Annotated in this window: 94 protein-coding genes and 1 tRNA gene (2 of these 95 cut by a window edge); 31 read left to right on the top strand and 64 right to left on the bottom strand. The window is 71.0% G+C overall.

Annotation, left to right across the window (positions count from 1 at the left end):
* The 3 genes from EV292_RS23075 to EV292_RS08115 form a co-directional block, all read left to right on the top strand.
* Nucleotides 1–2,247, top strand: partial view of a DNA polymerase Y family protein gene (locus EV292_RS23075; RefSeq protein WP_243693660.1) — the 3' portion only. Its footprint begins 741 nt before the window's first position; the window shows 2,247 of its 2,988 coding nt (coding positions 742–2,988); the start codon falls outside the window, past its left edge; the stop codon is at nt 2,245–2,247.
* Nucleotides 2,248–2,527: 280 nt separating this feature from the next.
* Nucleotides 2,528–6,202 (top strand): error-prone DNA polymerase, encoded by a 3,675-nt coding sequence (locus tag EV292_RS23070; protein ID WP_243693659.1) that lies wholly within the window; start codon nt 2,528–2,530, stop codon nt 6,200–6,202.
* A 104-nt stretch (nt 6,203–6,306) separates the two neighbouring features.
* Nucleotides 6,307–6,768 carry a BLUF domain-containing protein gene (locus tag EV292_RS08115; RefSeq protein WP_132908684.1) on the top strand — a complete coding sequence of 154 codons (462 nt, stop codon included), beginning with the start codon at nt 6,307–6,309 and terminating at the stop codon, nt 6,766–6,768.
* 179 nt (nt 6,769–6,947) lie between these two features.
* On the opposite strand, the gene EV292_RS08110 is transcribed toward EV292_RS08115, so the two are convergent.
* From EV292_RS08110 to hppD, 6 genes are all read right to left on the bottom strand, one after another.
* The gene (locus EV292_RS08110) at nt 6,948–7,949 is read right to left on the bottom strand and encodes a fumarylacetoacetate hydrolase family protein (protein ID WP_132908683.1); all 1,002 of its coding nucleotides are present in this window, start codon (nt 7,947–7,949) and stop codon (nt 6,948–6,950) included.
* Nucleotides 7,950–8,029: 80 nt separating this feature from the next.
* The gene (locus tag EV292_RS08105; RefSeq protein ID WP_132908682.1) at nt 8,030–8,935 is read right to left on the bottom strand and encodes a flagellar motor protein MotB; all 906 of its coding nucleotides are present in this window, start codon (nt 8,933–8,935) and stop codon (nt 8,030–8,032) included.
* A 19-nt stretch (nt 8,936–8,954) separates the two neighbouring features.
* Nucleotides 8,955–9,818, bottom strand: coding sequence for a flagellar motor stator protein MotA (gene motA, locus EV292_RS08100; protein ID WP_132908681.1), 864 nt, complete (start codon nt 9,816–9,818; stop codon nt 8,955–8,957).
* A gap of 120 nt (nt 9,819–9,938) precedes the next feature.
* Nucleotides 9,939–10,307, bottom strand: coding sequence for a Rieske (2Fe-2S) protein (locus tag EV292_RS08095; RefSeq protein ID WP_132908680.1), 369 nt, complete (start codon nt 10,305–10,307; stop codon nt 9,939–9,941).
* Nucleotides 10,304–11,590 carry a homogentisate 1,2-dioxygenase gene (hmgA, locus tag EV292_RS08090; RefSeq protein WP_132908679.1) on the bottom strand — a complete coding sequence of 429 codons (1,287 nt, stop codon included), beginning with the start codon at nt 11,588–11,590 and terminating at the stop codon, nt 10,304–10,306. The genes EV292_RS08095 and hmgA overlap by 4 nt, the downstream gene beginning before the upstream one ends.
* Before the next feature lie 308 nt (nt 11,591–11,898).
* Nucleotides 11,899–12,963: a 4-hydroxyphenylpyruvate dioxygenase gene (gene hppD / locus EV292_RS08080; protein WP_132908677.1), complete on the bottom strand. Its 1,065-nt coding sequence runs from the start codon at nt 12,961–12,963 to the stop codon at nt 11,899–11,901.
* A gap of 649 nt (nt 12,964–13,612) precedes the next feature.
* Between hppD and EV292_RS08075 the strand changes: the two genes are divergently transcribed.
* Nucleotides 13,613–14,695, top strand: coding sequence for a mechanosensitive ion channel domain-containing protein (locus EV292_RS08075; protein ID WP_132908872.1), 1,083 nt, complete (start codon nt 13,613–13,615; stop codon nt 14,693–14,695).
* Here EV292_RS08075 and EV292_RS08070 read toward each other — a convergent pair.
* The 4 genes from EV292_RS08070 to otsB all read right to left on the bottom strand — a co-directional run bounded on the left by EV292_RS08070 (nt 14,676) and on the right by otsB (nt 20,126).
* On the bottom strand, nt 14,676–16,016 hold the full coding sequence (locus tag EV292_RS08070) for a methyl-accepting chemotaxis protein (protein WP_132908676.1): 1,341 nt from the start codon (nt 16,014–16,016) through the stop codon (nt 14,676–14,678). The genes EV292_RS08075 and EV292_RS08070 overlap by 20 nt on opposite strands.
* A 182-nt stretch (nt 16,017–16,198) precedes the next feature.
* Nucleotides 16,199–17,593 (bottom strand): trehalose-6-phosphate synthase, encoded by a 1,395-nt coding sequence (locus EV292_RS08065; protein ID WP_132908675.1) that lies wholly within the window; start codon nt 17,591–17,593, stop codon nt 16,199–16,201.
* On the bottom strand, nt 17,590–19,371 hold the full coding sequence (locus tag EV292_RS08060; protein WP_132908674.1) for a glycoside hydrolase family 15 protein: 1,782 nt from the start codon (nt 19,369–19,371) through the stop codon (nt 17,590–17,592). Before EV292_RS08060 ends, EV292_RS08065 begins: the two co-directional genes overlap by 4 nt.
* Nucleotides 19,371–20,126 carry a trehalose-phosphatase gene (otsB, locus tag EV292_RS08055; RefSeq protein ID WP_132908673.1) on the bottom strand — a complete coding sequence of 252 codons (756 nt, stop codon included), beginning with the start codon at nt 20,124–20,126 and terminating at the stop codon, nt 19,371–19,373. Before otsB ends, EV292_RS08060 begins: the two co-directional genes overlap by 1 nt.
* Before the next feature lie 505 nt (nt 20,127–20,631).
* Here otsB and katG point away from each other — a divergent pair.
* From katG to EV292_RS08040, 3 genes are all read left to right on the top strand, one after another.
* Complete coding sequence (gene katG / locus EV292_RS08050; protein WP_132908672.1) at nt 20,632–22,863, top strand: catalase/peroxidase HPI; 2,232 nt, start codon at nt 20,632–20,634, stop codon at nt 22,861–22,863.
* A 229-nt stretch (nt 22,864–23,092) separates the two neighbouring features.
* Nucleotides 23,093–23,464 (top strand): hypothetical protein, encoded by a 372-nt coding sequence (locus EV292_RS08045; RefSeq protein ID WP_132908671.1) that lies wholly within the window; start codon nt 23,093–23,095, stop codon nt 23,462–23,464.
* Between the two features lie 78 nt (nt 23,465–23,542).
* Nucleotides 23,543–23,830: a DUF3297 family protein gene (locus EV292_RS08040; RefSeq protein ID WP_132908670.1), complete on the top strand. Its 288-nt coding sequence runs from the start codon at nt 23,543–23,545 to the stop codon at nt 23,828–23,830.
* Between the two features lie 38 nt (nt 23,831–23,868).
* On the opposite strand, the gene EV292_RS08035 is transcribed toward EV292_RS08040, so the two are convergent.
* The 14 genes from EV292_RS08035 to EV292_RS07970 all read right to left on the bottom strand — a co-directional run bounded on the left by EV292_RS08035 (nt 23,869) and on the right by EV292_RS07970 (nt 41,000).
* Nucleotides 23,869–24,186 (bottom strand): PilZ domain-containing protein, encoded by a 318-nt coding sequence (locus tag EV292_RS08035; protein WP_279432408.1) that lies wholly within the window; start codon nt 24,184–24,186, stop codon nt 23,869–23,871.
* A 58-nt stretch (nt 24,187–24,244) separates the two neighbouring features.
* Entirely contained in the window at nt 24,245–25,366 is a 1,122-nt protein-coding gene (locus EV292_RS08030; RefSeq protein ID WP_132908668.1) for a hypothetical protein, read from the bottom strand.
* A 100-nt stretch (nt 25,367–25,466) separates the two neighbouring features.
* Nucleotides 25,467–26,753 (bottom strand): hypothetical protein, encoded by a 1,287-nt coding sequence (locus EV292_RS08025; RefSeq protein WP_132908667.1) that lies wholly within the window; start codon nt 26,751–26,753, stop codon nt 25,467–25,469.
* Nucleotides 26,754–26,877: 124 nt separating this feature from the next.
* Entirely contained in the window at nt 26,878–27,102 is a 225-nt protein-coding gene (locus tag EV292_RS08020; RefSeq protein ID WP_132908666.1) for a hypothetical protein, read from the bottom strand.
* Nucleotide 27,103: 1 nt separating this feature from the next.
* Complete coding sequence (locus tag EV292_RS08015) at nt 27,104–27,853, bottom strand: BRO family protein (RefSeq protein WP_132908665.1); 750 nt, start codon at nt 27,851–27,853, stop codon at nt 27,104–27,106.
* Nucleotides 27,854–28,423: 570 nt separating this feature from the next.
* Complete coding sequence (locus EV292_RS08010) at nt 28,424–30,916, bottom strand: hypothetical protein (protein ID WP_132908664.1); 2,493 nt, start codon at nt 30,914–30,916, stop codon at nt 28,424–28,426.
* Complete coding sequence (locus EV292_RS08005; RefSeq protein ID WP_132908663.1) at nt 30,913–33,648, bottom strand: hypothetical protein; 2,736 nt, start codon at nt 33,646–33,648, stop codon at nt 30,913–30,915. Before EV292_RS08005 ends, EV292_RS08010 begins: the two co-directional genes overlap by 4 nt.
* The gene (locus EV292_RS22585) at nt 33,645–35,633 is read right to left on the bottom strand and encodes a hypothetical protein (RefSeq protein ID WP_165927050.1); all 1,989 of its coding nucleotides are present in this window, start codon (nt 35,631–35,633) and stop codon (nt 33,645–33,647) included. The genes EV292_RS08005 and EV292_RS22585 overlap by 4 nt, the downstream gene beginning before the upstream one ends.
* On the bottom strand, nt 35,633–36,463 hold the full coding sequence (locus EV292_RS07995; RefSeq protein WP_132908662.1) for a hypothetical protein: 831 nt from the start codon (nt 36,461–36,463) through the stop codon (nt 35,633–35,635). The genes EV292_RS22585 and EV292_RS07995 overlap by 1 nt, the downstream gene beginning before the upstream one ends.
* Nucleotides 36,460–38,691, bottom strand: coding sequence for a hypothetical protein (locus tag EV292_RS22580; RefSeq protein ID WP_165927049.1), 2,232 nt, complete (start codon nt 38,689–38,691; stop codon nt 36,460–36,462). The genes EV292_RS07995 and EV292_RS22580 overlap by 4 nt, the downstream gene beginning before the upstream one ends.
* The gene (locus EV292_RS07985; RefSeq protein WP_132908661.1) at nt 38,688–39,311 is read right to left on the bottom strand and encodes a hypothetical protein; all 624 of its coding nucleotides are present in this window, start codon (nt 39,309–39,311) and stop codon (nt 38,688–38,690) included. The genes EV292_RS22580 and EV292_RS07985 overlap by 4 nt, the downstream gene beginning before the upstream one ends.
* 13 nt (nt 39,312–39,324) lie before the next feature.
* On the bottom strand, nt 39,325–39,522 hold the full coding sequence (locus EV292_RS07980; protein WP_132908660.1) for a hypothetical protein: 198 nt from the start codon (nt 39,520–39,522) through the stop codon (nt 39,325–39,327).
* Between the two features lie 105 nt (nt 39,523–39,627).
* A complete protein-coding gene (locus EV292_RS07975; RefSeq protein ID WP_132908659.1) occupies nt 39,628–40,056 on the bottom strand; it encodes a hypothetical protein in 429 nt (142 codons plus the stop codon).
* A gap of 8 nt (nt 40,057–40,064) precedes the next feature.
* Nucleotides 40,065–41,000 carry a phage capsid protein gene (locus tag EV292_RS07970; protein ID WP_132908658.1) on the bottom strand — a complete coding sequence of 312 codons (936 nt, stop codon included), beginning with the start codon at nt 40,998–41,000 and terminating at the stop codon, nt 40,065–40,067.
* Nucleotides 41,001–41,949: 949 nt separating this feature from the next.
* Here EV292_RS07970 and EV292_RS07960 point away from each other — a divergent pair.
* Entirely contained in the window at nt 41,950–42,975 is a 1,026-nt protein-coding gene (locus EV292_RS07960) for a hypothetical protein (protein ID WP_132908656.1), read from the top strand.
* On the opposite strand, the gene EV292_RS07955 is transcribed toward EV292_RS07960, so the two are convergent.
* The 11 genes from EV292_RS07955 to EV292_RS07905 form a co-directional block, all read right to left on the bottom strand.
* Nucleotides 42,968–43,510, bottom strand: a complete 543-nt coding sequence (locus EV292_RS07955; RefSeq protein WP_132908655.1) for a Pycsar system effector family protein — start codon at nt 43,508–43,510, stop codon at nt 42,968–42,970. The two genes, EV292_RS07960 and EV292_RS07955, sit on opposite strands and share 8 nt — an antisense overlap.
* Before the next feature lie 55 nt (nt 43,511–43,565).
* Nucleotides 43,566–44,483 (bottom strand): hypothetical protein, encoded by a 918-nt coding sequence (locus EV292_RS07950; RefSeq protein ID WP_132908654.1) that lies wholly within the window; start codon nt 44,481–44,483, stop codon nt 43,566–43,568.
* The gene (locus tag EV292_RS07945) at nt 44,473–44,850 is read right to left on the bottom strand and encodes a hypothetical protein (protein ID WP_132908653.1); all 378 of its coding nucleotides are present in this window, start codon (nt 44,848–44,850) and stop codon (nt 44,473–44,475) included. The genes EV292_RS07950 and EV292_RS07945 overlap by 11 nt, the downstream gene beginning before the upstream one ends.
* Nucleotides 44,851–45,019: 169 nt before the next feature.
* A complete protein-coding gene (locus EV292_RS07940) occupies nt 45,020–46,684 on the bottom strand; it encodes a portal protein (protein WP_132908652.1) in 1,665 nt (554 codons plus the stop codon).
* A 4-nt stretch (nt 46,685–46,688) separates the two neighbouring features.
* Nucleotides 46,689–46,928 (bottom strand): hypothetical protein, encoded by a 240-nt coding sequence (locus EV292_RS07935; protein WP_132908651.1) that lies wholly within the window; start codon nt 46,926–46,928, stop codon nt 46,689–46,691.
* Nucleotides 46,928–48,478 (bottom strand): hypothetical protein, encoded by a 1,551-nt coding sequence (locus EV292_RS07930; protein ID WP_132908650.1) that lies wholly within the window; start codon nt 48,476–48,478, stop codon nt 46,928–46,930. The genes EV292_RS07935 and EV292_RS07930 overlap by 1 nt, the downstream gene beginning before the upstream one ends.
* Nucleotides 48,475–49,095, bottom strand: coding sequence for a hypothetical protein (locus tag EV292_RS07925; protein ID WP_132908649.1), 621 nt, complete (start codon nt 49,093–49,095; stop codon nt 48,475–48,477). Before EV292_RS07925 ends, EV292_RS07930 begins: the two co-directional genes overlap by 4 nt.
* 433 nt (nt 49,096–49,528) lie before the next feature.
* Nucleotides 49,529–49,602 (bottom strand) — tRNA-Gly (locus EV292_RS07920).
* A gap of 765 nt (nt 49,603–50,367) precedes the next feature.
* On the bottom strand, nt 50,368–51,897 hold the full coding sequence (locus tag EV292_RS07915) for an FAD-dependent monooxygenase (RefSeq protein ID WP_132908648.1): 1,530 nt from the start codon (nt 51,895–51,897) through the stop codon (nt 50,368–50,370).
* A gap of 262 nt (nt 51,898–52,159) precedes the next feature.
* Nucleotides 52,160–52,435 (bottom strand): hypothetical protein, encoded by a 276-nt coding sequence (locus EV292_RS07910; RefSeq protein WP_243693658.1) that lies wholly within the window; start codon nt 52,433–52,435, stop codon nt 52,160–52,162.
* A gap of 73 nt (nt 52,436–52,508) precedes the next feature.
* Nucleotides 52,509–53,516 carry an aldo/keto reductase gene (locus EV292_RS07905; RefSeq protein WP_132908647.1) on the bottom strand — a complete coding sequence of 336 codons (1,008 nt, stop codon included), beginning with the start codon at nt 53,514–53,516 and terminating at the stop codon, nt 52,509–52,511.
* A gap of 242 nt (nt 53,517–53,758) precedes the next feature.
* Here EV292_RS07905 and EV292_RS07900 point away from each other — a divergent pair, with 242 nt between their 5' ends.
* Nucleotides 53,759–54,499, top strand: a complete 741-nt coding sequence (locus EV292_RS07900) for an SDR family oxidoreductase (protein ID WP_132908646.1) — start codon at nt 53,759–53,761, stop codon at nt 54,497–54,499.
* Nucleotides 54,500–54,597: 98 nt separating this feature from the next.
* Here the strand turns inward: EV292_RS07900 and dinB are convergent, their stop codons facing one another.
* Complete coding sequence (gene dinB / locus EV292_RS07895; RefSeq protein WP_132908645.1) at nt 54,598–55,680, bottom strand: DNA polymerase IV; 1,083 nt, start codon at nt 55,678–55,680, stop codon at nt 54,598–54,600.
* A 192-nt stretch (nt 55,681–55,872) separates the two neighbouring features.
* Here dinB and poxB point away from each other — a divergent pair, with 192 nt between their 5' ends.
* On the top strand, nt 55,873–57,597 hold the full coding sequence (poxB, locus tag EV292_RS07890; protein WP_132908644.1) for a ubiquinone-dependent pyruvate dehydrogenase: 1,725 nt from the start codon (nt 55,873–55,875) through the stop codon (nt 57,595–57,597).
* Nucleotides 57,598–57,660: 63 nt separating this feature from the next.
* Here the strand turns inward: poxB and EV292_RS07885 are convergent, their stop codons facing one another.
* Entirely contained in the window at nt 57,661–58,251 is a 591-nt protein-coding gene (locus tag EV292_RS07885; RefSeq protein WP_132908643.1) for an NAD(P)H-dependent oxidoreductase, read from the bottom strand.
* 89 nt (nt 58,252–58,340) lie between these two features.
* On the opposite strand from EV292_RS07885, the gene EV292_RS07880 reads away from it, so the two are divergent.
* Nucleotides 58,341–58,715 carry a helix-turn-helix domain-containing protein gene (locus EV292_RS07880; protein ID WP_132908642.1) on the top strand — a complete coding sequence of 125 codons (375 nt, stop codon included), beginning with the start codon at nt 58,341–58,343 and terminating at the stop codon, nt 58,713–58,715.
* 101 nt (nt 58,716–58,816) lie between these two features.
* Here EV292_RS07880 and EV292_RS22895 read toward each other — a convergent pair whose 3' ends face one another.
* Nucleotides 58,817–60,757: a FecR family protein gene (locus EV292_RS22895; RefSeq protein WP_132908641.1), complete on the bottom strand. Its 1,941-nt coding sequence runs from the start codon at nt 60,755–60,757 to the stop codon at nt 58,817–58,819.
* A gap of 156 nt (nt 60,758–60,913) precedes the next feature.
* On the opposite strand from EV292_RS22895, the gene EV292_RS07870 reads away from it, so the two are divergent.
* From EV292_RS07870 to EV292_RS07820, 11 genes are all read left to right on the top strand, one after another.
* Complete coding sequence (locus EV292_RS07870; RefSeq protein WP_243693657.1) at nt 60,914–62,575, top strand: ShlB/FhaC/HecB family hemolysin secretion/activation protein; 1,662 nt, start codon at nt 60,914–60,916, stop codon at nt 62,573–62,575.
* Entirely contained in the window at nt 62,575–64,914 is a 2,340-nt protein-coding gene (locus tag EV292_RS07865; RefSeq protein ID WP_132908640.1) for an EAL domain-containing protein, read from the top strand. The genes EV292_RS07870 and EV292_RS07865 overlap by 1 nt, the downstream gene beginning before the upstream one ends.
* A gap of 138 nt (nt 64,915–65,052) precedes the next feature.
* The gene (locus EV292_RS07860; protein ID WP_132908639.1) at nt 65,053–65,736 is read left to right on the top strand and encodes a hypothetical protein; all 684 of its coding nucleotides are present in this window, start codon (nt 65,053–65,055) and stop codon (nt 65,734–65,736) included.
* A gap of 137 nt (nt 65,737–65,873) precedes the next feature.
* A complete protein-coding gene (locus EV292_RS07855) occupies nt 65,874–68,228 on the top strand; it encodes a penicillin acylase family protein (RefSeq protein WP_132908638.1) in 2,355 nt (784 codons plus the stop codon).
* Between the two features lie 20 nt (nt 68,229–68,248).
* On the top strand, nt 68,249–69,805 hold the full coding sequence (locus EV292_RS07850; protein WP_243693680.1) for an amidohydrolase family protein: 1,557 nt from the start codon (nt 68,249–68,251) through the stop codon (nt 69,803–69,805).
* Between the two features lie 150 nt (nt 69,806–69,955).
* On the top strand, nt 69,956–70,966 hold the full coding sequence (gene dgcN / locus EV292_RS07845) for an N-acetyltransferase DgcN (RefSeq protein ID WP_132908635.1): 1,011 nt from the start codon (nt 69,956–69,958) through the stop codon (nt 70,964–70,966).
* Nucleotides 70,951–71,970 carry an N-acetyl-D-Glu racemase DgcA gene (gene dgcA, locus EV292_RS07840; protein WP_132908634.1) on the top strand — a complete coding sequence of 340 codons (1,020 nt, stop codon included), beginning with the start codon at nt 70,951–70,953 and terminating at the stop codon, nt 71,968–71,970. Before dgcN ends, dgcA begins: the two co-directional genes overlap by 16 nt.
* 441 nt (nt 71,971–72,411) lie before the next feature.
* A complete protein-coding gene (locus EV292_RS07835) occupies nt 72,412–73,647 on the top strand; it encodes a dicarboxylate/amino acid:cation symporter (RefSeq protein ID WP_132908633.1) in 1,236 nt (411 codons plus the stop codon).
* A gap of 11 nt (nt 73,648–73,658) precedes the next feature.
* Complete coding sequence (locus EV292_RS07830) at nt 73,659–74,543, top strand: LysR family transcriptional regulator (protein ID WP_132908869.1); 885 nt, start codon at nt 73,659–73,661, stop codon at nt 74,541–74,543.
* On the top strand, nt 74,540–75,919 hold the full coding sequence (gene dacB / locus EV292_RS07825; RefSeq protein WP_132908632.1) for a D-alanyl-D-alanine carboxypeptidase/D-alanyl-D-alanine-endopeptidase: 1,380 nt from the start codon (nt 74,540–74,542) through the stop codon (nt 75,917–75,919). The genes EV292_RS07830 and dacB overlap by 4 nt, the downstream gene beginning before the upstream one ends.
* 129 nt (nt 75,920–76,048) lie before the next feature.
* The gene (locus EV292_RS07820) at nt 76,049–76,372 is read left to right on the top strand and encodes a hypothetical protein (RefSeq protein WP_132908631.1); all 324 of its coding nucleotides are present in this window, start codon (nt 76,049–76,051) and stop codon (nt 76,370–76,372) included.
* A gap of 408 nt (nt 76,373–76,780) precedes the next feature.
* Here EV292_RS07820 and EV292_RS07815 read toward each other — a convergent pair whose 3' ends face one another.
* From EV292_RS07815 to EV292_RS07800, 4 genes are all read right to left on the bottom strand, one after another.
* On the bottom strand, nt 76,781–77,386 hold the full coding sequence (locus EV292_RS07815; RefSeq protein WP_132908630.1) for a glutathione S-transferase family protein: 606 nt from the start codon (nt 77,384–77,386) through the stop codon (nt 76,781–76,783).
* Between the two features lie 3 nt (nt 77,387–77,389).
* Nucleotides 77,390–78,280, bottom strand: a complete 891-nt coding sequence (locus EV292_RS07810) for a dienelactone hydrolase family protein (RefSeq protein WP_132908629.1) — start codon at nt 78,278–78,280, stop codon at nt 77,390–77,392.
* A 123-nt stretch (nt 78,281–78,403) separates the two neighbouring features.
* Nucleotides 78,404–78,748: an ATP-dependent Clp protease adapter ClpS gene (gene clpS, locus EV292_RS07805; RefSeq protein ID WP_132908868.1), complete on the bottom strand. Its 345-nt coding sequence runs from the start codon at nt 78,746–78,748 to the stop codon at nt 78,404–78,406.
* 296 nt (nt 78,749–79,044) lie between these two features.
* The gene (locus EV292_RS07800) at nt 79,045–79,761 is read right to left on the bottom strand and encodes a phasin family protein (RefSeq protein WP_132908628.1); all 717 of its coding nucleotides are present in this window, start codon (nt 79,759–79,761) and stop codon (nt 79,045–79,047) included.
* Between the two features lie 192 nt (nt 79,762–79,953).
* Here EV292_RS07800 and ruvA point away from each other — a divergent pair, with 192 nt between their 5' ends.
* A complete protein-coding gene (gene ruvA / locus EV292_RS07795) occupies nt 79,954–80,550 on the top strand; it encodes a Holliday junction branch migration protein RuvA (protein ID WP_132908627.1) in 597 nt (198 codons plus the stop codon).
* 90 nt (nt 80,551–80,640) lie between these two features.
* Here ruvA and tal read toward each other — a convergent pair whose 3' ends face one another.
* From tal to rpiA, 3 genes are all read right to left on the bottom strand, one after another.
* Nucleotides 80,641–81,750 carry a transaldolase gene (gene tal, locus EV292_RS07790; protein WP_132908626.1) on the bottom strand — a complete coding sequence of 370 codons (1,110 nt, stop codon included), beginning with the start codon at nt 81,748–81,750 and terminating at the stop codon, nt 80,641–80,643.
* Nucleotides 81,751–82,009: 259 nt separating this feature from the next.
* On the bottom strand, nt 82,010–84,085 hold the full coding sequence (gene tkt / locus EV292_RS07785; RefSeq protein ID WP_132908625.1) for a transketolase: 2,076 nt from the start codon (nt 84,083–84,085) through the stop codon (nt 82,010–82,012).
* Between the two features lie 139 nt (nt 84,086–84,224).
* Nucleotides 84,225–84,893: a ribose-5-phosphate isomerase RpiA gene (rpiA, locus tag EV292_RS07780; RefSeq protein WP_132908624.1), complete on the bottom strand. Its 669-nt coding sequence runs from the start codon at nt 84,891–84,893 to the stop codon at nt 84,225–84,227.
* A 151-nt stretch (nt 84,894–85,044) separates the two neighbouring features.
* On the opposite strand from rpiA, the gene EV292_RS07775 reads away from it, so the two are divergent.
* Nucleotides 85,045–85,566, top strand: coding sequence for a hypothetical protein (locus tag EV292_RS07775; RefSeq protein ID WP_132908623.1), 522 nt, complete (start codon nt 85,045–85,047; stop codon nt 85,564–85,566).
* The gene (locus EV292_RS07770) at nt 85,566–86,324 is read left to right on the top strand and encodes a hypothetical protein (protein WP_132908622.1); all 759 of its coding nucleotides are present in this window, start codon (nt 85,566–85,568) and stop codon (nt 86,322–86,324) included. The genes EV292_RS07775 and EV292_RS07770 overlap by 1 nt, the downstream gene beginning before the upstream one ends.
* A 42-nt stretch (nt 86,325–86,366) precedes the next feature.
* Here EV292_RS07770 and EV292_RS22570 read toward each other — a convergent pair whose 3' ends face one another.
* Both EV292_RS22570 and EV292_RS07760 read right to left on the bottom strand, forming a co-directional pair.
* A complete protein-coding gene (locus tag EV292_RS22570) occupies nt 86,367–86,804 on the bottom strand; it encodes a hypothetical protein (RefSeq protein ID WP_165927048.1) in 438 nt (145 codons plus the stop codon).
* 45 nt (nt 86,805–86,849) lie between these two features.
* On the bottom strand, nt 86,850–87,803 hold the full coding sequence (locus EV292_RS07760) for an energy transducer TonB (RefSeq protein ID WP_132908621.1): 954 nt from the start codon (nt 87,801–87,803) through the stop codon (nt 86,850–86,852).
* A 122-nt stretch (nt 87,804–87,925) separates the two neighbouring features.
* Here EV292_RS07760 and uvrA point away from each other — a divergent pair, with 122 nt between their 5' ends.
* Complete coding sequence (uvrA, locus tag EV292_RS07755) at nt 87,926–90,847, top strand: excinuclease ABC subunit UvrA (RefSeq protein ID WP_132908620.1); 2,922 nt, start codon at nt 87,926–87,928, stop codon at nt 90,845–90,847.
* 196 nt (nt 90,848–91,043) lie between these two features.
* Here uvrA and EV292_RS07750 read toward each other — a convergent pair whose 3' ends face one another.
* From EV292_RS07750 to pyrE, 10 genes are all read right to left on the bottom strand, one after another.
* On the bottom strand, nt 91,044–92,324 hold the full coding sequence (locus EV292_RS07750) for a hypothetical protein (protein ID WP_132908619.1): 1,281 nt from the start codon (nt 92,322–92,324) through the stop codon (nt 91,044–91,046).
* Between the two features lie 266 nt (nt 92,325–92,590).
* The gene (locus EV292_RS07745; RefSeq protein ID WP_132908618.1) at nt 92,591–92,968 is read right to left on the bottom strand and encodes a hypothetical protein; all 378 of its coding nucleotides are present in this window, start codon (nt 92,966–92,968) and stop codon (nt 92,591–92,593) included.
* 104 nt (nt 92,969–93,072) lie between these two features.
* Nucleotides 93,073–94,254, bottom strand: a complete 1,182-nt coding sequence (locus EV292_RS07740; RefSeq protein WP_132908617.1) for a glycosyltransferase — start codon at nt 94,252–94,254, stop codon at nt 93,073–93,075.
* A gap of 12 nt (nt 94,255–94,266) precedes the next feature.
* Nucleotides 94,267–94,800, bottom strand: a complete 534-nt coding sequence (locus EV292_RS07735; protein ID WP_132908616.1) for a DUF2141 domain-containing protein — start codon at nt 94,798–94,800, stop codon at nt 94,267–94,269.
* The gene (locus EV292_RS07730) at nt 94,782–95,753 is read right to left on the bottom strand and encodes a hypothetical protein (protein WP_132908615.1); all 972 of its coding nucleotides are present in this window, start codon (nt 95,751–95,753) and stop codon (nt 94,782–94,784) included. Before EV292_RS07730 ends, EV292_RS07735 begins: the two co-directional genes overlap by 19 nt.
* Before the next feature lie 121 nt (nt 95,754–95,874).
* Complete coding sequence (locus tag EV292_RS07725; RefSeq protein ID WP_243693679.1) at nt 95,875–96,921, bottom strand: AI-2E family transporter; 1,047 nt, start codon at nt 96,919–96,921, stop codon at nt 95,875–95,877.
* A 38-nt stretch (nt 96,922–96,959) separates the two neighbouring features.
* A complete protein-coding gene (gene lepB, locus EV292_RS07720; protein WP_132908614.1) occupies nt 96,960–97,901 on the bottom strand; it encodes a signal peptidase I in 942 nt (313 codons plus the stop codon).
* 4 nt (nt 97,902–97,905) lie between these two features.
* The gene (gene acpS / locus EV292_RS07715; protein WP_132908613.1) at nt 97,906–98,325 is read right to left on the bottom strand and encodes a holo-ACP synthase; all 420 of its coding nucleotides are present in this window, start codon (nt 98,323–98,325) and stop codon (nt 97,906–97,908) included.
* A 13-nt stretch (nt 98,326–98,338) separates the two neighbouring features.
* Nucleotides 98,339–99,076, bottom strand: coding sequence for a pyridoxine 5'-phosphate synthase (locus EV292_RS07710; protein ID WP_132908612.1), 738 nt, complete (start codon nt 99,074–99,076; stop codon nt 98,339–98,341).
* The gene (pyrE, locus tag EV292_RS07705) at nt 99,076–99,660 is read right to left on the bottom strand and encodes an orotate phosphoribosyltransferase (protein ID WP_132908611.1); all 585 of its coding nucleotides are present in this window, start codon (nt 99,658–99,660) and stop codon (nt 99,076–99,078) included. The genes EV292_RS07710 and pyrE overlap by 1 nt, the downstream gene beginning before the upstream one ends.
* A gap of 312 nt (nt 99,661–99,972) precedes the next feature.
* Between pyrE and coxB the strand changes: the two genes are divergently transcribed.
* Both coxB and ctaD read left to right on the top strand, forming a co-directional pair.
* Complete coding sequence (gene coxB, locus EV292_RS07700; RefSeq protein WP_132908866.1) at nt 99,973–101,148, top strand: cytochrome c oxidase subunit II; 1,176 nt, start codon at nt 99,973–99,975, stop codon at nt 101,146–101,148.
* A gap of 4 nt (nt 101,149–101,152) precedes the next feature.
* Nucleotides 101,153–102,820, top strand: a complete 1,668-nt coding sequence (gene ctaD, locus EV292_RS07695) for a cytochrome c oxidase subunit I (protein ID WP_132908610.1) — start codon at nt 101,153–101,155, stop codon at nt 102,818–102,820.
* A 71-nt stretch (nt 102,821–102,891) separates the two neighbouring features.
* Here ctaD and EV292_RS07690 read toward each other — a convergent pair whose 3' ends face one another.
* A complete protein-coding gene (locus EV292_RS07690) occupies nt 102,892–105,645 on the bottom strand; it encodes a pitrilysin family protein (RefSeq protein WP_165927047.1) in 2,754 nt (917 codons plus the stop codon).
* A gap of 322 nt (nt 105,646–105,967) precedes the next feature.
* On the opposite strand from EV292_RS07690, the gene EV292_RS07685 reads away from it, so the two are divergent.
* Nucleotides 105,968–108,877, top strand: a complete 2,910-nt coding sequence (locus tag EV292_RS07685; RefSeq protein WP_165927046.1) for a TonB-dependent receptor — start codon at nt 105,968–105,970, stop codon at nt 108,875–108,877.
* Between the two features lie 40 nt (nt 108,878–108,917).
* On the opposite strand, the gene EV292_RS07680 is transcribed toward EV292_RS07685, so the two are convergent.
* The 6 genes from EV292_RS07680 to EV292_RS07655 all read right to left on the bottom strand — a co-directional run bounded on the left by EV292_RS07680 (nt 108,918) and on the right by EV292_RS07655 (nt 112,883).
* Nucleotides 108,918–109,328, bottom strand: coding sequence for a MerR family transcriptional regulator (locus tag EV292_RS07680; protein WP_132908607.1), 411 nt, complete (start codon nt 109,326–109,328; stop codon nt 108,918–108,920).
* A 2-nt stretch (nt 109,329–109,330) separates the two neighbouring features.
* A complete protein-coding gene (locus EV292_RS07675; protein WP_132908606.1) occupies nt 109,331–109,630 on the bottom strand; it encodes an integration host factor subunit alpha in 300 nt (99 codons plus the stop codon).
* Between the two features lie 92 nt (nt 109,631–109,722).
* A complete protein-coding gene (locus EV292_RS07670) occupies nt 109,723–110,703 on the bottom strand; it encodes a beta-ketoacyl-ACP synthase III (RefSeq protein ID WP_132908605.1) in 981 nt (326 codons plus the stop codon).
* Entirely contained in the window at nt 110,700–111,734 is a 1,035-nt protein-coding gene (plsX, locus tag EV292_RS07665; RefSeq protein WP_132908604.1) for a phosphate acyltransferase PlsX, read from the bottom strand. Before plsX ends, EV292_RS07670 begins: the two co-directional genes overlap by 4 nt.
* Nucleotides 111,735–111,777: 43 nt before the next feature.
* Entirely contained in the window at nt 111,778–111,957 is a 180-nt protein-coding gene (gene rpmF, locus EV292_RS07660; protein WP_028967316.1) for a 50S ribosomal protein L32, read from the bottom strand.
* A gap of 266 nt (nt 111,958–112,223) precedes the next feature.
* On the bottom strand, nt 112,224–112,883 hold the full coding sequence (locus tag EV292_RS07655; protein ID WP_132908603.1) for an MBL fold metallo-hydrolase: 660 nt from the start codon (nt 112,881–112,883) through the stop codon (nt 112,224–112,226).
* A gap of 183 nt (nt 112,884–113,066) precedes the next feature.
* On the opposite strand from EV292_RS07655, the gene pabB reads away from it, so the two are divergent.
* Entirely contained in the window at nt 113,067–114,815 is a 1,749-nt protein-coding gene (pabB, locus tag EV292_RS07650; protein WP_132908602.1) for an aminodeoxychorismate synthase component I, read from the top strand.
* A 49-nt stretch (nt 114,816–114,864) separates the two neighbouring features.
* Nucleotides 114,865–115,343: the beginning of a pyridoxal phosphate-dependent aminotransferase gene (locus EV292_RS07645; protein WP_132908601.1), read on the top strand. Its footprint extends 721 nt past the window's final position; the window shows 479 of its 1,200 coding nt (coding positions 1–479); its start codon is at nt 114,865–114,867; its stop codon lies beyond the right edge, outside the window.

Here is a 115,343-nt window from a genome sequence, read left to right as displayed (position 1 = left end):
CGACCCTCGCCTCCCTCCGCTCCGTCATCCCGGACCTGTTCCGGGATCCAGGGTGCCGCGCGCGGACCGGCGGCGACTCGTGCGGCGCCATGGCCCTCGGCACAGGACCGCGGTGACGATGCGCCCCCCTCTCGCTCCCTACTGTCATCCCGGACGTATCCCAGTATCCACGGTCCCGCGTCCTTACCGGCCGAGGCGTGCGCGGAAGGCTGGATCCCGGAACAGGTCCGGGATGACGGGAGGGAGCGAGCGGGTGCGCGCGCCACGCTGCTCCGCCTCGACGCGAGCGGTGCCGCCGCAGCCGGCGGTCCCGCGTCCTCACCGGCCGAGGCGTGCGCGGAAGGTCGGATCCCGGAACAGGTCCGGGATGACGCGAGGGGGCGAGCGGGTGCGCGCGCCGCACCGCTCCGTCTCGGCACGAGCGGTGCTGCCGCGGCCGGCGCTCCCGCTGCCGCCGCCACGGACCCCACCGCCGCGCCCAAGCACCGCCGCGTCCCCCACATCTCCCCCGCGCTGAGCGGCGCGTGGAACGCGATGCCCGCGATCCGCTACCCCGGCGACGGGCCGCACCCGGACAAGACCGCCGCCAAGGAGCGCCGCCCCGGCTCGAACGACCCCGGTGCCGCGGTCAAGGAGGTCGCCGCCTTCTTCGACACCGGCCGCACCACCGCGGGCACGGTCGCGCGCGTCTGCCGCGACCCCGCCGCGGCCGCCCCTCCCGGCCCGGCAGCCGATACCGCGCCGCCGCTCGTCACCGTGCAGAAGGTGGGCAGCCGGGTCGAGATCGCCGCCGCCTCGCCCGCGGCGCGCGCGATCGGGGTCGAGCCCGGCATGGCGCTGACCCAGGTGCGCGCCGCCACCCCCGAGATCGTCGTGCGCGACGCCGACCCTGAGGGCGACCAGCGCGCGCTCCACCGCCTCGCGGTCGCGCTGGCGCGGCGCTGGACCCCGGTGGTGGCGATCGAGGATTCGCAGTCGCTGCTGCTCGACCTCACCGGCGTGGCACATCTCCACGGCGGCGAGTCGCGACTGGCGCGGCGGCTGGTGCGGCTGCTCGCGCGGCTCGGCATCACCGCGCGCGTCGCGATCGCCGATACCGCCGGCGCCGCCTGGGCCTGCGCGCACCATGCCGAGCCCGAGCGCGGCGGCGTGACGATCCTCCCGCCGGGCGCGACGCTGGACGCGCTCGCGCCGCTGCCGGTGGCGTCGCTCCGCGTCGACGAGCGCGCGCTCGAGCTGCTGCGCCGGCTCGGCGTCGACACCGTCGGCCAGCTCGCCGCGCTGCCGCGCGCGCCGCTGGCGCGCCGCTTCGGCACCGCGCTGGCGCAGCGGCTCGACCAGGCAAGCGGGCGCGCGCCCGAGCCGCTCGCGCCGGTGGTGCCGCCGGTGGCGATCACGGTGGAGCAACGCTTCGCCGAGCCCTTGCTCACCGCCGAGCCGATCGCGCACTGGATCGGGCAATTGGTCGACCGGCTCGCCGCCGAGCTGGCGCGCGCGGGGCGCGGCGCGCGTCAGCTGCTGCTCGCCGCGACGCGGGTCGACGCCGCGGTGCAGACGCTGCGGGTCGGCTTCGCGCGGCCGACGCGCGCGCGCGATCACCTGCGCCGGCTGCTGGTGCGCCGCGTCGAGCGGATCGATCCCGGCTTCGGGATCGAGGCACTGACGCTCCACGTCCAGCGCGCCGACCCGCTCGCGCCCGAGTATCTCGACGGTGATCTCGCCGAGGGCGAGCGCCCCGACCTCGCGCCGCTGGTCGACGCGATCGTCAACCGCATCGGCGCGGCGCGGCTGTGGCGCGCGCGCGCGGTGGAGAGCGACGTGCCCGAGCGGTCGGTGGCGGGCGCCGCGCCGCTCGACCCGCCCGAGCGCGCCGCGCCCGCGCTGCGTCGCGACGACGTGCGCCGGCTCGACACGCGCGACGCGGACCATCCGTGGCACCCGCGCTGGCCGCGCCCGACGCGGCTGCTGCGCCGCCCGGAGCCGCTCGACCATGTCCTGGCCGAGCTGCCCGACCAGCCGCCCAAGCGCTTCACCTGGCGCGGCGAGTCGCACGTGGTGGTGCGCGGCGACGGGCCCGAGCGGATCGCGGGCGAGTGGTGGCGCCGCCGCGGCGAGCGCGACGCGGTGCGCGACTATTACCAGGTCGAGGACGAGGCGGGCCGGCGCTACTGGCTGTTCCGCCGCGGCGACGGCGAGCGCGGCGCGACCGGCGACCTGACGTGGTACATGCATGGGACGTTCGGGTGAGCGGATCCACGGGTCCGGACTCAAAACGCGGCTGGCGGCTCGGCTGGTCTGAGCTGTCGCTGACCCGCGAGCGGATCATCCGCCGCCATGACGGACGGCTCCCTCATCGTCATCCCGGGCTCGAGCCGGGATCCATGCCTCCGCGAGCGCAACGCCGGTGTTCCTCGTGGCGCCATGGATCCCGGCTCGAGCCCGGGATGACGGTCGGGACGAGCCACCTGCTCCTCCACGGGCTTTTTGGGTCCGGACCCATGACGCCTCGATACAGGCCCGCGGCCCCGTGACGTACAGCGAGCTCCAGGTCACCACGCATTTCTCGTTCCTGCGCGGCGCCTCGTCGTGCGAGCAGCTCGTCGCCACCGCGGCCGCGATGGGGATGCCCGCACTGGGCGTGGTCGACCGCAACTCGGTCGCTGGCGTGGTGCGCGCGCTCTATGCCTGCGACCAGGTGCGCCGCGACAGCGGACTCGAGGTGCGCTCGATCCCGGGCTGCCGGCTCGATCTGGTCGACGGCGCCTCGCTGCTGGTCTGGCCCGAGGACCGCGCCGGCTGGTCGCGGCTCACCGAGCTGCTCAGCCGCGGCAAGGCGCGCGCCGACGCGCAGCGCGGCGAGAAGGGGCGCTGCTTCCTCCACTGGGAGGACGTCGCCGCGCACGCCAAGGGGCTGGTCGCCGCGCTGGTCCCCGGCCACGCGCCCGACCTCGAGCAGATGCGCTGGATGGCCGACCTGTTCGGCGATGCCGGCCACGTCTGCCTCACCCACTACCGCCGCCCCGGCGAGCAGCTGCGACTGCACCGGCTGAGCGAGGCGGCGCGCGCGTACGGCCTCACCCCGCTCGCCACCGGCGACGTGCTGTACCATGCGCCCGAGCAGCGCATGCTCCAGGACGTCGTCACCGCGATCCGCGAGAAGTGCACGATCGACGAACTCGGCCTCCGCCGTGAGCGCAGCGCCGACCGCCACCTCAAGCCGCCGGGCGCGATGGCGCGGCTGTTCCGCGACCGGCCCGAGGCGATCGCCGCCGCGGAGGCGATCGCCGAGCGCTGCACCTTCTCGCTGCGCGAGCTGCAATATCAATATCCCGACGAGCTGATCATGAGCGGGCGCAGCGCGCAGGAAGCACTCGCCCGCCTCTCGCGCGACGCGCTGGCGCGGCTGTTCGACGCCGCACCGCCGCCGCGCTACGCCGAGCAGCTCGAGCATGAGCTGACTCTGGTCGAGCGGATGGACTACGCGCCCTATTTCCTCACGGTCAACTCGATCGTCAGCTTCGCGCGCGGGCAGCAGATCCTGTGCCAGGGGCGCGGCAGCGCGGCCAACTCGATCATCTGCTACGTGCTCGGCATCACCTCGATCGACCCGATCAAGCACCAGTTGCTGTTCGAACGCTTCATCTCGGAGGAGCGCAGCGAACCGCCCGACATCGACATCGATTTCGAGCACGAGCGGCGCGAGGAAGTGATCCAGTGGATCTACGAGAGCTACGGCCACGACCATGCCGCGCTCACCGCGGTGGTCAGCCGCTTCCGCACCCGCGGCGCGATCCGCGAGGTGGGCAAGGTGCTCGGCCTGCCCGAGGACATGACCGGCGCGCTCGCCAGCCAGGTCTGGGGCTGGTCGAACGAGGGCGTGCCGACCGAGCATGTCGAGGCGCTCCACCTCGACGCCGCCGAGCCGCGGCTGGCGCTCGCGCTCGATCTCGCCAAGCAGCTGATCGGCACGCCGCGCCACCTGTCGCAGCACCCCGGCGGCTTCGTGCTGACGCGCGACCCGCTCCACCAGCTCGTCCCGATCGAGCCCGCCGCGATGGTCGACCGCCGCGTGATCGAGTGGGAGAAGGCCGATATCGAGGAGCTCGGCTTCATGAAGGTCGACATCCTCGGGCTCGGCATGCTGGGCTGCATGCGCCGCGCCTTCGACCTGCTCGCCGCGCACAAGGGCATCGACATGGACCTCGCCAGCTCCCCGCTGCAGGGCGACGACCCGGCGACCTACCGGATGATCCAGCAGGCCGACACGCTCGGCGTGTTCCAGATCGAGAGCCGCGCGCAGATGAGCATGCTGCCGCGGATGAAGCCGACGACCTTCTACGACATCGCCATCCAGGTCGCGATCGTGCGGCCGGGGCCGATCCAGGGCAACATGGTCCACCCCTATCTCAAGCGCCGCGAGGGGCGCGAGACGGTGGAATATCCCAACGAGGCGCTGCGCGCGGTGCTGGAGAAGACGCTGGGCGTGCCCTTGTTCCAGGAGCAGGCGATGCAGGTCGCGATCATCGGCGGCGGCTTCACGCCGGGCGAGGCCGATGAGCTGCGCCGCGCGATGGCGACCTTCAAGCTGACCGGCGGGGTCGGGCGCTTCCGCGAGCGGCTGATCGCGGGGATGCGCGGCAACGGCATCAGCGAGGCGTTCGCCGAGCGGCTGGTGGCGCAGATCGAGGGCTTCGGCAGCTACGGCTTCCCCGAGAGCCACGCCGCCAGCTTCGCCAAGATCGCCTACGCCTCGTCGTGGATGAAATGCCACCATCCCGACGTGTTCTGCGCCGCGCTGCTCAACGCGCAGCCGATGGGCTTCTACGCCCCCGCGCAGATCGTCCGCGACGCGCGCGCGCACGGCGTGGAAGTGCGCCCACCCTGCGTGCTGGAGAGCGAGTGGGACACCGCGCTGGTGGAAGGGGAGGAGTCGCTGGCGACGCGCAGGGGCAGGGTGGGGCGTGGGGCGCACTCGGACGGCCGGAAAACGGCGCCCCCCTCACCACCCGCTCCACCGTCATCCCGGACTTGTTCCGGGATCCAGGGTGCCGCGCACGCCGTGATCGAGGCACCTGCGGAGGGCTGGATCCCGGAACAAGTCCGGGATGACGGTGGGGAGAGTGTGACTCGAGAGCCGCGATCGCCTTCGCCACCGCGCTCTGCCCTGTCCCGGCGTGGCGGGGACGCAGAGTCGGACCGAGCACCGCGCGATCGTGCTCCGGCGAGCGCCGGAGCGCAGGAGCACCGCGGTGCGAAAGCGGCGGAGCGCCCGCGATCGACCACGCGCGACCCGGGACGACACGGCGACGCCCCCGCCCCGCTCACCCCGTTCGCTCCGCTCAGCCGTCGCGCCCCGCTCGCCCCGCTGCGGCTCGGCCTGCGCGTGATCCACGGCCTCTCGGGCGAGGACGCCGGGCGGATCCTCACCGCGCGCGCGCAGGCACCGTTCCGCTCGATCGAGGACCTGTGGCGCCGCTCGGGCGTGCCGCTCGCCACGCTCGAGAAGCTCGCCCGCGCCGACGCCTTCCACGCGCTCGGGCTCGACCGCCGCCAGGCGCTGTGGGCGATCCGCGGGCTGGGCGAGACGCCGCTGCCGCTGCTCGCCGGGATCGAGCGGCGCGAGGAGCCGGTGACGCTCGCCCGCCTCACCCAGGGGCGCGAGGTGGTGGAGGATTATCGCGCCACGCAGATGTCGCTGCGCGCGCACCCGCTCGAGTTCCTGCGCCCGCGGCTCGACGACGCGCGGGTGACGCGCTGCGGCGATCTCGCCGGCAAGCATGGCAAGCTGGTCGAGGTCGCCGGCATCATCCTGGTGCGCCAGCGCCCCGGCTCGGCCAAGGGCGTGCTGTTCATCACGATCGAGGACGAGACCGGGGTCGCCAACGGCATCCTCTGGCCCGACCGTTTCGAGGCGCAGCGCCGCACCGTGATGTCGTCGGCGATGGTCAGCCTGAAGGGCCGCGTGCAGCAGGAAGGCGCGGTGATCCACGTCATCGTCGACCGCGTCACCGATCTCACCGCGATGCTGCGCTCGGTCGGCGACGTCGACCTGCCGCGGCTGGTGGCGCGCGGCGACGGCGCCACCTATCCCGGCGCGCCCGACCGCGGCGACAAGGGATGGCAGCCGCGGCCGCGCTCCGACTATCACTTCCGCGAGCGGCGCGACGACGTGATCCCGATCGCCAGCCACGACTTCCACTGACGCGGTCCCGCGCCACCGCCAAATCGCTGTTTTCGCTACCCTCATGGTGAATCCCGCGTCATGCTGAGCGCGGCATCGGCCTTCTCCGACTCCGGACCTTCCCCATGGCCGACGCGCTCCACCAGATCGTCTATCTCAGCCAGGCGGTCGCGCCGCTCGACGCCGCGGACACGGCCGCGCTCGCGCAGGCCGCGGCCGAGCGCAACCGCCTCCTCGGCGTGACCGGGCTGCTGCTCCACGACGGCGCGCGCTTCATCCAGGCGCTGGAGGGCGATCCCGCCGCGGTGCGCGCGCTGATGGCGCGGATCGCGCGTGACCCGCGCCATTATGCGATCGCTTATATCGCCGACGCGCCGGTCACGACGCGCCAGTTCGGCGACTGGGCGATGGACTATCACACGCTCGACGACAGCGACGACGACTTCGTCGCCGAGGTCAAGCGCGCGCTCGCGGGGGTGGACGACGCCGCGCTGCTCGCCGCCTTCATCGGCTTCGCGGTGCTCGGCCGGAGCGAGCGGCGCCGCGGCGAGACCCGCGCCGCCACCGGATTGTCCCCTCGAGTCTGATCCACCTGGTTCGGACCAGCGGGGTGCTCCTGCGCAGGCAGGAGCCCAGAGCCACACGCGTGATGCCCGCGGCCCTAGGCTCCGGCGTTTGCCGGAGCACGGACCAATCGAGGGGGATCACATGCTAGCCGCTAACGCATAATCTCCCGATGCGGGACGCGCGTCGGCGCCGCGATAGATCAGGCGACGACCTGCTCGATCGCGCCGAAGATCGTATGGTGGCGATCGTCCTCCGCCCAGATCCGCACCGTGTCGCCCGCGCGCAGGAAGGGCGTGGTCGCCGCGCCGCCGCGCAGCGCCTCCACCGCGCGCAGCTCGGCGAGGCAGGAATAGCCCACCCCGCCCTCGCCGACGGGTCGCCCCGGCCCTCCTTCCGCGTCGCGGTTCGAGACCGTTCCCGAGCCGATGATCGTCCCCGCGCCCAGCCGCCGCGTCCGCGCCGCATGCGCGATCAGCGCGCCGAAATCGAAGGTCATGTCCTCGCCCGCCTCGGCGCGCCCGAAGGGCTGGCCGTTGAGCTCCACCATCAGCCGGCGGTGGAGCTTGCCGTCGCGCCACCAGTCGCCGAGCGACTCGGGCGTGACGAACACCGGCGAGAAGGCCGAGGCGGGCTTGGACTGGAAGAAGCCGAAGCCCTTGGCCACCTCACCCGCGATCAGCCCGCGCAGCGACACGTCGTTGGTGAGCCCGACCAGCCGGATCAGCGACAAGGCCTCCTCGCGCGAGACGCCCTGCGGCACGTCGTCGGTGACGACCACCACCTCGCCCTCGAAATCCGCCTCCCAGGCGGGATCGGCGAGCGGGATCGCGTCGCGCGCGCCGAGGAAGGAGTCGCTCCCGCCCTGGTAGAGCAGCGGGTCGTGCCAATAGCTGTCGGGCAGCGCCGCGCCGCGTGCCTGCCGCACCAGCGCGACATGGTTCACATAGGCCGAGCCGTCGGCCCATTGATAGGCGCGCGGCAGCGGTGCGGCGGCATCATGTTCGTGGAAGCGCGCGCGCGGGATCGCCTCGTTGCGCAGGTCGATCGCGAGCAGTTCGAGCGCGGGGGCGACGCGCGCCCAATCGTCGAGCGCGGCCTGGAGCGTCGGACAGATATGCGCCGCATCGGCATACCAGGCGAGATCGTCGGAGACCACGACGAGGCGTCCGTCGCGCCCCTCTTTCAGGCTGGCGAGTTTCATGCGCTGCTCCTCTCCCGCCGATTCGTATCGCGGAAGCGGGCGCCACGCCACCCTTGGGGCCGCGCCGCGCGCGGCGCGGCTCAGTCGCCGAAATTGCCCGCGCGATAGAGCAAGGTGATCGCGACGCGGCGGTTGCGCGGGTCCTGCGGATGGTCCGCGATCATCGGCTCGCGATCGGCGACGCCCTCGATCCGGTTGAAGCGCGCCTCGGGCAGCCCCGCCAGCGCGAGCCGGCGCCGCGTCGCCTCGGCGCGACCCGAGGAGAGCATCCAGTTGTTCATCGCGCGCGGGTCGCCCCAGGGAAGGCTGTCGGTGTGGCCGCGGATCATGATCGGGTTGGGCATGTCCTTGATCCCGCGCGCCACCAGCCCGATCAGCTCGGCCGCCTCGGGCTCCAGCGCGGTGGTGCCGAGCGCGAACATCGAATAATCGGCGTCGTCCACCAGATCGATCCGCAGCCCCTGCGGCGTCATCGTGAAGCGGATGTGCTTGGCCAGTCTGGCCAGCGCCTTGGTCTCGACGATGCGCTTCATCACCTCGTCGCGCAGCTTGGCGAAGTTCTTGGCGTCCTCCTTGGTGGCCTGGCTGAGACTGCGCAGCGACCCCTTGGTGCCGAAGCCCTTCACCTCCGCCACCGGCGGGGTGGAGGTGACGATCGCGATCGCGCGGATGTCCGACATGCCCGCCTTGGGGCCCATCTTCATCTTGGAGGTGAGCGACTCGCCGCCGAACAGGCCGTTGCCGCCGATGCCGACGCGCTTCTTGTCGATCAGCGTCGGGGCGAAATAGTCGGCGATGCCCTTGCGCTGCTTCTCGGTGGTCGCGCCGAGCAGCCACAGCAGCAGGAAGAACGCCATCATCGCGGTGACGAAATCGGCATAGGCGACCTTCCACGCGCCGCCGTGGTGGCCACCGCCGCCCTCGATGTAGATCTTCTTGTAGATGATCTTCGGCGGGACGTTCGCGCCGTGCGGGGCCTTGGCCATGGCTCAGTCGCTCCCCGCCTTACTTGCCGCGCAGGCCGTCGAACACCTCGGCGAAGCCGGGCTGGTTCTTGTGATCGATCCCCGAGCGCGCCGCCTCGATCACCAACGGCTGCGGATGGCCGTGCAGCGAGGCGATGATGATCTGCTTGACGACGTGATAGATCGCGCCGTCGGCGTCGATCACCTGCTTCAGCCGGCCGGCGAGCGGGTTGACGATGCCATAGGCCAGCAGCACGCCCATGAAGGTGCCGACCAGCGCCGAGCCGATCATCCCGCCCAGCACCGACGGCGGCTTGTCGATCGAGCCCATCGTCTTCACGATGCCGAGCACCGCGGCGACGATGCCGAGCGCGGGCAGCGCGTCGGCGAGGCTCTGCAGCGTGTGCTGCGGCCCCTCGACCTCGTGGTGGTGGGTCTTGATCGCATTGTCCATCACGTCCTCGACCGCGTGGACGTCGAGCGTGCCCGACGACACCACGACCAGGCGCAGCGTGTCCGCGATCAGATTGACCAGGGTGTGATCCTTCAGCAGCTTCGGATATTCCGCGAACACCGCCGACGACTTGGGATCCTCGACGTGCGGCTCGAGCGCGATCGGACCTTCCATGCGCAACATCTTCATCAGCTTGGAGACCAGGAAGATGACGTCGAGATAGTCCTGCTTCTTGTACTTCGGGCCCTTGAAGACCTTGGCGACGCCGCCGCCCATGGCCTTGAGCTCCTTGCCCGAATTGCCGATGATCAGCGCACCCGCGGCGGCGCCGCCGATGATCAGCATCTCGTGCGGGATGGCGTGGAACACCGGGCCGAGCGCGCCGCCGGTGATGGCGAAACCGCCGAACACCATCGCCAGAAGGACTACCAGGCCGATACCCGCGAACATGCGATTCCCCGAAGACAGCTAATGTCTGAGGCGGCTGGTTAACCGTGCAGCGGTGGAGAAGTGGTTACCATCGCGCATGTTTGTCGCGCGCCGCGACGGCGCGGGGCGCGAAGGACACGGTCAGGCGGTGACGATCGTCCCGTCGCGCACCGTCACCGGCCAGACGGCGAGCGACGCGCCGACGCACGGTCCCGCGACGCAGGTGCCGTCCTCGACGCGGAACAGCGCGCCGTGCCACGAACAGCGGACATGACCGGCCGCGACATAATCGTCGAGCATCTGCGCCAGCGGCAGCCCGGCGTGCGGGCAGCGGTCGACATAACCGAACACCGAGTCGCCCCGTCGCACGACGAAGCCGTGGAACCGCCCCGCGCGAAGCTGGAGCACGAAGTTGCGCGCGGCGCCGTCGGCGATCGTGTCGAGTGGCGCCAGCGCCACCCCCGCGGGCGTCGCGGTGACGCGCGCGCCCGCCGCGCTCTCCTCGCTCACGGCCGCGGCGGCACCTGCGCCTTGGGGAAGTCCTTCCACACCGCGTCATAGTCGAGCTGCGCGTGCGCCAGCGCGTGCGCGGTGGGACGATAGGGCCAGCAGCTCTCGAGCATGAAGGCCATCGTCCCCTCGATCTTGTGCGGCCTCAGCTCGGCCTCGGACGCGCCGCGCCAGCTCGCCAGATCCGGCCCGTGTCCCGCCATCATATTGTGGAGCGACAGACCGCCGGGGCGGAAGCCCTCGGCCTTGGCGTCATAGGCGCCGGTGATCAGCCCCATCGCCTCGCTCATCACGTTGCGGTGGAACCAGGGCGGGCGGAACGTGTCCTCCGCCACCATCCAGCGCGGCGGGAAGATCACGAAATCGGCGTTGGCCCGCCCGGGCACGTCGCTCGGACTGGTCAGCACGGTAAAGATCGACGGGTCGGGATGGTCGAAACTGACCGTGTTGATCGTCATGAAGCGCCCGAGATCATAGCGCCACGGCGCGAGATTGCCGTGCCACGCCACCACGTCGAGCGGGCTGTGATCCAGCGTGGTGGTCCACAAGGTGCCGAGGAACTTCTGGATCACCTCGGTCGGCCGGTCCTCATCCTCGTAGCGCGCCACCGGCGTCTCGACGTCGCGCGGGTTGGCGAGGCCGTTGGCGCCGATCGGGCCGAGATCGGGCAGGCGGAACAGGGCGCCGTGATTCTCCGCGACATAGCCGCTGGCGCTGCCGTCCGGGAGGGCGGCGCGGAAGCGCACCCCGCGCGGCACCAGCGCGATCTGGCCGGGCGCGACCTCGATCCGCCCCAGCTCGGTGTCGAGCCGCAGCCGTCCCGCCTGGGGGATGAACAGCAGCTCGCCGTCCGAGTCCATGAAGACGCGGTCGGTCATGTCGCGATTGGCGGCATAGACGTGGAGCGCGACGCCCTTCAGCTCGGCCGGGTCGCGATTGGCGAGCATCGTGACCATGCCGTCGATCAGGTCGGTCGGCGCGTCGGGCGCGGCGAGCGGGTCCCAGCGCAGCCGGTTGGGCGCGAGCGGCGCGGGGTCGGTGCCGGGCGCGAGCCGCGGTGCGCCGTGGTAGCGCTGGTAGGGCGGATGCTCGGCGGTGGGGCGCAGCCGGTAGAGCCAGGCGCGGCGGTTCTCGTGGCGCGGCGCGGTGAAGGCGGTGCCCGAGAGCTGCTCGGCGTAGAGGCCGAAGGCGGGCCGCTGCGGCGAGTTGCGCCCGATCGGCAGCGCGCCGGGCACCGCCTCGGTGGAGACGTGGTTGCCGAAGCCGGGGATATAGTCGCTCATGCACCGCTCCTCTCGATGGTGCCACGGGAAAGGTTGGGTCGATCGTTTGCCACGGCGTGCAACTCGGTCATCCGCTTCGTCCGCAACTCTACCACTCAACGCCCGCTTTCCGCCGTGACTTCCCCTCCTTCGTCATCCCCGCGCAGGCGGGGATCCATGAACGCTGACGTCGGTGCAAGAAGCGCGGCATCAGCGCGTCTGGATCCCCGCCTGCGCGGGCATGACGGAGAGGGGGGGCGGCGGCGACACTATACGAGGCTTGTCTGGTACTCGCCTGCCGCCTTCCGCCTGTCACCCGCCGCGCGCCGTCACGCGTCGACGGTGATGACCCCGCGGCGGATCTGGTCGAGCTCGATCGACTCGTACAGCGCCTGGAAGTTGCCGTTGCCGAACCCCTCATTGCCCTTGCGCTGGATGATCTCGAAGAAGATCGGCCCCACCATCGTCTCGGTGAAGATCTGGAGCAGCAGCCCCTCCTCACCGACATTGCCGTCGATCAGGATGCGGTTCCGGCGCAGCCGCTCGAGGTCCTCGCCGTGGTTGGGCACGCGCTGGTCGACCAGCTCGTAATAGGTCTCGATCGTGTCCTGCAGTTTCACGCCGCGCGCGCGCAGTTTCTCCACCGTGGCGTAGATGTCGTCGGTGGTGAGCGCGAGATGCTGGATGCCCTCGCCATTATAGTCGCGGATGAACTCCTCGATCTGGCTCTTGTCGTCCTGGCTCTCGTTGAGCGGGATGCGGATCGCGCGGTCGGGCGCGATCATCGCCTGGCTGAACAAACCCGTGGCCTTGCCCTTGATGTCGAAATACTTCTGCTCCTCGAAGCCGAAGATCTGGCCGTAGAACTCGGCCCACACGCGCATCTGCCCGCGCCGGACATTGTGGGTGAGATGGTCGAGCAGGTCGAGCCCGACGTCGTTCGCCGCCATCGCCTCGGCCGCGCCGGGCACCGCGTCCCAGCCGTCGTAGATCGATCCCGCCGCGCCGTGGCGGTCGACGAGATAGAGCAGCGAGCCGCCGATCCCCTCGAGCGCGGGGATATCGTCGAGCGCCTGGCCCGCCGGCGCGGGCTTGGCGCCGCGCGCGATCGCGGCGTCATAGGCGGCGCGTGCGTCCTGGACCCGGAACGCCATCGCGCTGGCCGACGGGCCGTGCGCGGCGCGGAAGTCCGCGGCATGGCCGCTTTCCTCGCGGTTGATGAGCAGGTTGATGCGGCCCTGCTGGTAGCGGGTGAGCGCGCGCGTGGGATGAGTCGCGGTGGCGACGAAGCCGAGCGCCTCGAACTGCGCCGCCAGCGCGTCGGCGTCGGGCGCGGTGAACTCGCAGAACTCGAAGCCGTCGAGCCCCATCGGATTGACGTCGATATGCTGCATGGTCGGCCTCGCAATGGTAACGATGGAGACGATATCAGGTGAGACTAGGTCGGGTCAACGTGCGGCTCGGATGGGTGCCACGTTCCGGCGGAATCCGCCCCCTCTCGCCCCCCTCCCCCGCGAAGCTGGCGTCATCCTGAGCTTGTCTCAGGATCCACGCCGCCGCGCACCCCATCGGCGCGGCGCCTGCGGATCGGTGGATCCGGACCCATAAAGGTTTATTGTCGCGAAAGCTGCTTGCCCCCGTCATCCCGGGCCCTTCGACAAGCTCAGGAGAGCCTTGACCCGGGATCCATGGTGCCGCGAGAGCCGCCGGCGTTACTCTCGCGGCACCATGGATCCCGGCGCGAGGCCGGGATGACGGTAATGAAAGACTAAGCCGCCTTTTGGGTCCGGACCCGTGGATCCTGAAACGAGTTCAGGATGACGCCAGGCGGGGGGCAGCGGTCGCCGCCGCGACGGCAGCCACGGCGGGGCACGGCGATGCACGGCGGGCCACGGCGGGGGCAACACCCCCCGCCACGCTTGCTCCGGGCCGACAAGGGAACGCCCGCCGGTGCGCCCTCGTTACGCCCCCGGATCACCCACGCGACCCCGAGGAGCAACGATGGCCGCGCTGACCCGTACCGTGCACCGATGGGCGCGCGAGATGCCCGAGTGGCTGCTCGGCGCGATCTACATCGTCGCCGCGGTGGCGCTGGCGGTGGTGCTGCACCGCGTGATCATCTGGGTGGCGCGCCGTGCCACCCGCGCGCGACCCGACAGCACCGCCGCGGTCTTCGTCGAGCGCGTGCGCAAGCTGCTGCGCTGGCTGCTGATCGCGATCGCGCTCGCGGCGGTACAGCCGGCGCTCGACCTGACGCGCGGCGCCGCGACCCTGTGGGCGCGCGCCGCGGCGCTGCTGGTGCCCGGGCTGATGGGCTGGTGCGCGATCGTCGCGATCGGGACGGTGATCGACGTGATGATGCGCCACGCCGACATCAGCGTGGAGGACAATCTGCGCGCGCGGCGGCGCCGCACCCGGCTCGGCATCCTGCGCCAGATCATCGTCTCGGTGGTGCTGCTGGTGACGGTGTGCACGATGCTGATGACGATCCCCAGCGTGCGCAGCCTGGGGGTGACGTTGGCGGCCTCGGCGGGTCTCGCCGGCCTCGCCGTGGGCGCCGCGGCACAGCCCGCGCTGAAGAACCTGATCGCTGGCTTCCAGATGATCTTCACCGAGCCGATCCGCATCGACGACGTCGTCATCATCGACGGCGAATGGGGGCGGATCGAGGAGATCCGGCTGACCTATGTGGTCGTCAAGATCTGGGACGAGCGCCGCCTGGTGGTCCCCGTCTCCAAGTTCCTCGAGCAGAGCTTCCAGAACTGGACGCGCCAGTCGAGCGCCTTGCTCGGCAGCGTGTTCTGGTATCTCGACCCGGCGGTGGACGTGGAGCGGCTGCGCGCCAAGCTCGGCGAGATCGTCACGGCCAACCCGCGCTGGGACAAGCGCTTCTGGAACCTGCAGGTGACCGACACCAAGGCGGACGGCTCGATCGAGCTGCGCGGGCTGATGACGGCGCGCGATGCGTCCACCGCCTTCGACCTGCGCTGCGACGTGCGCGAGGCGTTGCTGGCCTTCATCCGCGCCGAGATGCCCGAGGCGCTGCTGCGGCGGCGGGTGATGGTGGAGGGCAGCGCCGAAGGGGCGTCGGCGTCGATGGATCGGCCTAGCTCCCCTGTCGGGTGAGCGTCGCGGTGCGCGGCGCGGATGGGCCGGCATCGCGCTCGAGCCGAAAGCGCGCGATCTGGTCGCCGAGTTCGCGGGCGCGCTCGGTCAGGCCGAGCGAGGCGGCGTTGGTCTGCTGCGCCATCGCGGCATTCTCCTGCGTCATCCGGCTCATCTCGCTGATCGCGGCATTGACCTGCCCGAGCCCCGCCGCCTGCTTGCGCCCGCTGTCGGCGACGCGCGCGACCAGGCCGCGCGCGTCGCTGACGCGCGCCAGGATGTGGCGCAGCGCCGCGTCGGTCTCGCCGACCAGCCGCACCCCGGCGTCGATCTCGCCGCCGGCCGCGGTGACGCGCGCCTTCACCTCGCGCGCGGCATCGGCGGAGCGCTGCGCCAGCGCGCGGACCTCCTGCGCCACCACCGCGAAGCCGCGACCGGCGTCACCCGCGCGCGCCGCCTCGACTCCCGCGTTGAGCGCGAGCAGGTTGGTCTGAAAGGCGATGCCGTCGATCAGGCTGATGATCTCGCCGATCTCGCTGCCGCTGCGCTCGATCCCCTCCATCGCCGCGATGGCGCGCTGGGCGACGTCGCCGCTCGCGGTGGCGGCCGCGCTCGCGTCGGCGGCGAGCTGATCGGCGCGCGCGCCATCGGCGGCGGCCGCGGCGACGTCGCGGGTCAGTTCCTCCAACGCGGCGGCGCTCTGCTCCAGCGCGGCGGCCTGGCGCTCGGTCCGCGCCGCCAGCGCCTCGGCCGCGCGCCGGATCGCGCCGGTGTCCATGTCGATCGCGCCGACGCGTTCGCCGACCCCCTCGACGATCGCGCGCAGGTCGGCCAGCACCTGGTTGTAGGCGATGCGCACCGGTTCATAGCGGTCCGACAGAGCGGTTCCGATCGGCTGGCTGAGATCGCCGCTCGCCAGCCGCGCGAGCCCGTCGGTGATCGCGCTGACCAGTCCGTCGATCTCGCTGATGTCGATACAGGTGGTGATCACCGCCGGGCGCCCGTTGCGCGGCGCCAGGAACATCGACACCAAAGCGGGGAAGCGCGTCCCGTCCTTGCGCAGCCCGCGGAACGGCATACGCGCGACGCCCGCGCGCTCCGCCTCCTTGATCAGCGCCGCGACCGCGACGCGGGTCGGCACGCCATTGTCCTGCACCTCCGGCGAGGTGAGCCCCAGCGGGCGACCGACGAACTCGTCGCGCGTGCGCCCGAAGAGCCGCAACGTCGCCGGATTGCAATCGACGTAATGCCCGTCCTGGATGACGTAGATCGCTTCGGGCGAGATATCGAAATAGAGTTCGGCGGTCGATCGGCGCCGACGGCCCCAGATCCAGTTGCGCACCCTGATCCGTCCCTCTTCGCGATTCGCCCGTCTATCCTAGCGCGGCGGCTCTTCGGGCGGCGGCGGGCCTGACCCGCGTTGGCGAGGGCGGACGACCGCGCCAGGGCCTCATCCCGCTTCTCTGAAGCGGCAGCGCGCTCCGGCGAATGCGGGAGCACGGGTCGGCCCGGATGGCTCAGCCTTTACTCCGCCCGCTCCCGCACCTCGACCCGCTCCAGCGCGCCGAGGAACTCGCTCGCCCACCAGGTCACGTCCTGCGACTGGACGCCCGCCATCAGCGCCTCCCAGCGGCGCACGCGCTCGTCGCGCGGCATGCGCAGCGCCTGCCAGATCGCGTCGGACACTTCCTCCGCGCTATACGGGTTGACCAGCAGCGCCTCGGGCATCTGCTCGGCCGATCCGGCGAAGCGCGACAGCACCAGCACGCCCGGATCCTCCGGGTCCTGCGCGGCGACATATTCCTTGGCCACCAGGTTCATGCCGTCGCGCAACGGGGTCACCAGCCCGATCTTGGCGGCGCGGTAGATGCCGGCGAGCTGGTCGCGCGGATAGCCCTGGTTGACGTAGCGGATCGGCACCCAGTCGACGTCGGCGTACTCGCCGTTGATCCGCCCCGAGATCTGCTCGAGCGAGGTGCGGATGCGCTGATAGCTCTCCACCGAGACGCGGCTGGGCGGCGCGATCTGGAGCAGGAACACTTCCTTGCGCTCCTCGGGGTGCTCGATCAGGAAGCGTTCGTAACCGAGGAATCGCTCCTCCAGCCCCTTGGAATAATCGAGCCGGTCGACGCCGACGATCATGTCGCGCCCGGTCGCGCTGTCGCGCATGCGGCGATGCGCCAGCCGCGCCGCGACCCCGCGCGACATCTCGGCGAACTCGGCGGCGTCGATGCCGATCGGGCAGGCGATGAGCTGCACCGAGCGGTCGCCCAGCCGCGCCACGCCATGCTCGTCGACGGTGGCGCCCATGTCCTGGATCGCGAAGTCGCGGAACGAGTCGAGCCACTCGGCGGTGTGGAAGCCGATCAGGTCATAGGCGAACAAGGTCTCGACCAGCTCCTGCGCGTTGGGCAGGGTGCCGAGCAGCCGGCGCGGTGGCCACGGGATATGGAGAAAGAAGCCGATCTTGTTCCGGCAGCCGCGCTGGCGCAGCTCGGCGCCGAGCGGGAACATGTGATAGTCCTGGATCCACACCAGGTCGTCGGGCTCGATCAGCGGGCGGACGGTGTCGGCGAAGCGCTGGTTGGTGCGCTGGTAGCCGCCGGCGAACTCGCGCTCATATTCGGCCAGGTCGATGCGATAGTGGAACAGCGGCCACAACGTGCGATTGGCGTAGCCGTCGTAATATTCCTGGACGTCCTGCTCCTCCAGGTCGACCGTCGCGGTGGTCACGCCCTGGTTGCGCTGAAAGTTGATGTGGCCGTTAAAGTGCTCGGTCTGCTCGCCCGACCAGCCGAACCACAAGCCGCCGCGGTCGCGCAGCGCCGCCGCCATCGCCACCGCCAGCCCGCCCTGCGCCCCCGAGGTCGAGCCCTTGGGCGCGGTGACACGGTTCGAGATGACGATCAGTCGGCTCAACGGATACTACTCCACGGTTTGCTCAGCATGGCGGCGCAGTTGATCATGCCGACCAGCGAATAGGTCTGCGGATAGTTGCCCCACAGTTCCCCACTATGGGGATCGATGTCCTCGGAGAGCAGCCCGGCCGCGGTGCAGCGGGTCAGCATCTCCTCGAACAGGGCGCGCGCCTCGTCGCTGCGACCGGTGAGGTACAGCGCCTCGATCAGCCAGAAGGTACAGACGTTGAAGGCGGTCTCGGGCAGGCCGAAATCGTCCTCGGTGTCGTAGCGCAACATGGTCGAGCCGCGCCGCAGGCCGGTCTCGATCGCGGAGAGCGTGTCGAGGAAGCGGGGATCGTCCGCCTCGAGGAAGCGCAGGTCGAGCAGCTGGAGCACGCTGGCGTCGAGGTCGTCGCCCGCGAAGGTGGCGGACATGCGCCGCGTTTCCTCGCGCCACGCCGCGCTCTCGATCCGGTCGCGGATCACCTGCGCGCGCTCGGCCCAGACCGCCTCGCGCTCAGGGAGGCGGAGCCGCTCGGCGGCGTTGGCGAGCCGGTCGCACGCCGCCCAGCACATCGCGCTGGAATACGTGTGGACGCTCTGGCGCGTGCGCAGCTCCCACAGCCCCGCGTCGGGCTGGTCGTAATAGGCCCAGGCGCGCTCGCCGACGCGCTCCAGCGCCTCGAAATCCTCGACGCCGCTCAGCCGGAACAGGCGATGGTCGAAGAAGGCGTGGACCGAGCACAGCACGATCTGGCCATAGGCGTCGTGCTGGATCTGCTCGGCCGCCTGGTTGCCGACGCGCACCGGCCCCATGCCGCGATAGCCGGCGAGCTGCTGCTCGATCCGCTCCGGCAGCTCGGGCTCGCCGAGCACGCCGTACAGCGGCTGGATGTGCCCGCCGCGCGCGGCGTCGACGATGTTGCGCAGGTAGCCGAGATAGCCCTCCAGCACGTCGAGCGCGCCGAGCCGGTTGAGCGCCTGGACGGTGTAATAAGCGTCGCGGATCCAGCAGTAGCGATAGTCCCAGTTGCGCTGCGAGTTCGCGTGCTCGGGGACCGAGGTGGTCAGCGCCGCGACGATCGCGCCGGTCTCCTCGTGCTGGCAGAGCTTGAGCGTGATCGCGCAGCGGATCACCGTCTCCTGCCACTCCAGCGGCACGGCGAGCCCGCGCACCCAGCCCTGCCACTCCTGCGTGGTGCGGTAGAGCATCAGGTCGACGGTGCTGGCGAGGTCGCCCTGGAAGCTCTCGTCCGGCCCGAGGAAGAAGTGGAGCGGGCGCTCCACCCGGAAGGCGTGCTCGCCCTGCACCATCGCGATCGGCGCGGTGGTGGTGAGCCGCAGCGCGATCGTGTCGAGCAGCAGCCGCAGGTGGTTGGAGCCGCCGATCTGCTCGCGGCAGCCGCCGCCCCAGCCGCAGGTGGGGCGCAGCTTGACCCGCACGCGCGGGCTGCCCGCGACCGGGCGGATGATCCGCGCGTAGCCGACCGGGCGATAGGTCCGCCCCTCGCGCGCGAACCGCGGGCAGAAGTCGATCACCTCGATCGCCCCGCCGTGGCTGTCCATGTGGCGCGTGACCAGGATCGGGGTGTTGCGGATATATTCCTGCTCGACCGAGACGCTGTCCTCGATCTCGATGCCCCAATAGCCGCTGTCGGGCGCCTCGCCGCCGAGCAGCGCGGAGAAGAGCGGGTCACCGTCGACGCGCGGCACGCAGCCCCAGACGAAGCGCCCCTGCCGGTCCACCAGCGCGCTCACCTGGCAATTGCCGATCGGCCACAGGTCGAGGTTGGTCATCACGTCTCCGTCGGGTGAGGGGAGGGGCAGGCGGCGGCGAGCCAGGCGAGCGCGGCGGCGACGTCGTCGAGCCGATAGGCGGCGGCGGTGTCGCGCGCGGGGCCCACCAGCACGCCCGCGCCGCCCAGGGCGCGCGCGGCGGCGAAGCCCGCCTCGTCGGTCACGTCGTCCCCCATGAACACAGGACGCGTGTGGCGCCGCGCGGGTTCCGCCATCAGCAGGTCGACCGCGCTGCCCTTGTCGCGCCCGCGCAGGCGCAGCTCGGCCACCATCTTGCCGTGCTGCACCTTGAGGTCGTGCGTCGCGGCGAGCTCGTCGGCGAGCGCGGTCACCGCCGGCTCGGCCTCGGGGGCCTGACGATAGTGGAGGCCGACGCCGAAGGGCTTGTCCTCGATCAGCACGCCGGGATGGTGCGCGGCGAGGTCGCGCGCGGCGGCGAGCGCCTGGTCGAGCGCGGGTGGGCGCTCGGGGGCGTAGCAGCCGCCGTCGGCGCCCGCGATCTCCAGCCCGTGGCTGCCCGCGACGGTGAGCAGCGCCGGGGCGAGCAGCGCGCGCACCTCCGCCACCGGCCGCCCGCTGACGATCGCGACGCGACCGTCGAGCGCGTCGATGAGGCGCGCGAGGAGACTGGGGACATGCGCCGCGACCGCGACCGCGTCAGGGGTGTCGGCGATGTCGACCAAAGTGCCGTCGAAGTCGAGGAACAGGCTGGCGCCGTCGAGCAGGTCGGCGGGCGGGGGCGGAAGCGCGGTCATGCCGCGCGTGGTGACGGCAAGCCGCGGGGGATGCAATGGGCTGCGGGGGCACAAGATCCTCCCGGTGCCGGGAAGGCTATCGGCAACGGACGATCCGTACAGTCCCCTCAACCGCGGTGCAAAACCTGTGCCGTCATCCCGGGCTTGACCCGGGATCCATGGTGCCGCGAGAGCCGCGCGCGTTGCTCTCGCGGCACCATGGATCCCGGCACGAGGCCGGGATGACGGTGATGATGAGGGTTATGAAGAGCAAGCTGCCTTTTGGGTCCGCACCAATGGCCCCGGGTCAGGCCCGGGATGACGGCAGTGCGTGAGCTGTCGGCAGATTATCCGGTCGCACGCGATGGACAGGGCAGCGGGAAAAGCGACGCATTGATCGACCCACTCCCTCAAAGCTACGCCTTTAATCGATTTTACTCACGTCATCGGAACGGCCTATCCCCTCGTTGACGGTGGCGTACCGCGGCGCACGAGCGCGCGGGCCACGATGCTGAGGAGAGCGAGCATGGACGCGAAGACGGGTGAAGTAGGCGGCGGCTGCCCCGTCGTCGGGCACGGCGGGGGCAATCGCTCGAAGCGCCAGGGCAATCGCGAATGGTGGCCGGAGGGGCTCAGCCTCACCGCGCTCAACCAGCATTCGCCGCGCTCCAATCCGCTCGGCGCCGACTTCGACTATGCCGCGGCGTTCGCCACGCTCGACCTCGACGCGGTGATGGCCGATCTCAAGGCGCTGATGACCGACTCGCAGGACTGGTGGCCCGCCGATTTCGGCCACTACGGCGGCCTGTTCATCCGCCTCGCCTGGCACTCGGCGGGCACCTATCGCATCACCGACGGGCGCGGCGGCGCCGGCGGCGGGCAGCAGCGCTTCGCCCCGCTCAACTCCTGGCCCGACAATGCCAGCCTCGACAAGGGCCGCCGCCTGTTGTGGCCGATCAAGCAGAAGTACGGCAACGCGCTGAGCTGGGCGGACCTGTTCGTGCTCGTCGGCAATGCCGCGCTCGAGTCGATGGGGTTCAAGACCTTCGGCTTCGCCGGCGGCCGCGCCGACACCTGGGAGCCTGAGGAGCTGTTCTGGGGGCCCGAGGGCACCTGGCTCGGCGACGAGCGCTACTCGGGCGAGCGCCAGCTGCACCCCGGGCTCGGCGCGGTGCAGATGGGCCTGATCTACGTCAACCCCGAGGGCCCGAACGGCGACCCCGACCCGGCGCGCTCGGCACTCGACATCCGCGAGACGTTCGGCCGCATGGCGATGAACGACGAGGAGACCGTCGCGCTGGTCGCGGGCGGCCACACCTTCGGCAAGACGCACGGCGCGGGTGACCCGTCGTTCATCGGCGTCGAGCCCGAAGGCGCGGTGATCGAGGACCAGGGGCTCGGCTGGCGCAGCAAGTTCGAGAGCGGCGTCGGCCCGCACGCGATCACCTCGGGGCTTGAGGTGACCTGGAGCCAGACCCCGACGCAATGGTCGAACCGCTATTTCGAGAATCTGTTCGGCTTCGAGTGGGAGCTCACCAAGAGCCCCGCCGGCGCGCACCAGTGGATCGCCAAGGATGCGCCGGAGGACGTGCCCGACGCCTTCGATCCGAACAAGAAGCACCGCCCGACGATGCTCACCTCGGATATCGCGCTGCGCGCCGACCCGATCTACGAGAAGATTTCGCGCCGCTTTCTCGAGAATCCGGATGAGTTCGCCGATGCCTTCGCGCGCGCCTGGTTCAAGCTGACCCACCGCGACATGGGGCCGCGCGAGCGCTACCTCGGCAAGCTCGTCCCGGACGAGGTGCTGATCTGGCAGGACCCGATCCCGGCGCTCGACCATCCCGTGATCGAGGCGGGCGAGATCGCCGAGCTCAAGGCCAAGCTGCTCGACCTCGGCTTCACCGTGCCGCAGCTGGTGTCGGTCGCCTGGGCCTCGGCCTCGACCTTCCGCGGCTCGGACAAGCGCGGCGGCGCCAATGGCGCGCGCATCCGTTTCGCGCCGCAGAAGGACTGGGACGTCAACGATCCGGCGCTGCTCGCGCAGGTGCTGCCGAAACTGGAGCAGGTGAAGGCCGAGTTCGACGCCGCTGCCACCGGCGGCAAGAAGGTGTCGATCGCCGACCTGATCGTGCTGGCGGGCACCGCGGCGGTGGAGAAGGCGGCACGCGACGGCGGCGTCGACGTCGCGGTGCCGTTCACGCCCGGCCGCATGGACGCGAGCGAGGAGTGGACCGACGCGCACTCGTTCGAGGCGCTCAAGCCCGCCGCCGACGGCTTCCGCAACTATTACTGGGACGGCTGCTTCATGGCGCCGGAAGAGGCGCTGGTCGACAAGGCGCAGCTGCTGCGGCTGTCGGCGCCCGAGATGACCGTGCTGGTCGGGGGCCTGCGCGTGCTCGGCGCGAACGCGTTCGGCGCCGAGGAGGGCGTGTTCACCGACCGCGTCGGCGTGCTGAGCAACGACTTCTTCGTCAACCTGCTGACGATGGAGAATGAGTGGGTCGCGACCGAGTCGAACAACCGCTTCCAGGGGATGAACCGCAGGACCAAGGCGCCGACCTGGACCGCCACGCGCGTCGACCTGATCTTCGGCTCGCAGTCCGAGCTGCGCGCGCAGGCCGAGGTCTATGCCCAGTCGGACTCGAAGGAGAAGATGGTCCGCGACTTCGTCAAGGCATGGGACAAGGTGATGAACGCCGACCGTCTCGACCAGCTCAAGCCCGCCGACGCGTTCAGCCAGAAGCTGTCGGCCTGAACTACGCCCCCCCTCGCCCCCGCAAGGGCGAGGGGGCTGAGGCGGCGATCACCCGGGTGACGCCGCCGACCGTCGCCGCGGCGCGCGTCGCGATCGCCACCCCCGACACTATATGGCGGATGAACGCGGCATTCCGCGCGGGTTCAGCCCGGCTGCGCTATCCCCCGCAACAGGCTCGCATCTTTCTGCGTTTGACCCATCATGCGAACCGAGTTGAGGAGGTCTTGAGATGTCGGGACTGTGGACAAAGGCCGGGCTCGCCACCGCGCTGGCAGCGACCGCGCTGACCAGCGCGGCGCCGGCGGAGGCACAGCGCTACTGGCGCCACCGCGACCGCGGCGGCGACGCCGCCACCGGCGCCCTGATCGGCGGCGTGATCGGTCTGGGACTGGGCGCGGCGATCGCGTCGAGCAACCGTGACCGTTATTACGATCGCTATGATCGCTACGACCGCGGCTATTACGACGACCGCGATTATTATTATCGCGCGCCGCCGCGGGTCTATTACCGCGAGTACGCGCCGCCGCCGCGCTCTTATTATTACGAGCCGCGAGGCTATTACCGCGATTATGCCCCGCGCGGTTATTATCGCGGCTGGTGAGCGGAACGACGGCGCGGGGGCGATCCCGCGCCGTTTTGCTATGGCCTGCGCGCCGCATTTGCGGCATGGCGCCGCGCCATGACCGACACGCCCCCCGACCGTCTCTCGATCGATCCGTCGAGCCCGCACTTCGACCAGGCCGCGCTTCAGCGCGGGGTCGGCATCCGCTTCAAGGGCGTCGAGCGCCGCGACGTCGAGGAATATAGCATCTCCGAGGGCTGGATCCGCGTCGCGCTGGGCAAGAAGGTGGACCGCCACGGCCGCCCGCTGACGATCAAGCTGACCGGTCCGGTCGAGGCCTGGTTCGAGCGCGGGGGCGCCGATTCGGCGGACGCCGCGGCAGACACGGCATCGGACGAGGACTGATCCCGCCGCGGCGGCCCTGCACGGGCGCGCCGCGCGGCTCAGCTGCTGATCGCGACCGGGGCGGCGTTGCTGCTGGCCTCGACCGTGCGACGCAGTTCCTGTGAGTTGAGCGGCTTCATGAACTCGCAGCCGAAGATCTCGCCGTCGCGCCAGGCGATACGGGCGTGATGCTCGCCGCTGCCCGGCAGCGAGAATTTGAGCAGCGTGCCGACCGCGAGCGGCAGCGAGATCCGCGCGCGCAGGCCGTTGGCGGACACGTCGAGGATCGTGATCGACAGCGCGATTCGCGCCATCGCGCGACATTCGGTGCTGAATCGCGGATCGCGCCTGTTATCGATGTTCGGCTGAGACGCCACGACGAATGATCCCCCCTGGACTGTCCGGCGATCCTATCACGCCCTGGTTAACGGTGCGTTACGGTCGCCACGACCCGGCGGAGAGCGCCCCGGCGTTGAGCAGATTGAGCGCGCGCTGGAGGAAGCCCGCGACGCGCGCCGGCCCTAGATTGACCCCGGCGTCGAACCGCTCGGTCGCGCTGTCGCAGCCGGCGAAGCTGTTGTTGGCGCTGGTGGTGAACTCGCCGTATTTGAGCGCGAGGCTGTTGCCGCGCACCCCGGTGCCGATCAGGCTGAGCCCGTCGGCGACCAGCGACTGGGCGTAGCCCGCGGGCGTGACGGTGCGCCCGCCCTTGAGGAAGGTGCCCGCGCCGGTGAACAGGATGCGCGACCGGCCGCGCCCTTCGCCGCTGAGCTGGACCACCGGGATCTCGACGCCGTGCGCGGCCTTGATCGCGGCCCAGTCGGGGCCGGTCGCGACGGGGTAATCGCCCGCGGGGAAGAACACTTCCTTGTTGGTGGCGAGCGCGCGCGCGAGCGCGGGCGCGTAATCCGGCTCGGCCGGGCGCTTGAAGTCGGAGATGCTGACGCGCTCGCGCAGCTTGGCCTGGACCGAGCGCGGCGCGGTGCCGGGGGCTTGCGGCGCGAAGCCGACGCGGGTGGCGCCGTCGGCCGCGGCGAGATCGCTGCGCAACGTGGGGTCGTCGCCGTCCCCCAGCGTCGCGGTGGTGAAGCCGCCGCCCGGCATGCCGACCAGCGCGCGGCCCGCGCGCGCGGCGGCGGGGGGCAGCGTGCCGCCGATCTCGCCCTCCGGGACCAGCAGCGCGCGCGCGTCGAGTTCGCCCGTCGCGGCGTCCAACTCCTGCGCGATCAGCATCAGCCGGTCGAGCGCGCCCTCGTGGCTCTTGGCGGGGAAACGGTCGTCGGGGGTGTAGACCATCTCCTGCGCGCGCGCGGTGCGGCGGCGGACGCGCAGCGTGGCGCCCGCGCTCGCCTCGGTGCGGGTGAGTGTGCCGCCCGCGTCGGTCTCGCCGCCGACGACGCGATAATCGACGCCGAGCCGGAGCACGATGACCGCGCCGTCGGCGACGCGCTCGACGACGAGGTCCTCGGCCGCCTTGAAGCGGAACGGCACCGCGAAGGCGGTGGTGGCGCCGTCCTCGACGTAGCTGACGGTGGAGGGCAGGGCGGCGACGGTCATCCGATCCCCTCGGCGAGAGGTTATCGGGGGCGTGGCGGCGCCGCGAACGCCGGTGCGGCCTTGTACCAGCCGGCCGTGCCGCGGGGAAGCGGGGATCGCGTCAGCGCGGCGTCGCCGCCGACTCCTTCGCGACCTCGGCCGCCAGCGCCTCCATCGAATCCGCCAGCGCGTCGGCGACCGCCGCCTGCTCGGCCGCGCCATCGTGCGACGGCGGCGGTGCGCCGCCGAACGAGGCCGCGGTCCGTTCGGCCAGCCGCTCGGGTCGCTGCGGCACCGGCGCGGCGAGGTCGACCGCGACGACCTCGGCCCCGCTCGTCGCGAGCGCGCTGCGGATCGCGGCGAACGCCGCCGGGGGGACGGCGGGGTAGACCCGCACGCCGCGCAGCTTGCCGGCGGGTAGCGTCCGCGCCTCCTCCTCGACGATCGCGACCAGCCGCTCGGGGGCGGCCGGTGCTGCCAGCATCACGGCGTCGCCCTCCTCCGCCTCGCGCAGCGCCTCGCGAACCCAGGTGACCGATGGCGCGTAATCCTTCGCGCCCGGCGAGCGCAGCACGGTTGTTTTCGGGAAGCCCTCGCGCCAGGCGGGGTCGACGCGGTAGAACAGCTCGCGCAGATAGCCGTGCCACGCCGGCTCGCCCGGCTGCGCCGGCGGCGACAAGGGGGCCGCGAAGGCGGCACGCTGCGCTGCCTGCCACGCGCGACGGTCGCGCGCCACGCGCGTCGCTGCGGTCAGCGCGCGGTCCCACGCCGCGCCGGACGGCGGCACGACCGCGCCGGTCGCGAGATCCACTGACACGTCGACCGTGCGCGGCCGCGCATCGCTACGGGATTCCTCCTCGGGTACGACGACCGGGATGGCGACGTGGCGACCGTCGCGGGCAAGCCTGGCCTCGCGACGCCAATGCAGCGAACTCACCGAGCGCGGCAGTGCCTCGAGATAGTCGGGCGGCAGGAGGTCGTCGAGCCGGAGAGAGCGGACCTGCTGCCCTCCAGCGCCGTAGATCACCACCACATTCTCGCCCAGCCCCATCGAGTGCCAATTGTCGAACGTGACGACATGCTGGCCGTCGTCGCTGACCAGCGCGTCGACGGGCGCGACCTCATTGGCCAGCGGCACCTCCCACTGCGTGATCCAGCGCCCGCCGACCCGTCGCTCGAGCACGCCGCGCGCGGTGCGCTTGGTCTCGCCGGCGCGCTGACCCGCGGGCTCCTTGCCGGCGCTCTTGTCCTCGAAATAAGCGAGCTGGCTCTCGAGAGCGCGCGGCTCGACGATGAGTCGGCTGGTCTTCTTCGGCGAGGTGTAGACGGCGCGCGTCGGCGACATCCAGGTATCGGCTAGCGCGGGCGCCGCGAGCGCCACTGCCACCAGCATCATCAGCCACCGCATGTCTCTCCCCCGATCTTGACGTCGCCCTGCGGCCTGGTTCGCGCCGAAGCGCATAGCTAACCGTCGTTCGACGATACGGTCCATCCCCTAAACAAGAGCCTTCGTGATCGTCGACGCGGCGAGCCTAGAGTTCCAAATCGTTCACCGCCGCCCGATGCCGCGGCACGCCGCTCGGGATCGCATGGCGGGCGGCATCGAACACCACCTGGAGCAGACAGGCGAACGGTTCGGCCTTGATCTCGCCGCCGGGTGCCTGGAAGGCGATCAGGTCGTGCAACGCCTGCATCGCGCCCAACGCGATCGTGGCGCGCTCTTCCTGATCGCGCCGTTCGTCCCACCGCGCCGGCATCTCACAGCCCCCTCGCGGCACGGGCTTCGCGCACCAGCTGGGGGACGTGGTCGGGGTGGAACCACATGTTGCGCTTCACGCCCTCGCGCTTGACCGGCCAGTCGACCCAGCCGAACAGCCGCAGCAGCGCGCCCGTGCGGTACAGCACGCCACGGTCGACCGTCTCGAGCCCGATGCCCTGCGCGGCGAGCAGCGCGGTCGTCTCGGTGCGTTCGGCGAGCCACTCCTTGAGCGGCTCGGCGAGATTGTCGCCCTCGATCAGCGGGCAGGCGTCGACGATCGGGGCGGGGAGGCCGAGCTGGGTCCACAGGCTGCGCGCCGCGGCGGGGCCGAACAGCCGCCGCGCCTCGCGCACCGTCGCGACCGAGGCGTTGAGCCGGACCGGATCGACGTCGCCCGGCGCGAGCGGCCGCGGGTCGTAGCCGGGCAGCTCGTAGCGGCCGGTCTTGCGGATCGAGGGCAGCACCTCGCCGGTGACCCAGCGCCGGAACCGATCCGCCTCGGGGCGGCGCGACTTGAAGATGGCGGCGTACATGCCGCTCTCCGAGATGATCGTCATCTCCTGGTCGGCGGAGGGGGTACACAGAACGTGTGTACCCCTCTCATCGTCTTGCAAGTTGCGTGTCATGGCGGTGGCGTCGCGGTAGCCGAGCGCCTTCGCGATATCGCCGGCAACGAACCATGGGTCACCGGCGACGGTGATGACCCGAACTGGCTCATCTTCGAATTGGTAGGTAAGTACGGGTTCCATAGGCGCTCCAACAGATGCGCCGGTTCCAGCAAGACCAAAGCTGGTGGCCGGACGTGCCACGATTGGTCTTACCGCCTGTTGGAACGGCGCTCCTTGCGGAGCTCGCGACACGCCCGGCCATAGAAAACCGCGCCCACACGGGGCGTGTGGCGCGGGCTACGCCAACAGGAGCAGGGAGACCAATCCCTTGTCCGGGACATACCGGACGTGAGATGTATATCCGAGACCGAATCGCGGAGCAAGCGCAAGATGAGGGGCGTTCTGACAAGTTGTTGGATTGCAGCTGTAATCGGCTATGGTATCTCACAGCTGATTGCTGCGGCGGTCGGCGCGGATTTTCTGTTCGGTCCGATACTTGCCACAATCTTGATTGTCGCTTGCTTCGGTTTAAGGTTCACTTTTCCTCTTACAATCGCTTCCTTCGTATGCGCTTACGCTGTTTGGAGGTGGCCATGGTATGGGGCGATGCTTTTCGCCGCGCCGGGGCTCGTGCTGGTCTTGCTCGGTAGCGCAGCGGACGGCGTGAACGCGCTACTCAGGAGGCGTCCCGGTCAGAGGGTGCGGTGACGATTAGGCGGGTTTCTCGCCGCCCCACGCATTCATCCACTCGGGCGCGCGGCTCGGCGCCGCCTCGCCGGGCGCCCACCACTCGCCCTGGTGGTTCTTCTCGTCGCGCTTCCGCTGGCGCTCACGCCACTGCTCGACCTCCGGATCGAGGTGCTCGGCCATCAACTGGTCGATCACCAGCCGCTCGAACGCCGCGCGAAGGTACCAGATGTTGCCGCCCGGCGTGTAGCGCTGCACCAGCCGGGTCAGCGCTGCGCCGGGGTTACCCTCGCGATGCGTCCCGTCCTCGCGCTCCGCGCCCGGCAACGCCTGGTGCGCGGCCTTCGCCAGGTCGACGGACAGGCCGACCACCGGCCCGCCGATGAAGCCGGTCAGGTCGACCCGCTCGGCGGTGTACTGCCCGAGCAGATCGCCGACGACGCCGATCCCGCCGCCCTGGAGCGCCGCGTCCCGCCAGAACTCGAGATTGTCCATCGGCCGGGGGTCATGCCCCTTGGCGATCTCGCGCAGCTGGATCGTCGCCGCGCCGAACAACGTCAGCCCGATCACGAACTGCGCGGCGTAGGCGGCGCGCTCGCGCGGGGGGAGCGAGGCCAGCACGCGCGCCGTCTTCATCATCAGCGAGACGGAGAAACCTTTGAACTGGAGGCCGTTGCGCAACATCTCGCCCCAGAAGGTGCCGGGGTTGGTACCGTTCAGCATGAGCGCGCGCGCCGAGGCGCTCACCTCCGGCACCGCTTCGGCGCGCCCGCGCAGCAGCATGTTCATCAGCCGATCGGCAGCGCCGGGATCGCGGATCGCCTGCGGGTCGACATAGGCGATGCCGTTGCTGACGACCGGCTCGGCGAGCCGGATGCTCTGCCAGTCGTGGCGGTCGAGCCCGACATATTCCATCCCGCGACGCAGGCGGCGCGGCAGCTGATCCCACGGCTCGCCGCGATGGTCGCCGAGCGTGCCGAGCAGGTCGAGCCCGAAGGCATTCTGCCCCGCCTCGGTGAAGCGGTTGAGCAGGCTGACGCGCATCACGTCGTCGGCGGCCACGCTGGTCCAGCCCGGCCCCGACGTCTGGCCGTAGTGGCGCCCGATCCCCTGGAGCGAATGGGCCGCGTCCATCATCCCCAGACCGAGCCGCGTCGCCAGCGCGCGGTCGCGCCCGGACAGCGGATTGAGCTGCTTGAGATAGCCGGTCAGCACGCTGACCGCGGGCAGGCCGTAGTGCTTGCGCGCGAGCCAGCCGGTCAAGGCGTCGCCGGGCGCCGACAACAGCGCGGAGCCGAGCTGCGAAGCGGTGAGCAGGTTGCGTGTGCCCTGCACGGTGCGGATCGCGTAAAAGCCGGGCGTCTCCAGTGCGCCCTCGGGCAGCACCATGATGTTGCTCTCGCCCTTGATGTAGCGCCACAGGTTCTCGGTCCGCTTCCGCCCGGCGGCGACCCCGCGCACCGCGCCGACGATCGTCTTGTCGGACTGCGCCTCGCCCTTGTTGACGTGATCGAGCAGGAAGCGGAGCTGCTCGTCCGGGTTCGGCCCGAGCCGCTCGAAAATGGCGATGTCCTTCGCCATCCCGTCGAGATGCCCGGTCACGGTGGTGAAGACGTTGGCGCCGGAACCGTAGGCGCGGTCGTACTGGAGCCAGGCGTCGCCGTCGCGGAAGTGGAGGAAGCGGTGCTCGCCGCGCCGGTTGGCGAGCTTCCCCGCGCCGCCGAACCCGGCGCTGGCGTCGCCGCTGAGCCCGTTGGTGCGGATCGTCTCCCACACGCCCTCGAGCGTCTCGCGCAGCGCGGCGTCGGTGAACGGCACCCCGGTGCGCTCGTCGATCATCCGCGACCGATCGAGCAGCGGGGTGACGTCGGCGAGCCAGCGCTCGCGCCCGGCGGCGCGCACCTTGAGCGCGTCGTGCCGGTGCGGCAGGCCGAACCCCGCGAGCCGGCGGATATTGCCGCCGGCGGCGTTGAAGCGCTGGCGCAGCTGCTCGAACGTCTCGCCGATCGCCTGCGCGAACAGCTTGGCGCGCGCGTTGTCGGTGCTGCCGGCGGCGTGCAGCTCGCGCACGACGTCGTTGAGCCCCTCGGCGTCGTGCGCCTTGCCGAGCAGGTCGCGGCGGTGGTGCTCGATGAAGCCGGCGACGCGCGCGTGCGCCTGGAAGAGGATGCGCTGACGCGAGGTCATCACGTTGCCGCCGCGATAGGGCGCGCGGTCGTCGTCGTCGAGCAGCGCGCTGACCGCGGAATAACGGTTCTTGCCGTTGAAGCGGTCGAGGTCCTTGAGGCAGTCGCGCTGCCGCGCCGCCTGGAGCAGCGTCTGCCGCTTCCTGAGCCGTGCCTCCTCGGCGAGCTGGCGCAGCGTCGCCTCGCTCGCCTCGGCCGCGGCGGCGTCGGCGCCCATCGAGCGGCGGTAGTAGCGCTCCAGCTCCTCGAACAGAGCGGTCATCCGCGCGCCGCGCGCGGCGTCGATCTCGCCGCGCCTCACCAGCGCGGGGACGCAGTCGGCGAGGCTCATCCCTGCTCCTTCGCGTTGTCGGACGTCGGTGGGGCGAGGCACGCGCGCGCGGCGTCCACCGCGGCGGCATCGTCGTCGCAGTCCCGGAGCGCATCGGCGAGCCGCACGGGCTTCTCGCCCTCGCCGAGCGGGACCATCAGCTCGGGGTCCGCGGCGAGCGCCATCCGCGCGTCGTGCTCGAGGCTGTCGATCTGGCGCGCGACCGCGACGTCGTCCGGATGGTCGAAGCCGGCGACGTCGGGCGGCGGGCCGACGTCGACGTCGTGCGGCTCCAGCCTGGTCAGCTCCCACGCGCCGGGCATGTCGATCGCGGTCCGCTCGGCGGCGCGCTTGGACGGGCTCCACCAGGCAATCTTTCCGTGCTCGTCGCGCAGCGCCCATACCGGCTTTGGTATGTCGCCGCGCGCCGCGTCGGTGGCCCACATTGAGCGCAGCAGCGCGATCTGCTTGTCGTGCTGGCTTAGCTCCCCTAGATTCGGAGGCGCCCCCGGGTGGGTAGAGTCGGCCCCACCGTTACCGAGCGGTCGCGGAGCTAAGGTCTCGGCGGGGGTTCTCTTCTCGAACGCCGTCACCAGCCAGCGCGCATCCTTGCCGTGCCAGCTCAACGCGATCACCGCGCGGTGGCGCGCGTCTTCCAGCTCCAGACGCTCGCGCAGCGGCTCGTGCCGCCACACCGCCATATCGGCGATCATCTCGGGGAGGCGCGCGAGGTGCGCCTCCATCTCCGGGTGCTTGGCGAGGATGTGCGCGAGCCCGAAGCCGCCGCGATAGTCGCGCGCCGGGTCGCCGGCTTGGCCCCATGGCAGGTCGATCGGTGCGTCGAGCGCCTCGTGATGGAGCAACCCCCTCACGATGCCGCTTTGCTCCTTCCGCAGCTCGGCCAGTTCCAGCGACCAGCGTGACGGGGCGGCCTCGCTGACCCGATCCGGGGAGAGCGGATCGCTCAGCTCGTCTCGCCCGGCTATTTCCGGCAGTGCCCCCGGGTGGGTAGAGTCGGGCCCACCGTTACCGAGCGGCCGTGAAGATAAGGTCTCGGCGGGGGCACCCTCCACCGGCCGCGCGCGCGGATCGTCAAGGTCGAACGGCACGTCGTCGTCGAGGTGTGCGACGCCGCTGGCGGGATCGCGCGTCGGCGGGCGCACGTCGTCGCGGCCCCAGTCGTCCCAGGCGGCGTCGCTCGCCTCGACCTCGCGCTGCGCCGCGCGCCACTCGGCGTCGCCGACGTCGCCCTCGGCGAACAGGTCGCGCCGGAGCACCGGCGCGCGCGAGCGTTCGCCCCCGATCGCGCGCGCCGCCCAGTCGACCACCTCCTCGGCCGATTTGCCGCGCAGGAACGGATTAGCTTGAAGCGCGGCGTGCGACAGCAGCGCCTCGACCGGCGTGTCGCCCGCCGCGCGCAGGATCTTCGACGCCGCGCCGGTGCCGGCGAAGTGCATCAGGTAAAGGTTGGCCGGCGTCTCGGGCGCGCCCACCTTCGCCAGCGCCGAGCGATACTCCGCGCCGAGCTGGTCGACGACGCGCTCCTGCCACACCGGGTGGCTGCGCAGCGCGAGCAGGTAGGAGTCGGAGGCGTGCGCCGCTTCCGGGAAGGTGCGTGCGACCCGCAGCCAGGTCGAGTCGATCACCTGGTAGCGCCCGGTCGCGCTCGAGTGCGGGTTGGTCGCGCTGTCGTCGCCGCTGCTCTCGCGCCGCCCGAGCGCGAGCTTGAACTGCTCCCAGCGGTCGGCCGCGGTGCGCGCGGCGGCCTCGGCGCTGCTCACCGGGCGCAGCGGCGCGGCGACGTCCGGCGGCGCGTTGAGCATCGCGATCGCGCGGTTGAGCCGCTCGGCGTGCGCGTCGGTGCCGGCGCCGGGCGTGAACGGACTGCCCGCGGCGATGTCGGCCTCGCGCTCGAGCACCGCGGTCGCGCCGCGCTCGGCGTCGGTCATCCGGTCCCAGCCGATCCGCTCGCGCGCGGTGCGGGCGAGCGCGGCGGCGGGGTGCTCCAGCGCCTTCATCCCGCCGCCGAGCAGCGCACCCGTGCCGGCAGCGGTGGCGAGGTCGGTCGCGACGCCGAGCGGCGTGGTCTCTTGCCCTCGAGCCGCACGTTCGACAGCGTGTTCGGGTGCCTGCATGGCCTCGAGCTGGACGTTGGTGCGGGCGTCTTTGATCGCCGCGCCCAAGATCGAGCGCGCTCCGCCGCCGCCCATCGCCAGCGTCGCCAGGTTGAGCGGATCGCTCGCGCCACCGATGAAGGTGCCGAGCAGCCAGGGCGCCCAGCCCATGCGGTGGACGATGTCCTGCCGCTGGCGATCGGCCTCGATCAGCGGCGTGATGATCCGCTGGCGCCATCGCTCGGGATCGTCCTCGACGCCGGCGAAGGCATGCGGGTCGAGCTGACGCGCGCGCTGAATGTCGCGGAAGATCGCCGCGCCGCGGTACATCGGTGCCGCGCCAGGCAGCGGGCTGAAGCTGTAGTCGTCCTTGAAGCCGCGGCGCTTCAGCTCGTCGGCGAGCGCGGCGTAGCCCTGGTCAACCGCCTGCTGCTGCAGCAGCTCCTGCCGTTCGTCCTCGGCGCCAGCGTTGATCGCGGCGGCGTGGATCTGACCGAAGACGCCCGGCATCTCCACCGGCCGCTCGACCGCTGGCGCGCGCGGGCCGAGCTGGCGGAACGTGTCGCTCGGCGCGTCCGCCGCGAGCAGCGACGGGTGCGGCTGCGGCGCCGGCGTGGGGGCAACGCGCGCGTCGGTCACTGGCCGAGCTGCCGCACGTCGACGGTGTAATCGTCGCCGTGCTCGTCCTTCACCATCCGCCCGCCCGAGCGGAAGGCGTAGCGGCCGTCGCCGACCGCGGTGGGCAGCATCGTCGCGAACTCGCCGCGCGTCATCACGTGGCCGTCGGACCAGCGTGCGCTGCGCCCGCCCGAGGCGCGCGCGTAGTCGGCCGCGCTCGCGCGCGCGAAGCGCCGCATCAGCTCGTCGCCGCTCATCCCCTGCGGCACCAGCACCAGCCCGCCCGGCGTGTGCGCCACCCCGCCGGTGGCGCCGTTGGCCCCCGGCTGGCGCCCGAGCACCGTCTCCACCGCCTCGGCGAAGCGGCCCGGGTCGTACTGGTGGAGCCCGCCGTCGACCGCGCGCTGCGCGTAGAAGCTCTTGGCGGCGCGGAACACGTCGTCGCGATAGCCGCCGAGCGGCGCCAGCACCGGCCCGTACCACTTTGCGAAGTCGACCCGCGCGCGCGCCTCGTCGAACACCTTGGGCGCGCTCCTGAGCGTCTCCTCGCCGCGCAGCACCTCGCGCGCGACCGACAGCGGCAGCTGCGCCGCGACGCGGAAGGCGCCGTCCTCGCTCCCCGCCGCCTGCGTGGCGGCGGCGCGGATCACGCGCGGGTCGCCGAACCCCTGGAGCGCGGCGAGCGCCTCGAGCCGCTGCGCCGGCCCGCCGTGGACGAGGTCGTGGAAGCCGGGCAGCTCGGTCCTGAGCAGCGGCTCGGGCGCGGCGCGGCCGTAGCGGGCCGCCGCGGCCACCGCCTGGTCGGCGCGCGCGCGCAGCGAGGCCGGATCGCGCGGGTCGAGCGGCGCCACCGGCTGGCCGCTGGCGTATTGCTGCTGGAGCAGCGCGCCGCCGGGCTCGGCGAGCCGCTCGGCGGTGGCGCGGCGCTGCTCGGTGAGCCCGCGCAGCTCGTGCGCCTCGTCGCCGTCGAGCGCGCCGCGCGCCTGTTTCGCGCTCAGCTCGGCGACGCGCTGGTCGAGCTGGGGCAGCGTCCAGTCGCGCGTGTGCTGGACCGCGTCGAACGCCACCGCGCGCCCGCGCCACTCCTCGGCTTTCGCGTCGTCGCCGAGCGCGTGCCACTGCGCCGCGACCGCGCGCCGGTCGTCGCCCGAGCCGGCGCCGGCGGCGAGATCGACCTCGCGCGCGCGCAGCTGCTGCCTGACCAGCGCGAGCTCCTGCGCCTGCCGCGCGCGCGCCTCGGCCTCGCCGCGCCGCAGCTGCACCTCGGCGCCGCGGCGGAGATGCTCGGCGACCTCGGGCGGGAGGATGGAGTCGAACGCCCCGCTGTCGAGCACGCGCGGCACCGCGGCGGGATCGCGCTCGATCAGCCCCTGGAGATAGCCGGTGCTGACCTTCTCGTCGAAGTCGCGGCCGAGCTTCTCCCGTACCTCCGGTGGCACGCCCGCGAGCGCCTCGATGCCCTGGCGCCCTAGGCTCAGCTCCTGCGCGAAGGCGTCGGGATCGGGTAGCCGGCGAGCGCGGTTGGCGGACGCCTGTGTGGCTTGCAACTGGTCGGTCGTGAGCTTGCCGACACGCTGCCCCTCCTGCCACTGATACTCGTTGCTGCTGAGCCGCTGACCGAACTCGCCGAGCTGCGCCAGCGCCGAGCGCCGCACGCGGTCGTCCGCGATGCCGTCGGCGAGCCCGTCAGCGCGCGCGCGCCACCAGTCCGTCACGGCGACGGCGTGACCTTCGCCACCCGGTTTAGGGTTGTGGCGAAGGTCGGTGACGAAGTGGTCCGCGTCGGTTCGCGCGACAGCAAAGCGCGCGTTGAAGTCGGCCGCCTCGCTGTCGGCCTTCTGCTGGCGGTCGAGCTGGTAGCGGCGCAGGTCCTGCGCGTGCCCGGCCGCGCCCAGCTCCGCGATCGCGGCGCCGACGCCCGCGCCGAACGCGCCGGCGCCGGCCTGCGGCAGCGGCACCGCGCGCGGCGGGCCGAGCTGCTGCTCGTAACCGCGCTCGGCGGGCATCAGCCGCCCGCCCGCGGCGTCGGGGTTTGCGCCGGCGGGGTGGTGCCGCGCCGCGCCGCCGCCCAGTCCGAGCGCGACTGGAGCAGCGACGCGCCCGCGCCGATCAGCCCCGACACCAGCGCGTTGTTGCCCTGCGCGCGCGCGATGTCGCCCTCCACCAGCCGCGCGCGCGCGCGCCGCGCCGCGTCGTCGCGCGCCTGGAGCGCGTCGAACGCGGCGCTGACCTGGCTGTCGGCGAGCGCGTCGAGCGCCGAGCCGCTCCCCTGCTCGAAGCCGTTGGCCCCCTGCGCGGCAAGCTGCGCCCCGATCGCGGCGCGCGCGGAGTCGCGGATCCGCGTCTCGGCCGCGGCGCCCGCGCGCTGCTCCTCGATCGCGCCGGTCTGCGCCGCGCGCTGGTTGAACCGCCCCGCCTCGTAGCCGCCGACCCCGGCGACGACGTGGCCGAGCGCCATCGCCGCTTCCACCAGCCGCGCCCAGCGCCGCTCCGCCGCGACGCGCTCGCGCACCAGCGCCTCGATCCGCGCGAGCGGGCTGGCGGCGATCCGCGCGCGCGCGAAGCGCGTCACCGCGAGATGCGCCGCGCCGATCCCCTCGGCGAGGATCGCCCAGGCCACCGCCTGGCGCCCGGGGAAGGTCTCGCGCAGCCCGAGGCAGGCGACCAGCCGGCCGTCGCGCCCGCGCGCCGCCCAGGCCTCGCCGGGGCTGGCGGCGAGGTCGGCCGCCTCGGCCGCGCTGAGGTCGCGCGCCAGCCCGAGCTGGATCCGCTGCGAGCGCTGGCGCTGGATCCGCAGCGCGTCCTCCGGGCCGAGCGGCGCGATCGCCACGCTCACGACCCCACCTCGACCGTGAGCATCGCGGCGACCACCACCGCGGGCAGCGGCGCGTCCGAGACGAAGCGCGCCTGCCCGGTGCGGTCCCACCCGCCCGAGACCGAGCGCGTGCTGTCGCCGCTGAACAGCGGCACGCCCGCGTCCATCGCGTCGTCGCCGCTGCGGTCGAGCAGCGCGTCGAGTGGCCCCGCGCGCGCGCCGATGCGGATCCCTGCGGTGTCGAGCAGCCGCAGCACCAGCGCCACCACGCGCTGGCGCTTGCCCTGGCTCGACTGGCCGTCGCCGCGCAGCTCGGGGCGCAGCGTGACCGCCAGCGCGGTGAAGCGCCGCCCGACGACGACGCGGAAGCCGCGGTCGCGCGGCACCGACGTCGCCGGGAGCGTGAACGCGCCGTCCGCGTTGACGCGCACGTCGCGGATCACCCCGCCGTCGGCGAGCACGTCGACGCGCGCGCCGGCGAGCTGGATGGCGCCGCTGAAATGCTGCTGGCCCGGCGCGGCGCGCGCGGCGGTGGCGCTGTCGAGGAAGAAGGCGTCCGCGCGCGGGGCATCGTCCTCGCGCCACGCCGCCATCCGCTCGACGCCGACGCCCCCGCCGTCGCGCTCGACCAGCACCCACAGCTCGTCGGTGACGCCGTCGGCGCCGGCGAGGCACGCGGCCGAGCGGATCGCGCCCCCGCCGTGGACGATCCGCGCGAAGCCCTTGATCTCCTGCTCGGGCGCGTGCGGGTGGACCACCAGCTGGCCGTCGCCGCGCACCGCGACCAACAGCTCCTCGGGATCCTTCTGAAAGGCGAGCTGGCGGATCCCCGAGGCGGTGACGTGGCGGCACCAGACGGTGAGATTCTCCGCGGCGTAGCGGTCGCGCGCGAAGTCGTAGTCGGCCTGGCGCAGCTTGCGCCCGCCGCGCTGGACGAACACCGCCTGGGTGCCGATCTGCTGCGGCGTCACCGGCGCCGAGCCGAAATAGCTCTGCGGCACCGCCTCGATATTGTCGCCGGCGAGCGGCTGCGCGGCGTTGATCGCGCCCACCGCGATCTCGCGGCTGGCGGTGCCGATCAGCAGGCGGTTGCGATCGGCGATCGCCCACAGCGCCGGGTCGGGCGTCGACAGCGTGCGGCGGAAGGCGAGGTCGGTGGCGGTGACGCCGCTGGTCGTGTGGGTGGCGTGGTTGAGATAGTCGCCCGACACGCTGGCGAACAATTCGAACCGCTTGATCAGGATCAGCCGCCCGCCGGTGGCGACGACGAGGTTGGGCCAGCCCGCCGCGGCCGAGAAGGCGCCGTGCGCCCAGCGGTGCGTCGGCGCGGCGACGAGGCTGTCGGGCAGGCGGCGGATCACCTGTGCGGTGGCGCTGCGGCCGTCTGCGGCGATCGACCCGAGGCGGAGCACGCCGAAGCGGTCGTGCCGGAAGGCCCAGCGCACGCCGAACGGACCCTTGCCGTTGATGTCGGTGCGGCCGGGCGTGTCGTCACCGTCCCACGCCTCGCCCTCGGTGTGGCGCGGCGGGTTGGTGCCGGTGCGCCCCGCGCTGGTGGCGGTGTAGGCGATCCCGTCGTTGCGGTAGACGGTGCCGGGCGTGATCCCGGCGATGCCGACCTGCCAGCTGCGCTGTTCCGCCGCATTGGCCGCCTCGACGCGGAAGAAGGCGCCGGCGTGGCCGGGCGCGAAGATTGGCGCCGAGGCGGTGAGCGTCACCGCGCCGGTGGTGTCGCTGGCAGAGACGGTGACGCCGCGGTCGGCGTTGGCGTCGGCGAAGGGGCCGTTGGCGAGCGGCAGCGGCTCGTAGGTGAAGCTGGCGGGGCCGGTGCGGGTGAGCCGCGCGGGCGGGTGCGCGGGATGCGCGAGGTACAGCCGGTCGAAGCTCTGCTGCGTCGCGACGAACGGCGCCTCCGCGGCCGAATAGGGCACCGCCAGCTCGAGCGGGACGCCGGGCGCGGTCTCGACCCGCGCGCCGCCGGCGAAGAAGCGCAGCCGCCGGTCGCTCCACTCGAGGAGATACTCGCGCGCGGCGTCGAAGCGGAAGGCGCTGAGCCAGCTCGCGCCCGGCGCGGCGTCCTCGATGTGCTCGAAGCCGGGGCGCTTCACCAGCGCGCCCTCGACGGTGGGGATGAAATTCTCCAGCACCGCGGCGCCGACCTGGTAGACCGCGGTGTCGACGCGGCCGCCCATCCGCGGGCTCAGCTCGCCGCCGTTGAAGCTGGTCGCGATCGGGCGCTGGAGCGTCACGGGAACAGCAGCCCGTCGCGGGTCAGCGCGGTCGCGCCCCCGCCACCATAGCTGCCGCCGGTGCGCGCCAGTTCCCAGCCGCACGGCGCCCAGCTGACGCCGGGGTTCTCCAGCGCGTCGACGCGCTTGGCCTCGGCGAGCGCCTGCTGGTAGGCGCCCCAGGCGTCGGCGCGGCGCGCGCGGTCGCCGGTGACGCGGTCGGCGATCGCGTAGCCCAGCCGCGCGGCGAAGGCGCGGACGAACAGGTCGTCCCACAGCGCGGTCTCGCGCACGTCGGCGACGTAGCGGACGCCGAGCGGGCCGGGCGCGTCCGCCAGCAGCGCGCGGCCCTCGAGCTGGTAGCGCGTGCGGCTCACCCCCAGCACCTCGATCAGGCGGACGCAGTCAGCGGGGAGGTGGAAGGCGGCGCGCCAGTCGAGCGGCGCGTCGGCGAGCGCGGGGAGCTGCGCGCGGCGGATCGCGAAGTTCCACTGGTGGTCGCGCAGCGCGGCGCGGCGCTCGAGATCCCACACCGCGCGCACCGAGCGCGCGAGGTGGGTGTCGTCGTCGGGCGAGCGCAGCTGGTCGTCCTCGCCGATCGACGCGGCGGCGAGATTGGCGATGGTGACGAAGTCGGCCACCGCTCGGGGCGTCTCAGCGCAGCGGCCAGGGCAGCGCGACGAGCGCCTGGCGCAGCTGCTCGACCAGCAGCAGCGCGTCGCCGCGCGACATCGTCCGCGCGTCGAGCGTGAGGCGCGCGGCCTCGCCGTCGCCGAGCGCGTCGGCCGCGGCGAGCGCGACGTCCTGCGGGCGCGGGTGGCCGCGGGTGACGGTGAGCGAGGTGGCGGTCACTTCGGGTTCCTTCGCGGGGTTCCGGGGCGGCGTTCGCGGCGCCGCCCCGGGGTCCGCCACCGCCGCGCCACGCCCCCGTGGATCGCGCCGGCGGCGAAGCGGGGGTCAGGCCGAGAGCGCGAACTCGGTGTCGATCACCAGCACTGCCTCGGCCGGGACCGCGGCGCCGGTGACGGTCAGCCACAGCTCCTCCTCGGCGCCGAGCGGGGTGGCGGCGTGCGCCGCGCCGCGCGGACCGAGCGCGACGGGCGTGTCGGTGACCTTGACCTCGCGCGCGGCGGCGAAGCGGTCGGGCTCGGTGTCGGTGCCGATCGAGAGGTGGACCTTGGGGAGCGCGGTGTCGCTGTTCGCCGACAGCGCGACGATCGCGGCGCCGCGCGGCAGGCGGCCGAGGAAGAGGCGGTCGCCGGGCTCGAGCGCCACCGGCGGCTTGGTGGCGCGGCTGCGGCGCGTGACCGCGTTGACCAGGCGGTTGTCGAGCCGCGCCGGGATGCCCGGCGACGTCTCGAACTCGGTGGCGAGATGATTTGCCATCGCGTCGCTCACTTCTCGCTGTTGAGGATGATGCCGACCTTGCCCGCCTGGGTGCGGGTGGCGGCGACGGTGGTGCCGGCGAAGACCGAGCGCGTGTTGACCTTGCTGGGCTGGTCCTTGATCTCGGTGCGCAGCCGGTTCCAGATGCCGAGCCGGACGCCCGACTTCACCCAGAAGGGCGTGCGCGTGTTGCCGTCGGCATCGACGGTGAGCTTGGACTTGAAGGCGTTGAGCGCCGGATTGCGCAGCTCGAGGTGGAGGAAGGTCCAGCCCAGCATGCGGATGATCCGGCCGTCCTGAAACTCGCCGCCGAACGCGCCCTTGAAGTCGGACGAGGTGGCGGGGACTTCGGAGAGCAGGTCGTCGTTCTGCTCGGCGGTGAGCACCATGTATTTGGTCGCCTGCGCCTCGGCGCCCACGAACGCCTTGTCGAGCATCTTGTTGGCGGCGCGCAGCTTGGCGACGTTCATCCGCGTCGCGCCGCCACCCGCGCCGCCGGTCGCGGCGGGGATGATCTGCGCGGGCGGAAAGGGGGTGACGGTGGTGCCCTCCTTGCCGGAGAGGATCGGGCCGTAGACGCCCTCGAGGATGCGGTCGTCCCAGGCGAGATTGATCGTGGCCGTGGCCGCCATCGTGTAGCCGCCGTCGAGGCTGATCCGGGTGGCGAGCTGGTCGGCGCCGTCGACGAACTTGTGGAAGTACAGCTCGTTCGTCTTGACCAGCCAGACGCGGTCGTGGCCGGGGTCGGTTTCCTTGAGGTCGCCGTGGCGCTCGTCGGCCTCCTGCGGCGTGGTGGAGCCGATGAGGTCCGCCACGGTGACCTTCTCGGCGCCGGCGCAGTCCTGCGTCTCGACCGCGTCGATCAGCTGGGACTTGGTCTGCTGGAGTTGCAGCTCGACGTTGTTGGTGAACTCGTAATTCGCCGTCGTGTTGACGTCGGCCATGCGGGCCTCCCTCGCGAAAAAGGACTGATCCTGTTTCGAAGGGCTTGCCGCCCCGTGCCGGGGAGGGCCGCTCTATCGTTTAACGCCCGCGATCGGCGGAGCCACCCGGCTCTGGGGCGCGGGCCGCTGCCTCCGCGAGGGAGGCGGGCGGCTTGCCGCGTTAGGAACATATACTAACCCACCAGCCTTGAAGCAAGAACGTTAAAGGGCACATCGTCAGCGGACGACGAAACATAAGGGGAACAAGGCGGATTGCATGGCGCGATCAGGTATGTTAGAGAGGGTTTAACTTAAAAAGGCCAGCAAATGTCCGCGCTAGATTATGCTGCTGCTGTGGCTTCCAATCTAACAAAACAGCAAGTATTTGCCCTCGCAGAATCAGTTGCTAAGCAGTTAAATTATGCCCCCGGTGATGATGTGCGGGATCTCGTGCAGAGAATGGGTGGCGTGGTTAGTGTAGAAGATACGTTGTCTAGCGACCCGGACAGTTCTGGGAGCTTGTACGTTGAGAGCCCTTCTAAGTTCACCATTGTCGTTCCGTCACACACAAGTCCGCGGCGAGATAAGTTTACTATAGCGCATGAACTTGGGCACTTTGTTGTGCACTACTTATGGCCGCGGCATGCTGGTAAATCGGTTTCTTCGAGTAAGATGATCGCGTATCGGCGAGGTTCGGAGCGAGTAGAGTGGGAGGCGAATTGGTTCGCCGGAGCGTTCCTTATGCCAGCCGAGCAGTTCCGAGAGCAGTATCTGGCCTGCGAAGGTGACCTGGCGAAGACGGCCTCATTTTTCGGTGTCTCCGAGCAGGCTGCAGAGGTTCGTGCACGACAGCTTAATCTGCGAGGATAAATTGCCGCTCCGCTCCGACTGCCCACTATTTCTCAAGCCGCGTCTGCGTTTATTCCTAAGTGCGGACATAGTCGGATCTACTGCTTTAAAGCAGTCCCAAGTGATAACGCTCCGGGACAAAGAAAGTAAGGACGACACTCCTTGGTTTTCAATCATCCAAGGATTTTACATAGAAGCGCAGCTGGCGTTTTTTTCGGCGTGGCGTGATTCAACGAAAAAAGTAATTTCTAGTGAGTCACTGTGTGGTCCGCCTCCAGAGCTGTGGAAGACCGTTGGGGACGAAATCCTATTCACTAAAGTCTTGACTGACTACCGGCAATTGTCCCTTGCGTTGGAATGTTGGATCTCTGCCCTCGGCAAAATACGCTCTTTCCTGAAAAGGAATGACAACCGCCTTGATGTTAAAGCTACAGCATGGATAGCTGGCTTTCCAGTCAAAAATAAGGATGTTGTTTCGGTTAAGTCGGGCAGTCTCTTAAGTGCAGATCCGCAAGACTACTTTGTGGAAAGTGGTATAATTCTAAATGAGTACTATACTGATCCTGGGGCAAGCAAAGCGTCAATTGATTTCGTTGGACCGTCGGTTGATGTTGGCTTCAGATTGGCCTCGCACGCGTCAGCTCGTCGCTTTGTTGTGAGTGTAGGTATACCATACATACTATCCTTGACGACCCCAGATGATGACGCTCTCGATCAAGAAATAAAGTTCCATTTCGGTGGTGCTATCCCACTTAAAGGTGTCTTTGGTGGGCTGCCATATCCGCTTTTCTGGATCGATATGGGAGAGTCAGGTACCGCCGCAACCCTTGAAGATAGGCTGACAGGCGACAAACCGTGCGATCCGCGTGACGTCCAGAAGTATTGCGCTGCCTTCTATCGAGAGCAGACCTCCTACACCTTCCGGCCCTTCATTCTTGAGGATGGCGAGCATAAACTTACAATTGTGCCGGATTGGTACGTTGAGAAGTTGGATAAGCTGATAGAAAACTTCTTAAATCCACCTACGCTCATAACGGAGGGGGAGGATCCAGAGGAACCGGCCTTCGAGGGCAAAATCGTAGCTGCGGTCGAGATAGCTGCCGCACTTAACCTTACAACCAGTCCGCCTGACGAAGAAACTAAGTGAGAGTAAGCGAGCTCAGAAGCATCGCTGGAAAAATAATTATAAACGCTGCTAAGATGAATTTCGCTCCTCTTGCAAATAAATTCAACTTCCTTACTGTTATTAGGCTCGTCTCAACAAGCTGAGTGACAAGATCATCAATGAGATTAGATGATATCTCATCTAGCTTCGACACGCCATAGCGAGTAGCGAACGATGTTCGCGCAGTTCCCCGGTCTAGCTTCGCTATATTCCCGTGGAAGAGCAAATTACGGGTGGTCAGGCCAGTTGCCGTGTCACCCGCAATCTTTATCTGCCCCGACGGCAATAATGATAGAATCGCGCATATTGCTGCTCCAATAATAAGTGGAACAACGCTAAGAGAGCCAATCTTCAAGTAGTGCGGGGCTTTGTCGTTCGACCAAAGCGAGCAGGTGGCGAGTAGCCACGCTGATGAAAAGGTAAGTAGCGCCGCATTCTTTGTCTCGGCAAACTTAAGCCAATCGTTCACTCGGCTTAAATTGTCGGATAGCGTCTTTTCAGGTAATTGGCTGCTCATAGTCGGCCTTATCTCATGAAGATATATGTACGCGCAAGCAGTGTCGATTCGCCTGTCACTGTCCCTCCGCCCAAGCGCGATTCAACCGCTCCCACCGCGCGCGCTCCGGCGTTCCCTTGCTGGCCACCTTGCGCGCCACCTCGGGGTCGTTCCGCATCGCGTCGAGCTGCGTCTTCGCCTCGGCCGCTGACACCCCGAAGGTGCCGCGCCCGCCGCCCACCAGCGTGTCCTCCGCGACACCGGCGCCGATCTTCGCCATCAGCTCAAGCGCGCGATCGGCGCCGAGCGCCCCGCGCAGCGCCACCCCGTCCGCCCCGCTCAGCCCGAGCGCGCGCATCCCGGCCGACACGTGCGCGAGCTGCTCGTCCTTCTTCCCGCCCCACTCCTTCAGCTTCCCCTCGGCGAGCTGATCCTGCCGCGTCCGCTCGGCCGCGGCCTCGTCGAGCTGCGCCTGGATGAACTCGCCGACGGTGCGCTCGAACGCCCCCTTCGGCACGCCCGCCGCGTGCGCTGCCCCCGCCAGCCGCGCGAGCAGCGGCTCGTTGAGCGCCACGCCCTCGGGACCCTTGATCTCGTAGCCGGTCGCCGCCTCGGGCACGCCGATCGCGCGGTGGAAGGCGGCCACCTGCTCGGGCGCCGCGCCTTCCTTCGGCACCGCGACCATCCCCTTGTCGTGGAGCGCGCGCTCGGCGTGGCGCGCCGACTTCACCACCGCGTCGAGATCCTTGAAGCCCTTGGCGGCGAGCCAGTCGCGGTTGGACGCGCTCTCGCCGTCGCCGGCCTCGGCCGAGACGTGGGCGTACCAGTCCGGCGCCGCCCCCGCCGGCGCCCCGCTGCCCGCCTCGCTGCCCGCACCGGCGCCACCCTCGGCCGCCGGCGCCGTCCCACCGCCGGCGCCACCGCCCGCGCCGCCGAGCAGCCCGCCAAGCGCGTCTCCGCCACCCGCACCAGCACCCGTGTCCTCAGTCGCCATCGTCGCTCTCCATCAGAAGCCGCACCTGGCGCTCGTCCGGGTGGAGGTAGTTGGTCAGCCGCAGCCAGACGTCGCGGCGGCCCTCGCGCCGCGCCATCACCAGCGGGTCGGGATCGAAGGCGGGCCGCGCCGCGAAGGTGAAGTCGCGCAGGTCGGCGAGCACGCGCTCGGCCGCGACGCGCAGCACCAGCCCGTCGGCCAACAGCACAGCGCGGTACAGCCACGCCCGCGGCGCCCGGCCGAGCAGCGCGCGCGCCACCGCGGCGCGCCACCCGCGCACCCGCTCACCCGCCGCGAACAGCTCCTTGACCGCCCGCGCGATCCCCACGGCGCGCCACCGCAGCCGGTTGCGCTCGGCGGCGCTCAAAAGATCTTCCCCCGGTACGGCCGAGTCCTGGTCCCCAGGCAGCGCGTCCGCTTGCCGGTCGGCCAGTCGCCGACCGCCACGACCTTCCCGCAATGCTCGCAGATTACCTTGCCGAGCCGCAGCGGCAGGATCTGCGCGTACCACGCGTGCGGCCGTCGTCGCTTCCGGCTCACGCTGCCGCCCCCGCCACCACCTGATTGCCCCGGGCGAGGTCGAGATACGCCCCCGCCGCGTCCGCCATCTGCCCGGGCGCGGCGCTCGCCTGCTGCTGCTGCGCGCGCGCCTGGCGCTTGGCCGCGACCTTGTCGGGGGTCGCGATCCAGCTCGGCCGCAGCCCGAGCACGTCGGCCAGCCCCGGCGCGGCCGCGTCGGTGTCGACGTGGTCGAACACCCCCGGATCGACGTTGGCGAGCGGCGTCATCGCCTCGATCCAGCGCGTCAGCCCCGCGGCCTCCTCGGCGCGCGCCATCCGCGACAGCGGGTTGTCGTAGTCGATCCGCGGCCAGGCGCCCGCCTCGAGCACCTCGGGCGGGAAGGGCTCGATCTGCCCGGCGCGCAACGCCAGCTCGAGGTCGCGCTGCGTCACCGGCGCCTGTTTCTCGGTCTCGTAGCGCCCGGCGTAGGGCGAGACGAGCACGCCCTGCTTGGCGACCATCTCGAGCACCTGGGTGGCGGTCATCCGGTCGCCGGGATCGGTGAGGATCCGGAAGAAGTCCTCGAGGAAGGCGGTGCGGATCACCTGTCGCTCGCTCTCCACCAGCTCGAGCCCGATCGGCAGCTGCGCGCCGCTCGGCATCGCCGCGACCAGCAGCTGGCCGCGCTCGTTGACCAGCCCCGGGTTGGCGCCGCCGGGGCGCGTCACCAGCGAGGTGATCCCGTCGTCGTCGAAGAAGGCGAGCGCTGGGTCGACCAGCTTGTGCCCGGCGCGCAGGTTGGTCTGCTGCATCGCGTTGACGCCCTTGATCGTCGGCAGCACCTTGAGCGCGGGCGAGCGGCCGTAGATGTCGCCCGGCCCGGTGACGTGGCGGCTGACGCTGATCGGCATCGAGTGGAAGCCGCCGCGGCGCAGCACCCATTTCTCGTCCAGCGCGACCGTGACGCTGTCGACCGGCATCCCGCGCCGGTCGAGCGCGCCCGCCTCGATCGCGGGATTGGGCCGCACGACGTGGAGCAGCTCGAACCGCTCGGCGGCCTTGTCCTGCTCGAGCGCGCGCCGCATCCGCGGGGTCAGCGCCTCCCGCCCGAACTCCTGTTCCAGCTGGCGCGCCGAGCGCGTGTAGCGGCGGTGGACGGTGTCGATCTGCCCGCTGAAATCCTCGTCGAAATAGCATTCGGAGAGGTGCAGCGCCTTGTAGAACAGCCCGACGCCCTTGCGCTCGCCGCTCCACAGCGGCCCCGAGCCGTAGCAGCCGAGCTGGCGCAGGTCCTCGCCCGACTGCACCCGGAAGCCGGTGTGCGGCGCGTAGCGGATCGCGTACAGCCGGTCGCCCGCGCGCTCGCACCAGCGCCTGACGGCCGGCAGCTTGTCGAGGTCGCGGTCCTCGAAGCGCGGGCGGATGTACTGCGACTGGAACGGCACGGTGATCGCCGCCATCGCCGCCTGGAAGCGGTCGAGGCTCTCCACCGCGGTGACGTCGAAATTGCCCGCGCCGCGCACGCGCCCGGCGCCGGTGCCGGTGCCGTCCCAGCCGCCGGCGCCGAGCGGGTTGACGCGCTCGTCGATCTCGCGCCACACGCTCTCCCACGGCGCGCGCAAGCTCGCGAGCCGCTCGTGATCGCGGTTGAGCTGCTTGACCAGGTCGGTGTCCTGGAGCTGGTCGATCGTCGCGCCCACCGGCTCAGCTCCCCAGCGTCAGCTTGCCGCCGGACAGCGGCAGCCCCGCGCCGCCCGCGCCGGTGACGAGGTCGGCCGCGCCGCCGCGGCGCCGGCGCAGTTCGTCGTCGGCGGCGCTGAGCTGCGCGGCGGCGTCGGCGCGCTGCGGCACCGGCAGCGCCTGCGCCACCGGCGTCTTGTCGGGCGTCGAGACCAGCCCGAGCGCCTTGAGCGGCGCGGCCAGCACGTGTCCCAGCAGGGCCATCATTGTCTCCCCAGTTCGTCGTAGTGGCTGTCGACCGTCACCGGCGCGCGGCGCTTCGCGCGCCCGCGCAGCGCGCCGACCACGCCCTCGCCCTCGAGCGCGGCGTACTGCTCGGCGTCGGCGACGTGCGTGTAGATCGTGTCGGCGATCTCGAGATGGCCGCGGGTCTCGCCGTCGCCGGTCTCGGCCTTGCGGTAATGGTAGCCGCCGAGATGCGCGCGGATCAGCTGCTTGCAGCGGCGGTGGATCAGATAGCCGTCGCGCTCGGACTGGGCGCGGTGGATCGCCTCGTTGCGCAGCGCCGCCGAGTTGGTGCGCGCGCGCCGCACGCGCAGCCCCAGCGCCGCCTGGAAGGGCAGGATCCAGTCGAGCTCGCGGTCCTCGCGTTCCTCGCTGGCGAAGGCGGCGGGATCGGCGACGACGCGGATCAGCGCGGGGTCGGCGTCGGGGAAATGCTGCGCCAGCACCGCGCGGACCTGGCGCCCGAAGGCGGTCGGCCCGATCTTGCGCAGCGTCTTGCCGTCCTCGCGGATCAGCACCGCCTCGGCGAGCGTGCGCAGCTGCCCCATCGCGGTGCGCTGGGTGAACACCGCCGCGGCGAACAGCCCCTGGTCGACCCCGATCGTCAGCGTGCGCGCGGGGTCGAAGGCGAGATCGTCGCGGACGTGGTCGGCGTAGTGGAAGCCGGGGTTGACCGGCTGGCCGTGCTGGAGCGGCACCGGCTTGTTGTCGACCATCCGGTCGACGTAGCCGGGGCGGTGGCGGTTCACCGCGACCTGGATCGCGTAGTAACCGCGCCCGCCGCGCAGATTGTGGAGGTTCTCGGCGTCGGGCGCGCGCCCGCCGGGCTGGACGAACGCCTCGAGCAGCGGGCGCCCTTCCAGCGCGGCGGCGAGGTCCGGGTCGCGCGCCGGGTCCAGCTCGCCCAGCTCGCGCTCGAGCAGCAGCCTGTACGCCCAATTGTCGACGTAGGGCATGTTGAGGCTGAGCAGGATCTGCGGCTCGCGCACCAGGCTGGCGTCGAGGTTGGAGAAGCGCCCGACGCGCCCCGAGAGAAAGGCGATCAGCTCGGCCGGCTGGAGATCGGCCTCGTCGACCCCGACGCAATTGACCTCCCAGCCGCGCGTCACCTCCTCGACCGACTTGTCGCCGATCGCGCGGAACTCGACCTCCATCTCGAGCACGTCGACCGGGCGGCCGTCGCGGCGGTTGCCCTCGCGCCGCAGCACGCGCTGGAAGGAATGGACGTAGGGCGCCTTCCAGCTGAACGTCCCGTAATGTTCGGGGACGATGTTGAACCACGACTTGAGCGTGTTGGCCTCGAGGTTGGGATAGCTCTCGCGGATCACGCCGAAGCGCGCGCGTCGCCGCGTGACGCCGGCGGCATCGACCTTGCCGCCCTGGAGCGCGCCGTTGCGCACGCCCTTGGACAGCATCGCCATCGTCTTGCCCGAGCCGACCGGCCCGACGATCCCGGCGATGAAGGCGGCCGAGCGCGTGAACGCGTCCGCCACCGGGCCGGGCGAGACGAGGCGGGTGACGGCGGTCACTCGGGCGTCTCCGGCGCGTCCGCGGCCGCCTCGGGCGCGACCGGGAGGTAGTCGCCCTCGATCATCCCGTTCAGCTCGTCGCGGCTGTGGGTGACGCCCTCGATCAGCAGGTCGGCGACACCGGCGAAGCTGACGTCGACCGCGACCGGCTTCTTGCTCTCGAGGTACGGCAGCAGCGCCTCGGCGCAGCGGATCCGCAGCGACTGCGCCTCGGCGTAGCTGAGCTGCTCGACGACGACATTGGGGCGCCCGTCCTTGCCGAAGCTCTGCACCTTCTCCTGCCGCGACGCCTCGATCAGCAGTTCGGGCTGGGTCGCCTGGATCTGCATCAGCGAGATCGCGGGATGCTGCCCGAAGCCGAGCAGGTAACGCGCGAAATCGTCGGTACGCCGGTTGCGCGACCCCGCCGGCCGCCCGCGCCCGCGCTTCTCGCGCGCGCGCCGCAGCACCGCGAGCCGCCCGGCCGCCGGCCCCAGCTCCTCGCGCGCCGCGACCATCTCCTCGGCGGTGAGCGGGGCGAGCAGCTCGAGCTGCTCCTCCTCGCCCGCGGCCTGGTCGAGCAGCCGCTTGGCATCGGCGACCGCCTCGGCGGCGACCTGGGCGTCACCCGTTGACACGCGCGCCTCCCCGGCCCGAGGATCGTGTTCTGCCGTTTTGTGAGGGGGACGCCCCCAACCCCGACCCGACGCCGCGGCCCGCAACGAAGCGCGCTTCCCGACACCGGCGAAGAGGGGGGTGGGCCGAAACCCGGGAAAATGTCAGCGCCCACGAGCTGGCGAGGGGGTAGCGCGCGTTAGGGGCTCCGGGGGGCGTCTCGCCCGAGCCGGCCGCCGCCCCTCCCCGCGCAGCCCGAGCGCCCAGCCCTCGAGACCTACCTGCCGCGCACCACAGGGATGGCGATGCTGCCGGTCGACCTCACGGACGAACGCGCGCCGCGCGCGATCACCCGCGACAGCCGGAGCGCGTGAAAAACGGATCGGACTTGGAATTCCAAGTCGGCCGGAGTTGGAATGACGGGAGCGCGCGGGGCGGAAAACCGTGCGATTCGAATGGAGCGGGTGAAGGGAATCGAACCCTCGTCGTAAGCTTGGGAAGCTTCTGCTCTACCATTGAGCTACACCCGCGAAACAACGGCTCAGCGCTGCTCCGGCCGCTCGCGAGGCGCTGGTCAGCAGGCCCGCGTGCGATCCGACGGCCGAGTGCCACATTCCTGGCGTGGTCGTCAACGCCGATCGTCCGACGCCGCCGGACGCCCGCGGACGATCTCGGCCGTTCGGCACTTGGCATAAGGGGGCCGGTGCGCTGTGATGGCGCCGCGGTCACGCCGATCGGCTGGCGAGGACCGTCGTCGCTGGAGAGATCGCCGATCGCGAGCGTCGATCGAACGGACGGGGGCCTGTGATGATCGTTCTTGCACCATTGCTCCTCTCGGTCGCGGTGCCCGCCGCGGTCGAGCCCCGCTGCACCTCGTTCGCCACGCTGTCGGCAGCGGACCAGAAGCAATATGGCTCGCGCTACCGCTTCCGTGTGCGCACCAAGGGGAAGGCGGTCGCGGAACAATGGGTCCGGAGCCAGGCGTGCCCGGAAGCGCGCGCCGCGCGTCGGGAACGACGCCGGGCGCCGTTGACGCGTGCCGATGGGCGGCCCTGCACCAAGACGCGGACCGAGATGCGGCCGGTGACGAGTGGTGGAAGCATGACGATGCTACCCCACCGCGTCTGCATCAGGTGACGGGCTGACCGCACCCTCTCGTCGACGCGGCCGACCTGACCATCGTGCTGGTCCGAGCGGCGTCGGTCATCGAGCGTGCGAGGGTGAGCGGCGGCGGACCGCCCCCCCAACACCGTTTCCCCGCCCACGATCGGCCGGCGCCGCCCCGCATGGCGCGGTCAGCCGCCGCTCACCCAGCGCGACAGCGCCGACGCCAGTCCCGCGGCGCCCCTCGCCTCCCCGCTCGCCCAGGCGACGATGCCGTCGGGGCGCACCAGCAGCGCGCCGCAGCCCAGCGGGTGGTCGGCGCGGGCGGCGAAACAGGTGACGCGGTCGCGATAGGGTGCCACCTCTCGCCGCACCGCCGCGTCGTCGCCCCCGTCGAGCAGGACGGGCCGGCCGTCGCGCAGGTGATCGTTCAGTCGCGTGCCGTCGTCGAGCGTCAGGTCGGGCGCGCTATACCCCACCAGCGGATGATCGTCGCCCAGGTCGTAGCGCAGCCCGACGCCCCACACGCGTTCGGCGACATAGGTCGCGCCGTCGCGCGTCGCGATCAGATCGGCGACGACCGCGCGGAGCGCGCGCGCGCCCGGGCTGGGACGCATGATCGCGACCTGCGCGCGCGACCAGTCGAGGATCTGCGCGGCGACCGGCCGCCGCTCGCGCTCATAGCTGTCGAGCAGCCGCGGTGCGGCGACGCCGAGCGCGACGCGCGCGAGCTTCCAGCCGAGATTGCTGGCGTCGCCGAGTCCGAGGTTGAGCCCCTGTCCCCCCAGCGGCGAATGGATATGCGCGGCATCTCCCGCCAGCAGCACGCGCCCGCGCCGATAGCTCGAGGCGAGGCAGGCGCGATCGGTCCAGGTGGTGGCGAGGCCGAGCGCGCTCACAATGACGTCGGCGCCCGACAGCCGACGCAGCACCGCCTGGATGTGATCGCGCGTGATCGGCCCGGCGCGGTGGTGCGCGCCGCCGTCGAACACCGCCATGCGGACGATCCCCGGCGGCGCGTAGAGAAGGGTTCCCGCCGCCGTGTCGTGCTGCCCGGGGGTGATCCGATCGGGCTCGGTCAGTGTCACCTCGGCGAAATAGCCGGTGAACTCGGGGTCGGTGCCGGTGAAGCCGAACCCCGCCGCCTTGCGCACGACGCTGCGCCCACCGTCGCAGCCGACGAGCCAGCCGGCGCGGACCTCGCCCCCGCCCGCCCGCACGCGGACATGATCCCCCGCGTCGTCGACCGCGGACACGGCGAGGCCGCGCCGGATCGTCACGCCCAGCTCCAGCGCGCGCGCCAGCAGGACGGCCTCGATGCCGGCGAGGTCGACCGCGATCGGCACCGCGGCATCGGGCAGACGATGGTGCCAGCGCGCACGATCGACATGGTCAAGAACGAGGTCGATCCCGGCAAAATGGCCGCCGGACCGCCGCTCGCCGGGGCGGGCCGGCACGGACGAGGCGACGGCGGCGACCGGGGCGGCCGCGCGCCGCTCCAGCGCGGCGAGCAGGCCGCGCCGGTCGAACGTCTCGATCGTGGCCGGCGAGAGCCCGCGCAGCCCGAACGGGGCATGTTTCGCCGCCGTGTCCGGGTCGGGCGCCTGCTCGATCACCAGCACCGAGCATCCGGCGAGGCGCAGCTCGGCGGCGAGGAACAGCCCGACCGGTCCGGCACCGGCGATGACGACGTCATGATAAGAGGAAGGGGTGATCGGCATGTCGTGGCTCCACAGTCGATGTTCGACCGGAGCGTTCCTCGGCGCGGGAACCCCGAACGGACGAACGAGGTGCCACCTCGCGGTACGCACCGTTCGTCGTGGGGATCCCGGCGGCAAGGCCAAAGACCAGAGCTTTCGTCACCGAAAGGACCCGGGCTGACCAGACCGGATCTGCCTTTTCCGACGCGGCATGGTTAGCGCGCCGGCCACCCGCGCGCAAGTATCGGCGCGGCCGTGCGTCCGGGGCGGCGCGGGTGACCTGCTACAATCCCGCCCGATCGAGCATCGACGCGATCTCGCCCGGCAACGCCGACCCCGACCTCGGCAACAGCCGGTTGAGCGCGGTCTGCACGCGCTTGCGGGCGACCTGATAGGCCTTGTGACGGACCGCGCGCGTCAGATTGGTGCGCCCCGACGCGCTGCCGCCGAGCAGCGCCTCCCATTTGGCCTCCTCCGCCTCCAGGATCGACAGCGCCAGACGCAATCCGTCCCGCCGCCCGCGCGCATAATCATCCGATATCGCCAGCTTCTCGCTCATGTCGGCGATGGTGGTCCCCCGCCCGGTCCTTGGCAAGGCGACGACCGTCCGGCGCGCGGTGCGAACCGTCCCGTCAGCCGGGCAGCGGCGCCGCCGGATCGACCAGCCCCGCCGCGCGCAGGTCGTGCCAGAACGAGGGCGGCACCGTCTCCCGCGCCGCCGCCTGGTCCTCCGCGATACGGTCCGGGCGGCTGGCACCGGGGATGACCGCGGCCACCGCCGGGTTGGCGAGCGCGAAGTGGAGCCCGGCGGCCTTCATGCTGACGCCGTGGCGGTCGGCGATCGCCCGGATCCGCGCGACGCGGTCGAGCAGCTCGGGCGAGGCCGGCGCATATTCGAAGTTCGGCCCGCCGACGAGCGCGCCGGAGCTGTACGGGCCGCCCACGACGATGCCGAGCCCGCGCCCGGCCACCGCGGGCATCACCCGCTGCAGCGCGCGCGCGTGATCCAGCAACGTGTAGCGGCCGGCGAGCAGGAAACAATCGGGCCGCGGCTCCTGGAGATCGAGGATCGTCTCGATCGGTTCGACCAGGTTGACCCCGAGGCCCCAGGCCTTGATGACCCCCTCGTCGCGCAGCCGGTCGAGCGCGCGGAACGCACCCGTGCGCGCCTCCTCGAAGCGGGCGATCCACTGGTCGCCCCAGAAATCGCGGGCGAGATCGTGGACGAAGGCGATCTCGATCCGGTCGGTGCGCAGCCGCTCCAGGCTGCCCTCGATCGAGCGCAGCGTGGCGTCATAGCCGTAATCGTTGACCACCTTGTTGGCGCGGCCATGCGCGAACACGCCGCTCTTCTCGCCCTGGTCGCGCGCGGCGACATCCTCCATCTCGTCGAGGATGACGCGGCCCACCTTGGTGCTGATGACGTAATCGTCGCGCGGCTTGCCGGCGAGCGCCTCGCCCAGCCGCGACTCGGCCAGCCCCGCACCATAGAAGGGGGCGGTGTCATAGTAACGGATGCCCGCGCGCCACGCGGCCTCCACCGTCGCCAGCGCCTCGTCTTCGGGGATGGCACGGAACATGTTGCCTAGTGGCGCCGCGCCGAAACCCAATCTGCTTGGCAAGATGTCCGCGAGCGGCATGTGCTTGGTCCCGTGTCCGTTTCTCCCGCTATCTAGGCGGCGGCGGGGCGACGGGAAAGGCCGCTGGCGGCGGCGCGCAGCGCGGCGCGTTCCCGATCCTGCGACACTGTTCGGCAGGTCACGCCCCTAAGCATCGCGGCGCCCGCCCCCCAGAATGGATCTCGACGATCGTCGCGATCACCGCGCGACATCACGCGCGGCCGGGTCGCGCAGGACCGAACACGCAGAGAGAAGGACGAACCATGATCGATTTGACGGGTAAGCGCGCGCTGGTCGCCGGCGGCTCGCGCGGCATCGGGGCCGCCATCGCGCTGGCGCTGGCGGAGCATGGCGCCGATGTCGCCTTCACCTATCAGTCCGCGACCGAGAAGGCGCAGGCGGTCGCCGCGTCGATCGAGGCGACCGGTCGTCGCGCCGTGGCGCTGCGCGCCGACAGCGCCGATCCCGCCGCCATCGCGCAGGCGGTGGATGCGGCCGCGACCGCGCTCGGCGGCATCGATATCCTGATCAACAGCGCGGCGATCGGCTATTACGGCGCGATCGCGGACCTGGACGTGGATGCCTATCAGAAGATGATGGACGTCAACGTGCGGGCGCCGCTGCTGTTCGCCAAGGCGGTCATTCCCCATCTCCGCTCGGGCGGGCGCATCGTCAGCATCGGCTCCGGCCTGGGCGAGCGCGTCCCCTTCCCCGGCGTGACCGCTTATGCCGTCTCCAAGGCGGCGCTGACCGCCTTCACCCGCGGGCTGTCGCGCGAGCTCGGGCCGCAGGGGATCACCGTCAATCTGGTGCAGCCCGGCTCCACCGACACCGACGCCAACCCCGCCGACGGTGACGCCGCCGCGTTCCAGCGCGGGCTGACGTCGCTGGGGCGCTATGCGGAGCCGCGCGAGATCGCCCAGGCGGTGGTCTTCCTGGCGAGCCCCGCCGCGAGCGTGATCACCGGCGCGATCCTCAACGCCGACGCGGGCGCGCTCGCCTGACCGAGCGCCGCGCCGACGGCTGCCACGTGCCGCCCGTCGGCGCGGCGAGCCGATGCCGCGTCAGCCGGGCGCGACGGTCGCCCGCGCCGCCGCGCCGGTCACGCCGCCGCCTGCGCGAAGATCGGCAGGTCGGTCCCCGCCGCCGCCTGCGCCGCGACGAAGCTGGACACGGTCACGCCGACCAGCCGGACGCCCTTCTCGGTCGGCAGGACCGAGCGGATCAGCTCGAGCGCGGCGCGGTGCAGACCGTCGCGGCTGGTGACCGCCACGGGTTGGCTGCGGCGTCGCGTGATCTGGTGAAAGTCGGCATATTTGACCTTCACGGTGACGGTCCGGCCGAACGCCTGGCGCGAGTCGCACCAGTCCCACACGTCGTCCGCCATGCGCAGCACGCCCGCCTCGATCTCGGCCGGTGCGGTCAGGTCGCGCTCGAACGTCGTCTCCGATCCCGACGATTTGCGCACGCGATGCGGGTTGACCGGGCGGTCGTCCTCACCCCGCGCGATGGCATGATACCATTCGGCCGCGGTGCCGAAATGCTGCTGGAGGAACGCCAGCGACCTGGCGCGCAGGTCGGCGCCGGTCTCGATCCCCAGCCGCTTCATCTTCGCCGCGGTCACCGGCCCGACGCCGTGGAATCGGCTCACCGGCAGCCCCTCGACCCAGGCGGCGCCCATGTCGGGAGTCACCGCGAACTGGCCGTCGGGCTTGCGGTGATCGGAGGCGAGCTTGGCCAGGAACTTGTTGTACGAGACGCCGGCGGAGGCGGTCAGCCCGGTCTCGGCGAGGATGTCGGCGCGGATCGCCTTGGCGGTCAGCCAGGCGGTGCCCAGCCCGCGCCGGTCGGCGGTGACGTCGAGATAGGCCTCGTCGAGCGACAGCGGCTGGATCAGATCGGTGTAGCGCGCGAAGACGTCGTGGATCTGCCGCGACACGTCGCGATACACCTCGAAGCGCGGCGGCACGAAGACCAGCTCGGGACAGCGCCGCAGCGCGGTGACCGAGGGCAGCGCCGAGCGGACGCCGAAGCGGCGCGCCTCGTAGCTCGCCGCCGCCACGACCCCGCGCGCGGCGGCATGGCCGACCGCGACCGGCCTGCCGCGCAGCGACGGATCGTCGCGCTGCTCCACCGACGCGAAGAAGGCGTCCATGTCGACGTGGATGATCTTGCGCACCACCATGCGCCCCTTCTACCGCCAACAGAACGAATTGTGAACAAGGCACCGGCGCGAGGCCGATCGACCGTCCCCCCGCCCGCTCGCTCACCGGCGCAGGGATCGGCGCGGCGCGATCGGGCGGAAGCCAAGCGCCGCCGGAGCGTTGTGCCGCCATCCCCGGGGCACCGCCCTCCCCTAACCACGGACGCGAAGACGATGAGCAAGACGATCGCAGACCTGCTGAACGACACGTTGGTCGAGGCGGGGGTGAGGCGGATCTGGGGCGTGACCGGCGACAGCCTCAACGCCTTCAACGACAGCATGCGCCGCTCCGGAGAGATCGCGTGGATGCACGTCCGCAACGAGGAGGCGGGCGCCTTCGCCGCGGGGGCGGAGGCCGCGGCCACGGGCGCGCTGGCGGTGTGCGCGGGCAGCTGCGGCCCGGGCAACCTGCACCTGATCAACGGGCTGTACGACTGCCATCGCAACCGCGTCCCGGTGCTCGCGATCGCGGCGCACATCCCGTCGAGCGAGATCGGGCTGAGCTATTTCCAGGAAACCCGCCCGACCGAACTGTTCCGCGAGTGCAGCCACTTCTGCGAGATGGTGCAGGATCCGCGGCAGATGCCCGAGCTGCTCCACCGCGCGATCCGCACCGCGCTCGGCCAGCGCGGCGTCGCGGTGCTGGTGATCCCCGGCGACGTCGCCTTGCAGAAGGCGCCGGAGACGCGCGCCGTCCCCTTCCCCGCGCTCGCCGCGCCGCGGCTGGTGCCCGACGAGGCGACGTTGCGACAGGTCGCCGCGCTGCTCGACGCGTCGAAGGCGGTGACGCTGCTGTGCGGCGCCGGCACCGCGGGCGCGCACGACGAGGTCGTCGCGCTCGCCGCCGCGCTGAAGGCGCCGATCGTCCACGCCTATCGCGGCAAGGAGTGGATCGAATACGACAATCCCTATGACGTCGGCATGACCGGGCTGATCGGCTTCGCCTCGGGCTATCACGCGATGATGGAATGCGACACGTTGCTGATGCTCGGCACCGACTTCCCCTATCGCAACTTCTACCCCGACAAGGCCAAGGTGGTGCAGGTCGATCGCGATCCCGGTGCGCTGGGGCGGCGCGTGCCGCTCGTTCTCGGCGTGGTGGCGGACGTGAAGGAAGTCGCGGCACGGCTGACGCCGCTGATCGCGGCCGACCGCGACGCGCGCTTCCTCGACACCGCGCGCCGCCACTATCGCGACGCGCGCAAGGGGCTCGACGATCTCGCCAGCCCGCGCGACGGCGAGAAGCCGCTCCACCCGCAATATATCGCGGCGACGGTCGATCGGCTCGCCGCCGAGGACGCGGTCTTCACCGCCGATGTCGGCACGCCCGCGGTCTGGGCGGCGCGCTATCTCACGATGAACGGCCGACGCCGGCTGATCGGCTCGTTCAACCACGGCTCGATGGCGAACGCCCTGCCGCAGGCGCTCGGCGTCCAGGGCGCCTTCCCGGGCCGGCAGGTCGTGTCGCTGTCGGGCGACGGCGGGCTCGCCATGCTGATGGGCGACATGCTGACCGCGACCCAGATGCAGCTGCCGATCAAGATCGTCGTCTTCAACAACTCCACGCTCGGCTTCGTCGAGATGGAGCAGAAGGCAGCGGGCTATGTCGACGCCAATGTCTCGCTGCAGAACCCCGACTTCGCCGCGATCGCGCGCGAGATGGGCTATCTCGGGGTACGCGTCACCCGATCCGACGCGCTGGAGGGGGCGCTGCGTGAGGCGTTCGCGCATGACGGCCCGGCGCTGGTCGACGTCGTCACCGAAGGGCTAGAGCTGGTGATGCCGCCCAAGATCCAGGCCGAACAGGCCAAGGGGTTCAGCCTCTACGCGCTGCGCGCGGTGCTGAGCGGGCGCGGCGACGAGGTCGTCCAGCTCGCCCGCGCCAATCTGTTCCGCTGACGGCGCGGCGCGCGCGGGATCGTGCCCGAAGGCCGCGCGCGCCGGATCGGCACGCCGCCGGCGTCACGCCGCCAGCGGGGCGCCCTCGCCCGCGCCGCGCCCGACGCGCCGCGCCGCGTCGAGCGCGCCGTCGAGCGCCGCCTGACGCGCGTCCGCGCCGCGGCCGATCCCCTCGGCGACGATGACCTCGACCTCGGCGCCGAGGAAACCGAAGACCGAGCGCAGCAGCGTCTCGGCATGCTCGTACGACTGATAGGGCGAGTCCGCGCCATAGACGTTGCCGCGCGCCAGCGCGATGATCACGCGCTTGCCCGCGGCCAGGCCGACGACGCCGCTCTCGTCGTAGCGGAAGGTCTTGCCGCGCACCGCGATGCGGTCGATCCACGCCTTGAGCTGGGTCGGGATGCTGAAATTGTAGAAGCCCGCGCCGATCACCACCACGTCCGCCGCGAGGAACTGATCCACCTCGGGCGCCTGCTCCAGCGCCATCCACGTCTCGAGCGTCAGATGCGGCAGCGGCGCCGCGGCGAGATCGCGATAGGTCACCGCGGCGGCGGGATCCTCCTGCCTGAGCTGGTCGACGATCGCGGCCGAGATGGCGCGGCTGGCGGAGCCCTCGCCGAGGATGCTGGAATCGAGGTGCAGGATCTTCACGACGCGTCTCCGGTCTGGATTTGTGACCTGGACCAGCTATGTGACCGACCGACATCCTCCAAGAACGCATATTTTTGGGACTAGGTCATATGCATGTGCCTGCCGAGCCGGGCGTGAGCCAGCAATGCCGCAAGCTGAGCGGCGTGCTGACGATCGTCGGCGACAAATGGACCGTGATGATCGTCATGGTCCTGATGGGGCAACCGCGTCGCTTCAACGAGCTGAAGCGCACGATCGGCGGCATCTCGCAGCAGATGCTGACGCGGACGCTGAAGGCGCTCGAGCGCGACGGGATGGTCAGCCGCACCGTGCGGCCGACGGTGCCGCCGCAGGTCGAATATGCGCTCACCGATCTGGGCATGTCGCTGGCCCAGCCGCTGCAGGCGCTGGGAATCTGGGCCAGCGCCCACCTCGTCGAGATCGAGGGGCACCGCCACGCCTATGACACGCGCGCCGCGGCGTAATATCGCGCAATACGACCTCTCCAGCCAGCAACTCGGCCAGGACGGCGGCTTCTATTATTTCCGCCTCAACCTGACGGCGTGAGCGCGCCCCCCGCCCCCTCCTATTTGCCGGGGCCTTTCTCGAGCTGCTTGAGTGCCTTCTCGGCATCCTTGCCGGCTTTTTTGGCGGCGTCGTCGGCGGCCTTCTCCGCGGCGCGCGCGGCGTCCTCCGCCGCCTTCTGCGCCTCGCGCGCGGCCTTCTCCTGTTCGCGCGCCGCCTCGGCCGCCGCCTTGGCCGCCTCGCGCTCGGCATCCTTGGCGGCCTTCTCCTGCTCATGCGCGGCCTTGTCGGCGTCGCGCGCGGCCTTCTCGGCGTCCTTGACGGCCTGGTCCGCCGCCGCACGCGCGGCCTGGTCCGCGGCGCGCTTCGCCGCGTCGGCCGCGCGCGCGGCCTCCTGCTGCGCCTTCTGCGCGGCGATGTCGGACAGCAGCTTCGCCGCGTCGCGCGCGGCTTTCTCCAGCGCGGCGCGCAGCGCGGCGGCGGCGGCATTGCTCGCCTCCTTGTTGGCGGTCTCGGCCGCCGCCGTGGCCGCGGCCGCATGGGCCTGCGCCGCCGCCGCCGCCTGCATCGCCGCCGCCCGTGTCGCCTCGTCGGCGCCGTGCTGCGCCTCGGCCGCCGCCTGCGCCGCCGCCGCCGCGTCGCGGGCCGCCGTCGCCGCCTGCGCCGCCGCGGTCGCCTGCGCCTGCGCCTGTGCCTCGGCCTGCGCCGCTGCGGCCTGTTGCGCGACCGCGCTCGCCTGCGCTTCCGCCATGGCGGCCTGTTCGGCGGCGAGCCGCTGCTGCGTCGCGAGCGCCGCCTGCGCCGCGCGCCCGCTCTCCTCCGCCTGCGCCGACGCCGCGGCGCGCGCTGCCGCGGCCTGTTCCTGCTCCGCGCTCGCCTGCGCCGCCGCCAGCGCGGAGGCCTGCGCCGCCACCTCGATCGCCTGCGCGCGCGCCGCCGCCGCCGCCGCGGCCTGATCCGCGCCCGCCTTGGCCTCGATCGCCGCCGTCGCCTCGGCCGCGCTCTTCTCCGCCGCCGCGCTCGCCGCCACCTGCTCGCCACGCGCCGCGGCGATCTCGGTGGCGACCTCGACCACGCGCACCGCCGCGGTCGATGCCTCGGTCGCAGTACGCGTCGCGGTCGCCACCGCGGCGAGCGCCGCGGTCGCCGCCACCGGCACCGTGCCGCTCTGGCCGAGCGTGCCCTGGACCAGCCCACCGGTGGTGTCCGCCAGCGCGACCGGCGCGGCATAGACCGTCTCGACCAGCGCGGGTGCCGCGGCGACCGGGGCCGCCGTCACCGTCGCGGGTGCCGGCGCGGCGACGGCCGCGGTGGCCGCGGTGGGCACCGCGGGCGCGTCGGCGGGGGCTGGTGCGGCAGCGGCGGTGGTCGCTTCCGCCACCGGCGTCGGCGCGGCGGGGGCGGGCGCGGCGGCGCGCGCGGGCGAGTCGATCACGCGCCGCACCCCGTCGCGCTCGATCGCCATGCGGAACCGGTCCCCCGCTCCCACCTGCGCCACCGCGCCCGGGGTGAGCAGGTCGCGCGCGCCGCCATCGCTGGTGGCGACCTCGACCGCGCCCTCGATCACCTGAAGCGCGCTGCCACCCCCGCCGACGCTGAGGCTGAAGGTCGTCCCCTTCACCACCGCGGCGAGATAGGGCGTCTGCACCTCGAAATGCGGCGTCATCTTCTTCTTGATCATGAAGACGACGTTGCCGAATTCCTCGACGATCCGGGTCATCCCCTTGGTCTCGGTCGCCGCCGGCAGCGTCAGCCGCGAGCCCGGCGCGACCAGCATGAACTCGGTGCCGCGCACCAGCACCGCGCGCGCGCCCTTGGCGGTGGTGACGGTGTCGCCCGCCGCGATCGCGCTGCCGCGCGTCGCGACCCGGCTGAGCCCCGCGCGCGTGATCTGGACGTCGCCCATCGCCTCGCTGATCCGCCAGCCGGCGGGGCCGGCGCTCGCGGCGGGGGCGAGCGCGGCGGTGGATGCGGCGAGCAGCGCCAGGATCGGCAAACGCATGACTATCTCCCTCGGCCCGCCGGGCAGGCCAGGTACGGCCAGTAGAAGGAGTGCGTTGCGAACAACTTAGGACGAATGGTTAGCGAATTGCCACGCCCGCCGTAACCGAATCGGAACCCGCCCCCGCCTAGTCCGACGCGACAACAGGGGCGCCCGATGCGAGTTACCACCACTACCCGATACCTGCTGCTCGGCGGCGCCGCGCTCGCGGGCGTGCCCGGCGCGGGGGCGCAGACCGCGCTGGACCGCGCCGATCCGACCATCGCGGCGCGCGCGCTGCCGCGCCCCTCGCTCGAACAGCCCGAGCGCGCCCAGCCCACCGAGGTGGACGCGACGAGCCGCGCCGCCGCGGGCGCGACGCTGACCCCGCCGGTGCGCGCGGTGACGGTGCGCGGCGCCGCGGCGGTGCCCGATGCGGCCTATGCCGCGGCGATCGCGCCGGTGATCGGGCGCGCGCTCGACCGCGCCGCGCTGGCGACGCTCGCGGGGCAGGTGGCGGGGGCGGTGCGCGCGCGCGGCTATCCCTTCGCCACCGCGGCGGTGGCGGCGCAGCCGATGCGCGACGGCGTCCTCGCGGTCGACGTCGAGCTCGGGCGGATCGACGCGGTGCGCGTGATCGGCGCGCGCAGCGAGGCGGCGGACGCTCTGCTGGTGCGCGCGCTCACCGGGCGCGGCGCGGTGACCCAGGCGATGCTCGAGCGCGCGCTGCTGCTGGTCGGCGATCTGCCCGGCGTGCGCGTCACCGAGACGCGCTACGTCCGCCAGGAGGGGTTCGGCATCCTGCTGGTGACGATCGCGGGCGACCGCGCCAGCGCCTATGCGCAGCTCGACAATCGCGGCAGCGACGAGGTGGGGCCGGTGCGCTCGACGCTGCTCGCCAGCCTGCGCGGGCTGGCGGGTGACGGCGACGAGCTGTCGCTGGTCGTCGCGCAGACGCCGCTGCAGCCGAGCGAGTTCGCCTTCCTGCGCGCGCGCTACGCCGCGCCGGTCGACGCCGCGGGATCGGTGCTGGCGGTGGCGGGATCGATCGCGCGCTCCAACCCGGGCGCGGCGCTGGCGCCGCTCGACGTGGTGGGGCGCAGCGGCGACCTGTCGGTCAGCTACACCCGCGCGCTGGTGCGCACCCGCGCGCGCAGCCTGTGGGGCAGCGCCGAGCTGCGCGCGGTGGTGGTGGAGCAGACGCTGCGCGGCGCGCGGCTGCGGCGCGACCGGCTCGCCACCGCCACCGCGACGCTGAGCGGCCAGGCCACGCTGGCGGGGGGCGCGCTGCGCGGCGAGCTGGCGGGGGTGGCGGGGCTGCCGCTCGCGGGGGTGAGCCGCGCGGGGGACGCGCTGCTCTCGCGCGCCGACGGCGACGCGCGCTTCGTCGCGGCGACCGCGCAGATGGACTATACGCGCCGGCTCGCCGGGCCGGTCAGCGCGGTGCTGGCGGGGGCGGCGCAGCTCGCCTCGCGACCGCTGCTCGCCACCGCCGAGATCGGGCTGGGCGGACCGGGCTTCGCGCGCGGCTATGATTATGCCGAGCGCACCGGCGACCGGGGCGTGATGGGGTCGGCCGAGCTGCGCGCCGACGCGGGCCGGATCTGGCCCGGGGTGATCGACCGCGCGCAGGGCTATGCCTTCGCCGACGCGGGGCATGTCGGCAACCTGCGCGGCGGCGCGGGCGGGGGCACGCTCGCCTCGGCCGGGGCGGGGCTGCGCGCGGGGACGGGGCGGCTCGACGGCATGGTCGAGATCGCCTTCCCGCTCGACGCCGACCGGTTCGACACCGGCGACCGCCGCCCGCGTATCTCGCTGCGCCTGTCGCGGATCTTCTGATGCGCGCGCGCGGACCGGCGGCGCCTGGGCAGGGCGGCGCGCGCGCCTTCCCCCGCGCCCGCGCCGCGCTGCGGCGCCACCGTCGCGCGCTGGCGCTCGCCGCCGCGCTGCTGGTCGCGCTCGCCGCCGTCGTCACCGGGATCGCTGACCGGTTCGACCGGCTGCTCGACGGGCCGCGCGCCGCCGCGTCGGTGCGCGCGCCGAGCGGGCGGCTCGTCGTGGTCGAGATGGACGCCGCCAGCGTCGCCGCGATCCGCGCCTGGCCCTGGTCGCGCGACCATTATGCGCGCCTCGTCGACCGGCTGCGCGCCGCCGGCGCGGCCTCGATCACCTTCGACGTCGATTTCTCCTCCGCCGGCACCGCCGCGGGCGACGCCGCGCTGGCGCAGGCGCTCGCCCGCGCACCGGGGCTGGTCGCGCTCCCCACCTTCGCGCAGCGCGCGCGCTCGGGCGACCTGCGCTCGATCGACTCGCTGCCGCTGGCGTCGCTGCGCCCCTATGTCGCGCTCGCCTCGGTCAGCATGCAGCCCGACGACGACGGGATCGTCCGCCGCGCGCCCTTCGGCACGATCACCGCGGGCACGCCGCGCCCCTCGCTCTCGGCGCTGATCGCGCACCGCTCGGGCGTGGCCGACACCTTCTTCCCGATCGACGGCGGGATCGACCCGCGACGGCTGCCGCGGCTGAGCTTCGTCGCGGTGCGCGACGGCGGCTTCGACGCGCGCGCGGTGCGCGGGCGCGACGTGCTGGTCGGCGCCACCGCGATCGAGATGGGGGATCGCTACGCCACGCCGCACTGGGGCGTGCTGCCCGGCGTGGTGGTCCAGGCGCTCGCCGCCGAGACGCTGATCGCGGGCGTGCCGACGCCCTATGGCGCCGCGCTGCCGCTGCTGCTCGCGCTGCTGCTCGCCGCGCCGATCCTCTACGCGCGGCGCGTGGGCATCGCGCTGGCCGCGGCGGTCGCGGCGCCGCCCGCCTGTCTCGCCGCCGCGGTGGTGGCGCAGTCGCGGTTCCACGCGGTCTTCCCGCTCGCCCCCGCGCTGGTGCTGGTGACGGTCGCGACGCTGGCGCGCGGCGCGCTCGATCTCGCGCGGCGGTTCGAGCGCCAGCGCCGCGTCGACGAGGACACCGGCCTGCCCAATCGCCGCGCGCTGCTCCACCACCGCGCCGCGGCGGCGCCCGCGCCGCTGCTGGTCGCGACGATCGGCAATGCCGACGCGCTGACGACGCTGCTCGGCGAGCGCGCGCGCCACGACCTGGTGCTGCGCGTCGCCGACCGGCTGCGCGCCAGCGTGGGGGAGACGGTCTATCGCGTCGGCGACCGGCTGCTCGCGGTCGAGGCGCCGGGTGACGACGCGGAGGCGCTGGTGGTGGCGCTGCGCGGCGTGCTGACCGAGCCGGTCGAGGTGCTCGGCCGCCGCACCGATGCCGCGGTGCATCTCGGCCTGTCCGCGGGCGTGGGCGCGCTGGCGGACCGGCTGGCGGGGGCGACCCAGGCCGCCGAGGCCGCCGCCGCCGCGGGGACCTTCTGGCGCGACGCCCAGGTCGACGCCGAGGCGCTGGAACGACAATTGGTGCTGATGGGCGAGCTGGACGAGGCGATCGCGCGCGGCGAGATCGAGGTGCATTACCAGCCCAAGCTCGCGCTCGCGACCGATCGCGTCGCCGGCGCGGAGGCGCTGGTGCGCTGGCGCCATCCGACGCGCGGGATGATCCGCCCCGACCTGTTCATTCCGCTGGCCGAGCAGGCCGATCGGATCAGCGCGCTGACGCTGCACGTGCTGGCGCGCGCGATCGAGGATCTGGCGGGGTGGCGCACGCGCGGGCACGACGTGACGGTGGCGATCAACCTCTCCGCGATGCTGGTCGCGGAACCCGCCTTCGCCGCCGCGGTCGACCGGCTGCTCGACGCGGGCGCGGTGCCCGCGGACCGGCTGATCTTCGAGGTGACCGAATCGGCGACGCTGGCCGATCCGGAGCGCGCCGCCGCGCAGCTGCGCCATTTCCGCGCGCGCGGGGTGGCGATCTCGATGGACGATTACGGCACCGGTCAGTCGACGCTGACCTATCTGCGCGAGCTGCCGCTGAGCGAGCTGAAGATCGACCGCAGCTTCGTCCAGCACGCGCATCGCCAGCCCGCCGACGCGCTGATGCTGCGCTCGACGATCGATCTGGCGCACGGGCTGGGGCTCAAGGTCGTGGCGGAGGGGATCGAGGAGCCCGCCTGCCTCGCGCTGCTGCGCGACGCGGGCTGCGATCTGGCGCAGGGCTATCTGATCGGGCGGCCGATGCGGGCCGACGCCTTCGTCGAGACGCTGGCGGTGCGCGCGGCGGCGTGAGGCGGGACGCCCCCGCGCGTCGCGGACTCGTCCCGCCGCGAAAGCGACTCGCCTCGCCGCTTCGCCGCCGCGGCCGCGTCGGCGGGCGCGGGCGGAAGGCGTAGACGGGCGCACGGGAGACAGAAAAGGGGCTCGACCGTGCGGTTTCACCTGAGCGCGCCCGCCGCGCTGACGATGGCGACCCTGCTCGCCGCCTGTGCGCGCCACGCCGCTCCGCCGCCGAGCGCCAGCGCCGCGCCGCCGCCCGTGGTGGCGATGGTCCCCGCGCCGCTGCCCGCGGGGGCGCGGCCGGGGATGACCGTGCCGCTGCGGCTCGCCGACGGCAGCTATCCCACCCCCAATCGAGCGCTGAGCGCCGCGGGCGCGATATGGCATCTGCGCAGCGCGCTCAACGTCGCGGCGCTGGCGTGCCGCGGCGCGCAGGAGGCGTCGATCATCGCGCGCTACAACGCGCTGCTCGCCGCGCGCAAAGCGGAGCTGGCGAGCGCGCAGGCGACGCTCCAGTCGGAATATCGCGCTGGCGGCGGCGACTGGCAGGACCGGTTCGACGACCAGATGACGCGGCTCTACAATTTCTTCGCGCAGGACCTCGCGCGCGACGCCTTCTGCGCGGGGGCGGCGGACACGCTGGACACGATCGCGACGGTACCCGCGGCGACGCTGCCCGCCTTCGCGGCGGAGCGGCTGGCGGCGCTGGAGCGGCCGTTCACCGACTTCTTCGCGGCCTACGACCGCTGGCGCGCGGGGCAGTTGGTCCCGGCGACGGTCGCCGCGGCGGACGCGACGCCCGCGCCCGGGCCGGCGGCGGGAACGGCGGGGTAGCGGCGCGCGTGGCGGCGACCGGCGCGCGTCGCCGCCATAGCCGCCGCTTATGCCCCCCGCCGCGGTTCGCGGGTCGCGTCGCGGCATCGCGGCGTGTAGCGTCAGCCCGCTCGCCGCCGGCACGACAGGGAGGCCGCATGATCGACCGTCGCTCCTTCCTGCTCGGCTCCGCCGCGACGCTCGCGCTCGCCCCCGCCTGCCGCGCGCGAACCCAGGCCGCCCCAGCGCCGCGACCCACCGCGACCCCCGGCCTGTCCGCGCCGATCGAGATCGTCGACGACGTCTACGGCGTGCCGCATATCCGCGCCTCGTCGATCCCCGACGCCTTCTTCGGCCAGGGCTATGTCGTCGCGCGCGACCGGCTGTTCCAGATCGACCTCGCGCACCGCCGCGAGCTCGGCCGGCTGGCCGAGGCGTTCGGCGCCGGCTTCGCGCCGCACGACGCCACCGCGCGGCTGTTCCATTATCGCGGCGACCTCGACGCCGAGCTGGCGCGGATCCCCGCCGAGATCCTCGCCTGCGCGCGCGCCTATGTCGCCGGGATCAACGCGCGGATCGCCGAGGTGACCGCCGACCCGGCGCTGCTGCCGCCCGAATATGCCATCCTCGGCGTCACGCCGGTGCGCTGGGACGTGCGCGACTTCGTGCGCGCGCGCGGCGCCTCGGCGGGCAACACCGACGACGAGCTGCGCCGCGCCCAGCTCGCCGCGCTCGGGCTGCTCGAGCTCGACGCGATCATGGCGCCGCTCCGCCCCGCGGGCGTGCTGCGCGTGCCCGAGGGGCTCGACGTCGCCGCGGTGAGCGACGACGATCTCAGCGCGCTCAACCTCGGCGGGCTGCCCTTCAGGCCCGACACGCCGACGCGCGGCGAGCGGCTCGACGCCGCCAACGCGGGCAGCAACGCCTGGACGATCGCGCCCTCGCGCAGCGTCACCGGTCGCGCGATCCTCGCCAACGACCCGCACCTCGGGCTGGGCGGCTTCGGCCCGCGCCACGTCGCGCATCTCAGCGCGCCCGGTCTCGACGTGATCGGCGGCGGCGCGCCGGGCCTGCCCGGGATCATGCAGGGGCATACCGACCGGTTCGCGTTCGGCCGCACCAACTTCCACATCGACCAGGAGGATCTGTTCGTCCTCGAGCTCCACCCCAGCGACCCCGAGCGCTACCGTCACGCCGGCGGGTGGAAGGCGTTCGACACGCGCGCGGTGGTGATCCCGGTCAAGGGCGCCGCGCCGCACCGCGCGACGCTGCGCCACTCGGTCCACGGCCCGGTGGTGAGCCACGATCCGGCGAAGCGCCGCGCTACCGCGCTCGCCTCGATCGCGATGCAGCCGGGCGCGAGCGGCGCGTTCGCGATGATCGCGATCAATCTCGCGCGCGACTGGCAGGGGCTTAAGGAGGCGTTCAGGCTCCATCCCTCGCCGACCAACTTCCATTATGCCGATGTGGCGGGGAACCACGGCTGGCAGGTGATCGGCTTCGTGCCGCAGCGCCGGCGCGGCGACGGGCTGCTGCCGGTGCCGGGCGACGGGCGTTACGACTGGACCGGCTATCGCGACTATCGCGCGCTGCCGAGCGTCTACAACCCGCCCGCGGGCTGGTTCGCCTCGGCCAACCAGGACAATCTGCCCGCCGGCTGGCCGCGCGACCGCATCCCGGCGCATTCCTTCCGCGATCCCTATCGCTATGAGCGGATCGCCGCGGTGCTCGCCGCGCAGCCGCGCCACACGCTCGCCGACAGCGTCGCGCTCCAGCACGACACGCTGTCGGCGCCGGCGAAGCAGCTGCTCGCGCTGCTGCCCGCGGGTTCATCGCCCGCGCTGGCGTTGCTGCGCGGCTGGGACGCGCGGGTGGAGGGCGACAGCGCCGCCGCGGCGCTGTTCGAGATCCTGTGGCGCGAGCTCGGACAGCGCCTGCTCGCCGCGATCGTGCCCGCGCGCGCGCGTCACCTCGTCACCGAGATCGCGCCCTCGGTGCTGCTCGACCTGCTCGCGCGCCCCGACCGGCGGCTGGGCGCGACGCCTGTCGCGGCGCGCGACGCGCTGCTCGCCGCCGCGCTGGCCAGCGCGTGGAGCCGCGCCGGGATGATGATGGGGCCGGACCCGGCGACGTGGCGCTGGGACCGCCTCCACCAGGTGACGATCCGCCACCCGCTGTCGCGTATCCCCGCGATCGCCGCGGCCTTCCCGCCGATCGAGGGCGGCGGCTCGGGCGGCGACGGCTATACGGTGATGGCGCGCTGGCTCGGTGACGGGCCGGACTGGCGCACGCGCGGCGGAGCGAGCTATCTCCAGGTGATCGACGTCGGGGAATGGGACCGCTCGCTGATGCTCAACCTGCCGGGCCAGGCGGGCGCGCCGACCTCGCCGCATTATCGCGACCAATACGCGCCCTGGATCGCGGGCCGGATGCTGCCGATGCTGTTCGGGCGCGCCGCGATCGACGCGCAGGTCGCGACGCGGCGCACGCTGCTGCCCGCGGCGGCGCGGTGAGGCGCGCGCGCGCCGCCGCGCTGCTGCTGCTGGTCGGCGCCGCGCCCGCGCCCCCGGCCGCCGACGTCGCGATCCGCGGCGGCACGATCTACACCGGCGCCGAGGCGCCGCCCTTCCGCGGCGACGTCGAGGTGACCGGCGACCGCATCAGCTATGTCGGCCCGTCGCGGCGCGGCGCGGCGAAGCGCGTGATCGACGCGCGCGGCAGGCTGGTCACCCCCGGGCTGATCGACGCGCACACGCACCCCGACACCTATCTGCGCTCGCCCGACGCCGCGGTCCGCGCCAATATCGCCTGGCTCGCGCAGGGCGTGACGACGATCGTCACCGGGGTCGACGGCTATGGCACGCCCGACATCGCCGCCGACGCGCGCGCGCTCGCCGCCAAGGGGATCGGTACCAACACCGTCCCCTTCGTCGGCTTCGGCGCGGTGCGGCGGCGCGTGCTGGGCGCCTCGGCGCGCGCACCCGACGCCGACGAGCTGGCGCGGATGCGCGCGCTGGTGGCGGGCGCGATGTGCCAGGGCGCGACGGGCTTCTCCACCGGGCTGTTCTACGCGCCGCAGCGCTATGCCACCACCGAGGAGGTGATCGCGGTGGCGCGCGAGGCGGGATCGCGCGGCGGCCTGTACGACACGCACCAGCGCGACGAATCGGACTATTCGATCGGCCTGATGGAGTCGACGCGCGAGGCGCTGCGGATCGGGCGCGAGGCGGGGATGCCGGTGCATATCGCGCATCTCAAGGCGCTGGGCGTCGCGGTGCAGGGGCAGGCGCCCGCGCTGGTCGCGCTGATCGAAGCGGCGCGGCGCGCGGGGCAGGACGTCACCGCCGACCAATATCCCTGGCTCGCCTCGGGCTCGGCGGTGGACGCCGCGCTGGTGCCGGGCTGGGCGCTCGACGGCGGCTATCGCGCGATGATCGCGCGCCTCGACGATCCCGCGGCGATGGCGCGGATCCGCCCCGAGATGCAGGCCAATCTGCGCCGGCGCGGCGGCGCGGCGTCGCTGCTGCTGACCAGCGCGGGCCAGCCCTGGACCGGGCGGACGCTCGCGCAGATGGCGGCGACGTGGCGAATCGACCCGATCGACGCCGCGCTGCGCATCCTGCGCGTCCCCAATGCCGCGCGCACCGACCCGGCGGGGGCGGCGGTGGCGAGCTTCAACATGGTCGATCGCGACGCCGACCTGATCATGCGCCAGCCCTGGGTGGTGACCAGCTCGGACGGGTCGGACGGCCACCCGCGCCAGTTCGCCACCTTCCCGCGCAAGTACCAGGTCTACGTCCGCCAGCGCCGCGTGATCACTCTGGCCGATTTCGTGCGGCGCTCGACCGGGGCGACCGCGGACCTCTACCGGCTGGCGCGGCGCGGCCATCTGCGCGTGGGCTATGCCGCGGACGTGGCGGTGATCGATCCCGCTACCTATGCGGCGCGCGCGGACTATCTCCACCCGCGCACGCCGAGCGTCGGCGTGGCGGCGGTGCTGGTCAACGGGCGTGTCGCGCTGCTGAACGGGCGGCCGACCGGCGCGCTCGCCGGGCGCGTGCTGCTCCGCGCGCCGCCGCCGGGATGCTGAGCGCACCGGGGCGATCACCGTGCGCTCCGGGTGGCGATGCGGCGCGTGCCGGCACATAGCCGCGCGTTATAGCCCCCGCCCCGCACGTCGCTGGCGCGTGACGCGCGCGCGCCGCTACGGTCCCCGCTCCTTCCCGCGAGCAGGTGCGCGATGATCCCCGCCCCCTATCTGCTGTACCTCGGCCATTCCGACGACGCCGTCGGGATCAAGACCTCGCGCGGGCTCGCCGCCTTCCGCCGCGACGCCTGCGTCGGCGAGTGGCGCCACGACGATTCGCCGCTGACGCTCGGCCTGTCGCGGCTCGATCCCGTCGCGGCGCGCGCGGCGGGGGCGCGCACGCTGGTACTCGGCATCGCCAACGCCGGAGGCAGGCTCGCCCCCGCGCTGATCGAGGACGCGCTGGCGGCGATCGCCGCGGGTCTCGATGTCGCCGCGGGGCTCCACCAGCGGCTGCGCGAGGAGCCGCGGCTGGTCGCCGCCGCCGCGGCCGCGGGGGTCGCGCTCCACGACGTGCGCGATCCGCCGAGCGACCTGCGCGTCGGCGATGGCAGACCGCGCGCGGGCAAGCGGCTGCTCACCGTCGGCACCGACTGCTCGGTCGGCAAGATGTACGCGACACTGTGCCTGCGCGACGAACTGCGCGCGCGCGGCGTCGCGGCCGACTTCCGCGCCACCGGCCAGACCGGCATCCTGATCGCGGGCGAGGGCGTGCCGGTCGACGCGGTGGTGGCGGACTTCATCAGCGGCGCGATCGAAGCGCTCGCCCCCGCGCGCGACGACGATGGCTGGGACCTGATCGAGGGTCAGGGGTCGCTGTTCCACCCCTCCTTCGCCGGGGTGACGACCGGGCTGCTCCACGGCGCGCAGCCCACCGCGCTGCTGCTGTGCCACGATCCGTCGCGCGCGCACATGCGCGGCCTGCCGCATTACGCGCTGCCCGATCTGGAGGAATGCCTCGCCGCGCATCTGGCGGTGGCGCGGCTGACCAGCCCGGCGGTGCGCGCGGTCGGGGTCGCGCTCAACACCGCCGCGCTCGACGAGGCGGCGGCGCGGCGGCTGTGCGACGAGACCGCGGCACGGCTGGCCTTGCCGTGTACCGATCCCTATCGTTTCGGCGCTTCGCCGATCGCCGACGGGATGCTCGCATGTTTCGCACCATAGACGCCCGTCACGATACCCACCCGCTGCGCGCGCCCTTCCGCATCGCGCGCGGCAGCAAGACCGAGGCGGAGGTGGTCACCGTCACCGTCACACAGGGCACGCACGTCGGCCGCGGCGAGGGCGTGCCCTATGCGCGCTACGGCGAGACGATCGCGGACTCGCTCGCCGCGCTCGCGCGGGCGGCGACGCTGGTCGAGCGCGGCGGAGGACGCGACGAGCTGGCGCACGTGCTGCCGCCGGGGGCGGCGCGCAACGCGCTCGACGCCGCTCTGTGGGACCTGGAGGCGCGCGTAGCGGGCACCAGCGTGGCGGCACTCGCCGGCGTCGCCGCGGCGGCGCCGGTCGCCTCGGCGATCACGATCGCGATCGACGAACCCGCGGCGATGGCGGCGGTGGCGGCGCGGCACACGCGCGCGCCGCTGCTCAAGGTCAAGGTCGACCGCGCCGCGCCCGAGGCGCAGATCGCCGCGGTGCGCGCCGCCGCGCCCGACGCGCGGCTGATCGTCGACCCCAATGAGAGCTGGGGCGCCGCCGATCTCGCCGGGCTCGACGCCTTCCTGGTGGCACAGCGTGTCGATCTGCTCGAACAGCCGCTCCCCGCGGGGGAGGACGAGGCACTCGCGGCGCGGCGGCCGAGCGTGCCGGTCTGCGCCGACGAGTCGCTCCACACGATCGACGACCTCGACCGGCTCGCCGGGCGCTACACCCATGTCAACGTCAAGCTCGACAAGGCGGGTGGGCTCACCGCCGCGCTGGCGCTGGCGCGCGCGGCCGAGGCGCGCGGCTTCGGGCTGATGGTGGGGTGCATGGTATGCTCGTCGCTGGGGATCGCGCCGGCGCTGCTGCTCGCCGGCGGCGCGGCCTTCGTCGACCTCGACGGGCCATTGTGGCTGGCGGACGATTATCCCGGCGGAGTGAGCGATCGTGAGGGCGTGCTCTCGCCGCCCGCGGCGGGGTTCTGGGGTGGCGGGTCGGTGATGGCCGGCGCGGAGCGGGACGGTTGAGGCGGTGCCGCGACGCGGCAATCGCGGCCGTGCGCGCGACCGAGACCCGCGTAGGGACGATCGCGTGAGGTCCTGCCCGCTGCCTCACTCCCGTCATCCCGGCCTCGCGCCGGGATCCATCTCTCCTCACGAACGACGCCCGAGATCGTCGCGGCATCTTGGGTCTCGACCGGGACACCGACTGGCATCGTTGGCGCATCGCCCGCTCGCCCGGGGCGCGGCGGCGATGCGCTGCGACGCGGCGCGACGCCGTGCCGGCCACCATCGTCATCCCGTCTCTGAGCTGGAGGCCATCGGTGCGCGAACGCGGAAGCCGTCGCGCTCGCGGCACCATGGATCCCGGCGCGAGGCCGGGATGACGGATGAGGGACGGACACGAACAGACTTCCGCACCGACCAACACGTCCCCGCCCACCGCGGATCGTGCGAGCGACGCCGCGCATGACCGCGCGCTGGTTCGCCGTCCCGCTGTGGCAGCGCGTCCTCGGCGGCCTCGCGCTCGGCGTGCTGCTGGGCGCGCTGTGGCCGGAGGGCGCCGCCTCGATCCGGCTGGTCGGCGAGCTGTTCGTGCGGCTGATCCGCATGCTCGTCGTGCCCGTCGTGCTCGTCACCATCGCCGCGGGGATCGCCGCGCTCGGCGACCCGCGCCGGCTCGGGCCGATCGGCGGGCGCGCGCTCGGCTGGTTCGCCGCGACCACCTTGGTGGCGGTCGCGCTCGGCATGGCATGCGGGCTCATCCTGCGCCCCGGCGCGGGCGTGCGCTTCGCCGGGGTCGCGCCGCACGCGCTCGGCACGCCGCCGACGCCGACCGAGCAGTTGCTCGCGATCGTGCCCACCAACATCGTCGAGGCGCTGGCGCGCGGCGACATGCTCGCGATCATCCTCGTCGCGGTGCTGCTCGGCACCGGCAGCGTCGTCGCGGGCGAGGCGGGGCGGCCGGTGACCGCTTTGCTCCAGGGGCTCGCCGCGGTGCTGCTCCAAATCGTGCGCGGGGTGATGGAGCTGACCCCGTTCGGCGTCGCCGCGCTGGTCGCCAACGCGGTGGCGAGCGGCGGGGCGGCGGTGTTCGTCCATGTCGGCTGGCTCGCGCTCGCGGTGGTGCTCGGCTCGCTGGTACAGATCGCCGTCCACGCCGCGCTGCTCCGCCTCGTCGCGCGGCGCGGCGTGGCGCGCTTCTTCCGCGGCAGCGCCGACGCGCTGGTCGTCGCTTTCTCGACTGCCTCCTCGTCGGCCACGCTGCCGGTGGCGCTGCGCGTCGCGACCGACCGGCTCGGCATCGAGCGCGCGATCGCGGGCACGGTGCTGCCGCTCGGCGCGAGCGTCGGCAAGGACGGCACCGCGCTCTATGTCGGGCTGCTCGGCCAGTTCGCGCTCCAGTCGCTCGGCGTCGTGCCCGATATGACGATGCTGGTGGTGATGTGGCTGACCGGCGCGCTCGCCGCGTTCGGCACCGCGCCGGTGCCCTCCGCCTCGCTGTTCATGCTCGCCGCGATGCTCTCCGCGGTGGGCGTGAGCGCCGAGCAGACCGCGCTGGTGGTCGGGTTGGTGCTGCCGTTCGACCGGCTGCTCGACATGACGCGCACCGTGCCCTCGGCCTCGGCCAATTTGACCGTCACCGCCCTGGTCGCGCGCGCCGAGGAACGCACCGCGCTGGCCGCGCCGCCCCCCGCGGGCTAGACGCCATGTCGATGAATCTGCGGCATATCGAGATCTTCCACGCGGTCTATGTCAACGGCTCGGTCAGCGCGGCGGCGCGCGCGCTCGCGGTGTCGCAGCCGTCGGTGTCGAAGACGCTGCGCCACGCCGAGTCGCTGCTCGGCTTCGAACTGTTCCAGCGCGTCAGCGGCCGGCTGGTGCCGACCGAGGACGCGCACGCGCTGTTCGGCGACGTGGCGGAGATCCAGGACCGCGTCCGCGCGCTGCGCGAGGCCGGGCGCAACCTGCGCGCCGGCGCAGGCACGACGCTGCGCATCTCGGCGCTGCCCAGCCTCGCGCTGGGCGTGCTGCCGATCGCGGTGGCGCGCTTCCTGCGCCGCCACCCGCGTGCGCGCTTCGATCTTCAGACCGTCCACCACGACGACCTGCTGCGCAAGCTCTACGAGCGCGAATGCGACATCGCGATCGCCAACGAGGTGCCGCGCGGCGCGCCGCTCGGGCAGAGCTGGCTCGGCGAGGGCGAGCTGGTGGTGTTGTACCGCGAGCACGACCTGCCCGCCGCGCCGCCGCGGATCGAGCTGGCGCGGATCGCGGGGCATCCTTTCATCACGCTGGCGGCGAGCGGGCCGATCGGGCGGCTGTTCACCGACGAGCTCGAGCGGCTCGGGCTCGAGCTCGACGACATCGCCTCGGCGCGTACCTTCTACATCGCCGCCGCGCTGGTGCGTGCGGGCGTCGGGCTGACCGTGGTCGACAATTTCACCGCCGACGCCGCGATGCAGCCGGGGCTGGCGACGCGCTCGCTCAAGCCGCCGCTGACCTTCGACGTGCACGCCATCCACCTGCTCGACCGCCCGCCCAGCGCGCTGGCGGGCGAGTTCCTCGCGCTGCTGTCCGACGTGATCGAGGGGCGATGAGGCGCGTGCTGCTCGCGCTGGCGCTGCTCGCCGCCGCACCCGGCGAGCTGCCGCCGGGGACGCGACTGGGGCTGCTTGTGGTCGACGCCGACGGGCGCGAGCTGGTCGCCGAGCGCGCCGACGAGCGCTTCGTCCCCGCCTCCAACGCCAAGCTCTTCACCGCCGCGGCGGCCTTCGCCACGCTCGACACCGCCGCACCCGACGCGGCCGGCGGCGCGACGGTGCGGCTCGAGGGGCGCGACGTCGTGCTCGCGGGGCACGGCGACGCGCGGCTGTCGAGCGCGCCCGACTGCCGCGTCGACTGCCTCGCCGAGCTGGCGCGCGCGGTCGCGGCGCGCACCCGGGTCGTGCGCGACGTGATCGGCGACGACACCGCCTTCCCCGACGAGCGCTGGCCCGCGGGGATGAGCTGGAACAACATGGCCGGGCGCTACGGCACCGCGATCTCGGCGCTGACGGTGGACGACAATGCCGTCGCGGTGACGGTGACGCCGGGCGCACGCGACGGCGCGGCCGCGACGGTGCGCGGCGACGGTTATTACCGCGTCGAGTCGCGCGTGGTCACCACCGGCGCGCGGGCGGTGCTTGACGCGACGCGCGTGCCGGGCAGCGATCTGCTCCGCGTCGCCGGCACTGTCCCGGCGGGCGCGCCGACGACGCTGGCGGTCGCAGTCGATGATCCGGCACATCGCGCGGCGTGGCGGCTCGCGGCGCTGCTGCGCGCGGCGGGGGTGCGGGTGAGCGGGCGCGTGATGGTGCAGCATCGGCCGCTCACCGACGCCGACGACCCGGCGCGACGCGGCGGCGCGCACGTCGCGCGCGCGCCCGAGCCGGCGGTGCTCGCGCGGCTGACGCCGCCGCCGCTCGCCGAGGACCTGCGCGCGACGATGAAGGCGAGCCAGAACCTCCACGCCGAGCTGCTGCTCCGCCGCGTCGGCGCGGTGCGCGGCAGCGGCTCGGTGGCGGACGGGCAGGCCGCGGTGCGCGCGATGCTAGACCGCGCCGGCGTGGCCCGCGCCGCGGCCGAGTTCGCCGACGGCTCGGGCATGTCCAACTACGACCGGATCACCCCGCGCGCCGCGGTGACGCTGTTGCGCTGGACGCAGGCGCAGCCCTGGGGCGCGGCGTTCCGCGACACGCTGCCGGTCGGCGCGGTCGACGGCACGCTGGCGCGACGCTTCGCGGACACGCCGCTGGCGGGCAAGGTCTTCGCCAAGACGGGCTCGCTCAACGCCGCCAACGCGCTGTCCGGCTTCCTCGTCGCGGCGAGCGGGCGGACGCTGACCTTCTCCGCGCTGGCCAACGACATGGCCGACGACGCCTCGGCGACGCGCGCGATCGACCGCGCGTTGGTGGAGATCGCGGCGCGAAACTGAACGGCGCGCGCGGCGGCGCGACAGTCGGTTACACTTTCGCGGGCTCGGTGGGACAGTTTCGCGAAGGATGCCGCCTATCTCTCCCATTACCGGGCCGCGACGCCGCGGCCGAGTGAAAAGGAGCGTGACATGAACCGTCTCAAGACCGTGATCGCCGGGCTCGGGCTCGCCGCCGTCGTGGTGCCGGGGATCGCCAGCGCGGCGCCGTGGCAGTCGATCAATCAGCGCCAGGCGCGGCTCGATCAGCGCATCGACCAGGGCATCCGCTCGGGCGCGCTCAACCGCAACGAGGCGCGCGGGCTGCGGCGCGAGTCGCGCCAGCTCGCCGCGCTGGAGGGGCGCTATCGCCGCGACGGCCTGTCGCAATGGGAGCGCCGCGACCTCGACCGCCGCTTCGACGCGCTGAGCGCGCGCGTGCGCTACGACAAGCACGACCGGCGCCGCTATCGCTGAGCACGCGAGGCCCGCTTCCCGATGAGGGAGGCGGGCCTTTCGACTAAGCCCGCACCACCCACACCGTCATCCCGGCCTTGCGCCGGGATCCATCCTTCCGCGCACGCCGCCGTCGGCGCGTGTGCGGCGCCGTGGATCCCGGCGCGAGGCCGGGATGACGGGAGGCTGTCGTCGACCCCTACCGGCGGCTTCCCACCTGCGCCCCGACTTTTGCGGGACCTTTGCAGAAGACGCGACAATCTCCCCGCCGTCCGCCATCCCGGACTTGTTCCGGGATCCACTCCTCCGCAAGAAGCAAAGCTTTGGGAGTGCGCGGCACGGTGGATCCCGGAACAAGTCCGGGATGACGGAAAGGTCGTACAAGGACCCCCATCTTTGCCGGGGATCGGTGAGGGATATTCGGCCCCCCTACTTCCCCTTCAGCAGCGCGTCGTCGATGTCGTTGGCGCGCTGCCATGCCGGGCGCGCGCGGACGCGGTCGAGATAGGCCATGAAGGTCTCGCGCGGCTCCAGCAGGCCGAAGCCGGTGAAGAACCCCACCGCGCTGCCCACGAACACGTCCGCCGCGGTGAAGCGGTCGCCCGCGACATAGTCGCGTTCCTCCAGCGCGCGCTCGAACGCGTCAACCACACGCGCGAAGCTGGCATAGCCCACCATCCCCTCGCGCTCGGGCGGCACCTGCACGCCCAGCGCCTTGTCGACCATCGCCGCCTCCAGCGGCCCCGCGGCGAAGAACAGCCAGCGGTAGTACGGCGCGTGCTCGGCGCCGCGCGGCGCCAGCCCGGCCTCGGGGAAGGCCTCCGCCAGATAGGCGCAGATCGCCGCCGCCTCGCTCACCACCGCACCGTCATGGACGATCACCGGCACCTTGCCGAGCGGGTTGGCCCCGAGCAGCGCGGCGGGCTTCTTGTCGAAGTCGATCACCACCGCCTCATAGGGCTGGCCGATCTCCTCGAGCATCCAGCGCGCGCTGCGCCCGCGTGAGCGGGGATGGGTGAAGAAGGTGAGCGTCATCGATCAGCCGTCCAGATGCTGGTGGAGGAAGGTGGTGGTGCGCTGCCATGCGAGATCGGCCGCGGCCTTGTCGTAGCGTTGCGCCGAGGTGTCGTTGTTGAAGGCATGGTCGACCCCCGGATAGGTGAAGGCCTCGAACGGCTTGCCCGCCGCACGCAGCGCGGCGACCCAGGGCTCGGCGGTCTGCGCGACGCGCGTGTCCTTGCCGGCATAATGGAGCAGCAGCGGCACCTGGAGCTTGGCCGCCTCGGCGGGATCGGGCGCGGGACCGTAGTAGCTCACCCCTGCCGCCAGCGCCGGCCCGGCGGCGAGCGCGACGCGGTCGACCAGCGCGCCGCCCCAGCAGAAGCCGATCGTGCCCACCTTGCCGTTGCCGTTGGCACGCTGGCCGAGCCGCTTCACCACCGCCACCGCGGTGGCGACGGTGGCGTCATAGTCGAGCGCGCCGATCAGGTCGCGCGCCTTGTCCTCGTCCGCGGGGGTGCCGCCCGCGCGCGACAGGAAATCGGGTGCGAGCGCGAAGAAGCCCGCCAGCGCGACGCGGCGCGCGACATCCTCGATATGGGGCTGGAGCCCGCGATTCTCGTGGATCACCATCACCGCGCCGAGCTTGCGCCCGAGCTTGCGCGGCGCGGCGAAATAGCCGGTGACGCTGCCCCCGCCGGCGAGCCCGAAACCGCCCTTGCGCGTGATCAGCCGCCTGTCCGCCGGATCGACCTGCGCCGCGGCGGCGGGGCTGGCGGCGATGCCGAGGATCAGCGCCTCCGCCGCCGCGGCCGAGCCCGCCAGCGCGGTCATCTGGCGCAGCAAGGTGCGCCGGTCGCGGTGGGTGTGGGTGAAGTCGTCGTACAGCCGCACCGCGGCGTCGCGCAGCTGTGGGTCGTCCCGGTCCATCGCCCGCTCCCGTGATTCGTCGTTGCCCGCCGAGAGCCTAGCGGTGCCCGGCGGCGCGGGCTATGCGCGAGTAAGCGACAGGACAGCGATAACGCCGCGGTCGGCCCGCGGCGCCGGACGCGCTCAGGCCTTCTCCAGCGTGCATTGCAGCGGGTGCTGGTTCTGCCGCGCGAAGTCGATGACCTGGCTGACCTTGGTCTCGGCGACCTCGTAGCTGAACACCCCGCACACGCCGACGCCCTTCTGGTGGACGTGGAGCATCACCTGCGTCGCTTCCTCCACCGACATGCGGAAGAAGCGCTGAAGACACAGGACGACGAATTCCATCGGGGTGTAATCGTCGTTGAGCATCAGCACGCGATAGGGCGTCGGCTTCTTGGTGCGCGCGCGCGTACGCGTCGCGACACCGAGCCCGGTCCCGCCGTTCTCTGGGTCATTGTCGTCACCCGCGGCGCGCGGGTCGACCATCATCGGGGAGCTGTGCTGCTGCATCGCTACGCGGCGCGATATGGCATCGACTCGGCGGAGGGCAAGACCGAAGCGCCGAAAAGGCGCGCGGCCACGGCGCAGGATCAAGGCAGGAGGCCAAGGCGGGGGTCGGGGCGGGGCCAGGGCGCGGAGCGGCGCGGCGACCGTTCGGCGCCGGGTGGCCGGGTCCTGTCACCGGACGACAGGGTGACCCCCGACGTCGAAAGGGGCGGCCGCGTCGCCGCGACCGCCCCTTCGGACTTCATGCTCGCCGCGCTGCCGCGACGGCGCCGCGATCAGGCGGCGGTCTTGATCTTCTCGGCCGCCAGCGCGAAGCGGTTCTGCAGCGGCTTGGCGACGTCGCCCGCCAGCTTGAGCGAGGCCTCGGTCGAACGCGACGCCTCCTTCACCAGCGCGTCGAACGCACCGCGCCAGTAATCCGCCTGGAGCTGGAGCAGCTCGGTCGGCGACTTCACCGCGGCGAACGACTGGACCGCGGTGGCGGTGCTGTCGAAACGCTCGCGCACGAAGGCGGCGGTCTCATGCCCCATCGCCTCGAAGCCCTGCGCCGCGATGCGGCCCGATTCGAGCAGCGCCTCGACGTTGCCCTTGCCGAATTCGGCCATGTCCTCGGCGACCTTGCGGCCCTTCTCCAGGGTCGAACGGGTCTGCTCGCCCGCCTTGGCGAACGCCGTGCGGGTGTCTTCCTGCGCCTTGTCGGCGAACGACGTGATCGTATCGGTCATCTCGCGTTCCTTCGCTGCGATCGGGGCCGCGGGCTCGGCCGGCGGCTGGGGCTGGCCGGCGGATTCCTCCACCGGCAGGGGCTCCGCGTCGGCGGGCGCCGGCGCGAGGGGTTCCGCGTCGCCCGACACCGGCGCGAGCGGGGCCGCGACGGCGAGCGCCGGCGCGGCGGTGGAGGAGGCCGCCGCGGCGGCAGGCTGGGAGCGCTTGGGCGCGCGCGGGCGCCGGGCCGACGGGGTGTCCACCGCGGGCAAGGTCTCATCCGTCATCAGGACCGCTCCTCTTGTTGCACTGCACAATAGTGACGTGCGTGACGAATCGCAAGCCTTTTGTGCGGCGCAGCGAGGCGCGCGCGCGACGATCCGCCGGCGCGGTCGCCGCGGCACGGCCGCGCCGCGCGGGCGAGGGGGGCCGGCGCTTGGCGGGTGACGGCACGCGCGCGTTGCTCTACCGCTCGCGCCATGATCGCGCATCTCAAGGGGGTGGTCGCCTCGACCGGGATCGACCATGCGGTGATCGAGGTCGCCGGCGTCGGCTATCTCGTCGGCGCCTCGGCGCGCACGCTCGCCGCGCTGCCCGGCGCCGGCGAGGCGTGCCTGGTCCATACCGAGTTGCTGGTCGGCGAGGATTTCCTGCGCCTGGTCGGCTTCGCCAATGCCGCCGAGCGCGACTGGTTCCGGCTGCTCACCGGGGTGCAGGGGGTGGGCGCGCGGGTCGCGCTGGCGATCCTCTCCGCGCTCGAGCCTGCCGATCTCAGCCGCGCGGTGATGGCGCAGGACAAGGCGACGGTGGCACGCGCCAACGGCGTCGGCCCCAAGCTGGCGGAGCGGATCGTGCGCGAGCTCAAGGACAAGGTCGGCGGGGTCGCGCTCGGCCCCGCCGCGGCGGCGCAGGTGGTGCCCGCGGGCGCCGGCGCCGACGCGGTGTCGGCGCTGCTCAACCTCGGCTTCCGCCCCGCCGAGGCGAGCGCCGCGGTGGCCGCCGCCGAGGAAGAGCTGGGCGCGAGCGCGGGGCTGGACGCGCTGGTCCGGCTGGCGCTGCGCAAGGCGGCGCGCTGAGCCGCGCGCCGGCGCGGGGCGCGGGCGCGCGATGGCCCGGTCGCACCCGCGGTCGCGGGGAGCAGGCGCCAGCCCGCCCCCCGCGAGCGATCAGACCGCGGCGGGCTGCTTCGACTTGATCACCGCGAGCAGGTCGTCGAACGACTTGGAGAAGCTCGCCACGCCCTCGTCGACCAGCTCCTTGGTCACCGCGTCGAGGTCGAGCCCGAGCCGCGCCTGCTCGGCGATCACGTGGCGCGCGTCGTCGACGTCCTGCTGGAGCGTCTGTGCCACGGTGCCATGGTCGCGGAAAGCGTCCATCGTCTTGGGCGGCATGGTGTTGACCGTGTCGGGCCCGATCAGCTGGTCGACGTAGAGCGTGTCGGGATAGTCCGGGTTCTTGGTGCCGGTCGAGGCCCACAGCAGCCGCTGCGGGCGCGCGCCCTTGGCGGCGAGCTTCTGCCAGCGCTCCGAGGCGATGAACTCCTCGTACCAGGCATAGGCCAGCTTGGCGTTGGCGATCGCGACCTTGCCCTTGAGCGCCTTCGCCTCCTCGCCGCCGACGCCGGCGTCGATCTTGTCGTCGATCTTGCTGTCGATGCGGCTGACGAAGAAGCTGGCGACGCTGGCGATCTTGTCGACCGGCAGGCCCTTGCCGACGCGCTCCTCGAGCCCCTCGACATAAGCATAAGCGACCTTCTTATAGGCCTCGACGCCGAACAGCAAAGTGACGTTGACGTTGATCCCCTTGGCGATCGTGTCGCGGATCGCGCGGACGCCGTCGTCGGTGCCGGGGATCTTGATCATCAAATTGGGGCGATCGACCGCCTGCCACAGCCGCTCGGCCTCCTCGGCGGTCTCGGGGCCCTTGAGCGCGAGATAGGGCGAGACCTCGAGGCTGACGTAACCGTCCGCCGCGTTCAGCCGCTGGTACACCGGCAGCAGCGTGTCGCACGCCGCCTGGATGTCCTTGATCGCCTGCGCCTCGTAGCGCGCCATCGGCGCGGCGCCGGGGTTGGCGCGGTCGAACTCGGCGAAGCCCGCGTCATAGGCGTCGCCCGCCCCCATCGCCTTCTCGAAGATCGTCGGGTTGGAGGTGACGCCGGTCAGCCCGTCGTTGTCCACCAGCTGCTGCAAGCCGCCCTGCTCGAGGAACTTGCGGTCGACGAAGTCGAGCCACACCGCGGTGCCCGCCTCGCTGAGGTCCTGTAGCTTGCTCACTCGCCTTCCTCCATCTCGTCGCGCGTCCCGCCGATATAGGGGCGACGGGGGCGTAGAATAAGCCTGTGCGGGCGGTCGGGGCGGTCGGCTCCTCGGGGACACGGCCGCCCCGCCCACGTCATCCCGGCCTTGAGCCGGGATCCATCGTGCCGCGTACGAGCCCATTGAGGCGCTTGCGGAACCATGGATCCCGGCTCAAGGCCGGGATGACGGACGTGAGCGGTCGCCGACACGACGGCCGCCCGTCCGCCGCCGCGAATTACCGCCCCATCGCCTCCTTGGCGACCTTGACGACATTCTCGACGGTGAAGCCGAACTTGTCCTGCAGCTTCGCCAGCGGGGCCGAGGCGCCGAAGGTCGACATCGTGATCTGCCGCCCCTCTAGGCCGACATAGCGGTCCCAGCCGAGCGAGCCCGCCATCTCGATCGCGACGCGCGCGGTCACCGCCTTGGGCAGCACCTTCTCCTTGTAGGCGGCGTCCTGGCGCTCGTAGCGGAACCAGCTCGGCATCGAGACGACGCGCGCCTTCACGCCCTCGCCGACGAGCCGCTCATAGGCCGCGACCGCGAGCCCCACTTCCGAGCCGGTCGCGATCAGGATGACGTCGGGCGTGCCGTCCGAGTCGGCCAGCACATAGGCGCCCTGCTCCACCCCGTCCGCGCTCGCGTACTTCGAGCGGTCGAGCGTCGGCAGCGCCTGGCGCGACAGCACCAGCGCGGTCGGGTGATCGGCCGACTTCATGACCGCGCGCCACGCCGCCGCCACCTCGTTGGCGTCGCCCGGGCGGATCGTGTCGAGCCCGGGGATCGCGCGCATCGTCGCGAGATGCTCGATCGGCTGGTGGGTCGGGCCGTCCTCGCCGACGCCGATCGAATCGTGCGTGAAGACATAGACCGCGCCGATCTCCATGATCGCCGCCAGCCGCACCGGCGCGCGCATATAGTCGAGGAACACCAGGAAGGTGGAGCCGTAGGCGCGCAGGTGCGACAGCGCCATGCCGTTGACCACCGCGCCCATCGCATGCTCGCGCACGCCGAAGTGGAAGTTGGTCCCGCCGTAGTTGCTCGCCTCGAACGAGGGCGCGCCCTTGACGTCGGTCTTGGTCGAGGGGGCGAGGTCGGCCGAGCCGCCGACCAGCCACGGCACCTTCTTGACGATCGCGTTGAGCACCTTGCCGCCCGCGTCGCGGCTCGCCACGCCCTTGGCGTCGGCGTCGAAGGTCGGGATCTCGCTGTCCCAGCCCTCGGGCAGCTCGTCCTTGAGCAGCAGGTCGAGCTCGCCCGCCTGCTCCGGGAACGCGCCGCGATAGCGGTCGAACAGCGCCACCCATTCGTCGCGCGCCGTGGCCCCGCGCGACGCCACCGCCTCGCCGAACGCCTCCTTCACGCCCGCGGGGACGTAGAAGTCCTTGTCGACCGGCCAGCCATAGGCCTCCTTGGTCTTGGCGACATTCTCCGCGCCGAGCGGCTCGCCGTGCGCCTTCTCGGTGCCGGCGCGCGGGCTGCCCCAGCCGATCACCGAGTGGACGACGATGAAGGTCGGCCGATCGTCCGTCTTCTTGAACGTCTCGATCGCGGCCGACAGCGCGCCGACGTCATTGGCGTCGTCGACGTGGATCACGTTCCAGCCATAGGCCTGGAAGCGCGCGCCGACGTCCTCGTCGAACGCCAGATCGGTGCCGCCCTCGATCGAGATATGGTTGCTGTCGTAGATCCAGCACAGGTTGCTGAGCTTGAGGTGCCCGGCGAGGCTCGCCGCCTCGGCCGCGACGCCCTCCATCATGTCGCCGTCGCCGCACAAAGCGTAGACGTCGTGCGAGAACAGGTCGTAGCCCGGGCGGTTGTAGCGCGCCGCGAGCCAGCGCTCCGCGATCGCCATGCCGACCGAGTTGCCGCAGCCCGCGCCGAGCGGGCCGGTGGTGGTCTCCACGCCGGTGGTGTGGCGATACTCGGGGTGGCCGGGCGTCTTGGAGTTGAGCTGGCGGAACTGTTCGATGTCGGTCAGGCTGATCGCGGGCTGACCGGTCTTGTTGCCCTCGGCGTCGATCTCCTCGACCCCCGCGAGATACAGCAGCGAGTAGAGCAGCATCGAGGCGTGGCCGACCGACAGCACGAAGCGGTCGCGGTTGGGCCAGTCGGCGTGGCGCGGGTCGTAGCGGAGGAACTTGGTCCACAGCGTCCAGCCCACCGGCGCGAGCGCCATCGGCGTGCCGGGGTGGCCCGAATTGGCCTTCTGCACTGCGTCCATCGACAGGGTGCGGATGGTGTCGATCTGGAGCCGCTCGGGGCTGCCGTCCTCGTGGACGTCCGCGTCGATGGTAGCGGTATCAGTCATGTCAGCCCCTCGCCTCGTCTAGTCGCAACAGGTTCGATCGCACCGTGAGAATATAGGCGCGCGCCGGGCACGTCACCGCCCCGGACCTCGCGCACTCGAACGCACCGGCGCACCGCCGGTTGCCCGATTCACCGCATCCTTAACGCCTCGGCGCGGCGCGTTCCAGTCGCGTAACGACGCCGTCGCGTGCGACGTACGCCGCGTCGACCTCGTCGAGGAACAGCCCGTGCCCCATCACGCCGGGGGTGGCGTCGAGCGCGCGGGCGAGGTCGCGCGGGTCGGGGAAGGCGGCGAAGCGCGCGTCGAGGATGAGGTTGCCGTTGTCGGTGAGCGAGTCGCGCTGGGTCGTGACGGCGCCCAGCGCGGCGAGCCGCGCGGCGACGAAGGCGCGCGCGAAGGGGATCACCTCGACCGGCAGCTTGGCGGCGCCGATCGCGGCGACCTGCTTGGCGCCGTCCGCGATCACCACCATCCGCGCCGAGGCGGCGGCGACGATCTTCTCGCGCAGCAGCGCGCCGCCCGCGCCCTTGATGGCGTAGAAATGCGGGTCGAGCTCGTCGGCACCGTCGACGGTGAGATCGACCTGCGCGACGTCGGCGAAATCGTCGACGGGAATGCCCGCGGCGCGCGCGCGCTCGGCGCTGTCGAGGCTGGTGGCGACGGCGCGGATCGCGAGGCCGTCACGGACGCGCGCGGCGAGCGCGTCGATGAAATACGCGACGGTGGAGCCGGTGCCGAGGCCGACGATGAGGCCGGGGGTGACCTCGGCGACGGCGGCTTCGGCGGCGAGGCGTTTGTCGTTGGGCATGGGGTCTCTCACTTTCCTCGCCAGGCAACGAGCACCATCAAGGCTAAGGCAGCGCGACATCCGTCCTTCGTGGCAAACCGACGTGCCGCTACCAACCAATCTGATCACAATGCAATTAGCCAATGCGGATCGGCTTAGCTACACCCCGACGATGGCCGAGACGCTTCACGACCTTGTGACAGCCAGAAAGATGATCGCCACGTCTGCGGACTGGACTGCAAGCGGGCGTCGACTTTCGTTAAAGCTCCCCTTGGCGATTGACGGCCTCATTGAGGAAGGTCTTTTCCTACGAGGATCTTCGCTATCGCATATTCCTGACCGAGAAGTAGTACTCCAACTTGAATATCACGGCGTAAGGATCGCCGGTGAAACCGGGCCTCTTTGTAGGGCGGAGTGGAATCCCATGAGGCCTCACAATAACAAGGGAAAAGGACCAGAGGATTTACGGTATAAAGAACAGATGCTCTCCCACATGCACTCATTCGAAGATAACTGGGACGATATAGCCGGCGCGCTTACTCCCGACAATCTGCCGATTGCTCGCCCCATCATCGCCACATTGTCACAATTCATTGATTTTAGAGACTACGTAGGTCTTAAGTTCGGGATCATGAATATCGATCTTGTAAAAACTCCCGAGTGGGAGTACGTGTTGGACCTCGGAAGCGAGTGATGGAACAAGGCACAACAACCTCGTTTGAGGATGCAATCACAGCCGCTGCAAAGCGCCTTGTAGCCGTTCGCCACGAGACAACGGGCTCATTTATCACAACTCCGTTAATGTATCCAAGCGGCGGCGCGGTTGTTGTTTGGATAGATCGGAGTCCCCCACATTTCATCGTAAGCGATTTTGCCTTCGGAGCACGTGAGTGTGAGATTATGGGGGCCGATCGTCGACAGTATCAAAAACATGCAATCCCCGTCGCGGAAGCTTCAGGAGTAACGCTGCTAAACGATGGATCCTTTCAGGTGCTTGTTACCGAAGGCCAGCTGGAAGGTGCAATTAAGACGATTGCAAACTGCTCTAATGAAGTGTGTTCCCGCTTTGCCAATCGCGTCCATCAACGACAGCGAGCAGACATCAAATCTGCCTTGTTTTCAAAGTTAGTGAGGTTGTACGGTTCTAGTGTAGTTGGGCGTGAAATCGAGTTTAAAGGAGCATCAAACACACCGTGGCAGATAGATGCCGTAGTCACAAACAATGACGATATCGCGCTCTTTGAGACTGTAACGCCGTGGTTTCCATCTGTCGCTTCAACTTTAGCCAAGTTTGGTGATATAAAACTTCTACCATCTCCCCCAATCAGGACTTCGGTTCTTTCAAGTCAAGATGGCTTTGGAAGCTGGGTCACGGCGCTTGCGCAAGCTGGGCATGTCGTGCAAGCGACAGCTACTGACGCAGCATTCTCACGCTTGATCACCTTACACTAATCAACTCGGCTCTCCAGTGGTTTGAAGCCGCTGAGGGGGAGCTTAGGGGCGTTTCGGCCCCTTCAACCCGCCGAAGAACGCCGTCGCCACCCGCGTCACCGCGTCCCCGATCTCCTGCTCGCGCGTGCGCTGGCCACCGCCGGCGCCCGCCGCCGCGGCCCCCGCACCCTGCGCCTCCCCCGCGCCGCCCGCCGGCGCCGCGCTCCTCGCGGCCTTCTCCGCCGCCTTGGCCGCGACCGCGCTCGCGGCGACGCCCGCCACCGCGGTCAGCGCGCTCGCGATCGCCTGCTGGCCCGCGGGCGACTGGGCGCGCTCGATCCATGCCTCGCCCTGGCGGCGCAGCTCCTTGGGCAGCTTCACGCCGAACAGCTCCTTGGGCAGCTTCGCCGACCGGCCCGCGCTTTTGCCCGCGTGCTTGCCGGCGCCCCCGCCCGATCCCCCGCGCGAAGCCTTGCCGTCCGCACCCTTCTTCTTGCCCATGCGCACCTCCTGTGTGCCAGCAAGGTAAGACACGTCCGCGGGCGATCAACCCTCGGCGCGCGCGGCCTCGCGGCGCTGGCGCACATAGGCGCGATAGGCGGGATCGTCCTGCCACGCGCCGGGCAGCTCCCATCTGATCACCTGCGTGGTGTGGCTCGTCATCGGCCGGCCGTCGCGCCCCACCGCCGGGGTGAAGCGCGCGCGCAGCCGCGCCGCGTCGCAGCCCGCCTTGTCGAGCGCCTCGCTGCCGCTCGGGATCACGGTGCGGCACTCGCTGACTCGCCCGTCGGTGGCGATCGTCCACAATTGCGCCGAGGTGCCGAGCTCGCCGCGCGCCACCGCCGCCTTGGCGTAATCCTCGGGGCCGATGAAGCGCGCCGGGTCGCCGCGCGACTGCGCCTCGGTCGCCACCGCCTCGCGCTCGCCCGGCGCAACGCCCCAGCCGCGCGCGATATCGTCGTTGCAGCGCGCCAGCGCGGCGAGCGCGCGCGCGGTGCCGACCAGCGACACCGCCAGCGCGGGTTCGCTCGAGGGGGTGAGCGTCAGCACCGCGCGCTCGGGCAGGTCGGCGAACAGGGCCGGGCTGGTCCAGCCGCGCAGCGTGCGGAGCTTGTCGCCGGTACCGTTGAACGCCTCGTAGCTGGTCTCGTCGCCGCGCCCCTCCACCGCGATCGTGAGCACGCCGCGGCGCAGCCCGCGCTGGCCGAGGCGGCGCTGCACGCTGAGCTCGACGCGGTCGCTGAACGGCAGCGAGCGCCACGCCACGATCACGGGCGCGTCCGAGGGGCCGAAGGCGCGCGCCATCGCGCAGCCGCGCTCGCCGTAATTGACCACCCATTTGCCCTGCGGCGCGAGCGGGGCGGGGTCGGGCGGCGCCGCGGCGGCGAGCGCCAGCGCGCTCCCCAGCAGCGCCGCGCCGGCCGGCACGCGCGCCGCCGTCACCCCGCGCCGCTCCGCTCGCCCGCGCGCCCGCCCGCTCCGCCGCTCAGCCTGCCGCATCGCCTGCTCCCGTGCCGGCGCGTGCCCGTGTGCGCCTTGTCGCCCGCAGCCTAGCGTCCCACATCGCGCGGGCAAGCGCCCGGCGCTGGACCTGCCCGAACAAATCTGGAACACACGACCGCATGGCCCTTACCACCCTCTCCGTCCGCGGCGCGCGCGAGCACAATCTCAAGGACGTGTCGGTCGACATCCCGCGCGACACGCTCACCGTGATCACGGGCCTGTCGGGCTCGGGCAAGTCGAGCCTGGCGTTCGACACGATCTACGCCGAGGGCCAGCGCCGCTACGTCGAATCGCTGTCGGCCTATGCGCGCCAGTTCCTCGAGCTGATGCAGAAGCCCGACGTCGACCATATCGAGGGCCTCTCCCCCGCGATCTCGATCGAGCAGAAGACCACCAGCCGCAACCCGCGCTCGACCGTCGCCACCGTCACCGAGATCTACGATTACATGCGCCTGCTGTGGGCGCGCGTCGGCGTGCCCTACTCGCCCGTCACCGGGCTGCCGATCGCGGCGCAGACGGTCAGCCAGATGGTCGATCGCGTGATGGCGCTGCCCGAGGGGACGCGGCTGTACCTGCTCGCCCCGGTCGTGCGCGGGCGCAAGGGCGAGTATCGCAAGGAGCTGGCCGAGTGGCAGAAGGCGGGCTTCACCCGCGTCCGCATCGACGGCGAGGTCCATGAGATCGACGAGGCCCCCGCGCTCGACAAGAAGTACAAGCACGACATCGAGGTGGTGGTCGATCGCCTGGTGGTGCGCGAGGACGTCGCGACGCGCCTCGCCGACAGTTTCGAGACCGCGCTCAAGCTCGCCGACGGGCTCGCCTATGTCGACCCGGCCGATCCGGTCGAGCCGCGCACCCCCGAGAGCGTCGTGCTGGGCGACCACGCGCCGCCGGGGCGGATCGTCTTCTCCGAGAAGTTCGCCTGCCCGGTCAGCGGCTTCACCATCGCCGAGATCGAGCCGCGCCTCTTCTCGTTCAACGCCCCCCAGGGCGCCTGCCCGGCGTGCGACGGGCTCGGCGAGAAACTGGTGTTCGACGAGGACCTGATCGTCCCCAACCACGAGCTCAGCATCAAGAAGGGCGCGGTGGTGCCCTGGGCCAAGAGCAACCCGCCCTCGCCTTATTACATGCAGGTGATGGCGAGCCTGGCGCGCGAGTTCGGCTTCTCGCTCGACACGCCCTGGGGCGAGCTCCACCCCGAGGTGGCGGACAAGATCCTCTACGGCACCGAAGGCGTGCCGGTGACCCTCACCTTCATCGACGGCAAGAAGAGCTACGACGTCAGGAAGCCGTTCGAGGGCGTGATCGGCAACCTCAACCGCCGCATGCTCTCCACCGAGAGCGCGTGGATCAAGGAGGAGCTCGCCAAATATCAGTCGTCGCAGCCGTGCGAGACCTGCCACGGCGCGCGGCTCAAGCCCGAGGCGCTCGCGGTCAAGATCGCGGGCGAGGACATCAGCCACGCCACCCGGCTGAGCGTGGTCGACGCCCTCGCCTTCTTCACCGACCTGCCCAACCATCTCGGCGACCAGCAGCGCGCGATCGCCGAGCGGATCCTCAAGGAGATCATCGAGCGGCTCGGCTTCCTCAACAATGTCGGGCTCGACTATCTCAACCTCGACCGCACCTCGGGCACGCTCTCGGGCGGCGAGAGCCAGCGCATCCGCCTCGCCTCGCAGATCGGCAGCGGGCTGTCGGGGGTGCTGTACGTGCTCGACGAGCCCTCGATCGGGCTGCACCAGCGCGACAACGACATGCTGCTCGCCACGCTGCGCCGGCTGCGCGACCTCGGCAACACCGTGCTGGTGGTCGAGCATGACGAGGACGCGATCCGCACCGCCGATTACGTCATCGACATGGGGCCGGGCGCGGGCGTGCGCGGCGGCCAGGTGGTGGCGCAGGGGACCTTGCCCGAGCTGCTGGCGAGCGAGGGATCGGTCACCGCCGACTATCTCAACGGCGTGCGCGAGGTGCCGGTGCCGGCCAAGCGCCGCAAGGGCTCGGGCAAGAAGCTGACGGTGCACAACGCTCGCGCCAACAACCTGACCGGCGTCACCGCCTCGATCCCGCTCGGCTCCTTCACCTGCGTGACGGGCGTGTCGGGCTCGGGCAAGTCGAGCTTCACCATCGACACGTTGTTCGCGGGGGCGGCGCGCCAGCTCAACGGCGCGCGCGTGCTGGCGGGCAAGCACGACAAGATCACCGGGCTGCAGCATCTCGACAAGGTGATCGACATCGACCAGTCGCCGATCGGCCGCACCCCGCGCTCGAACCCCGCGACCTACACCGGCGCCTTCACCCAGATCCGCGACTGGTTCGCCGGCCTGCCCGAGTCCCTCGCGCGCGGCTACAAGCCGGGGCGGTTCAGCTTCAACGTCAAGGGCGGGCGCTGCGAGGCGTGCCAGGGCGACGGCGTGCTCAAGATCGAGATGCACTTCCTCCCCGACGTCTACGTCACCTGCGACGTGTGCCACGGCGCGCGCTACAATCGCGAGACGCTCGAGGTGAAGTTCAAGGGCCACTCGATCGCTGACGTGCTCGACATGACGGTGGAGGACGCCGCGGGCTTCTTCGCCAACGTGCCGCCGATCCGCGACAAGATGGCGATGCTGGTCGAGGTCGGGCTGGGCTACGTCAAGGTCGGCCAGCAGGCGACGACGCTCTCGGGCGGCGAGGCGCAGCGCGTCAAGCTGGCCAAGGAACTGTCGCGCCGCGCGACGGGGAACACGCTGTACATCCTCGACGAGCCGACGACCGGGCTGCACTTCGAGGACGTGCGCAAATTGCTCGAGGTGCTCCACGCGTTGGTGGAGCAGGGCAACACCGTGGTGGTGATCGAGCACAACCTGGACGTGATCAAGACCGCCGACTGGATCATCGACCTGGGGCCCGAGGGCGGCGTCAAGGGCGGCGAGATCGTCGCGGTCGGCACGCCCGAGGAGGTGGTGAAGGAGAAAAGGAGCTATACGGGGCGGTACCTCGCGCCGCTGCTGGGGAAGCGCGGGGCGGGCGTGAAGGCGGAGGCTGAGGCGGCGGAGTGAAAGAACGAATAAATGCCTGCGCCAGCGCTTATACAGCGCTCATGTCAATTCATCGTCCGCATCCTGATCGACCTTAATTATCTTAACACGGCGCAGAAGTTCTTCTGCATAGTCATAGCCGCTGTATTTTTGCATGGAAGTCCCATCAGAGACGTGCATCCGATTTCTCTCGTGCAGAACCCTCTTAACTAGACCGTTAATTTGCATTTTTTCCGACCTTCGACTCGAGTTGCTTGCCAAGTTTCCTTCTACGCCTTTCGAAGAAGTCACCATTACCATTCTCCTCGAAGTACAACTTACGCTTCACCCAAATCAGGCCATCAGATTTTGATATAAAAGCGACGTCTACGGGGCCACCTACAGTCTGAAGATTCGAGTCGACCTTTCTCCTCATCGAGGTTAGCTCAACAAAAGCCTCAGCCATTGCTGTCATCTCGTCACGCGGCAAAGCCCTCAGCGAAGTTGTTACCGGGTTAACTATCTCAACTTGCTGCAGACCCTTATAAGCCCGGATTAGTTCCTCCATAATCTTTTCATTTTTACGCTTTTGGAGGACCTTTTCAACAATCTTCTCATCGTCGGATGAACCAAAGATCTTTAGGTATTCATCGGCTTTTTGCTCAAGAATTCCATCAATGAACTTGAAGAAAAATTCGACGTACTGCCTCGATATACCATCCATAAACAAAGTAGTCATGTCCATCTGCGCAAAGGACATTATGCCGCTATCTTGATTCTTTTGTATATTTAAATCTTGCGAACGCCAGCGCCAATGCCTGATTTTTTTATTGAGCTTTCCATCAACTATTAACTCCTTAACAGATGGAAAAAGCTCGTCAGCGCCAAACCCTAGGAAAACAACACCAGTTTCGTAGCCCGACGAACAATCTTTCCTCTTATAAAATTCATAAATATACTTAGTTACTAGATCGATGGTACTTTTTTCAGCCTTGAAATCTAACATCTCTTCACAGAATTTTTCAATAAGCTTAAGAAACTGAGTTCTAAACTGCCCCAAGGTAAGTGTAGGCATCACGACTTCATTTTCACGAACCTGATCGATAAGCCTTTCAGCTTCCGCCTTAACGACGCTCCGAAACTCAGATTCGTCTTCCCATTCCAGCCCTTCAAGGACATACTCGATTCTACTTACGATGATGTGCGCATTCGACAGGTTCTCGTAATCTTGATCGTGCCACTTGTCACCGGAAAGATAATCGAGAAAAAGGGAAATACACTGCTCAAGTTTGTTGATGGGTTGCTGACTGATATATTCCCTGAACGACCTAATGATAAGTTCCCAAGGGAACCCCATGAAATCGCCTGACCCGTATATCATAATGGCCAAATCATGCGACGGGCCTAATGAAAATATCTTATTAGTTGACATCCATACCCGCGCACCACCGATCGTGACAGCACTGTCGGCGGCTACCGCTATCCCGGATTTATTTAAGATAGCCACTTCAGACGTCATCTTTCATTCACTCCGTCGCTGATCGATTACTAATATGCGCTAGTCGTAACGCTCCGCGTCATTCACTTCAGGTGAATTTTGCAAAAGGTTTAGCAATCAAGCCGTCGTTTCTAAAATCGTAACGAGAGTGTTGACGCTCGGCTAGATGAGAAGTGCCGTCGCCCGGCTCGCGCTCAGACAATTCAATCCGCATTGATCGGATCTTGCGGCAACTCGCCGCCCCCCCTGTCCTACACCCTCCAACATCGCGCACCCTCGCCGCCCCCTCAGCCGCAGCGAGCCGCGCCCATGACCGTCATGTCGCCGATGGAAGGCATCACCGCCCCCGCACGCCGGGCCGAGACGCCCCCCGCCCCCGCCACCGACCCGCTCGACGACCCGTTAACCGCCCCGTTCACCGCCTCCCGCCGCGCCGACGGCTGGTCCGCCGAGCGCCAGCGCGCCTTCCTCGAGGCGATCGCGGAAGGCCATGGCGTCGAGCGCGCCGCCGCGCGCGTCGGGCTCTCCGCCACCTCGGCCTTCGCCTTCCGCCGCTCGGCCAAGGGCAGCGCCTTCGCGCTCGGCTGGCGCGCCGCCACCCTGGTCGCGCGCGAGGCGGTGGCCGAGACGCTGGTGGTGCGCGCGCTCGAGCGCCAGACCGACACCTATGTCCGCGCACACCCTCTCCGCGCTCGGGCACCTCGATCGCGGACGCTCCGCCAATGCCGACTGACGCCGGCCGCCCCGCCCCCGCCCCCTCCCGCGCGGGTCAGCCCGCGCGCCGCGCCTGCCGGCGCGCGATCACGCCGCGGTAGTGATCCACCAGCGCGACCGCATGTTCGCGGTCGCTCAGCACCGTGTGCGCAGCGACCCCCGCGGCGCGGCGCACCAGCCGCTGGTCGCGCGAGAACAACGCGACGATCGCGCGCGCGCAGGCATAAGCGTCGCCGCTGCGATAGGTCTCGGCGAAGGCGGGCCGCGCCACCGCGGCGGAGCCACCGCGATCGGGCACGATCATCGGCAGGCCGGAGGCGAGCGCCTCCGACGCCACCATGCCGAACGGCTCGCTGTCGCCGCCGTGGATGAACGCGTCCGCGCTGGCCATGATCGTGGCGAGCTGGACGCGATCGAACACCGGCTGGAACATGCGCACGTGCGGGCTCTGCGCGATATGCCGCTCCAGCGTGCGCGTGTCGGGGCCGAGCCCCAGCAGCATCAGCCCGACCGGGATCGAGGTGCCCGCGCGCCGCGCTGCGTCGATCACCATCGGCCAGCGCTTCTCGGCGTGGTGGCGGCCGATGCCGATCAGCAGGTGCGCGTCCTCGGGCAGACCGCATTGCGCCAGCATCGCGGCGCGCAGCGCGGGGCTGCGCAGCGCGGGGGAGAAATGCGCGCGCTCGATCCCCAGCGTCATCGTCGCGTCGACGCGCAGACCGCGCGCGCGCAACCGCTCGGTCAGCACCGGGCCGTTGGTGACGACCGTGTCGAACGGCGCGAGGCAGCGCGCCATATACCGGTCATACCAGCCGAAGGCGCGCTCGATCGCGCCGGCGGAGGCGACCCGCGCGAACCAGCGCTTGGGATAGGCCTCCATATTGTCGTTGTGCATGAACCAGGCGCGGATCGCCGGCCCGCGCCAACCGGTGACGATCGCGGCGGATCGCCACGGCGAGCAATTCTCGATCACGTCGGGCTGGAGCCGGTCGAGCAGCGCGTGGACCGGCGCCGCGTCCCAGAACAGCCCATAGTTGGAGTCGAACGGCATGCCCGGCGACTTGACGTAATAGAGCAGGGCGCCGCCGGGCCGCTCCTCGACGCGATCCTCGCGACCGGGGGCGATCACGATCTGCTGGTGGCCCAGCTCCGACATGATCGCCATCTTGCGATCGAGATAGGAGCGCACCCCGCCGCCGTTGGGCGAGTAGAATTCGTTGACGTCGACGATCCGCATCGGTCGCGCGCCTCAGTCGGCGAAGCCGAAGCCGCCGAGACCGCGCAGATATTGGACGCGGATCGACGTGCGCGTGACGCCGGGGCCGACGTCGATCAGCGAATCGGCCAGTTTCGGGCGCGCGCGGCCGATCTTGCGGTTGCTGGGGAAGCCCGCGCCGTCGCTCCAGAAGTTGAACTTGCGCTTGCCGTCGCGGTCATGCCCGAGGAACAATGCGTAGCGGCCGGGGCGCGGCACGCGCAGGCAGATGTCCGCCGCGAGGCTCGCCGGCGGCGCCACCTCGATGCGGCGAAAGGTCTTGCCCGCCTCGGTCAACTTCTTGTCGCCGGCGAGGAAATCCTCCTCGTTGGCGGGGTAGAGTTCGAGCTTGAGCGTGCCCTTGCGGTCCTTGATCCCGGTGATGCTGGCCAGGATCGCAGGGCCGGGCGCCCCTGCGGCACAGGCGGCGGCATCCTGCCCCAGCACCTGCGCGCCGGCGGGGGTGGCGGCGCCGATCGCTCCCGCCACCGCCGCGAGCAGCGCGAGGCTCAGCCGGTATGTCGCCATCGCTGCACCCTTTCCCACACGTACACCGCCCCGAACAGGAGCGTCAGCAGCAGATGCATCACCAAGGTTGACGCCGCCGTGAACGCCATCAGGTCGGTCAGCGCGCGGTCATGCCCGATCACCAGGAACGCGAAGCTGGCGAAAAGGAGGTCTTTGTTGGGCAGCAGCGGCAGGCGCGACATCAATTGGCGCCCCGCCACCAGGAACAGCCACATCCCCACCGCGACGCTGGGGATCGCGTAGGACCAGGCCAGCGCGATGGTGACGGAGGTGATCGTGATGCGGAGCCAGTCGATCGCGAAGATGAACCACAGGTCACGGCGCGGCAGCGAGAAGACACGGCTGGAGAAAGCGACCGCCAGGATCGGAACCGCGAGCGCGAGGCCCAGCGACCATAACATGATGCGGACCAGATCGGGGTCGATCAGCTCATATCCCAGCGGCAGCGCGACCGCGCCGAGCAGGATCGCGGTGAGATTGCCGGTGATGCCCGAGACGATGCTGACGTCCTTCACCGCGCCGAACGGGGCCGCCACCATCTCCAGCCGCGCGCGCGCCCAGGCGTAGAAATAGGCGTCGCCCGAGTAACCGATGAGGATGTCGTTCGCGATCCGCTTCTTGTTGAGCGCCAGGAAGGCCGCCGCGGGCACGCGCCACAGCCGGCGGAAGATCACGAAGTCGCACACCGGCAAGGCGAAGTAGGACAGGAGGAAAAAGACATAGAAACCCGGCGAATCCGGAACGGTGCGGCGCAGGCCGGCGAGTCCGTGGTCGAGCAGCTCGTGGAGCAGCCCGACGATCATCGCCACCGTGACGACCGCGCCGAGCAGCGCGGGCCAGCGCCGTCGCAGCGACTCGACCGGGCGCAGCGCGACCAGCGGCGCCGCGGTGGCGGTCGCGGCGGCGGGGCTGGCGCTGGTGTCGGTCTGGGTCGTTGGCTCGTCCGCGCGCAATCGCTTGATCCTGTCCCGCGCGCCGGCGGGGTTGGGGGGGCGTCTAGCAGCGTGGGCGGGTACATTCCAGCGCGCGGGCCGGCGCGCTGTCCCGCACGCGGTCAGCCGTCGCCACCGCGGGTCAGTCCGCGCGCTCGTCCGTCAATTTCTCGGAGCGGCGCTCCATGGCGGTCTTGATCATCGCGGTCATCGGGTCGGCCAGCGCGAGCCCGAGGATGCCGAACAAGGCGCTCGCCAGGATCTGCGTGCCCAGCGTCAGCGCGGGCGGCAGGTCGACGGTGCGCTTCGCCACCATCGGGATCACGACATAGCCGTCGAAGGTCTGCACGACGACATAGACGACGATCGCCAGCACGCCGACATGCGCCCCCGCCGAGAAGCCCACCGCCACCATCAAAGCGCCCGAGATGAACGCGCCGATATTGGGGATGAAGGCGAGCAGCCCGGTGAGGATGCCGAGGATCAGCGCCATCGGCACCCCGACGATCCACAGAGCGATCGCGGTGAGCACGCCCTCGAACGCCATGCCGAGCAGCCGCCCCGCCAGCAGCCGCCGCAGCGTGCGCCCCATGCGGTTGACGGTCAGCGCGAACTCGGCGCGATGCGCCTCGGGCACCATCCATTGCAGGCCGCGCTCATAGACGCGCGGGTCCATCGCGACGAAGAGACCGATGACCATGATCATGAACAAGGTGGTCAGCGCTCCCATCGCGGTGCCCACCCAGCTCGTCACGCGGCCGACCGAGGACAGCGCCTGGCGCGACAGGCCGCTCAGGTCGGAGGCGCCGGGCATGAGCCCCTGCGCGCTCAGCCAGCCGGTGACGCGCATCGCCTGCGCCTCGACCGTGTCGCGCAGCTGCGCGACCTGTTGGCTGATCTGAACCCCCGCCAGATAGAAGGTGCCGAGCAGGAAGGCGATCGTCAGCAGGCAGACGATCAGCAGCCGCCAGCCGCGCCCGATCGGCAGCACGCGCCCGAGCAGCCGCACCCCGCCGTCGAGCAGCGCGGCAAAAACCAGCCCGGCGAAGATGATCAGCAGCGGCTGGACCAGCAGCACCACCAGCGCGATCGCGCTCGCCATGCCGAGCCACACCGCGGCGCGGCGGATCTCGTCGCGCGTCGCGGGGTCACGCACCTCGTGCGGGCTCGCGCCCGGTGTCACGTCCACCCGCTCGCCGCGGCGATCGAGCGGCGGGGTGGCGTCGCTCACCGCACGCGCTCGGGGTGGAGCGAGGTGCCGGCGCGGCCGGCGCGCAGCGCGTGCGGCCAGGTCAGCGGGTTCCACGTCGCCTCGCCGTCGACCGAGAAGGTGATGAACTCCGCGCGCCCGCCCAGATTCTCATAGGGCACCGGGCCGCCCAGCCCGCGCTCGAACCCGCCCAGCGCGAAGCGGCTGTCGGCGGAACGATCGCGATTGTCCCCCATCAGGAAGACGTGATTCGCCGGGATCTTGACGGGCCCGTAATTGTCGCCGGGGCTGTCGGGCTCGAGGTCGACCGTGTCGTAGCGGCGGCCGTTGGGCAAAGTCTCGGTGACGATCGGCAGCCGGCACACCACCGTGCCGTCGGCACGGGCGACGCGGGCGCCGGGATATTGCGCCGGGTCGCAGGTGGCGTTGGCGTCGACCGGGAGTTCCCTGACATGCTTCTCGCCGCGCTGCACCGCCACGCCGTTGAGGAACACCACGCCGCCGCGCACCGCCAGCGTGTCGCCGGGCAGGCCGATCACGCGCTTGATATAGTCGCTGCTCTGCCCCGGCGGGGTGACGATGACGACGTCGCCGCGCTCGGGCAGCTTGCCCCAGACGCGCCCGTGCAGGAAGGGCAGCTGCACCGACCAGCCGTCGACCGGGCGGTGGAAGACGAGGTCCTCGACGATCGCGACCGGGTTGGGGATGGTCGGCGAGACGAACGACCAGCCATAGGCATATTTGGAGACCACCAGCCGGTCGCCCACCATCAGCCCGGGCAGCATCGACTCGCTCGGGATATAGAAAGGCTTGGCGATGAAGCTGTGGAAGCCGAGCACGGCGAGCACCAGCCCGACCAGCCCCTTCACCTCGCCCCACCAGTCGAAGCGGCTGCGCGGGGGCGTGTCGGCGCGGCGCGCCAGCGGGGGCTCGCCGCTCAAGCTGATCTCATCGGCCATGGCGTCACGCCGCTCCCTTGCTCTCGACCGGCACCGCCTCGACGATCACGAAGGCCTGCGCCCAGGGGTGATCGTCGGTCAGCGTCAGATGGACCCGCGCGACGTGGCCCTCGGGTATCAGCGCGTCAAGCCGTTCCTTGGCGCCGCCGGTCAGCGCCAGCGTCGGCGCGCCCGAGCGCGCGTTGATCACGCCGATGTCCTTCATGAACACGCCCGCCTTGAAGCCGGTGCCGACCGCCTTGGAGAAGGCCTCCTTGGCGGCGAAGCGCTTGGCATAGGTACCCGCGCGGGTGAGCGGGCGCCGCGCGGCCTTGGCGCGTTCGACGTCGGTGAAGACGCGCGCCTCGAAGCGCTCGCCGAAGCGGTCGAGCGAGGACTGGATCCGCTCGATGTTGCACAGGTCGGAGCCGAGGCCGGCGATCACAGGATCCTCCCCCTCATCGCGCGCTCTCCATCGCGTCGCGCATGCGGCGGACGCTCGCGTCGAGGCCGACGAAGATCGCCTCGCCCACCAGGAAATGCCCGATGTTGAGCTCGCGCAGCTGCGGGATCGCCGCGATCGGCGCGACATTGTCGTAGGTCAGCCCGTGGCCGGCGTGGACCTCGATGCCGTTCTTCGCCGCCAGCGCCGCCGCGTCCGCCAGCCGGCGCAGTTCCCCGGCACGCGCCTCGCCCTCCAGCTCGGCGTAGCGGCCGGTGTGGAGCTCCACCACCGGCGCGCCGAGCTGGAGCGCGGCCTCGATCTGGCGCGGGTCGGGTTCGATGAACAGCGACACGCGTATCCCCGCGTCGCGCAGCGCGGCGACGATCGGCGCCAGCGCGGCACGCTGCCCGGCGGCGTCGAGCCCGCCCTCGGTGGTGCGCTCCTCGCGCTTCTCGGGGACGATGCAGGCGGCGTGCGGGCGATGGCGCAGCGCGATCGCGAGCATCTCGGGCGTCGCCGCCATCTCGAGGTTGAGCGGGATCGCCAGACCCGCGGAGAGCCGCGCGATATCGTCGTCGGTGATGTGGCGCCGGTCCTCGCGCAGGTGCGCGGTGATGCCGTCCGCCCCCGCCTCCGCCGCCAGCAGCGCGGCGCGGACCGGATCGGGGAAGGCACCGCCGCGCGCGTTGCGCACCGTGGCGACGTGGTCGATGTTGACGCCGAGGCGCAAGGCTGACGACGCGGCAGCCATCAGGCGGCGGCCCGGCTGCCCGGCTTGATCGCCGGGATCGCCGCCAGCTCGGGCGGCAGCGCGTCGGCGTCATAGGTGGGGACGTCGAGCCGGATCAGCGGGAAGAAGGGGACGCCCAGGTCCGCCGCGCCGTTCGACCGGTCGACCAGCGCGGCGCCGGCGACGACTCGCCCGCCCGCCGCGGTGATGGCGGCGATCGCCTCGCGGCTGGAGAGGCCGGTGGTCACCACGTCCTCCATCATCAGCACCTCCTGCCCCGGCGCCAGGCGGAAGCCGCGGCGCAGCTCGAACGTGCCGGTGGGCCGCTCGACGAACATCGCCTCGACGCCGAGCGCGCGCGCCATCTCATGCCCCGCGATCACCCCGCCCATCGCGGGCGACACCACCGCGCCGATGCGCTGCCGCAGCTCGCCCGGGAGGCGCGCCGCCAAGGCCTCCGCCAGCCGCGCGCCGCGGCGCGGGTCCATCAGCACGCGCGCGCACTGGAGATAGCGCGGGCTGCGCAGCCCGGAGGAGAGGATGAAATGCCCCTCGAGCAGCGCGTCGGCGGCGCGGAATTCGGCCAGCACCTCGTCGTCGGTCATCGTCGCCTCCACCTCCTCGCGCCTCTCGCGCGCCATAGGAGCGCGGGCGCCCGCGCGCAACGCACCGCCCCGCGGAAAACCCGCGCGCCGACCACCGCCGCGCGCCTGCCCACCCCCGGCCATCGCCGTCGCCGCCGCCGCGGCGCGCAGGGCCTTGAGGCGAGGGGGCGGTCTGCTATACGCACAACAGGAGGGGCAGGTTTGCCCGGCCCGCTGACGCGTGCGCCAGAGAGGGGTATAGAACACAACATGCTGACAACCGGGTTCAAGGCAGGTCGCGGCGCAGGCCGCAGAGGCCGACTGACGGGGATGATGCTGGCGCTGGGCCTCGTGCTCGGCAGCGGCGCCGCGGCGCAGGCCGCACCGGCGGCCCCCGCCGCGACGACGCCCGCCACCACCGCGACCGCCGCACCGAGCGGGCTGCGCCCCGCCGACGCCGATCAGGGCCCGGCGGGCGGCACCGTCCAGAAGGCCGACGCCGCGCCCGCCGCCCCCGCGCTGGCGATGGACGGCGCCCCCGCGATGGACGCACGCGTCGTCAGCACCGGCCCCAAGATCGGCCAGCCGGTCGACGGCGTGATCCACATCCAGCCGCAGGTCACCAAGAATGGCCTGCGCGCGCACTGGTTTCACGATCGCGTGCTGTTCCCGCTGATCACGATCATCTCGCTGTTCGTGCTGGCGCTGCTGGTGTTCGTGGTGATCCGCTTCCGCGCCAGCCGCAACCCGACTCCCTCCAAGACCAGCCACAACACCGCGATCGAGGTGGTGTGGACGCTCGCGCCGGTGCTGATCCTGGTCGCCATCGCGGTGCCCTCGATCGGGCTGCTCCAGGCGCAGTTCCGCCCCGCCCCGGCGGGCGCGGTGACGCTCAAGGCGATCGGCAACCAATGGTTCTGGAGCTACCAGTACCCGGATCACGGCGGGATCGAGATCACCGCCAACATGCTCAAGGAAGGCAATCAGGTCGCCGCGGGCGAGCGTGCGCGCAGCGACGCCGACGGCCCGCGCCTGCTCGCCACCGACAATCGCGTCGTGCTGCCGGTGGGCGTGCCGATCCGGCTGATCACCACCGCCAATGACGTGATCCACAGCTGGGCGGTCCCCGCCTTCTGGATCAAGCTCGACGCGATCCCGGGCCGCCTCAACGAGACCAGCTTCACCATCGACAAGCCCGGCCTCTATTTCGGCCAGTGCTCGGAGCTGTGCGGCGCGCGCCACGCCTTCATGCCGATCGCGGTGGAGGCGGTGCCGCCGGCGCAGTTCGCCGCCTGGGTGCGCGCCAAGGGCGGTTCGATGCCGGCCGCGGGCAAGCCCTCCGACAAGGTGATCCCGCAGCCCGGCGCCGACGGCTCGGCCGCGGTGATGGACGAGGCCGCGATGAGCAACGCGCTCACCGGCCCGACCGAGAACGGCACCGATACTCCCACCCCTTCCCCGCAGGGCGCGACCGGCAACCCCGGTGGCGTCGGCGAAGCCGGACGCTAAGACGATGACCGACACCGCGCTCCACCCGTCCGCCTTCCAGGCGCACGATCACGGCCACCATGACGCGCACGCCGACCACAAGCCCGGCTTCTTCGCGCGCTGGTTCATGTCCACCAACCACAAGGACATCGGGACGCTCTACCTGCTCTTCGCGATCGCCGCGGGGATCATCGGCGGCGCGATCTCGGGGCTGATGCGCGCCGAGCTGATGCATCCGGGGATCCAGTATCTGCCGGGCTGGGCGGCGATGCTCCACGGCGGCACCGAGCAGAGCTTCGACCAGGCGCTTCACCTGTGGAACGTGCTGGTCACCGCGCACGGGCTCATCATGGTGTTCTTCATGGTGATGCCCGCGATGATCGGCGGCTTCGGCAATTGGTTCGTGCCGATCATGATCGGCGCGCCCGACATGGCCTTCCCGCGGATGAACAACATCAGCTTCTGGCTGCTCATCCCGGCGTTCACTTTGCTGCTGGCCTCGCCCTTCTTCGGCGGCGCGGGCACGGGCTGGACGGTCTATGCCCCGCTCTCCACCTATGGCGAGCCGGGGCCGTCGGTCGACATGGCGATCCTGTCGCTCCACCTCGCGGGCGTCAGCTCGATCCTCGGCGCGATCAACTTCATCACCACGATCTTCAACATGCGCGCGCCGGGCATGACGCTGCACAAGATGCCGCTGTTCGCCTGGTCGGTGCTGGTCACCGCCTTCCTGCTGCTGCTGGCGCTGCCGGTGCTCGCCGCGGCGATCACGATGCTGCTGACCGACCGCAATTTCGGCACCACCTTCTACGATCCCGCCGGCGGCGGCGACCCGGTGCTGTACCAGCATCTGTTCTGGTTCTTCGGCCACCCCGAAGTGTACATCATGATCCTGCCGGGCTTCGGCATCATCAGCCACATCATCGCCACCTTCAGCCGCAAGCCGGTGTTCGGCTATCTCGGCATGGCCTATGCCATGGTGGCGATCGGCGTGGTCGGCTTCGTGGTGTGGGCGCACCACATGTTCACCACCGGCATGAGCGTCAACGTGAAGATGTACTTCACCGCGGCGACCATGGTGATCGCGGTGCCCACCGGCATCAAGATCTTCTCCTGGATCGCGACGATGTGGGGCGGCTCGCTGCGGTTCCCGACGCCGATGGTCTGGGCGATCGGCTTCATCTTCATGTTCACCGTCGGCGGCGTGACCGGCGTGGTGCTCGCCAACGGCGGGGTCGACGACTATATGCAGGACACTTATTACGTCGTGGCGCACTTCCACTACGTGCTCAGCCTCGGCGCGGTGTTCTCGCTGTTCGCCGGCTTCTATTACTGGTTCCCGAAGATGAGCGGGCGGATGTATTCGGAGCTGCTCGGGCAGCTGCACTTCTGGGTGTTCTTCGTCGGCGTGAACCTGCTGTTCTTCCCGATGCACTTCCTCGGGTTGCAGGGGATGCCGCGGCGCTACCCGGATTATCCCGACGCCTTCGCGCATTGGAACGAGGTGGCGACGATCGGCTATATGATCATGGCGGCGGGGATGGTGATCTTCTTCGTCAACATCATCTGGTCGCTGGTCGCGGGCAAGCAGGCGCCCGACAATCCCTGGGGTGCCGGCGCGACCACGCTGGAGTGGACGCTGTCGAGCCCGCCGCCGTTCCACCAGTTCGAGACCTTGCCCAAGATCGACTGAGGCACCGCCTCACCCGACCCGATCGCCGGCGCCGCATCCTCCCGGATGCGGCGCCGGTCGCGTTTCGGGGCTCAGCGAAGCCGGTGGCCGTAGCCGTCCTGGACCTCGACCGGCCCGAGGTTCAGCGCGCGGATGCCCGCCTCGATCTTGCGCAGGTCTCCCGCGATCGACCAGACGAGATCGTCCGCCCGGAACGACTCGCGCGCCACCGCCTGCGCCTCGGGCAAGGTGATGCTGTGCACGATGGGTGCGAGGTGGACGCTATAGTCGAGCGGCAGGCCGCGATCCTGCGCGTCGACCATGATGATCTGATAGGCCAGGTTCGAGACGAGCTGCCACGAGATCGAGTCGAGGTAGACGGTGCGCTGCTCCTCGAACTCCTTGGCGGTGATCGGCCGCGCGTCGGTGTAATCGTGTAGCTCGCGCAGGATCTCGCGGATCGACTCGACCGTCTTGTCGGTCTGCACCGCGCCGCCGAGGGTGAAGGTGCGCTGCGAGCGGAGCGATGCACCCAGCCCCGAGTGGAAGCCGTAGCTCCACCCCTTGTCCTCGCGCAGGTTCATGTTGAGCCGGCTGGAGAAGCTGCCGCCCAGCGCACCATTGGCGAGCTGCTCGATCAGCGCGTGCCGCGGCTCCCACCGCCCGATCAGCCGCCCCGCGGTGATCTGGCTCTGCTCGGCGCCGGGGACATCGATCAGCACCACGCGCACCCCGGTCGGTCGCGCGGGCGGCGCATCGATCGTCGGCGCAGGCTTCACCCCCTTGTGCCAGTCGCCCAGCCCGCGTTCCAGCAGCGCACGCGCTTCGTCGAGCGTGACATCGCCGATGAAGTAGGCGGTGAGATTGGCGGGGGCGACCTCGTGCGCGTAGAAATCGAGCAGCGCGTCGCGCGTCACCTGCTTGGCCTCGGCGCGCGTGCGGATATGGCCATACCAATGGTCCGGCCCCCACAGCGCGCGGCTGAACAGCCCGCTCTGCCAGCTTCGCGAGTCGCGCTCGAAGCCGTCATAGCTGCGATCGACGCCCACCAGGAATTCGTCGATCTTGCGCTGCGGGAAGATCGGCTCGCGCAGGACCTCGGTGACGAAATCGACCGCCTCGCTCAAGCCGGCATGGTCGGTGCTGAAGCTGATCTTGCTCTGCCGCTCATCGCTCGAGCTCGACGGCGCGATGGCGAGCGCGCGCATCCGGCCGCCGATCGCCGACTCGCCGTAGCGGCGACTGCCCTCGAAGAGGCTGCCGAAGGTGTGCGCGGCGAGCCCGCGCGGATAGGGGTGGTCGATCGCGCTGCCGGTGGCGAAGACGAGCGACACCGATACCATCGGCACGCGCGGGCGGCGCACCACCACCAGCTGCGCACCGTTGGACAACGTAGCGCGCTCGATCGGCGCGAAGGGCTCCTGCACCTCGACCGCCGGCGGTACTTTGGGCAGCCCGGAGCGATCCACCGAGCCGGCGACCGCCGGGCTGGTCGTCGGCTCCGGGTCGTCGCGCTCGTTGATATAAGGGCGATCGAGCCAGCGCCGCGCCGCCGCGGCGATCGTCTGCGGGGTGGCCTCTTTCTCCCAGCGGCGCGTCTGGAGGAAGCGCAGCGGATCGCCGCGGGACAGTTCGCCCGCCTCGAGGATCGACCCGACCGATTCGGGATCCTCGAGCGCCGCGAGGAACGATTTGTCCTTGATGTGGAGATTCTCGCGCAGCGTCGTGGCGTCCGGCCCGGTCTGCTTCAATTGCGCCAGCGCCGCGTCGAGCCGTCGCTCGGCGTCGGCCGCATCGGCGCCGGGCTTCAGATCGACCGCGATCGAGAAGGTGCCGTTGAGCGCGGCGTCGTTATAGCTGGCATAGACGCCGCGCGCCGGCCCATCGTTCTCGACGAGCGCGCGATTGAGCGCCGATTGCGGCGTGCCCGTGATCGTCTCCTGCAGAACCTGGAGCAGCACGCCGTCCTGCTCGTCCGCGCTCGGAACCGGCCAGGTCCGCGCGAACGAGCTGCCACCGCCCTTGCTGAAGAAGTGGAGGTCCTTGCGCTCGTCGAGCACCGGGACCCAGCGGCTGATCTGCTGGACCAGATGCCCGGGGCGGACGTCCTTGAAATACTTCGTCACCTTCTCGCGTGCCTCGGCCGGATCGATGTCGCCCGCGAGCAGCAGGATCGCGTTGGACGCGCCATAATAGGTGTCGAACCAGGTGCGCACGTCATCGACGCTGGCGGCATCGAGATCCTGCATCGAGCCGATCACCGTATGCGCATAAGGGTGGGTCGACGGGTAGAGAGCGGCGCGAAGCGCATCGGCGCGCGCGTTGCTGTCGGGCGTGCCGGTCTGCCGCTTCTCGTTCTTGACCACCGCGCGCTGGCCGTCGAGCGCCGCGGTGTCGATCGCGCCGGGCAGATATTGCATCCGGTCGCTCTCCATCCAGAGCGCGAGGTCGAGCGCGCGCTTCGGCACCAGCTCGAAATAGCGCGTCCGGTCGGTCGTCGTGTTGCCGTTGATGTTGCTGACGCCGCTCTGGAGAAAGGGCGTGAAATACTCGCCTTTGCGATGCTCCGTCTCCTGGAACATCATGTGCTCGAACAGGTGCGCGAAGCCGGTCTTGCCCGCGGGTTCGTCCTTGGAGCCGACGCGATAGGTGAGCGAGACGAGCACCTTGGGCGCGGTGTGGTCGGTATAGACCAGCACCGTCAGGCCATTGGGCAGCGTGAACCGATCATAGACCAGCCGCGTCCGCTCCACCTCGTCCGGCGCGACCGCGGGCGGCCGGTGCGGCGCCGCCGTCGCCGCCGCCAGCGCATGGGTCGACACCATACAGCCCATCGCTGCGGCCATCACTCGCAATATTCTACAGGTCATTGATCCACCAGCCAGTTGTCGAGGCCCTCGCGAGAGCCCTTGAGACGTGTCGACTGATTGTAGCGGCGCCTTTCCCAATCACCGCGGCCCGGCTGTTAGAGTTTCTACTTACAATAGAAGATTATCTGCCGCCCTGCTGTGGCGCCCAGTCCTGGCCTATTACTCTCTATAAGTTCCTCTACCACGCGCGGCACGGTCAGCGGCCAATTTCATTGGCCAGCCGACCCGAACGCGGGTGGACACAAAGGGGGGTTTCATGGTCAACATACGGAAGCGTAAGGCTTTACTTCTCATCGGCGTGGCATTGTTGCCGGCCACCGCGGTCGCGCAGACGCCGGTCGACACGGCGGCATCGCGCACCGATCCGGCGCCGACGACGCCGGCGCGCCCCAGCGACGACAGCGAGACCGTGGTGGTCACCGGCTCCCGGCTCAGCGGGATCGATCCCACGTCCGACGTCAAGATCTACAGCGCGGACGATATCCAGGCGCTGGGGGTCTCCAATCTCCAGGACTTCTTCCGCACGCTACCGCAGAACCAGGCATCGGTCGGCACCGGCCTCAACAATCGCAGCAGCACCGAGGTGGCGTTCGATCAGGGCGCGCTCGGCGGGCTCGGCGTGGCGGGGGTCAACCTGCGCGGGCTCGGCACCAGGAACACGCTGGTGCTGGTCAACGGGCGCCGCGTCGCGGGCGCGGCGGGGATCGAGGAAGGCTTCGTCAACATCAACACGATCCCGCTCGCCGCGGTCGACCGGATCGAGATCAGCCTCGGCGGCAGCGGCGCGGTCTATGGCGCGGACGCGCTCGGCGGCGTGGTCAACATCATCCTCAAGAAGAATTATCACGGCCTCTCGGCGAACGGCCGGCTGGAAACGTCGAGCAGCGGCGCGGCCAACCGGCAGTCGAGCCTCACGGCGGGGACCGGGTGGCGCGGCGGCTCGCTGACGCTGACCGGATCGGTATCGACCACCGACCCGGTGCTCAACCGCCGGATCGGCTATGTCACGCACGATTACCGCCGCTATTTCACGCGCGAGCAGCTCAGCGCGCTCGGGCGAACGAAGATGAACCTCGACTTCCGCAGCGGCCTCGACAGCGCGCAACCCGGCGCGATCAACATCCAGTACCTCACCCCGAAAACCCGGCATCCGAACGGCACCACCACCGTGAACTACTTCCTGCAATATCACGGCAAAGGTGCCTGGCCCCTCGCCAAGAACGACTTCGGCGGCGTCGACAACGACACGATCGCCCTCAACATCCCGCGCGAGGCGGCCGAGTATAACCGCACCTACGGCCTGTCGGCGCGGCTGGAACAGGCGATCACCGACCGGCTCCGCTTCACGCTGGATTATGCAGGTTCGCGATCGCACTACCATCTGTCGGAGACCTGGGACAAACTGGTCCTTGAGGGCCTGCCGCCAGAGCAGGCCTATAGTCCGGTCCACCGCGCCGATCTGCCGCCTGACGCGACGAACTACGGCGCGGCGGTCTATTACTTCCCGGCGGCGGAATATGCGGATGGTCGGCAGCGGCCCGGCTTCACGCGCTCCTGGATCCAGTCCGACGGCGTCACCGCAGGGCTGAGCTATCACCTCGGCAAGAACACCGAGCTCACCGGCAACTTTTCCTACTCGCAGAACCGCGCGCGCGGCAGCCAGCTCGGCTGGGTGCAGGCCGTCAAAATCAACGGCGACACCGGCGCGTGCGTCGGGGTGCAGAGTGAGAAGGTCACCCCGCACATCGAGCAGGTCGTCGCTCGGCAATGCGCCGCGCTGACCAGCCCCGATCCGGCGCTGGCCTTCAACTTCAACAACGACGGGACGCAGCACGGCGGCGCGCCGCTCTCCACCTTCTTCCTGCCGCAGGCCTATCTGTCCGACATCTCCTGGCAGACGTCGGCGGACGTCCTGTTCACCGCCGCGCCGCTGCGCCTGCCGGCGGGGCTGGTGCAGGTGTCGCTGGGGGCAGAGACCTATGACAATGGCGTCCGTGCCCAGCGCATCCGCGCTCAGACCGGCGAGGACGTCAACAGCCGCGTGATCGCCGGTTATGCCGAGCTGCGCGTGCCGCTGGTCGGCACCCGGATGGCGGTGCCACTGGTCAGCACGCTCGATGCCTCGTTCAAGGCGCGCTACGATCGATTCGATTCGACCGGGCCGATCGGCACGGTCGACCATGTGCCGCCGGAGCAGCACGGCACGCTGATCCGCGGCACCTCGACCTTCGCGCGGATCAGCCCCGGCGTGGGCCTCGCCTGGGCGCCGGTGCAGGGATTGACGCTGCGCGGTTCGTGGGGCTCGACCTTCTCGCCGCCCGACTTCACCCAATTATATGACATCCACGCCGGCGTACCCGACAGCGAGTTCATCTTCGCCGATCCGCTCTCGCCGGACTGGGACTATGATTTCGGTCGCGAGATCCCCAAAACCTATCTTGCCAACCCCCAGCTACGCCCCTCGGTGTCGAGCACCTATGAGGCGAGCCTGAACATCGCGCCGTCCGGCGTGCTCAATCACTTCATCCTGAACGTCGACTATTACAAGACGACGATCCGCGACGAGATCGACATCTCCAGCCATCTGCGCGACCTGCTGCCGCCGAAGGAATATTATGGGCTGAAGGAGTTCTTCGTGCGCGACGCGGGCGGCTTCCTCCAGGCCGAATATTTCAAGCCGATCAACGTCGGCAGAGCGCTCAGCGAATCGGTCGACGTCGACGTCAGCTACACCGTTCGCACCCATGTCGCCGCGATCACGCCGTCGCTCTCCTGGTCGCGCGTCCTGCGGCAGGAATATACCTACCACCAGAGGGTGCTGCGTGCCCAGGTCGGCACCGCCAACGGCCTCGATCGCTTCCGCCTCAACGGGGCGCTCGACGTCACCAGCCATCGCTGGTTCGTTCGGCTCAGCGCACATTACTTGCCGTCGTACATCAACAATTACGGGATGGCCTATGAGGACGGGCATTTCAACGATCAGGATAGCGACGGACAGATCGACCGGCCCATGCCGGTGCACAGCCTCACCACCTACGACCTGACGGCACGCTGGCGCCTCTCCCCGGCGACGACGTTCAGCGTCGGCGGGCGCAACATCTTCCATGCCAAGGCGCCGTTCGCGCTGATCGACCGCCGCCCGTTCGACGCCAGCCGCTACGACCTGCGCGGCCGCGTCCTCTATTGCGAGGCGCGGCTGGAATTCTGATCCGCGGCGGAGTCGGCGCGGTCGATCGCGCCGGCGACGCTCATCCCTCGTCCAGCGCGGCGGCGATCCAGTCGCGCACCACGCGCACGCGCGCGAGCGTGTCACGCTGCGTCGTCGCGATCGATTCAGCCGTCGCGATCGCGTCGGCGTCGCTCGCAGGGGCCGACGGCGCCTTGCTCTCGGTATCGCCTGCCGTGCCGCGCTCGCGCGCGAACAGCTGCTGCACGCCTTTGATGGTATAACCCTCGCGCTGCAGCAGATGCGCGATCCGCTCGACCAGCGCGACATCGGTCGGGCGGTAATAGCGGCGCTTCCCCGCGCGCGTCACCGGGCGCAGCTGGGGGAAGCGCTCTTCCCAATAGCGCAGCACATGAGGGGCGACCCCGGTCGCCTGCGCGACCTCGCCGATGGTCCGAAAGGCGGCGGCGGATTTCTCGTCCGACGCCACGATCGTCAGCTGGCACCCACGATACGGTCACGCATCATCTGGCTGGCGCGGAAGGTCAGCACGCGGCGCGGCGCGATCGGCACCTCCACCCCGGTCTTGGGATTGCGCCCGACGCGCTCCCCCTTGTCGCGCAGCACGAAGGTGCCGAAGCCCGAGATCTTGACGTTCTCGCCCTCGGCCAGCGCGCCGCACATCTTCTCCAGGATCTGCTCGACCATGCGCGCCGAATCGGCGCGGGAGAGGCCGACGCGGCGGTGCAGCGCCTCGGCCAGATCGGCACGCGTCAGCGTCCCAGCTTGCGTCATGACCCCGCTCCCCCCTTCAGATGAAAAGACAGTCATTACTGTTCGTTATAGTGCAATCGATATCATGTCGATCGCCCGACCGCCAGTCAGGGTCAGTAACGCAACACCGCCGCGCCCCAGGTAAAACCGCCGCCCATCGCCTCCAGCACGATGATCTGTCCCGTTCGGATACGGCCGTCGCGCACCGCCTGGTCGAGCGCCAGCGGCACCGAGGCGGCGGAGGTGTTGGCATGCTGGTCGACCGTCATCACCACCTTCTCGGCGGGCAGCGACAATTTGCGCGCGGTAGCGTCGAGGATCCGCGCATTGGCCTGATGCGGCACGACCCAGTCGACCGAATCGGTCGGCAGGCCCGCGGCGGCGAGCGCCTCCTCCATCACCGCGGCGAGGTTGACCACCGCGTGGCGAAACACCTCGCGCCCCTTCATCCGCAGCTTGCCGACGGTGCCCGTGGTGGAAGGCCCGCCGTCGACGTAGAGCAGGCCGTTGTGGCGCCCGTCGGCGTGGAGCCGCGTCGCCAGGATGCCGCGCGCCGCCGGGTCGGCATTGTCCGCGGGCATGTCCTGCGCCTCGAGCACGATCGCGCCCGCGCCGTCGCCGAACAGCACGCAGGTGGTGCGATCCTCCCAGTCGAGCAGCCGGCTGAAGGTCTCGGCGCCGATCACCAGCGCGCGGCGGTGCGCGCCGGCGCGGATCATGCTGTCCGCCACCTGCACCGCGTAGAGGAAGCCCGAGCAGACCGCGGCGACATCGAACGCGACGCAATCGTCGATTCCCAGCATCGCCTGCACCTTGGTGGCGGTGGCGGGGAAGGTGTTGTCGGGCGTGGCGGTGGCCAGCACGATCAGGTCGATGTCCTGCGGCGTGACGCTGGCGGCCGCGATCGCGGCGACCGCGGCGTCGCGCGCCAGCGTCGCGGTGGTCTCGCCCTCGCCCGCGATATGGCGGAAGCGGATCCCGGTCCGCTCGACGATCCACTCGTCGGACGTGTCGACCCGCTCGGCCAGCTCGGCGTTGGAGACGCGTCGCGCCGGCAGCGCCGCGCCCGTCCCCGTCAGCACCGCACGGATCATGCGGCGGCCTTGGCTTCGAAATGACGCAGGTCGTCGGCGATGCGGCGCGCCAGATCGGCCTTCACCATCTTGGCGGCGTTGCCGATCGCGGTGGCGACGCCGCGCTCGTTGGCGCTGCCGTGGCTCTTGAGCACCAGCCCGTTGAGCCCGAGGAAGACCGCGCCATTGTGGTTGTTGGGATCGAGATGGTCGCGCAGCAGCTCGGTGGCGGGGCGCGAGATCAGGAAGCCCAGCTTGGAACGGACCGAGCTGGTGAAGGCGCGCTTGAGCAGGTCGCCGACGAAGCGCGCGGTGCCCTCGGCGGTCTTGAGCGCGATATTGCCCGAGAAACCGTCGCACACGATCACGTCATGCTCGCCGCGCGACAGCCGGTCGCCCTCGACGAAGCCGGCGAAGTCCATCGGCAGATGGCCCGCGGCGCGCAGCATCTGCGCGGCGTCGCGGATCTCCTCGGTGCCCTTCTGGTCCTCGCTGCCGATGTTGAGCAGCGCGACGCGCGGCGATTCGAGATCGAGCGTGGTGCGCGCATAGGCCGCACCCATCACCGCGAACTGGACGAGGTTGCGCGCGTCGCACTCGGTGTTGGCGCCGAGATCGAGCACCACCACGTCATTGTCGCCCAGCGTCGGCAGCAGCGCGGCGAGCGCGGGGCGGTCGATCCCGGGCATGGTGCGCAGCGACAGCTTGGCCATCGCCATCAGCGCGCCGGTGTTGCCCGACGACACCGCCGCACCGGCGCGGCCCTGCTTCACCAGATCGATCGCGATGCCCATCGAGGTGGTGCGCGCGCGGCGGATCGCCTGGCTCGGCTTCTCGTCGCCCGCGATCACGTCGGGGGCGTGGACGATCTCGGAATGTTGCGAGAGGTTCGGGTGGCCCTTGAGCCCCTCGGCGATCGCCGACTCGTCACCCACCAGCAGGAAGCTGACGTCGTCGAAGCGGCGGCGCGCGCGCGCCACCCCGGCCAGCATGACCGCCAACCCCTCGTCGCCGCCCATCGCATCGACGGCGATCCGGGACCTGTCGGACATCACTGGACCCAACTCCTGATGCTCAGCCGCGGCAAGCCCGCGGTCAGGCGTCGACCGCGATGACCTCGCGACCGTTGTAGTGACCGCAAGCGGTGCACAGATTGTGCGGGCGCTTCAGCTCGCCGCAGTTCGGGCACTCCTGGAACGCCTCGACCGAGAGCGCGTCGTGCGCACGGCGCATGCCGCGGCGGGAGGGAGAAGTCTTTCGCTTGGGGACGGCCATCGCGGCACCTTGATCTGTCTAAGAGTTCGTAACTGCGACGAGCCGATGTCCGACGCCGCGCGGCCGACGCGAGAGCCGGCCGCGGCGGACAGCCGGGCATCGGCTCGTATCGCGAAGCCCCGCGCCTATACCGATTTCCGCCACTGTTGCAAGTCGCCGTCACCTGTCTCTCCGCTGCGCCACCAACGAGCGAGCGCCGCAATTGATGCGCCGGCGGTCGCAGCGCAAGTCCCTCTCCCCTCGCGCGAATCAACCTCGAGCGCGGGTCATTGCGCCAGCACCCGGTCGCTCACGAACATATTGTGCCGCCGCTCGTGCGCGAAGGTGCTCGGCTGGCCGTGCCCGGGGATGAAGGCGGTGGCATCGCCGAGCGGCCACAATTTGGTGGTGATCGATTCGATCAGCTGCTGGAAATTGCCCTGGGGCAAATCGGTCCGCCCGATCGAGTTCTGGAACAGCACGTCGCCCACCTGCGCGAAGTTCGACGGCGCGTGGTGGAAGATGACATGGCCCGCGGTGTGGCCGGGCGTGTGATAGACGTCGAGCACCAACTCGCCGACGCTCACCGTGTCGCCGTCGTTCAGCCAGCGGTCAGGCTCGACGACATGGCCCTCGATCCCCCATTGCTTGCCGTCCTCGTCGAGCCGCGCGAGCCAGAAGCGATCGCCCTCGTGCGGCCCCTCGATCGGCACGCCGAGCGAGTCGGCGAGCGGCTTGGCCGCGCCGGCATGGTCGATATGGCCGTGGGTCAGCAGGACCTTCTCGACCGTCACCCCGGCGCGCGCGATCGCTGCCTCGATCCGCGGCAGGTCGCCGCCGGGATCCACCACCGCGGCGCGCATCGTCGCGGTACACCAGATCAGGGTGCAATTCTGTTCAATCGGGGTGACCGGGATGATCGCCGCGCGCAGCGGGGTATCGCTCATGGCTCGCTCCTGACGCGGTCCGTGGCGCCGCGCGCCCCCGCATAGCCGCGCCGCGCGCGCTTGTCACAACCGCGCGGCACGACCGCTCGCCTGCGACGAATCGCCGCACTTCGAACGTCTTCGCTGCAATCCGTCGGTGCGCGGCGGCTTGCCCGCGCGGCGCGGCGCGGGCATCACCACGTCATGGTGCTCGAACCGCCTTTCGTGCTGCTCGACGATGCGCGACCCGGTGCGGGGCCAGCGCGGCTCTATACCCGGCCCCGCCGGGTGCTCACCGCGACCGCGCCCGACGAGATCGCGGCGCTGCTCCATGAGGCGGCCGCGGGCCAGGCCGACGCCGCGGGCTTCCTGTCCTATGGCGCGGGCGTCGCGTTCGAACCCGCCGCGGGCGCGGCGGCGCGCGACGCCGACGCGCCGCCGCTCGCCTGGTTCGGCCTGTTCGACGGGTGGGCGGCGGTGGACGACGTCGCCGCGCTGCTGCCCGATCCCGCGGCGAGCTGGGTCGGACCGCCCGAGCCCGAGCCGAAGCGCGAGGAATATGCCGCGATGTTCGCGCGCGCGCAGGCGCTGATCGCGGCCGGCGACCTGTATCAGCTCAACCTCACCTTCCGCGCGCGCGTCCCGTTCCTCGGCGATCCGCTCGCGCTGTACGCGCGGTTGCGCCCGCACGCGCGCGCCGGCTGGGGCGCGATCGTCGCGACCGGGCAGCATCTCTTGCTCTCTTTCTCGCCCGAGCTGTTCGTCGCGCTCGACGGCACGCGGCTGACGTGCCGCCCGATGAAGGGCACCGCGCGCCGCCACGACGATCCCGCCGCGGACGCGGGCGCGGCGCGCGCGTTGCGGGAGGATGCCAAGCAGCGCGCCGAGAACCTGATGATCGTCGACCTGATGCGCAACGATCTGGCGCGCGTCGCGGTGGCAGGCAGCGTCGCGGTGCCGGCGCTGTTCGACGTGGAACAATATCCGAGCGTCCACCAGCTCACCTCCACCGTCACCGCGACGCTGGCACCGGGGCGCGGCGCCGCCGACGTGCTCGGCGCGCTGTTCCCGTGCGGCTCGATCACCGGCGCGCCCAAGGTGCGCGCGATGCAGGCGATCGCCGCGATCGAGCAGGGCAGCGCGCGCGGGGTCTATACCGGCGCGATCGGCCGGATCGACGCGGACGGCGACGCGCAGTTCAATGTCGCGATCCGCACGTTGACGATCACACCCGCGGGCACCGCCTCGCTCGGCGTCGGGGGCGGGATCGTCGCCGACTCGGGCCTCGACGAGGAATGGGACGAGGCGCTCGCCAAGGCGGATTTCGTCGCGCGCGCCGCCACCATGCCCGATCTGATCGAGACGATCGCCTTCGATCCGCTGGAAGGCCTGCTGCTGGTCGACCGCCATCTCGCCCGGATGAAGGCGAGCGCGGCGGCCTTGGGCTTCACCTTCGATCGCCATGCGGTGCGCAACGAGCTGCAGGCCGCGACCTTCCGGCTGCGCGAGGGCGCGCGCGTGCGGCTGGTGCTGGCGGCGTCGGGCGCGATCGCGATCGAGGTGAGCCCGCCGCCCACCGCCCCCGCCGCACCGCTGCGTGTCGCCTTGGTGCCGCTGCCGGTCGGCACGCGCGACTGGCGCTTGTGCCACAAGAGCAGCGACCGCGGCTTCTACGACGCCGCGCGCTTGCGATCGGGCGCGGACGAGGTGGTGTTCGTCGATCCCGCGGGACGGCTCACCGAGGGCAGCTTCACCACGCTGTTCGTCGAGCGCGACGGCGCGCTGGTGACGCCGCGCGCGGGCGCGCTGCTGCCGGGCGTGCTGCGCGCCGAGCTGCTCGCGGACGGGCGCGCGGTGGAGGGCGAGCTGGTGGCGGCGGATCTGGCCGGGGGCTTCCTGCTCGGCAATGCACTGCGCGGGCTGATGCGCGCCACGCTCGCGGTTGCACAATGAGGGCGCGCGTCGCATAGGCACGCGCGTTCGCTCATTAAAGGCGCCCGTCATGCACACCTCCGCCGCGCTCGACCGCATCAATCCCTCCCCCACGCTGGCGATCACCAGCCGCGTGCTGGAGCTGAAGCGTGCCGGCGTCGACGTGATCGGGCTGGGCGCGGGCGAACCCGATTTCGACACGCCCGATTTCGTCAAGGAGGCCGCGATCGCGGCGATCCGCGCGGGCAAGACCAAATATACCAACGTCGACGGCACGCCCGAGCTGAAGGAGGCGATCGTCGCCAAGTTCAAGCGCGAAAACCGGCTGGACTATACCCCGGCGCAGATCAGCGTGAACGTCGGCGGCAAGCACACCTTGTTCAACGCGCTGGTGGCGACGCTCGACGCGGGGGACGAGGTGATCGTGCCAGCGCCTTACTGGGTGAGCTATCCCGACGTGGTGCAGTTCGCGGGCGCGACGCCGGTGATCGTCGCCGCGGGCGCCGACGTCGGCTACAAGCTGACGCCCGCGATGCTCGAGGCGGCGAT

The sequence above is a fragment of the Sphingomonas sp. BK235 genome, from assembly GCF_004345855.1.
Classification (GTDB): domain Bacteria; phylum Pseudomonadota; class Alphaproteobacteria; order Sphingomonadales; family Sphingomonadaceae; genus Sphingomonas.
This window is presented reverse-complemented; position numbering and strand designations above follow the sequence as displayed.

Excerpts from the sequence above, each read along its gene's own strand:
- EV292_RS08115 (WP_132908684.1), top strand. The coding sequence starts at position 6,307 with ATGGCCGACGCGCTCCACCAGATCGTCTATCTCAGCCAGGCGGTCGCG.
- EV292_RS08110 (WP_132908683.1), bottom strand. The coding sequence starts at position 7,949 with ATGAAACTCGCCAGCCTGAAAGAGGGGCGCGACGGACGCCTCGTCGTG.
- EV292_RS08105 (WP_132908682.1), bottom strand. The coding sequence starts at position 8,935 with ATGGCCAAGGCCCCGCACGGCGCGAACGTCCCGCCGAAGATCATCTAC.
- motA (WP_132908681.1), bottom strand. The coding sequence starts at position 9,818 with ATGTTCGCGGGTATCGGCCTGGTAGTCCTTCTGGCGATGGTGTTCGGC.
- hmgA (WP_132908679.1), bottom strand. The coding sequence starts at position 11,590 with ATGAGCGACTATATCCCCGGCTTCGGCAACCACGTCTCCACCGAGGCG.
- hppD (WP_132908677.1), bottom strand. The coding sequence starts at position 12,963 with ATGCAGCATATCGACGTCAATCCGATGGGGCTCGACGGCTTCGAGTTC.
- EV292_RS08075 (WP_132908872.1), top strand. The coding sequence starts at position 13,613 with ATGCCCGAGTGGCTGCTCGGCGCGATCTACATCGTCGCCGCGGTGGCG.
- EV292_RS08060 (WP_132908674.1), bottom strand. The coding sequence starts at position 19,371 with ATGACCAACCTCGACCTGTGGCCGATCGGCAATTGCCAGGTGAGCGCG.
- otsB (WP_132908673.1), bottom strand. The coding sequence starts at position 20,126 with ATGACCGCGCTTCCGCCCCCGCCCGCCGACCTGCTCGACGGCGCCAGC.
- katG (WP_132908672.1), top strand. The coding sequence starts at position 20,632 with ATGGACGCGAAGACGGGTGAAGTAGGCGGCGGCTGCCCCGTCGTCGGG.
- EV292_RS08045 (WP_132908671.1), top strand. The coding sequence starts at position 23,093 with ATGTCGGGACTGTGGACAAAGGCCGGGCTCGCCACCGCGCTGGCAGCG.
- EV292_RS08040 (WP_132908670.1), top strand. The coding sequence starts at position 23,543 with ATGACCGACACGCCCCCCGACCGTCTCTCGATCGATCCGTCGAGCCCG.
- EV292_RS08030 (WP_132908668.1), bottom strand. The coding sequence starts at position 25,366 with ATGACCGTCGCCGCCCTGCCCTCCACCGTCAGCTACGTCGAGGACGGC.
- EV292_RS08025 (WP_132908667.1), bottom strand. The coding sequence starts at position 26,753 with ATGCGGTGGCTGATGATGCTGGTGGCAGTGGCGCTCGCGGCGCCCGCG.
- EV292_RS08020 (WP_132908666.1), bottom strand. The coding sequence starts at position 27,102 with ATGCCGGCGCGGTGGGACGAACGGCGCGATCAGGAAGAGCGCGCCACG.
- EV292_RS08015 (WP_132908665.1), bottom strand. The coding sequence starts at position 27,853 with ATGGAACCCGTACTTACCTACCAATTCGAAGATGAGCCAGTTCGGGTC.
- EV292_RS08010 (WP_132908664.1), bottom strand. The coding sequence starts at position 30,916 with ATGAGCCTCGCCGACTGCGTCCCCGCGCTGGTGAGGCGCGGCGAGATC.
- EV292_RS22585 (WP_165927050.1), bottom strand. The coding sequence starts at position 35,633 with ATGCCCGCCGAGCGCGGTTACGAGCAGCAGCTCGGCCCGCCGCGCGCG.
- EV292_RS07975 (WP_132908659.1), bottom strand. The coding sequence starts at position 40,056 with ATGGCAAATCATCTCGCCACCGAGTTCGAGACGTCGCCGGGCATCCCG.
- EV292_RS07970 (WP_132908658.1), bottom strand. The coding sequence starts at position 41,000 with ATGGCCGACGTCAACACGACGGCGAATTACGAGTTCACCAACAACGTC.
- EV292_RS07955 (WP_132908655.1), bottom strand. The coding sequence starts at position 43,510 with ATGAGCAGCCAATTACCTGAAAAGACGCTATCCGACAATTTAAGCCGA.
- EV292_RS07950 (WP_132908654.1), bottom strand. The coding sequence starts at position 44,483 with ATGGCGACTGAGGACACGGGTGCTGGTGCGGGTGGCGGAGACGCGCTT.
- EV292_RS07935 (WP_132908651.1), bottom strand. The coding sequence starts at position 46,928 with ATGGCCCTGCTGGGACACGTGCTGGCCGCGCCGCTCAAGGCGCTCGGG.
- EV292_RS07915 (WP_132908648.1), bottom strand. The coding sequence starts at position 51,897 with ATGCCGATCACCCCTTCCTCTTATCATGACGTCGTCATCGCCGGTGCC.
- EV292_RS07910 (WP_243693658.1), bottom strand. The coding sequence starts at position 52,435 with ATGAGCGAGAAGCTGGCGATATCGGATGATTATGCGCGCGGGCGGCGG.
- EV292_RS07905 (WP_132908647.1), bottom strand. The coding sequence starts at position 53,516 with ATGCCGCTCGCGGACATCTTGCCAAGCAGATTGGGTTTCGGCGCGGCG.
- EV292_RS07900 (WP_132908646.1), top strand. The coding sequence starts at position 53,759 with ATGATCGATTTGACGGGTAAGCGCGCGCTGGTCGCCGGCGGCTCGCGC.
- dinB (WP_132908645.1), bottom strand. The coding sequence starts at position 55,680 with ATGGTGGTGCGCAAGATCATCCACGTCGACATGGACGCCTTCTTCGCG.
- poxB (WP_132908644.1), top strand. The coding sequence starts at position 55,873 with ATGAGCAAGACGATCGCAGACCTGCTGAACGACACGTTGGTCGAGGCG.
- EV292_RS07880 (WP_132908642.1), top strand. The coding sequence starts at position 58,341 with ATGCATGTGCCTGCCGAGCCGGGCGTGAGCCAGCAATGCCGCAAGCTG.
- EV292_RS22895 (WP_132908641.1), bottom strand. The coding sequence starts at position 60,757 with ATGCGTTTGCCGATCCTGGCGCTGCTCGCCGCATCCACCGCCGCGCTC.
- EV292_RS07870 (WP_243693657.1), top strand. The coding sequence starts at position 60,914 with ATGCGAGTTACCACCACTACCCGATACCTGCTGCTCGGCGGCGCCGCG.
- EV292_RS07865 (WP_132908640.1), top strand. The coding sequence starts at position 62,575 with ATGCGCGCGCGCGGACCGGCGGCGCCTGGGCAGGGCGGCGCGCGCGCC.
- EV292_RS07855 (WP_132908638.1), top strand. The coding sequence starts at position 65,874 with ATGATCGACCGTCGCTCCTTCCTGCTCGGCTCCGCCGCGACGCTCGCG.
- dgcN (WP_132908635.1), top strand. The coding sequence starts at position 69,956 with ATGATCCCCGCCCCCTATCTGCTGTACCTCGGCCATTCCGACGACGCC.
- dgcA (WP_132908634.1), top strand. The coding sequence starts at position 70,951 with ATGTTTCGCACCATAGACGCCCGTCACGATACCCACCCGCTGCGCGCG.
- EV292_RS07835 (WP_132908633.1), top strand. The coding sequence starts at position 72,412 with ATGACCGCGCGCTGGTTCGCCGTCCCGCTGTGGCAGCGCGTCCTCGGC.
- EV292_RS07830 (WP_132908869.1), top strand. The coding sequence starts at position 73,659 with ATGAATCTGCGGCATATCGAGATCTTCCACGCGGTCTATGTCAACGGC.
- dacB (WP_132908632.1), top strand. The coding sequence starts at position 74,540 with ATGAGGCGCGTGCTGCTCGCGCTGGCGCTGCTCGCCGCCGCACCCGGC.
- EV292_RS07820 (WP_132908631.1), top strand. The coding sequence starts at position 76,049 with ATGAACCGTCTCAAGACCGTGATCGCCGGGCTCGGGCTCGCCGCCGTC.
- EV292_RS07815 (WP_132908630.1), bottom strand. The coding sequence starts at position 77,386 with ATGACGCTCACCTTCTTCACCCATCCCCGCTCACGCGGGCGCAGCGCG.
- EV292_RS07810 (WP_132908629.1), bottom strand. The coding sequence starts at position 78,280 with ATGGACCGGGACGACCCACAGCTGCGCGACGCCGCGGTGCGGCTGTAC.
- clpS (WP_132908868.1), bottom strand. The coding sequence starts at position 78,748 with ATGGTCGACCCGCGCGCCGCGGGTGACGACAATGACCCAGAGAACGGC.
- EV292_RS07800 (WP_132908628.1), bottom strand. The coding sequence starts at position 79,761 with ATGACGGATGAGACCTTGCCCGCGGTGGACACCCCGTCGGCCCGGCGC.
- ruvA (WP_132908627.1), top strand. The coding sequence starts at position 79,954 with ATGATCGCGCATCTCAAGGGGGTGGTCGCCTCGACCGGGATCGACCAT.
- tkt (WP_132908625.1), bottom strand. The coding sequence starts at position 84,085 with ATGACTGATACCGCTACCATCGACGCGGACGTCCACGAGGACGGCAGC.
- rpiA (WP_132908624.1), bottom strand. The coding sequence starts at position 84,893 with ATGCCCAACGACAAACGCCTCGCCGCCGAAGCCGCCGTCGCCGAGGTC.
- EV292_RS07775 (WP_132908623.1), top strand. The coding sequence starts at position 85,045 with ATGGCCGAGACGCTTCACGACCTTGTGACAGCCAGAAAGATGATCGCC.
- EV292_RS07770 (WP_132908622.1), top strand. The coding sequence starts at position 85,566 with ATGGAACAAGGCACAACAACCTCGTTTGAGGATGCAATCACAGCCGCT.
- EV292_RS22570 (WP_165927048.1), bottom strand. The coding sequence starts at position 86,804 with ATGGGCAAGAAGAAGGGTGCGGACGGCAAGGCTTCGCGCGGGGGATCG.
- EV292_RS07760 (WP_132908621.1), bottom strand. The coding sequence starts at position 87,803 with ATGCGGCAGGCTGAGCGGCGGAGCGGGCGGGCGCGCGGGCGAGCGGAG.
- uvrA (WP_132908620.1), top strand. The coding sequence starts at position 87,926 with ATGGCCCTTACCACCCTCTCCGTCCGCGGCGCGCGCGAGCACAATCTC.
- EV292_RS07750 (WP_132908619.1), bottom strand. The coding sequence starts at position 92,324 with ATGACGTCTGAAGTGGCTATCTTAAATAAATCCGGGATAGCGGTAGCC.
- EV292_RS07740 (WP_132908617.1), bottom strand. The coding sequence starts at position 94,254 with ATGCGGATCGTCGACGTCAACGAATTCTACTCGCCCAACGGCGGCGGG.
- EV292_RS07735 (WP_132908616.1), bottom strand. The coding sequence starts at position 94,800 with ATGGCGACATACCGGCTGAGCCTCGCGCTGCTCGCGGCGGTGGCGGGA.
- lepB (WP_132908614.1), bottom strand. The coding sequence starts at position 97,901 with ATGGCCGATGAGATCAGCTTGAGCGGCGAGCCCCCGCTGGCGCGCCGC.
- EV292_RS07710 (WP_132908612.1), bottom strand. The coding sequence starts at position 99,076 with ATGGCTGCCGCGTCGTCAGCCTTGCGCCTCGGCGTCAACATCGACCAC.
- pyrE (WP_132908611.1), bottom strand. The coding sequence starts at position 99,660 with ATGACCGACGACGAGGTGCTGGCCGAATTCCGCGCCGCCGACGCGCTG.
- coxB (WP_132908866.1), top strand. The coding sequence starts at position 99,973 with ATGCTGGCGCTGGGCCTCGTGCTCGGCAGCGGCGCCGCGGCGCAGGCC.
- ctaD (WP_132908610.1), top strand. The coding sequence starts at position 101,153 with ATGACCGACACCGCGCTCCACCCGTCCGCCTTCCAGGCGCACGATCAC.
- EV292_RS07690 (WP_165927047.1), bottom strand. The coding sequence starts at position 105,645 with ATGGCCGCAGCGATGGGCTGTATGGTGTCGACCCATGCGCTGGCGGCG.
- EV292_RS07675 (WP_132908606.1), bottom strand. The coding sequence starts at position 109,630 with ATGACGCAAGCTGGGACGCTGACGCGTGCCGATCTGGCCGAGGCGCTG.
- EV292_RS07670 (WP_132908605.1), bottom strand. The coding sequence starts at position 110,703 with ATGATCCGTGCGGTGCTGACGGGGACGGGCGCGGCGCTGCCGGCGCGA.
- plsX (WP_132908604.1), bottom strand. The coding sequence starts at position 111,734 with ATGTCCGACAGGTCCCGGATCGCCGTCGATGCGATGGGCGGCGACGAG.
- rpmF (WP_028967316.1), bottom strand. The coding sequence starts at position 111,957 with ATGGCCGTCCCCAAGCGAAAGACTTCTCCCTCCCGCCGCGGCATGCGC.
- EV292_RS07655 (WP_132908603.1), bottom strand. The coding sequence starts at position 112,883 with ATGAGCGATACCCCGCTGCGCGCGGCGATCATCCCGGTCACCCCGATT.
- pabB (WP_132908602.1), top strand. The coding sequence starts at position 113,067 with ATGGTGCTCGAACCGCCTTTCGTGCTGCTCGACGATGCGCGACCCGGT.